Source organism: Klebsiella sp. JN_Kp126 (assembly GCF_033843325.1).
Lineage (GTDB): Bacteria > Pseudomonadota > Gammaproteobacteria > Enterobacterales > Enterobacteriaceae > Klebsiella > Klebsiella michiganensis.
The window spans coordinates 115,344-208,037 of record NZ_JAWXQV010000041.1 but is presented as its reverse complement, the minus strand read 5'-3'; the positions used below and the strand labels follow the sequence as shown (position 1 = coordinate 208,037).

The following is a 92,694-nucleotide window of genomic DNA, read 5'->3' as shown; positions in this document are numbered from 1 at the left end:
GCCAACTTATTGCTGACCACCTCCATAGGAGGTGGTGTTCATGCAGGGATAAAAAAAGGGCCGGAAAATCCGGCCCTTAGGGATAAAAAATGAGTCAGATAATCAGGCGTAGCCGTAGCTCATCAGACGCTGATAGCGACGGTTCAGCAGATCTTCTTCGCTCAGAACATCGAGGTCAGCCAGATCGGCCAGCAGCTGCGCTTTCAGAGAGGCAGCCATGACTTCCGGATTACGATGCGCGCCGCCCAGCGGCTCAGGAATGATGGAGTCAATCAGCTTCAGTTCTTTCAGACGCGGGGCAACAATCCCCATCGCTTCGGCGGCCAGCGGCGCTTTATCGGCGCTTTTCCACAAAATGGAGGCACAGCCTTCCGGGGAGATAACGGAATAGGTGCTGTACTGCAGCATATTCACTTTATCGCCCACGCCGATTGCCAGCGCGCCGCCGGAACCACCTTCACCGATAACGGTGCAGATAACCGGGACGCTCAGACGCGACATTTCACGCAGGTTGCGGGCAATCGCTTCAGACTGGCCGCGCTCTTCCGCACCGACGCCCGGGTAGGCGCCCGGGGTGTCGATGAAGGTGATGATCGGCATTTTAAAGCGTTCGGCCATTTCCATCAGGCGCAGTGCCTTACGATAGCCTTCCGGCGCCGGCATACCGAAGTTGCGGCGAATTTTCTCTTTGGTTTCGCGCCCTTTCTGGTGGCCGATAATCATTACCGGACGCCCGTCCAGACGCGCAATCCCGCCGACGATAGCTTTATCGTCAGCATAGGCACGGTCACCGGCCAGTTCGTCGAATTCGTCGAAAGCCAGGCGGACATAATCCAGGGTGTACGGGCGACGTGGATGGCGCGCCAGTTGCGCAACCTGCCATGCACCAAGATCGGCGAAGATCTTGCGCGTCAGCTCTACGCTCTTTTCACGCAGGCGATGCACTTCTTCATCGATATTAATATCCAGTTTCTCATCCTGGCGGCTAACCGCAGTCAGAGAATCGATTTTCGCTTCCAGCTCTGCAATCGGCTGTTCAAAATCAAGGAAATTCAGACTCATAGTATTCCTGTATTAGTCAAACTCCAGTTCCACCTGCTCCGAGCCGATAAGGCCACGCAGATCGTTAAGTAAACGATCGCTCGGAGAGACGCGCCATGTTGCGCCAAAACGCAACCGCGCGCGTGCATCCGCCCTCTGATAATAGAGGTGTACTGGAATAGTTCCCGAACGGTGGGGTTCCAGAGACTGACGGAGTCGGTTTAAAAGCTGGTCATCAATTTGCCTGTCCGTCAGCGAGATAGCAAGCCCGCGAGCATATTTTTCCCGGGCTTCGTCAATGTCCATGACTTCACGAGCGGTCATTTTAAGCCCCCCGCTGAAGTCATCAAAGCTGACCTGTCCGCTGACGATAAGTATGCGGTCTTTTTCCAGCAGCTGCTGGTATTTATCCAGGGCGTCGGTGAACAACATCACCTCCAGACGCCCGGAACGGTCATCCAGCGTGCAGATGCCGATACGATTGCCGCGCTTGGTGACCATGACCCGCGCGGCAATAACGAGCCCGGCCGCCGTGGTCACTTTACCACGATCGGTCGGATGCATGTCTTTGAGTCGTACGCCGCCTACGTAGCGCTCGATCTCTTTCAAGTACTGGTTAATCGGATGCCCGGTCAGATACAGCCCCAGGGTCTCCCTTTCGCCATCCAGCACGACCTGTTCCGGCCACGGCTGGCAGCTGGCGTAGGACTGTTCAATTTGCTCAGGCTCTTCCGCCAGTACGCCGAACATGTCCGCCTGACCGATAGCTTCGGCTTTGGCGTGCTGATCGGCGGCTTTTAGCGCATCGCCCAGTGAATTCATTAACGCCGCGCGATGCGGCCCGAGGCGGTCGAAGGCCCCGGACATAATCAGTTTTTCCAGCACCCGGCGGTTGAGCTTTTTAATATCCGTACGCGCGCAGAGATCGAACAGTTCGCGGAAATAGCCGCCCTGATTACGGGCTTCAATGATCGCTTCTATCGGACCTTCGCCGACGCCTTTGATGGCGCCGATACCATAAACGATTTCGCCATCGTCGTTAACGTGAAAATGGTACAGGCCGGAGTTAATATCCGGCGGCAGGATTTTCAGCCCCATCCGCCAGCACTCATCCACCAGGCCGACGACCTTCTCGGTGTTATCCATATCCGCGGTCATTACCGCCGCCATAAATTCAGCCGGATAGTGCGCCTTCAGCCACAGCGTCTGATAGGACACTAAAGCATAAGCGGCAGAGTGCGATTTGTTAAATCCATAACCGGCGAACTTCTCTACCAGGTCAAAGATTTTAATCGCCAGTTCGCCGTCAACGCCGCGCTTTCTCGCCCCTTCTTCAAAGGTGCCGCGCTGCTTGGCCATCTCTTCCGGCTTTTTCTTACCCATCGCACGACGCAGCATATCCGCGCCGCCGAGGGTATAGCCGGAAAGCTCCTGGGCAATCTGCATGACCTGTTCCTGGTACAGGATAATGCCATAGGTTGGCTCCAGTACCGGTTTCAGGCATTCGTGCTGCCACTGTACGTCCGGATACGATATCTCTTCGCGACCGTGCTTACGGTCGATAAAGTTATCCACCATTCCCGACTGCAGAGGCCCCGGTCGGAACAGGGCCACCAGAGCGATCATATCTTCAAAGCAGTCAGGCTGCAGACGCTTGATCAGATCCTTCATACCGCGCGATTCAAGCTGGAAGACGGCGGTGGTTTCCGAACGCTGCAGCATGTCGAAGCTTTTTTTATCGTCCAGCGGGATAGCGGCGATATCCAGCGGCCCCTCGCCGTTCTTCTCGCGACGGGCGTTGATCATCTCCAGCGCCCAGTTAATGATGGTGAGCGTACGCAGACCGAGGAAGTCGAACTTCACCAGCCCGGCATATTCAACGTCGTTCTTATCAAACTGGGTAACCGGATGCTGGCCCGCTTCATCGCAGTACAGCGGGGCAAAATCGGTTATTTTGGTGGGCGCAATCACCACCCCGCCCGCATGTTTACCGGCGTTACGGGTGACCCCTTCGAGCTTACGCGCCATGTCGATCAGCGCTTTAACCTCTTCGTCCGCCTCGTAAATCTCCGGCAGCTGCGGCTCGGCTTCAAACGCTTTCGCCAGCGTCATACCCGGATCGGGCGGTACCAGCTTAGAAATGCGGTCCACAAAGCCGTACGGGTGGCCCAGCACGCGGCCAACGTCGCGGATAACCGCTTTCGCCGCCATGGTGCCGAAGGTAATAATCTGCGAGACCGCATCGCGACCGTACATGTCCGCGACGTGTTCAATCACCTGGTCGCGCTTCTCCATACAGAAGTCAACGTCGAAGTCGGGCATGGAGACACGTTCCGGGTTAAGGAAACGTTCGAACAGCAGGTCGAACTCCAGCGGATCGAGGTCGGTAATTTTCAGCGCATAGGCCACCAGCGATCCGGCGCCGGAACCACGTCCCGGCCCTACAGGCACGCCGTTATCCTTCGACCACTGGATAAACTCCATAACGATCAGGAAGTAGCCCGGGAACCCCATCTGGTTAATCACCTGCAGCTCAATATCCAGGCGTTCGTCATATTCAGGACGGCGTTTAGCCCGCTCATCCGGATCGGGGAACAGGAATTCCAGACGCTCTTCCAGACCCTCTTTGGATTTCTTAACCAGATAATCTTCGGTGGTCATATCCCCCGTCGGGAACTGCGGCAGGAAGTACTCGCCAAGGCGCACGGTCACGTTACAGCGTTTGGCGATCTCCACGGTGTTTTGCAGCGCTTCGGGAATATCGGAAAAGAGCTCGCACATCTCCTCTTCGCTGCGCATATACTGCTGCGGCGAGTAGTTGCGCGGACGCTTGGGATCGTCGAGGGTAAAGCCGTCGTGGATAGCCACGCGGATTTCATGGGCGTCGAAGTCGCCCGGCTCAAGGAAGCGAACATCGTTGGTCGCCACCACCGGTAGGCCGCGGGTTTCCGCCAGTTCTACCGCCGCATGCAGGTAGGGCTCTTCATCCTGACGGCCGGTGCGAATGAGCTCAAGGAAGTAGCAATCAGGGAAATGTTGTTCATAAAAATCAACGCACTGATCCACCAGCGCCATGTTTCCGCGCAGCAGGCTACGGCCCACGTCGCCCATGCGCCCGCCGGAGAGCAAAATCAGCCCTTCTTTTAATTCGATCAGCCAGTCGCGATCGATAATCGGGCCCGCCGCGCCGTAGCCGCGCTGATAGGCTTTGGAGATCAGCAGCGTCAGATTCTGATAGCCAACGTTGTTCGTCGCCAGTACCGTCAGCTGGCTCAGTTCATCGCCAAGCAGCTCGCTCTGGACGTGAAAATCTGCCCCTACAATGGGTTTAATTCCAGCGCCGTGCCCCGCTCCGTAGAACTTCACCAGCCCGCAGAGGTTGGTAAAATCAGTGATCGCCAGCGCAGGCATGCCGAGCGCGGCCGCCTTTTTTACCAACGGTCCGGTTTTCGCCAGGCCATCGATCATGGAATAGTCGCTGTGCACCCGCAGGTGTACGAAACGTGGTTCAGCCATCTTCAGATTCCGCGTTACTTGATTGCTTGCGTGTCGGTTCAGGACGCCAGGCCCAGCGCGCGTTTCACCGGGCCAAAGCTGCGCCGGTATTGCTCGATTACGCCATGTTCCAGCAGCTTTTGCAGATGAAAAGCGGTGGGATAACCTTTATGTTGCGCAAAGCCGTACTGCGGGAACTCCCGGTCCAGTACGGCCATTTCAGCATCGCGCGTCACTTTAGCCAGAATAGACGCGGCGCTGATTTCCGCCACTCGGCTGTCGCCTTTGACGACCGCCAGTGACGGCATCGGCAGCGGCGGACAGCGGTTACCATCAATAAGAACAAACTCAGGGGAAACTCGCAAACCGGCAACGGCGCGCTGCATGGCCAGCATGGTCGCGTGCAAAATATTCAGCTCATCGATTTCATGCGGCTCAGCGCGACCGAGGCTCCAGCACAGCGCTTTTTCTTTGATCTCGTCAAATAGCGCAAGGCGGCGTTTTTCGCTTAGCTTTTTTGAGTCGTTAAGACCGACGATCGGCTTTGCCGGATCGAGAATAACCGCGGCGGTCACCACCGCGCCAACCAGCGGGCCGCGTCCGACTTCATCGACTCCCGCAACCAGATGGGTATGCGGATATACGAATTCCATCATTTTGCTAACTCCAGTACGGCATCCGCCGCCTGCTCATCAGCATTGCAGCGGATCTGCTGATGCAGCGCGCGGAAGGTTTCATGCATATCGTGGCTGGTTTTTCCGTCGGCCAGCAGCGGCTTCAGCGCCTCGGCCAGCGCCTGCGGCTGGCATTCATCCTGCAGCAGTTCTTTAACCAGTTCGCGCCCGGCCAGTAAATTCGGCAACGACACATAGTCGGTCTTCACCAGCCGTTTCGCCAGCCAGAAGGTAAACGGCTTCATCCGATAGCCGACAACCATCGGACACTTAGCCAGCATACACTCCAGCGCAGCCGTGCCGGAGGCCAGCAGCGCGGCATCGCTGGCGATCATCGCATCGCGCGCCCGGCCGTCGAGCAGGTGGACGGCAAGATCAGGCGCCGTTTCCGCTTTGATGCGCTCGAACTGTTCCCGCCGCTTCGCGTTGACCAGCGGGACAACCACTTCCAGGTCGGGATAATGGTCTCGCAGGAGCTGCGCCGTTTTCAGAAAATCAGCGCTGAGCATCTCAACTTCCGCCCCGCGGCTTCCCGGCAGCAGCGCCAGGCAATGCACGTTACGATCGATCCCCAGACGGTCGCGCGCCGCGCCTTTATCCGGGTCCAGCGGCATCGCATCCGCCATCGTGTGGCCGATAAACCGGCAGGGAACGTTGAATTTGTCATAAAACGCTTTTTCGAAAGGCAGAAATGCCAATACCAGATCGGTGGATCTGCCAATTTTGAAAACGCGTTTTTGCCGCCATGCCCACACCGAGGGGCTGACGTAATGGATGGTTTTGATACCCTGCTTCTTCAGATTACCTTCGAGGGTGATATTGAAGTCAGGCGCATCAATGCCGACGAATACGTCTGGCTTAAGCTCGGTCAATCGACGGGTGAGATCGGCGCGAATATGCAGCAGACGGCGCAGGCGACCCAGCACTTCCACAATGCCCATCACTGCCAGCTCTTCCATCTCATACCAGGCTTCGCAGCCTTCCGCCTGCATCAACGGCCCGGCAACGCCGACAAAGCGGGCATCAGGTATGCGGGCTTTGAGCGCGCGGATAAGACCGGCACCAAGAATATCGCCGGAGGTTTCTCCGGCGACCAGGGCAATCGTCAGGGGACGCAATTCAGCCATTAACGAATCAGGCCGCGCGTGGAGCGGGCAAAAAAGTCGGTAAAGGCCTGCACTTCGGGATACTGCGCCGCCAGCTCGGCAATTTCAGCTTTCGCTTCGTCCAGCGTTTTACCGCTGCGGTACAGCAGCTTATACGCGTTACGAATCGCAGTGATCGCCTCACGGCTGAAGCCGCGGCGTTTCAGCCCTTCGATGTTGACGCCAAACGGTGTCGCGTGGTTGCCCTGCGCAATCACGAACGGCGGAACGTCCTGCGCTACGCCGGAGCAGCCGCCCACCATCACGTGTGCGCCAATAATGCAGAACTGATGCACGGCGGTCATGCCGCCGATGATAACAAAATCATCCAGCGAAACGTGGCCCGCAAGGGTCGCGTTATTGGCCAGAATACAGCGGTCGCCCAGCGTACAATCGTGCGCCACGTGGGCGTTGATCATCAGCAGGTTATCGCTGCCCACCTTCGTTAATCCACCGCCCTGTACTGTGCCACGATGAATGGTGACGCTTTCGCGGATGCGGTTGCGATCGCCAATTTCCACGCGGGTCGGTTCGCCAGCATATTTCAGGTCCTGGTTAACTTCGCCGATGGAAGCGAACTGATAGATCTCGTTATCGCGGCCAATTTTGGTATGGCCGTTGATGACAACATGAGATTTCAGTACGGTACCTTCGCCGATTTCGACGTTAGCACCAACAATACAAAACGGGCCAACGTGGACGTTAGCGCCAATAACGGCGCCTTCTTCTACAATGGCGGAAGGATGAATAAAGGCGGTTTTATCAATCACGTATCAGGCCTCCCGGCTACGGGCACACATCATCGTTGCTTCGCAAACCACTTTTCCGTCAACGGTTGCAACGCCTTTAAAGCGAGTCAGACCGCGGCGGGTTTTTTCAAAAGTGACTTCCATAATCATCTGATCGCCAGGCACGACCGGACGTTTGAAACGCGCTTCGTCAATCCCGGCAAAATAATACAGCTCGCCCGGTTCCAGTTTTCCAACGCTTTTGAATGCCAGAATGCCGGTGGCCTGGGCCATAGCTTCGAGAATCAATACGCCCGGTAAAATCGGCTTACCAGGGAAATGTCCCTGGAAAAACGGCTCATTTACAGAAACATTTTTAACTGCGCGTAGAAAACGACCTTCTTCAAAATCCAGCACGCGATCGACCAGCAGGAACGGGTATCGGTGAGGCAGAAGTTCCAGAATCTCTTCAATGTGCAGAGTATGAGTGTCAGTAGTCAAAATACTCTTCCTGTCTAAATATCCTAAAAGGCAATAATAACACGGCCTGCGGCAATCTCATGAATGCAACAGGCCGAAAATTTAATGTGGCTGGACGCAGCACTAATCTTGTTGATTAACCTTGCGCTCAATGGCTTTGAGGCGCTTGCTCATATCATCAATATTCAGTACCAGCGCAGCGGTCTTACGCCAGACCTTATTCGGCTGCAGCGGGATACCTGAAGAGTAAACCCCTGGCTCGGTGATAGGACGCATAACCATTCCCATCCCCGTGACGGTGACTTTATCGCAGATTTCCATATGGCCGTTGATCACGCTGGCTCCGCCAATCATGCAGTAGCGGCCGATCTTCAGGCTGCCCGCCATGATCACGCCGCCAGCAACCGCGGTGTTGTCGCCAATCACCACGTTGTGCGCGATTTGACACTGGTTATCAATAATCACGCCGTTACCGATGACGGTGTCGTCCAGCGCACCACGGTCGATGGTCGTACAGGCGCCAATCTCCACGCGATCGCCAATAATAACGCGACCCAGCTGTGGGATCTTAACCCAGTTGCCGCGATCGTTCGCGTAGCCGAAGCCATCTGCGCCAATCACCGTGCTGGACTGGATCAGGCAATTCTCGCCGATCTCAATGTCGTGGTAAACGGTGACGTTGGCCCATAAACGCGAGCCGGCACCTATTTTCGTATTTTTCCCAACGAAGCAGCCCGCGCCGATAACCACGTTATCACCGAGGATGACGCCCGATTCAATCACGGCGTTTGGGCCAATCGCCACGTGGGTACCCAGCTTCGCCGTCGCATCGATGACCGCGCTGGGCGCGATATCCTGCGCCGGCTGCGGCGTGGTATCAAGAATTTGAGCCATGCGCGCGTAGGTCAGGTAGGGATTACGCACTACCAGCGCGGCGCTATGAGCAAAAGGTAAATCATCCTGCGTCATCACGACGGCAGATGCCTGGCAAGCGGCCAGGTGTTCACGGTACTTAGGATTTACCATGAAAGTAATATCGCCCGCTTGTGCGGACTGCATGGACGCAACGCCGGTGATGACGATATCGCCATCACCGTGTAATTCTGCATCCAACTGCTGGGCTAAATCAGCCAGTCGAATTGAAGGCATTACTTATTTAACCTGTTTCAGCACATCAGCGGTGATGTCTTTTACATCGCTGCTGTTGTATGCAACGGCATTAGAGTCAACAACCAGATCGATGCTCTGATCTTTAGCCACGCTCTGCACGGCGCTCTGAATACGAGTCACCAGCTTGCCGCGCTCTTCGTTTGAACGACGTGCACGATCCTGTTCGAAAGACTGCGCTTTCTGGGAGAAAGTCTGGCGCTGAGCCATCACGTCTTTTTCCAGTTTGGTACGGTCAGAGCCCGCTTTCATGGACTGCAGACGCTGCATTTTAGACTGCAGGTCGCCTTCCATACGCTGCAGCTCGCTCGCGCGGCCTTTAAACTCGTTTTCCAGCGTGTTAGAAACGCCTGTTTTCTGGGCAACCTGTTGGAAGAGGCTGTTCATGTTAACCATTGCAATTTTATCTGCCGCCTGAGCGGAAGTTACCATTGCTAAACCCAGACCTGCAGCTAATAACCACTTTTTCACAATTAACTCCTTACCATCCCATGAGTACCCAGGGGTACCGTTATTTGCGTGGCCAGGCGATAACCTCAGTTATCGCCAATAGTCAGCGCTATACTGCAACTGCACTTACATTCCATTGTAGCCAATACCATTACCAGGTTTTACCGATGTTAAACTGGAACTGTTCGGCTTTGTCTCCATCGTACTTTTTAAACGGCTGAGCGTAGGAGAATACCAACGGACCTAACGGCGACATCCACTGTACTGCGATACCCGCAGACATACGGATATTGCTTGGATCGCTGTAGTCCGGGTAACCACCATATGCGGCTGAATCCCAGTGAGTATCCCACACGGTACCCATATCCCAGAAGACGGAAGTACGGACCGAGTTCGCATATTTATCGCTAATAAACGGCGTCGGGGTGATCAGCTCAAGGCTGGCAACCGCCATGGCGTTACCGCCCACCGCATCATCAGACTTACACGGTGCGGACTCGCTGCTCTTACATTCGTTATCGTAGCTGCTGTCGTCGTCATGACGGCTGCTGGCCGGGAAATAAACCGCTTTCGGACCGATAGTATTGGACTGGAAGCCACGCACGGTGCTTGAACCACCGGCATAGAAGTTCTCATAGAACGGCATCTCTTTACCGCCCAGACCATCGCCATAACCAAAGCGGGTACGACCCAACATCACCCATTTATGATCGTCATCGATCGGTACATAGGTCGCGGTATCGAGCGTCGCTTTGTAGTATTCGTTATCCGATCCCGGAATCGTCACTTTACCGTTCAGGTTGACGCGTGAGCCTTCGGTCGGGAAGAAGCCACGGTCGAGCTTGTTATACGTCCAGCCGTAGTTGAAGGTGAAGTCGTCAGCGCTGAACGAGTTTCTGTCGTTAGTGTTGTCCGGATACTGCCCCATCGAATTCAGATAACGCCACATGGATACCTGAGGCTGCATGTTGGATAGCTTGTTATGCACATAGCCCAGGCCCGCGCGCAGCGTATTGTATTCGTTAACCGGGAAGCCCAGCGTGATGTCTGTACCATAGCTTTTGTTGGTATAGTCAGACAGGTCCGCATCGTTAGCGTCGAAGTCGTTATAGAAAACACGACCGCCGAGGCTGACGCCATCCACGGTAAAGTACGGGTTCGTCACCGACAGTTCAGTATAGGTCTGATAGTCGTTTTTGGTGCCGTTAATCCCAACGGAATAGCCGGTACCGAGCCAGTTATCCTGCTGAACGCCGGCCTGGAAGCTGACGCCGCTTTCCGTACCGTAACCAACGCCGAAGTTAAAGCTACCGGTGTTACGCTCTTTAACCTTATAGACCACGTCAACCTGATCCGGGCTGCCCGGAACGCGCTGCGTATCGGTATCAACCGTTTCAAAGTAGCCTAAACGGTTCAGACGATCTTTACCCTGATCGACCAGGTCGCTGCCCAGCCAGGCGCCTTCCATCTGACGCATTTCTCGACGCAGAACGGCATCTTTCGAGGTGTCGTTGCCTTCGAAGCGAATTTTACGCACGTAGTAGCGGTTACCCGCATCGACGTTCACGTGCAGCTTCACGGTCTTATCGCTATCGCTGATTTCCGGCTGGGACTGAACGCGCGGATAGGCATAGCCGTAGCGACCAAGGAGTTTCTTAATGTCATTCTCCATTTTGGTCACTTTGGTGCCGTTATACAGCTCGCCCGGCTCCACTTTGGTCAGCGCTTCGATTTCTGCCGAATGCCCCGCCAGATCACCCGTCACCTGCACCCCAGAAAGCTTGTACTGATCGCCTTCGGTAATGTTGATGGTGATGTAGATACCTTTTTTGTCCGGCGTCAGGCTAACCTGCGTGGAGTCAATGTTGAAACGAGCATAGCCGCGATCCAGATAGTAGCTGCGCAGCGTTTCAAGATCTCCCGCCAGCTTCTGTTTCTGATATTTACGATCGCCCACCACGTTCCACCACGGCACTTCATCGCGCAGCTGGAAGGTAGAAATGAGTTCATCGGTGCTGAATGCGTGGTTGCCGACGATATTGATCTGCTGGATTTTCGCCGAGACGCCTTCCTGGAATACCAGCTTCAGGTCGACACGGTTACGCGGCAGCGGCGTCACGACAGCTTTAACGCTGGCGCTGTACTTACCGACGCTGTAGTAGAAATCCTCCAGCCCCTTTTCGATATCAGCCAGCGTGGTGCGATCGAGGGATTCCCCTACGCGCACGCCGGATGCCTCAAGGTTTTGCTTGAGCATGTCATCTTTCACCGACTTGTTACCGGAGAAAGTGATGCTGGCAATCGTTGGACGCTCTTTCACCTGCACCAGCAGGGTATCACCATCGCGCAGTACGCGGACGTCCTCAAAGTTGCCGGTGGCAAACAGAGCACGGATGGTGTTACTGATATCATCATCGGTTACGGTATCGCCAGGACGCACTGGCATACTGAGGAGGGCCGCACCAACAGCGACTCGCTGAAGGCCTTCGAAATGAATGTCCTTCACCACGAACCCGTCAGCACCGTATACGGTTGCGCTGCTAAACAGCAGCGACGCTATGAGCAACTTTTTCATCGCCATCGTTATTATGCGTTCTTCCTAACAAACTCTCTTACAACCGAGAGAAATCATTGAAAAGTGCAAGCCCCATTAACAGCACCAGCAATATTGAGCCAATGCGATAACTAAAGTCTTGAACTCGCTCGGATACCGGCCCGCCTTTCAGCTTTTCAATCGCCAAAAACAGCAGATGTCCCCCGTCGAGAACGGGAAGCGGGAACAGGTTGATTATGCCGAGGTTCACGCTGATCAGCGCAAGGAACATCAGATAGTAAATCAACCCAAATTCCGCTGACATCCCAGCCCCCTGGGCGATAGAAATCGGCCCGCTGAGGTTGTTCAGTTTGACATCACCGGTTATCAATTTGCCCAGCATTCGGACCGTTAACGACATCAGCTGCCAGGTTTTATCCGTGGCTTCAGCGATGGCGGCAAATGGCCCGTACTGACGCACTGTCTTATATTCATCAGGCAGCGGGATGACCTTAGGTACGACCCCTGCAAACCCCTCCGCTTTGCCTTTGGTAGACTTCGTATCCGGCGTCAAGGTCACCGACAGGGGGCTACCCTGCCGCTCGATGTCCAGAACTAATGCCCTACCCGGATTATCACGCACCAGATTAACAAACGTCATCCACTGCGTTAACGGTTGACCATCGACTTTAACGATCCTGTCGCCCGCTTGCAAACCCGCCTTCTGCGCCGCCGAGTCAGATTGTACTTCAGCCAGGACGGTATCAATCTGCGCGCTGCGAGGCTGAATGCCCAACGAGGCAACCGGATCTTGTTTATCCGGCTCAAACGCCCAGTGCTGCAGATCGAGGATTTTATCCTGACGTTGATTGGTCCCGAAAGGGGCGACCGTAACTATTGTTTGCCGATCGCCTATCTTCGCCACCAGCGCCATACGTACTGCATCCCAATCAGGCGTTTCGATGCCATCTATCGCTTTAAGTTCCGTTCCTTTTGCAATTTGTGCTTGCGCGGCGATCGAGTTGGGCGTTATGTCGCCAACGACCGGACGCACGCCTGGCACGCCGATAATAAACACCAGCCAGTAGGCAAAAATGGCAAAAAGGAAGTTCGCGATTGGCCCCGCGGCAATAACGGCGGCGCGCTGGCCGACGGTTTTGTTGTTAAACGCGGAGTGACGCATCTCTGGCGCCACGGGCTCAACGCGTTCGTCAAGCATTTTGACATAACCGCCCAGCGGAATAAGGGCGATAATAAATTCCGTTCCTTGCTTGTCAAAACGGCGCCACAGCGCTTTGCCAAAGCCGATTGAGAAACGCTCAACGCGGATACCGCAGCGGCGAGCAACCCAGAAATGGCCAAACTCATGGACGGTGATCAACACGCCCAGCGCAATAATAAAAGCAGCCAAATTCCAGAGAACGCTCAGCATAAAACCTTCCGTCAAATCGTCCTGAAAACCAACAAGAGTAGGCAAGCAAACACGGGCACCGCGGCCGTCAGGCTATCGATACGATCGAGGATACCGCCGTGTCCGGGAATCAGATTTCCGCTATCTTTAATGCCAGCTTCGCGTTTAAACATGCTTTCGGTCAGGTCGCCGAGTACCGAAGCCAGGGCCGCGACAATAGAACACACCAGCAGCACCATCGGCGTGACATTCAGATGGGCCCACCAGCCGTAAGCCCAGGAGATAACTGCTGCCGTTAACAGACCGCCGAAAAAACCCTGCCAGGTTTTACCCGGAGAAACCTTTGGCGCCAGCTTATGCTTACCGAACATTTTTCCGAACATGTAAGCGCCGGAATCCGCGCCCCAGACCAGAATCATCACGTACAGCAACCACAGCGCACCGCTATAATGGTCATCGGTGTAATGCCAGGCCCGAAGCGCCAGCATGCCCCAAAAAAACGGCACGATGGTCAGGACGCCAAAAATCAGACGGAGCGTTTTTGAATTGCGCCAGAAAGCCGCTGAAGCGGGGTAAGTCAGCACTAAAAGCAGCGCGACGACCCACCAGCCTAATGATGCCCATAGCGCGCCCTCAACCAGCGGTTGATGAACGTCATAATGGTATTCCGGCATCAGGAATAGCATCAGCGCCAGCAGCAGACCGCAAAGCACTGACAGCCAGACTCTCTGGGTAGTTGAAGTGAAACCGCTAAATTGCCCCCACTCCCACGCGGCGAGCATACAGACGACTAGCGTAACGATGGCAAAACCCGCGGGCGGCAGTAAAAAAAGCGCCGCAATAACAACGGGTATTAAGACGAAAGCAGAAATCAGGCGATACTTCAGCAAAAGTGACCCCCATCAGGCATTGTTGCCGCCCGGCTCAGTGCCGCCGAAGCGACGCTCTCGATTAACAAAGGCATGGAGTGCACCTTCAAAGTCCTGTTCAGCGAAATCGGGCCAAAGAACATCCGTAAAGTAAAGTTCGGCATAGGCAATTTGCCAAATCAAAAAATTACTAATGCGATGCTCTCCCCCGGTCCTAATAACTAAATCTACGGGAGCCAGTTCATGCATGCAGACCTGCTGGCTCAGCATCTCTTCTGTGATTTGCTCGGGCTGAAGCACCCCGTCTTGCACCTGTTTGGCCAGATGACGAACGCCCTGGACGATATCCCAGCGGCCGCCGTAGTTCGCCGCAATATTCAGGGTCAAACCGGTGTTGTTCTCAGTCAGCGCCTCCGCTTTACGAATACGCTCCTGGAGACGCGCATTGAAGCGCGTGGTCTCGCCGATAATACGCAGGCGCACATTATGCCGGTGCAGACTTTTCACTTCGCTATCCAGCGCCCAGACAAACAGCTCCATCAGCGCGCTGACTTCCTGCGCCGGGCGATTCCAGTTTTCACTGCTGAACGCGTATAACGTCAACGCTTCAATACCATTATTCGCCGCGAAAGAGACGGCGCGACGAACAGATTTAGCGCCGGCTTTATGGCCAAAGGCGCGGATCTTTCCTTGCCGTTTTGCCCAACGCCCGTTGCCATCCATAATAATGGCCACATGACGACAGCCATGCGCAGGCAACATTTCGCTGACAGTTTGATTAGCAGACAACATAACGCGTTTTAAGTCCATAATAAGGATTAGCTAAGCTACTAAACACGGGCCACCGGTCAGCGCTGGATACGCATTTTTATCCGGTGCCGGAGCTACGGCCAATCGCAGAGAACAACCAAAAGCTTTACGCAAAAAAGCCGTGTCTTGCCACGGCCACCGTAATCTTTCACACCAAAATGCAACGATCGGATGGCGCAGACTATATCACTGAAGCACAGCGCCCACAAATATCACAACGCGTATCAGAATTTGCGCCACGCCGTCAGGAGCTGGCCTGCGCTTACCCGGGCCATCGCATCAATAGCCAGCACTTCATCAATACTTTGCGGCTCATTTAACGCCTGTTGATCCAGCACCGCCTGATTTATCGCCGCAATATCGGTAAAGCGAATATCCCCGTTCAGAAACGCCGCGACCGAAACTTCATTTGCCGCATTCAGCGCCGTGGTCGCCGCCTGGCCGACATCAAAAGCCTCCATGGCCAGCTTCAGACAGGGGTAACGGCCGTAATCCGGCGCCGAGAAGCTCAGAGTGCTCAACTGACAGAAATCCAGCGGTTTCACGCCAGAATTAAGGCGTTTCGGCCAGCCCATCGTGTGGGCAATCGGCGTACGCATATCCGGCTCGCCGAGCTGCGCCAGGACGCTGCCATCCTGATAACGTACCATCGAGTGAATCACCGATTGCGGATGGATCAGGACTTCCATCTGCTGCGCCGAGGCGTTGAACAGCCAGCGGGCTTCGATATACTCCAGCCCTTTGTTCATCATGGTGGCCGAATCGACAGATATTTTGCGCCCCATCGACCAGTTTGGATGCTTGCATGCCCGATCGGGGGTCATCGCCGCCAGTTCAGAAATCGCCGTTTCCCGGAAGGGACCGCCGGAGCCAGTGAGCAGAATCGACGCCACGCCGTTCTGGGTTAAATCAGCGTATCCCAGATTATGTTGAATTGTTTCCGGCATACTCTGAAAAATCGCATTATGCTCGCTATCAACCGGCAACAATCGTGCGCCGTACTGCTGCACGGCATCCATAAACAGACGGCCGCAGGTCACCAGCGACTCTTTGTTCGCCAGCAGCACCGTTTTACCCGCACGAATGGCTGAGAGCGTCGGCACCAGTCCTGCTGCGCCGACAATCGCCGCCATCACCTGCTCAACCTCGTCGAGCGCCGCCACTTCTGCCGCCGCCTGCTGGCCGCTCATGACTTCCGTTCGGCTGCCCTGCTCGCGCAGTTGCGCACGCAGCAGCTCCGCGCTGTGCGCATCGTCCATTACCGCGTAACGAGGGGAGAATTCCAGACATTGTTCAACCATACGGTCGACATTTTTCCCGGCGACCAGCGCGGTGATAGAAAAGCTATCAGGATTATGGCGCACCACATCCAGCGTGCTGCAGCCGATAGAACCGGTCGAACCAAGAATGGTTAATTGCTTCATGAGGCGTCCAGAATAATGAAGACAGGATAAAAAGCAAAACGCCGCCAGCAAACCCTTATGCATCAATTATCGGTTGACAGAGCGGAGGCGCAAGGCCTTTGACATGGCGCCAAAGGCTACAAGGCCAGCCGTCTAAACGCAATCCCGAAAATTGAGCGTACGGTCTCCTGTACGGCGTTTCAGATTTTACGCAGGCCGATCGTCAGACCTGCGTGTCGGCAGAGAATCAGAACTGCATCAGTTCCGCTTCTTTATCCGCCAGCGCCGCATCAACTTTCTTGATAGCAGCATCAGTCATTTTCTGCACATCTTCCTGAGAGCGGCGATCGTCATCTTCGCTGATCTCTTTCTCTTTCAGCAGCGCTTTGACTTTGTCGTTGGCATCGCGACGAACGTTACGTACGGCAACGCGCGCCTGTTCAGCTTCGCCACGCACGATTTTGGTCAGATCTTTACGACGCTCTTCGGTCAGCGGCGGCAGCGGAACGCGGATATCGCTGCCCGCAGAGCTTGGGTTCAGACCGAGGTCGGAAGCCATAATCGCTTTTTCAACGGCCGGGCTCATGGAACGATCGAAGACGTTGATCTTCAGCGTGCGGGAGTCTTCTACCGTTACGCTAGCCAGCTGACGCAGCGGAGTCGGCGTGCCGTAGTATTCCACGATAATGCCATCCAGCAGGCTGGGAGAAGCACGACCCGTGCGTATTTTGCTGATTTGGGTTTTGAACGCTTCAACGCATTTGTCCATGCGTACTTCAGCATCTTTTCTGATATCGCTAATCACGTTACGAATCCTTGAAAACTTGTCTCAGACAGACCAGACGGTCGCCCACTGCAAAAGTGAGCTAAGTATAGTCATGTTTATGCTCAGCGTCTTTCAGGCTGCGGGTCAGCCGCAGCATTCCGTCCACAGAGCATGTTGAAAACCATCGGGTCAAAAACCCGAAAAAGTAAGGCCGAATATTACCCGTATTTGACGCTGACGGGAATTACTCAGTAATTAATGTGCCTTCTTTTTCACCCATCACCACGCGGCGCAGCGCGCCAGGCTTATTCATATTGAATACGCGAATCGGCAGTTTGTGGTCACGCGCCAGGGTAAAGGCCGCAAGATCCATCACTTTCAGCTCTTTATCCAGTACTTCGCTGTAGGTCAGCTGATCGTACATCGTTGCGGAAGGATCTTTGGCCGGGTCAGCGGTAAATACACCGTCGACTTTGGTGGCTTTCAGTACCACATCGGCTTCAATTTCAATGCCGCGCAGGCAGGCAGCGGAATCGGTGGTAAAGAATGGGTTGCCGGTACCCGCGGAAAGAATCACCACGCGGTTGTTACGCAGCAGGCTGATAGCTTCCGCCCAGCTGTAGTTATCGCACACGCCATTCAGCGGAATCGCTGACATCAGGCGGGCGTTCACATAGGCGCGATGAAGTGCATCACGCATTGCAAGGCCGTTCATGACCGTTGCCAGCATGCCCATGTGGTCGCCCACAACGCGGTTCATACCCGCTTTCGCCAGACCAGCACCACGGAAAAGGTTACCGCCACCAATCACTACGCCAACCTGAATACCCAGCTCAACCAGTTCTTTGATTTCCTGAGCCATGCGGTCAAGTATGCTCGCATCAATACCGAAGCCTTCTGAACCTTGCAGAGCTTCGCCACTTAACTTAAGCAGAATACGTTTGTAGACGGGTTTTGCATTGGTAGCCATGTTTCTTTCCTGAGACTGTCAACGAATGAGATGAATTAATTCTGGCGACATTGTACGTCGCTTTTCAGCGTGCCCACTATAGCGGTTGGCTGAATTTACACATTAGGCGCAAAAAGAAGCCGCCCTCAGGCGGCTCCTTTTGAAAATTAAGACTGCTTGGACATCGCAGCAACTTCTGCTGCAAAGTCAGTCTCAACTTTCTCAATGCCTTCGCCCACTTCAAAGCGGATGAAGCCAGTCACGTCAGCGTTGTGCTCTTTCAGCAGCTGAGCAACGGATTTGCTCGGGTCCATAACGAACGGCTGACCGGTCAGAGAAACTTCGCCGGTGAATTTCTTCATGCGGCCTTCAACCATTTTCTCTGCGATTTCTTTCGGCTTGCCAGACTGCATGGCGATGTCCAGCTGAACCTGGTACTCTTTTTCGACCACTTCAGCGGAAACGTCTTCCGGCTTAACGAATTCAGGCTTGCTTGCAGCGATGTGCATAGCCAGCTGTTTAACCAGCTCTTCGCTCGCGCCTTTAGCGGCAACCAGAACACCGATACGCGCGCCGTGCTGGTAAGAGCCCAGAACTTCGCCTTCCAGGGAAGAAACGCGACGGATGTTGATGTTCTCACCGATTTTAGCAACCAGCGCAACGCGTTCTTCTTCGAACTGTGCTTTCAGAACTTCAACGTCGGTGATTTTGCCTGCAACAGCTGCATCCAGAACTTTGTTAGCAAATGCCTGGAAGCCACCATCTTTAGCCACGAAGTCAGTCTGGCAGTTAACTTCCAGAATGATGCCGTAGGTGCCATCGATTTTAGTGATGATCACGCCGTCAGCGGCAACGTTGCCCGCTTTTTTCGCTGCTTTAATAGCACCGGATTTACGCATGTTTTCGATTGCCAGCTCGATGTCGCCGTTCGCTTCAGTCAGCGCTTTTTTGCAATCCATCATGCCTGCGCCAGTACGCTCGCGCAGCTCTTTTACCAGGGATGCGGTAATTTCAGCCATTCTTTATTCCTCGGGAGATGTGATCGGCCCGGTTCCAGGAACCAGACAGATTTGAAAGTGAAAAAGGGGCCGCTAAGAGGCCCCTATTTATACACGGTACTAAATAAGGGTATGCCTTATTATTCAGCTTCTACGAAGCTTTCTTCCGCCTGAGAAGCCAGATCCTGAGAACGGCCTTCACGAACGGTAGCAGCAACAGCGCTCAGGTACAGGCTAACTGCACGGATTGCGTCGTCGTTACCCGGGATAACGAAGTCAACGCCGTCCGGATCGGAGTTAGTATCAACGATAGCAAATACCGGAATACCCAGGTTGTTTGCTTCTTTGATTGCGATGTGCTCGTGGTCAGCGTCGATAACGAACAGCGCGTCCGGCAGGCCGCCCATGTCTTTGATACCGCCCAGGCTGTTTTCCAGCTTGTCCAGCTCACGAGTGCGCATCAGCGCTTCTTTCTTGGTCAGCTTGTCGAAAGTACCGTCCTGGGACTGAGTTTCCAGGTCTTTCAGACGTTTGATAGACTGACGAACGGTTTTCCAGTTAGTCAGCATACCGCCCAGCCAGCGATGGTTCACGAAGAACTGGTCGCAGCTGTTAGCAGCGTCTTTTACCGCTTCGCTTGCAGCGCGCTTAGTACCAACGAAAAGGATTTTGCCTTTGCGAGAAGAGATCTTGTTCAGTTCAGCCAGAGCTTCGTTGAACATCGGTACAGTTTTCTCAAGGTTGATGATGTGAACTTTGTTACGCGCGCCGAAGATGAAAGGCTTCATTTTCGGGTTCCAGTAACGGGTCTGGTGACCAAAGTGAACACCAGCCTTGAGCATGTCGCGCATGGAAACAGTTGCCATGTTTAAAACCTCTATAGATAAAAGTTGGGGTTATGCCTCCACGTATCCCATATTACCGACCCCAAAGGGCACCCCGGAATATGTGCCGATACGTGTGTGTTGTTACACAAAGTGAGATTTGTCGCTTCAGTCCATCTTGTGTATCTGAGAATGGAACAGAAGTCCGGCGCGCTTTATACCACAAAACAGGACCAGACACCAACTGTTGTTGACGTCACGTGCTGCTAATGATTCTCAATTTGGCAGCAGGACGCCCGGACTGTTAACATTGTTCAGACATAATCTATTATTGTCGAAAAAATCGACACTGCTGGACACAATCCATGGCTATTTCTATCAAGACATCTGAAGACATCGAAAAAATGCGCGTTGCCGGCCGCCTGGCCGCTGAAGTGCTGGAAATGATCGAACCCTACGTAAAACCGGGCGTCAGCACCGGCGAACTGGATCGCATCTGCAACGATTATATCGTTAACGAACAAAAAGCCGTATCCGCCTGCCTGGGCTACCACGGCTTCCCGAAATCCGTCTGCATCTCTATTAATGAAGTGGTGTGCCACGGGATCCCGGACGACGGCAAGCTGCTGAAAGATGGCGATATCGTCAACATTGACGTCACCGTCATTAAAGATGATTTCCACGGTGACACCTCGAAGATGTTTATCGTCGGTAAACCGACCATTCTGGGCGAGCGCCTGTGCCGCATTACCCAGGAAAGCCTCTATCTGGCCCTGAAAATGGTCAAACCGGGCGTTAATCTGCGCGCTATCGGCGCGGCTATCCAGAAATACGTCGAAGCCGAAAGTTTCTCCGTCGTGCGCGAGTACTGCGGCCACGGTATCGGCCGCGGTTTTCATGAAGAACCGCAGGTGCTGCATTACGACTCTCCGGAAACCAACGTGGTGCTCAAACCCGGCATGACCTTTACCATTGAACCGATGGTCAACGCGGGTAAAAAAGAGATCCGCAGTATGAAAGACGGCTGGACGGTAAAAACCAAAGACCGGAGCTTGTCTGCGCAGTATGAGCATACTATTGTGGTGACAGACAGCGGCTGCGAAATACTGACGTTACGCAAGGATGACACCATCCCGGCGATAATCTCGCACAACGAATGATGAAAAGCCGGCGCCAGCCGGCTTTTTTATGACGGGCACCCTGTGGGCCGCCGCAAGCGACGTTAAAAATCGCTCCCGGCGATTTTTTATGACGGGCGTCCTGCCCGTCACCCTATGGGCCGCCGCAAGCGACGTTAAAAATCGCTCCCGGCGATTTTTTATGGGCGATAGTTTTTTATTATGGTGGCGCGATGAGCAACTCTTTATCTGATACTGTCTCCCCTGCCCTGGCCGACCAGCCGGCGAATCCGGGCCGCTGGCCGCAGAGCGACTTCAACTGCGCGGCTATCAAGGCGCACATCGACGCTTTTCAGCGCTGGCTGGGCGAAGCGTTTGACCACGGCATCGCCGCAGAGAGATTGATTGAGGCGCGCACCGAATTTATCGATCAGCTGCTTCAGCGGCTATGGGTCGAGTACGGGTTCGGGTCGATGAACGACATCGCGCTGGTCGCCGTCGGCGGTTACGGCCGCGGTGAACTGCACCCGCTTTCCGATATCGACCTGCTTATCCTGAGCCGTAAAAAGCTGCCCGATGAGCAGGCGCAGAAGGTCGGCGAGCTGCTGACGCTGCTGTGGGATATCAAGCTGGAAGTCGGCCACAGCGTGCGCACCCTCGAAGAGTGCCTGCTGGAGGGGCTGTCGGACCTCAGCGTCGCCACTAACCTGATTGAATCGCGTCTGCTAATTGGCGACGTCGCGCTGTTCCTTGAACTACAAAAACACATATTCAGCGACGGCTTCTGGCCATCGGAAAAGTTCTTTGCGGCAAAAGTCGAAGAGCAGAATGTACGCCATCAGCGCTATCACGGAACCAGCTATAACCTCGAGCCGGACGTGAAAAGCAGCCCCGGCGGCCTACGCGATATTCACACCCTGCAGTGGATCGCGCGCCGCCATTTCGGCGCCACCTCGCTTGATGAAATGGTCGGTTTCGGTTTCCTGACCGAAGCCGAGCGCAACGAGCTTAACGAATGCCTGCATCAGCTTTGGCGCATTCGCTTTGCGCTGCATCTGGAGCTCAACCGCTACGATAATCGCCTGCTGTTCGACAGGCAGTTCAGCGTCGCCCGTCGCCTGCGTTACGAAGGCGAAAGCAACCAGCCGATCGAGCATATGATGAAGGATTTCTTTCGCGTCACCCGCCGGGTGAGCGAGCTGAACCAAATGCTGATCCAGCTGTTCGAAGAGGCGATTCTGGCGCTCACCGAAGATGAGAAGCCGCGGCCGATTGACGATGATTTTCAGCTGCGCGGCACGCTAATCGATCTGCGCGATGACACGCTGTTCATCCGCGAACCGCAGGCGATTCTGCGCATGTTCTTTATGATGGTGCGCAACAGCAGCATTACCGGCATCTACTCCACCACGCTTCGCCACCTGCGCCACGCCCGCCGTCATCTGACGCAGCCGCTTTGCTATATTCCGGAAGCGCGGACCCTGTTCCTCAGCATGCTGCGCCATCAGGGCGCGGTCAGCCGGGGGCTGCTGCCGATGCACCGCCATAGCGTGCTGTGGGCCTATATGCCGCAATGGTCGCATATTGTCGGTCAGATGCAATTTGACCTGTTTCACGCCTATACCGTTGATGAACACACGATCCGCGTGCTGCTTAAGCTTGAGAGCTTCGCCAAAGAAGAGACCCGCAGCCGCCATCCGCTGTGCGTTGAACTGTGGCCGCGCCTGACGCATCCGGAGCTGATCCTTATCGCCGCCCTCTTCCACGATATCGCGAAAGGACGCGGCGGCGACCATTCGATTCTCGGCGCGCAGGACGTGCTGAAATTCGCCGAGCTTCACGGTCTTAACTCGCGCGAAACCCAGCTGGTGGCGTGGCTGGTGCGTCATCATCTGCTGATGTCGGTCACCGCCCAGCGTCGCGATATTCAGGATCCGGAAGTGATCAAGCAGTTTGCCGAAGAGGTGCAAACGGAGAACCGTCTGCACTACCTGGTTTGCCTGACCGTCGCCGATATCTGCGCCACCAACGAAAACCTGTGGAACAGCTGGAAGCAGAGCCTGCTGCGCGAGCTCTATTTCGCCACCGAAAAACAGCTGCGCCGGGGGATGCAAAACACGCCGGATATGCGCGAGCGGGTGCGTCACCACCAGCTACAGGCGCTGGCGCTGCTGCGGATGGAAAATATTAATGAACAGGCGCTGCACCAAATCTGGAACCGCTGCCGCGCCAACTACTTTGTGCGCCATACGCCAAACCAGCTCGCCTGGCACGCGCGTAATCTGCTGCAGCACGATCTCAGCAAACCGATGATCCTGCTCAGTTCCCACGCCTCGCGCGGGGGCACCGAGATCTTCATCTGGAGTCCGGATCGTCCTTACCTCTTCGCCGCCGTTTGCGGCGAGCTGGATCGACGTAATCTTAGCGTTCACGATGCGCAGATCTTCACCACACGCGACGGCATGGCGATGGATACCTTTATTGTTCTTGAGCCGGACGGCAGCCCGCTTTCCGCCGACAGGCACGAAATGATCCGCGTGGGCCTGGAACAGACCATCAGCCAGCGCAGCTGGCAGCCGCCGGCGCCCCGTCGTCAGGCGGCGAAGCTGAGGCATTTTTCCGTGCCGACGGAGGTGAATTTCCTGCCGACGCATACCGACCGGAAATCCTTTCTTGAGCTGATTGCTCTCGACCAGCCGGGTCTGTTAGCGCGCGTCGGCCAGGTGTTTGCCGACCTCGGAATTTCGCTCCACGGCGCGCGAATTACGACAATTGGTGAGCGAGTAGAAGATTTATTTATAATCGCCACCGCAGACCGGCGCGCCCTTAATAATGAGCTACAGCAAGAAGTGCAACAACGGTTGACAGAGGCCCTCAATCCAAACGATAAAGGGTAACGTATTTTTTTAAGTAAATGGAAAGAGTAAACAATGCAGCAATTACAGAACGTTATTGAGTCCGCTTTTGAGCGTCGCGCCGACATCACGCCGGCAAACGTGGATACCGTAACCCGCGAAGCGGTTAACCAGGTGATTTCTCTGCTTGATTCCGGCGCGCTGCGTGTCGCTGAAAAAGTTGACGGCCAGTGGGTCACCCATCAGTGGCTGAAGAAAGCGGTTCTGCTCTCTTTCCGTATTAACGATAACCAGGTTATCGATGGTGCGGAAAGCCGCTACTTCGATAAAGTCCCAATGAAGTTCGCGGATTATGATGAAGCGCGTTTCCAGAAAGAAGGTTTCCGCGTCGTTCCGCCGGCGGCGGTTCGTCAGGGGGCGTATATCGCTCGCAACACGGTTCTGATGCCGTCCTATGTGAACATCGGCGCCTACGTTGACGAAGGTTCGATGGTTGATACCTGGGCGACCGTGGGTTCCTGCGCACAGATCGGCAAAAACGTCCACCTGTCCGGCGGTGTCGGCATCGGTGGCGTACTGGAGCCGCTGCAGGCTAACCCGACCATTATCGAAGATAACTGCTTTATCGGCGCGCGTTCGGAAGTCGTTGAAGGCGTCATCGTCGAAGAGGGTTCCGTTATCTCCATGGGCGTATACCTCGGCCAGAGCACCAAAATCTACGATCGCGAAACCGGTGAAGTCTTCTACGGCCGCGTTCCGGCGGGATCCGTCGTCGTCTCCGGCAACCTGCCGTCAAAAGATGGCAAGTACAGCTTGTACTGCGCGGTTATCGTCAAAAAAGTCGATGCCAAAACCCGCGGCAAGGTTGGAATCAACGAACTTCTGCGTACCATCGACTAAGCAGCATGAAAAGCGGGAGGCATCCCGCTTTTTTTATATATTGAGCTGGCGAAGATGGATTTTTTCGTTAATTATTCAAAGATTACGATGATATCAAAGGTACCGTTATGTACGATAATCTGAAAAGTCTTGGTATTACCAATCCTGATGAAATCGATCGCTATAGCCTGCGGCAGGAAGCCAACAACGACATTCTGAAAATCTACTTTCAGAAGGATAAAGGCGAGTTCTTCGCCAAGAGCGTCAAGTTCAAATATCCGCGTCAGCGCAAAACCGTTGTCGCCGACGGCGTGGGCCAGGGATATAAAGAAGTCCAGGAGATTAGCCCTAATCTACGCTATATCATCGACGAGCTGGATCAAATCTGTCAGCGCGATCGCACCGAAATCGATCTGAAACGTAAGATCCTCGACGATCTGCGTCACCTCGAAAGCGTGGTGACGAATAAGATCAGCGAAATCGAATCCGATCTGGAAAAACTGACCCGCAATAAGTAAGCCTGATACGGGCCAGATGCTGGCCCTGTTTCTCTCTGCCTCATCCTCTTTTTTCTCACTCACCCCCACCGGCAGCATCAGCGAATATCAGCTATTCCTCTCTGATATCATTTCATCTCATATCCCTATCTACATGAATGACATAATAAAATAAGTCGCTGTATGTTCAATTTCCACCTGAAAGGAGATCATACGATGACACAGGAAATTGAACAAAAATTTTATACCCTACAATCTGCGCCCTGGCTGGATAAGACCGGTTTTGAAAAAGGACGGCAGCACGATCGCCAGCCGCTGGGCTTTATTCTGCCCGCCAATACGCCGCTGCACATTCGCCAACCGGATATCAGCAACGGCAACTCGATTCTGCGCCTGCTTTGCAATGATACCGCGCTAGAAAGCACCAGCACGATCGCCACCGGCTGGAAAACGGTCAGCGCCACGGTCGACACCGTTCCTTTTGTCGATACGCTGTTTACCGACCAGTCCAGCGAATTCACCGTCATCTACCAGCAACCTGCCGCAACTAAACCGCTGCCGTGCTGGAAAGCAGGACAATCTGAGGATGAATTTTTCCTCAGCTGGGAGAAAAATCAATCCGCACTCGCGCTGCTTGATTTAGATGTGATTAACCTGCTGCTGCCCTACGCCGACCGCGATAATGCGATGAAAGCGGGCTTATCCTCGCTACACGCTTATTACACCCACCTTTTCAAATGCTATAACGACTGGGCTGGGCTAAGCGATCGCCCGGATGCGCCGTGGAACCAGGATGTCGCCAACCGCTACTTTGTGCGGGCAGATAAACACGGCGTCGGCGCAGCCTATTATCACCCCTGGTGGTGCGCACATACATCATCAACGTTAGGTGAAGGCTGGCTGGATAACGTTGCGACGCAGTGGGTTATTCTTCATGAAATTGCGCACGGGTATCAGGGCAAATTTATGCAGGACACCACTCTGCCCGTCAATGAGGTGTGGAACAATATTTACGCCGCTTTCTATCAGCAGCTTACCCTGAGCCAGGATAATCATCTCTATGTGGATGGCTGGCTCTATAACTATGGTCAGCAGGCCGTACAGGAACTCCAGCTGATGACCTATATAAAAGACCAGACGCCGGTCGCCAGCTGGGGCCTGCGTCCACGCCTGCAATTCCTGATGCTGATGTTGCTAAAAGCAGGAACCAAAGCCTTCAGCGCCTTTAACCAGAACTATCGTGAACTGGCCAACGGCGATAGCTTCCGGCCGTCCGATTATCAGCTTATCGATATGTTGGCTACCGCCATTGCCGCCGCCGCAGGGTATGATGTCACGCCGTTTATCGAGCTATGCGGCTTAACGCTGGAAATTACCACTAAGGGAGATATCGCCGCGCTGGCGGCAAAGCCGCTCTATCCGCTGTATCTTTTCCTTCCGCAAAGCGAATGGGATAGCGCGCGGCGGCAGCTGGGGCTGGACTCCTTCGTCTGGCTGGTGAATAACAGCGAACTGGCGGCATTAGGCAAAACGGGGACGCTATCCCTGACGTTCAATATCGACCAGCTGGAACAAATTTACGGGCGAACGCTGACGATTAAAGATAATTGTGGCACGCATTATTCACTGGTTGTTAATGATGACACGTTGATCCTGAATGATATTCCAGTCGGCGTTTACCAGATCGATCCTCCGAAAGGCCGTTCACAAAAATATCGTCCGGATATCAGCTATCTCGTCGTAAAAGAAGGGGCGAATGCGGCTACCATCAACTACACCCGACAACGCGATACCCGCGGGCGTAACGTGACAATGAGCTTTTTAGGTATTGGCGACACGCCGTTTGCATATCTGGATATCGATTTCGAAAATCAGCAGCTTACGCTGAATATTACCAGCGCCACGCCGCACAACAACTACCCTGACGCGCTCTATGCCGGCGTATGCGTACTTTCCGCCAGCGGCGAAAAAGTCTTTGAGCGCAATATGAACGGCACAAACTGCGCCACCGGTAAGGTGATTATTCCCTTCGGCCCTCACTATCACTTGTATATTACTCACGTCGAGCCGGGACGTCTGAAAGCCTCCCCGGAGTATTTACCGCTGATCGCGGGCGAGAAATGCCAGCTGATGCGTATTGATGAGAGTGGGCTTTACAACTTTATCCTCGATAATAATCCGGCGGAAGATTTACTGGCTATTTTCGAGCATGACGCTCAGGCGATGCGTAACCAGCCTTCGCTATTAGCGCAGGAAGAGAGCGTATGTAAAAACGATCTCTGGCTGATGCTCTCCCATATTGAAGAGCCCCAGCGCAGCAGGCTGCTTAAAGAGTATGCCGATGTTCTGCCTCAGGATAATAGTGAACCGGGCGAGTTGACGGGCAAGAGCGTGACCCTCAATCTCAGAGGACAGGGCAACAAAGATTTTTGCCAGATCGTTATCGATAATCAACAGCACGCCATGACGGTCACCACCCGTACCGGCGCGCCGCACCCGTATTATGTCTCCCATACCTACGCCAGCATTACGGTAACCGGGGCGGACGAAACGGTGGTTTATCACCGCAGCTATGCCGGAGCGACCAACAACCTGGCAAACAGCGAAACTATCGCCCTCGCTGAAAACATGATCATTGAGGTTTTCCATGATGAGCCATTCCGCTCCAGCGCCAGCAATGATACGACGCATCGCGCCATTACGCTGAAGCAGCACAACCGCTGGCGGGTAGTGAAGGATGGGCTGGAGACCTGTTCGCTGGTGCCAGACCCGGAGGATAAAGAAACTACGGATGCTGAGGACGAGGCTACAGAGCTGTATGGCGATCTCTTCTGCTGGCAGCTACTTGGCAATGATAATATTCGTTTTGCGACGATGGAGATGGATATTGGCCGCGGCGCGCTCACCTTTACCGCCAGCCCCGTGGTGCCGAATAAGCACTTTACGACGGCCTATGCCGCGGTGAATATCTACAATACGCGCGGCTCGGTGGTTTATCGCCAGTCCATTAAAGGCTCATCGCAGCTTGGCGACTATATAGATACGGCAATACTTGATGAGGGCTATATCATCGAAGTCTTCCATGCCGAAGCCGGCGATCGCTCCGTCATTATCAACCCGCAAAACGGTAACGCCTGGCCACAGCCTCATACCGTCTCCTGGCAAGTCACGGCCCGCGGACTGCAGCGCCTGTAATTCCCGTCCCCACTCCCGCCGCAGGCGGGAGTGTTTTTAGCGCTGCTCATCGAGCTGTAGCGCAATATACAGCAGCAGACGATCGTCAAAATTACCCAAATCCAGCCCCGTCAGCTCAGAGATGCGGTTCAAACGGTATTCCAGCGTATTACGGTGGATAAACAGTGCTTTCGACGTCGCCAGCGGCTGCACGTTATGACGAAACCAGGCCTGTAAGGTGCGACGCAGCAGGCCGTTGTTATCCATCGCCTTCAGGCGAACCAGCGGGCGCGCCAGCTCATTAGCCTGCCAGCCACCGCGCAGGCTATCCAGCAGTACCGGCAGCATCAAATCCTGGTAAAAATAGCTACGGCTCTCCGGCATCCGCTGTTTACCGACCATCATGGTGGTTCTGGCGGTGCGATACGAGCGAGCAATACTGCCCGGTCCGGTAAAAAAGTTTCCCAGCGCCACGCGAAAACGCAGCTGACCGTTCTCTTTCATCCTGCTAATGAGCTGCTCGACCCGTTTGCAGTGATCTTCCGCATCCCAGCGGCCAAAGGCGTTCAGCGCGGGCTTCAGTACCACCATTTCGGTCAGCGAGACAATGGCCACCAGATTATTACGGTCCGGCGTGGTCAACGCGGTCTGGAGCTGCTGCAGCTCCGCCATCGCGCTGTCTACGCCCAGCTGGCCGCTATCCACTTCGATCATCGCCACCACGCGCGGTTGGTTGAGATCGATCCCCAGACGCTGGGCCCACTCGGTCAGCGCCGGGGTGTTCTCTTCCGCCTGAATCAGGTTCATCACCAGCTCTTCGCGCAGACGGCTATCCTGAGCCAGGAGATGCATCAGCCGCGATTGTTCCAGCATCATCTCGGCGGTCATACACACCAGTTCACCGTATTTACGCAGCGACTCCGGTTCGCCGGTCAGGCCGATAACGCCGACGATCTCCCCTTCCAGACGCAGCGGCAGGTTGATCCCCTGGCGCACGCCGTGCAGATGTCGGGCAACGGCATCATCAATATCGACAACGCGACCCTGGGAAAGCACTAATAGCGCACCTTCGTGCAATTCACCAATTCGCTCGCGGTCTCCGCTACCGATAATGCGCCCGCGGGCATCCATTACGTTAATATTGGTATCAATGATGCGCATCGTACGCGCCACGATATCCTGAGCCATTTTGGTATCAAGATGCCAGCCAGCCATGTAACCCTCCCGTGAGCAGGCTAACAGCATAAAAGAGTTGGCAACACGCCGCATTGTGCATTTGCACAAAGCCGGGCTAAGAAATATGGAGTTGTGGAAGATATCACAGAACGAAAAATGGAAGGGGCGGCAGAAATAAAAAAGCCCCTCTCCTCCGCAAGGAGAAAAGGGGCTTTGCGAACCGTCAGGGATTACTGCATCAGCAGATAAATTGACGTATCGCCGCGCTGGATATTCAGCGCCAGAACCGACGGTTTGGCATCAAAAATTTTGCGCAGGTCGGCAATATTTTTCACCGGCTGCTGGTTCGCGCCAACGATAATATCGCCTTTCTTCAGGCCAATCTGCGCCGCCGGCGTTCCCGCTTTCACGTTACTCACCACGACGCCTTTATCCTGACCTTTGTTGCTCATTTCCGCACCTTCAATACCGTTGAAGATGGTGCTGGAGTCAACCTGGTTCTGATTGCTCTGCTGCAGCTCAACGGTCACCGTCACCGGCTTGCCGTCACGCAGCAGGCCAAGCTCGACTTTGCTGCCGATCGGCATGGTACCCACCTGGGCACGCAGCGCGGCAAAGCTGCTGATCGATTTACCGTTCAGCGTGGTAATCACGTCGCCGGCTTTAATCCCCGCCTTAGCGGCCGCCGAGTTCGGCATCACCTGGCTGACGAACGCGCCGCGCTGAGCGTCAACTTTCATCGCTTTCGCCAGTTCGGAATTCAGCTCGGTCCCCATGATGCCCAGCTCACCGCGCTTAACCTGGCCAAATTTGACCATCTGATCGGTCAGGTTTTTCACCATGTTGCTCGGAATAGCGAAGCCGATACCAATGTTGCCGCCGTCCGGCGCCAGAATCGCGGTGTTGATACCGATCAGCTCGCCGTTCAGGTTAACCAGCGCGCCGCCGGAGTTACCGCGGTTGATCGCCGCATCGGTCTGGATAAAGTTTTCATAGTTTTCAACGTTCAGGCCGCTACGGCCCAGGGCGGAAACGATCCCCGAGGTCACGGTTTCGCCCAAGCCAAACGGGTTACCGATCGCCACGGTGTAATCGCCGACGCGCAGGGCGTCAGAGTCCGCCAGCTTAATCGCGCTCAGGTTTTTCGGATCCTGGATTTGAATCAGCGCAATATCAGAACGCGGGTCTTTGCCAACCACTTTCGCGTCGAACTTGCGGCCATCGCTGAGCTGAACTTTGATAGTAGTCGCGTTATCCACGACGTGGTTGTTAGTCACAACATAGCCTTTAGCGGCATCAATAATCACCCCGGAACCGAGGGCCATAAATTTCTGCTGCTGGCCGCCGTCGCTACCCGGCGCGCCGCCCTGCCCGCCGCCCTGACAGAACGGAGAGCTCTGGAACGGAGAACCATCCTGACAGAACGGCGAATTGTCGCCAAAGAACTGCTGGAAGTTACGCGGCATCCGCGGCGTATTAACGGTGGTGCTCCCCTCAACGTTAATGCTCACGACCGACGGCATCACTTTTTCCAGCATCGGCGCCAGGCTTGGCATCTGCTGCGCATTAGTCGCCGAAGAAGCTGTTTCCGCCGCGCTCGCAGAGAGAGGGGACAACGCCAGACCTAAACTCAGAGCCAGGGCACTCATTGCTAACGTGGTTTTTTTCATAGGTTTCAATCTCAATTTCAGATAACGAATAGTTGCTGTGTTGGTGACTATCAGAGTCATTTTATAGCGCGAAGTTCCGGAATGAAGTTTTGGTAAAAGTAAAAATTTATTGTCCGTCTTTACAAAACTCACCCTTATTCTACGGCCATCAATCGTCGATATTCATCCCATGCATACAAGTCGGTCATTCCGCTGATATAGTCCTGAATGAGACGACAGCGATAATAATATTCCATCACTGGAAACTCCGGATTATTGCGCGAAATCTTATTTACGGCTTCTATGTAAGCTAACCGATGACGAGTTGAAAGTTTCTGAAAAAGACGTGATGCAATCGGTAAACTTCGCACCCGCTCTTTTTCCACCAGCAAACTAAACTCATCCAGCGATAATTTTAACAGCGGCTGGTATATATCTAACAGACCGCTGATCACGCGGTAGCCCTGCAGCTCCAGCTGCTCGACATCAGGATGGCTAAACACATGTTTTACCGCAACATTTTTGTATAGTTCAAGCAGCTGACTGCAATCGCTATCGTCCTCAAGCAGCGCATGGTTAAAGTCACCGCTAAAAATCTTCGCCAGGTTATCAATAAACCGCCGCGCCGCGTACGGTACCAGTCTATTGAGCGTATTAACCCGTAAATACATAAAAAACTGATCTTCAGTACTCCGGCTCAGAGAATTCGCACGCGATTTCTCCCAGGCGTTTTCGACAACCTGATTAAACAAGGAGCCTTTTTCGTGAACGCCCCAGGCTTCATAGAGATGCTGATAAAGCTGCTCTACGCTGAAGATGCGTTTTTCTACCGCATCTTCAAGGTCGGCGACGCAATATGAGATATCATCCGCGGCTTCCATAATCCACGTTAATGGGAAGCGATTGTAAGGAGCCAGATCCAGTTCTTTACGCAACCTCGCAACATAGCCCTCTTCGGCTAAATAATAACCAGGTTTTTTCATTAAATAATTGTGGCTAGCCGGCGGTTCCCCGCGCCACCATGCCGGACGCGTATATTTTAGAATACAGCCCACCTGCGCCCAGGTGAGATTCATGCGCATCAGCGTATGCACTAAGCGAATACCCTGCGCATTGCCTTCAAACCAGCATAAGTCCTGGCGAACCTTACGCCGCAGCTCATTCAGCTGGCTATCGCCTTCCTGCAGGCGCAGCGCCGCGACCACGCAGCGATCGTCGGTTAACGGCTGGCTGGCCGCATCGCCGGGGAAGAGCCGCTGGCTGAACCAATCATTAATTGCCGCCTCGCCAAAATGGCCAAATGGCGGATTGCCGATATCGTGCATCAGGCAGGCCATTTCAACAATGCTCTCGAACGGCCCGGTAAGCTCATCCAGCCCGTAGCTTTCCAGCAGCTTCTGCTCTTTCAGACGACTCAGCACCTCTTTGGCGATGTAGCGGCCCACCTGCTGAACTTCCAGAGAGTGGGTCAGCCGCGTACGCACCGCGGCATTGCGCTCCAGCGGGAAAACCTGGGTTTTTTGCTGCAGCCGGCGGATTGCCGGCGAGTTGATGATGCGTCCGCGATCGCTTTCGAAAATTCGCAGGATTTCACGCTCCGTCTCAACGCCCTGCGGTGAACGGTAGCGGCGACGCCAGTTAATCTTGTTGCGAAAATCGATCTTAGCCATGATCTCCCCCGAGCGAGCAATAACGTTTCCTTCTAAGCGCATGATAGACTATGCCGCTAAAACCCACACATCGCGAGTAAATCTATGAAAATCGGTATTATTGGCGCAATGGAAGAAGAAGTTACCCTTCTGCGCGACAAAATCGACAACCGCCAGACCATCACTATCGGCGGCAGCGAAATCTACACCGGCCAGCTGCAGGGCGTTGATGTCGCTTTGTTGAAATCGGGCATTGGCAAAGTCGCCGCCGCCATGGGCGCCACTCTGCTGATGGAGCACTGCAAGCCGGATGTGATTATTAACACCGGTTCTGCGGGCGGCCTCGCGTCGACCCTGAAGGTTGGCGATATCGTTGTCTCCGACGAAACGCGCTATCACGACGCGGACGTCACCGCGTTTGGCTATGAGTATGGCCAGCTGCCGGGCTGCCCTGCCGGTTTCAAAGCCGATGATAAGCTGATTGCCGCCGCAGAGACCTGCATCAGCGCGCTGAATCTTAATGCGGTTCGCGGACTCATTGTCAGCGGCGATGCATTCATCAACGGTTCCATTGGTCTCGCCAAAATCCGCCACAACTTCCCGCAGGCCGTCGCGGTAGAAATGGAAGCCACCGCCATCGCGCACGTCTGCCACAACTATGGCGTACCGTTTGTTGTCGTTCGCGCGATCTCCGATGTTGCCGATCAGCAGTCGCATCTGAGCTTCGACGAGTTTCTCGCCGTTGCCGCGAAGCAATCCACCCTGATGGTGGAAAACCTGGTGCAGCACCTGGCTCGTGGCTAAGTCGCTCAACGCGGCGCTTGCCGTCCTGATGCTGCTTGCCCCGGCGTGGCTTTTCGCCGCGCCGCGGGTGATTACGCTCTCTCCCGCCAATACTGAACTGGCGTTTGCCGCCGGTATTACGCCGGTTGGCGTCAGCAGCTATTCCGATTATCCCCCGGAAGCCGCAAAGATAGAGCAGGTCTCCAGCTGGCAGGGGATGAATCTGGAACGCATCGTCGCCCTTAAGCCCGACCTGGTGCTGGCGTGGCGCGGCGGTAACGCTGAACGCCAGGTGAATCAGCTAAGCTCGCTCGGGATAAAAGTCATCTGGGTCGAAACATCGACTATCGAAGAGATTATCGCAACGCTTCGCCAGCTGGCGCAGTGGAGCCCGCAGCCGGAAAAGGCGCGGCAGGCGGCGCAGAAAATGCAGGACGCCTACCAGGCCTTAAAAACCCGCTACGCGAGCGGGCCGAAAAAACGCGTTTTTTTACAGTTCGGCGCCAACCCTCTCTTTACCACCAGCAAAGGCTCGATTCAGGATCAGGTTCTGACGCTGTGTGGGGGAGAAAACATTTTTGCCGCCAGCCGGGTTCCCTGGCCGCAGGTGAGCCGTGAACAGGTGCTGGCAAGGCAGCCGCAGGCCATTGTCATCGCCGGCGACCCCAGTCAACTTCCCGCCGTTGAGCGCTATTGGCAGAATCAGCTAAAAATTTCTTTTATTGCGCTACATGGCGACTGGTTTGAACGCGCGAGCCCACGTATTATTCTCGCCGCAAAACAACTCTGTACTGCGCTCGAGCAGATAAAATAATCACCTGCTAACCCAGGTGCAAAAAGGCTATCCCACCAGGCGCAATTGTTGCAGCCAGTTTGGACACGGGCAGCGCTGAACACCCGGAGCGTACACGCGGTACGTGAGGGCGGTGAGCACTGCCCGGGGCCAAACTGGCAAATAAAATAACCTAATGGGATAGACTCTAAGTGGGAACTGACGATGCTTGTCTATTGGCTGGATATTATTGGCACCGCCGTGTTTGCCATCTCCGGCGTTCTGCTGGCTGGAAAGCTGCGCATGGACCCTTTCGGCGTGCTGGTATTAGGCGTGGTGACCGCGGTGGGCGGTGGCACCATTCGCGATATGGCCCTTGCTAACGGCCCGGTATTTTGGGTTAAAGACCCTACCGATCTGGTGGTGGCGATGGTCACCAGCATGTTCACTATCCTGCTGGTACGCCAGCCGCGCCGGTTACCGAAATGGGTGCTGCCGGTGCTGGACGCCGTCGGTCTGGCGGTATTTGTCGGTATTGGCGTCAACAAAGCCTTTCTTGCCCATAGCGGACCGCTGGTGGCCGTCTGCATGGGGGTCGTCACCGGCGTCGGCGGGGGGATCATCCGCGACGTGCTGGCGCGTGAAATCCCGATGATTCTGCGTACGGAAATCTACGCGACGGCCTGCATCGTTGGCGGCATCGTGCATGCGACGGCGTACTACACCTTTCAGGTTCCGTTAGAAAACGCGGCGATGATAGGTATGGTGGTCACGCTGGTCATCAGGCTGGCGGCCATCCGCTGGCACCTGAAGCTGCCAACGTTCGCGCTTGATGAGAATGGACGGTAATAAAAGCAAAACGGTAACCTTAACGTTACCGTTTTTAGCGTTTGCTCCCTCTCGCTGTATGAGAGGGCTGGGGAGAAGAGGCTCCCGGACGCACTATCTTTAGACGCTGAACGAGGAGCCGCAGCCGCAGGTGCTTTTCGCATTCGGGTTGGTCACGATAAAACGCGAGCCTTCCAGACCTTCGGTATAATCGACGGCGCCGCCGACCAGATACTGCAGGCTCATTGGGTCAACCACCAGGCCGACGCCCTGCTTCTCGATAGTCATATCGCCTTCGTTAACCTGATCGTCGAAGGTAAAGCCGTACTGGAAACCGCTGCAGCCACCACCGGTGATGTACACGCGCAGTTTCAGGTTCGGATTGTCTTCATCCGCAATCAGGTCTTTTACTTTAATCGCCGCGGCTTCGGTAAACTCCAGCGGCAACGCTACGTCATCACTCATTTTATGCTCCCATTGATACTTCTGACCGGTTAAAGAATAACCCGACCTTTTGAGCCATTATCCAATACCCGAGTAAATCGTTCAAGTATTCTCCCCGCCGACCGGCTGCGCCTTTGCTTCCTGTTCCGCCTTTTGTTTTGCCAGGGTGCGCTGCAGAATAGTCGAGTATAAAGGCTTACCGCCGAGGAATTGTGCCAATAGTGTTGCGCCGAGACAGGTAATAATCATTGGCAAAATGAGCTGATAGTTATCGGTCATCTCCAGCACCAGCACGATGCCGGTCAACGGCGCGCGAACCGAGGCGGCTAGCAGCGCCCCCATCCCGGCGATGGCAAAGGTGCCGGCATCCAGATGATAGGCCGGAAACAGCGGCGTCGCCGCCATGCCAAACGCCGTGCCCAGCAGCGTCCCCAGCGCCAGCATCGGCGCAAAGATACCGCCGGGCGCGCCGGAAGAGAAGCAAAGCAGCGTGGTAATCACCCGCGCGATAAAAATAAACAGCAGCAGGCCGACGGAAAAATTGCCCGCCGCGGCGATGGGAATCAGGTTAAACCCGCCGCCGGACGCCGCCGGCTGAATCAGACCCAGCACGCCGCAGCTTCCGCCGATCAGGCCGCCAATCAGCACCCATTTTTTAATGTTGCCGCCGTGGAGCCGCTGAAACATATCCTGGGTGCGCAGCACCAGCGTATTAAACAGCGGGCCAACACAGCCAAAAATCATCCCGAGGATCAAATACAGCCACAGGGTGTTGACCGGCGCATTGCTGAGCTTACCGACCTCGATAACCGCTTTATCGCCGTTGAAGATACGGAAAACGATGGTGGCCATAATGACGCCGGTAAACACGGCTTTAATGGAGATCAGGTTGTAGCGAAACTGCGGGCGCATCTCTTCAATAATAAACAGAATCCCAGCCAGCGGCGCGTTAAAGGCGGCGGAGAGCCCCGCCGCGGCGCCGGTCGCCAGCAGCGTATGGCGCGCTTCCGGACTGCGCATGCGAAAAACGTCCACCACCATGCGCCCAAGATTGCCCCCAAGCTGCACCATCGGCCCTTCGCGCCCCAGCACCATGCCCGCACCCAGCGTCCCCATGCCGCCGATAAACTTCACCGGCAGTACGCGCCACCAGCGAACGGGACGCAGCTCCTCCAGCGCGCCTTCAATTTCCGGGATCCCGGAGCCGCCTGCTTCCGGCGCAAAACGACGGACGAGAAAATAGCCCACCATCGCCAGCAAAGCGGAGAGGATAAAGGCCAGCGGCCAGACCAGAAACCAGTGGTCCGCCACCTCTACCAGCGCGCCTATGCGCAGGTTCTGCACCCAGTTGACGCTTTTTTCAAACGCGACGCCGATCAGCCCCGCCAGCGTGCCGACAACGGCCGCCATTAATAACACCGCCAGCGGCGTTTTATCACGCTGAATCAACCGACGCACGGCATCGCTGCGGCGAACGCGTACGAACTGATGTGCTGAAGAAGAGGGGTTTTCTGCTTTCATGCCATTATCAATAATAAGTAATACAAATAGAAAGAAGGTCATTCTAGCCAACCGGACAGACTCCGTCGTCAAAAAAATGCGCCGTGACCCCATTGTTTCAATTGGGCAAAACTTTCATAACCTTCCTGGAATAACTTAGAATAGTCGACAAAACATTTTTCACGAACCAGGACCCTGGCAATGAGCAAATCTGAAAATCTGTATAACGCTGCGCGTGAACTTATTCCCGGCGGCGTGAACTCTCCGGTACGTGCGTTCACCGGCGTCGGCGGTACGCCGCTGTTTATCGAGCGCGCCGACGGCGCTTACCTTTACGACGTTGATGGTAAAGCGTATATCGATTATGTCGGCTCCTGGGGCCCAATGGTGCTGGGTCATAACCATCCGGCCATCCGCAACGCGGTCATTGAAGCCGCCGAACGCGGCCTGAGCTTTGGCGCGCCGACGGAGATGGAAGTTAAAATGGCGGCGCTGGTCACCGAGCTGGTCCCGACCATGGATATGGTCCGCATGGTGAACTCCGGTACCGAAGCCACCATGAGCGCCATTCGCCTGGCCCGCGGCTTCACTGGCCGTGACAAAATTATCAAGTTCGAAGGCTGCTACCACGGCCACGCCGACTGCCTGCTGGTAAAAGCCGGCTCAGGCGCGCTGACGCTCGGCCAGCCGAACTCGCCGGGCGTGCCGGCGGATTTCGCCAAACACACCCTGACTTGCACCTATAACGATCTGTCATCGGTTCGCGCCGCGTTCGAACAGTATCCGCAGGATATCGCCTGCATCATCGTTGAGCCGGTAGCCGGTAATATGAACTGCATCCCGCCGCAGCCGGAGTTTCTGCCGGGCCTGCGCGCGCTGTGCGACGAGTTCGGCGCGCTGCTGATTATTGATGAAGTCATGACCGGCTTCCGCGTGGCGCTGGCCGGCGCGCAGGATTACTACGGCGTTGTGCCGGATCTGACCTGCCTTGGCAAAATCATCGGCGGCGGTATGCCGGTTGGCGCATTCGGCGGTCGTCGTGAGGTGATGGATGCCCTGGCGCCGACCGGCCCGGTTTACCAGGCAGGCACCCTCTCCGGCAACCCCATCGCGATGGCGGCAGGTTTCGCTTGCCTGAGCGAAGTGGCGCAGCCCGGCGTGCACGAGACGCTAACCGAGCTCACTAACCAGCTGGCCCAGGGCCTGCTGGACGCCGCGCGCGATGCCGATATTCCGCTGGTGGTGAATAACGTCGGCGGCATGTTCGGCATTTTCTTTACCGACGCGCCAACCGTGACCTGCTACCAGGACGTGGTCAAATGCGATGTCGAGCGGTTTAAACGCTTCTTCCACCTGATGCTGGAAGAGGGCGTCTACCTGGCGCCGTCGGCGTTTGAAGCGGGCTTTATGTCCATCGCCCATAGCGAAGAAGATATCGACAACACCGTCGCCGCCGCGCGTAACGCCTTCGCGAAGCTGTAACTCTGATTGCCGGGGCTGAGCAGCCCCGGTAATACCTCTCCGACGTGCTGTACTCTTTGAAAATCAATAAGCGGTTTATAACATCGCGACGCCCGCCGGGCATCGCGATGGTGAAACGCTACCGGCTCTGCTTTCTCAACAGATAGATAAAGTACGGCGCGCCGATAAACGTCGACAGCAATCCTGCCGGGATTTGGTACGGGAACATCAGCATCCGGCCGCACCAGTCGGCGAACACCAGCAGCACTCCGCCAATCAGGCCGGAGATCGCCATATGCGGCATCGTACGCCGGAATCCCATCATACGCGCAATATGCGGCGCCATTAACCCCACGAAGCTGAGCGGGCCAATCGTTAGGGTTGCGGCCGCGGTCAGACATGCCGCCAGCAGCAGCAGCCCGATACGTGACGGCGTCAGCGCAATCCCGACCGCCCTCGCCGCCTCGCCGCCCAGCGGCAGAATCGTCAACCAGCGTCGGCAAAGCGGCGTCAGCGCCAGCAGAATAAGCATCACCGCGCCGCTGCGCATCACGAGCTCCGGCGTGGCGCTGTAGGTTGAGCCGGAAATCCACGTCAGGATCTGCGCCATTCGCGGATCGCCGCTGGCCTGCAGCATCATCAGCAGCATGGTAAACGCCGTGCTCAGCGCCATCCCCGCCAGCAGCATGCGATGCGGCGAGAACCCGCCGCGTCCGGCGGCAATCAGAATGACCAGCAGCGTCGCCGCCGCGCCGAGGCTACCGGCGGGCAGCAGCCAGCCAAAGGCATTTCCCGGCACGAAGAACAGCATCATCACCACGCCAAACGCCGCGCCCGAGCTGATCCCAAGCACTTCCGGACTGGCCATCGGATTACCGGTCAAGCGCTGGATAATGCAGCCCGCCACCGCCAGCATCACGCCAGCGAACAGCGCCGCCAGAATGCGCGGCCAGCGCCAGGGCATTAGCTCATCCAGTAGCGTACCGCTGGCCCAGTGCCAGCCCTGCGCGTCGCGGCCGAAAGCCAGCGCCGCGACGATGGCCAGCAGCAGAATCGCCAGCCCGCCCAGCGCGAACCACAGCACATGTTGCCGTTCAGCCAGCACGCTATCGCCACCGTTCATCACCGGCGCGCTAATGCTGCGCAGGCGCGGCAGCAGCCATAGCAGCAGCGGCGCGCCAATCAGCGCGGTCACCGAACCGGTGGAGATCTCCATCCACACCCGGGCCAGCCAGAGGATAACCTGATCGGAGAGCCACAGCAGCAGCGCGCCAATCAGGGCCGCCAGCAGCAGGCGCGAGAGGAGGCGACGCGCGCCCAGCATCTTCGCCAGCAGCGGCGCGAACAGGCCGATAAAGCCAATAATCCCCACCGCATTCACCAACAGGGCGCTAATGATAATCGCCATGGTCAACGCCCCCAGCCGCGCCAGCGAGAGCGCCAGTCCGAGGTTGCGCGCCACGCCGTCGTCCAGCCCCATCAGGGTCAGCGGACGCAGCAGCAGTAGCGTTAAAATCGCTCCGCCCAGCAGCTGCGGCCACAGCCGCTGCACCACGCTCCAGTCGGTCTGCGTCAGGGTACCGGTACTCCACAGAAACATACTTTGCAGCCGATCGTGATGGAAAATAGCCATTAGTTGATTAAGCGCGCCGCAGTACAGGCTCACCACCAGCCCTGCCAGAATCAACGTCACCGGCGAGAGGCGTTTGCCCCACGACACGCCAAACACCAGCGCGCCGACAATGCACGCCCCGGCCAGCGCGGCGAACTGCGACGCCAGCACGCCAGGGATCGCCCACAGCGTGGTGACCGTCATGCCCAGCTGCGCCCCGGTCGCCACGCCGAGCGTCGTCGGCTCCGCCAGCGGGTTACGTAGCACCTGCTGGAACAGCACGCCCACCAGCCCCAGCCCGGCGCCGACCAGCAGCGATATCGCCAGCCGCGGCAGCAGGCTGTAGTGGAACAGCATCTGAGCGATATTATCGATATTCGGCTGCCAAAGCGCCTGCCCCCATTCGCTTCGCGGCAGCGCCACGTTGAGGTTGAACAGCGTCAGCGCAGCAGCGACGAGAAGGAGCGTCAACAGCAGTGATGTCGCCAAAGGCGAAATTCGCGATCTCATGCCGGGCCTCCCTGAGCGTCGGCCAGCACGCGGGCAAAATGCATCGCCGATAGCGTCGCGCCATAGAACCACACCGCCGGGACGCGCTGAAAACGCCCTGCGCGAACAAACGGCATCGCTCGCCACAGCGGCGTCGCCATAAGCTGCGCCATCTCCCGCGCATTGCCGTGGTCGAAGCAGATAACGTCGGCGTCTCTGTAGGCCGCCAGCCGGTCAATACCGACGGTGACGCTGCCCCAGAAGGTGGTTTCGCCCTGCCAGGCATTTTTGATGGCAAAGCGGTCGAGCACCTCCTGGAACAGGCAGTTTTGCGCAAAAACCAGCACGTGACGGCTATCAAGCAGAGTAATCATCAGCAGCGGACGATCGCCGCGGCGGGCAAAGCGCGGTCGCAGGCTCTCCATCAGCGCGTCAAATTCCGCCAGATGGCGCTTCGCCTCCCGCTGCCTGCCGATCAGATCAGCCATTTCGCCAAGCGACTGCTGAGCCATCATCAGCGGGCGCTTGCCGTCGCTGAAGGTGAATCCTCGTCCGGGCGCTATACGCGCCAGCTTTTCCGCCGACGGGCCGTATCCCGCCGACCAGACCAGAAACGACGGCTTCATCTGCGTCAGCAGCTCCAGATTGGGCTCGGTACGCAGCCCGACGTCAATCACCGAATCAGGCAGCGCCGGTTCATTGACCCACAGCCGGTAGTTAGGGATATCGGCAACGCCGTAGGGCGTAACGCCCAGCGCCAGCAGCAGCTCTACCGGCAGCCATTCGAGCGCGACAATACGCTGCGGATCCACTTCCGCCGCCCGCGCGCCGCGCATCTGCCACAGCAGCGGAGACAGCGCCATTGCGGTCAGCAGGCGCCGCCGCGTGATAAATGTGAGGTTTTCCATCAATAGACAAAACTTACCGGCGCTGCGCCAGCCGGATGCGGCAGGATCCCCATCGGGATGCCGTAAATTTGTTCCAGGGTTTCGCTGCGCATCAGCTCCGCGGGCGTTCCCTGAGCGATCATCTCACCGCCGCGCAGCGCAACCAGATAGTCGCAGTAGCGCGCCGCCATATTGATATCATGCAGTACGGCGATCACCGTCAGCCCGCGCTGCTGGCTGAGGCGATGGACCAGCGCCAGCACATCCACCTGGTGGGCGATATCCAGCGCCGAGGTCGGTTCATCGAGCAGCAGGCAGCGGCTATCCTGAGCCACCAGCATGGCAATCCACGCGCGCTGGCGTTCACCGCCGGAGAGGCTGTCCACCAGCCGGTGGGCCAGCGGTTTTAGCCCGACCAGCGCAATCGCCTCTTCCACTTTCTCCCGATCCGCCGCGCCAAAACGCCCCAGCGCTCCGTGCCACGGATAGCGGCCGATCGCCACCAGCTCCCGCACCGTCATGCCTTCCGCCGGCGGCAGCTGCTGCGGCAGATAAGCCACTTTGCGGGCAAAGGCTTTACTGCCCCAGCTGTCGAGCGGCTGACCGTCGAGCAAAACCTCCCCGTCCGAGGGCGCCTGATGGCGGCCAAGCATTTTCAGCAGCGTCGATTTGCCGGAGCCGTTATGGCCAATCAGGCCCGTGACTTTTCCCGCCGGGAAGGTTAACGACAGAGGATGCAGCAGCGTTCTGCCGGGCACGCGGAAGGTCACGCGGTCCAGTGAAAACGTCGTATCGGAGTGCGGAGTGATTTCCTGCATAACGGAACCTGGTCAGAGGCGCGGCGAACCGCGCCCGTTAAGTGGTTAGAAACGGAAAGTCGCGGTCGCCACAACCTGGCGCTCAGCGCCCCAGAAGCAGCCATAAGTATTAAAGCAGCTTGCCACGTACTCTCGGTCAAACAAGTTGTTCACGTGAAGCGCCACGTTAGAACCCGCCATACCCACGCGGGCCAGGTCATAACGGACTAATGCATCAACAACCGTGTAACTACCCACCTTAAAGGAGTTCGCTGGATCACCATAGCTGGAGCCAGTGAAACGTGCGCCAGTACCCAATGTCAGTCCAGACAGCGGGCCGTTAAATAAGGTGTAGTCCCCCCACAGTGATGCCATATGTTTTGGCACCTGTGCCGGCGTGTTACCTTTGTAGGTGGTATCCGTAGTGTATTGCGCATCGGTATAGGTATAAGAACCGACAACGTTGACGCTAGCGGAAAGCGCAGCTTTGGCTTCAATCTCCACGCCGCGCGAACGAATTTCACCACCTTCAACCGAGAAGAACGAACCTGCAGGATCGGCCATCAGGTTATTGGTTTTGGTCAACTGATAGAGGGCACCGGTAATCACAATAGGACGATCGTTGGGTACGTATTTCACACCAGCTTCGTACTGTTTACCTTTAGACGGAGCAAAAACATTACCGCTTGCGCCAGTCTGCGAGGCTGGCTCAAACGATTCGCTATAGCTGAAATAAGGCGTTATACCATTATCGAACAGGTAGTTAACACCACCGCGCCAGGTAAATTGTTTATCATTTCTGGAACTCTGCGTCGCGGTAACACGGTTCAACGAATCCTGTTTCGCCCAGTCGTAACGACCACCCAGAGTAACCAGCACTTTATCCCACTGCGCCTGGTCCTGTACGTAAAGACCAGTCTGTTTCTGTTTATTCAGCACTTGATAAGCACCTGATGGCCCTGGGTGCGAACCAAAATCAAAATCGCTGCGATCGAGATTATAGATATCGGATGGCGTCACTGAACCCGCATAGCCAAACCAGGAATCGATATCGTTACGCATCCGCATGAAATCAACGCCAGTCAGCAGGATATGATCTACTGAGCCGGTCGCGAACTTGCTTTGCAACTGGGTATCGACAGAGAAATTCTGTAATTTTTCATTATCAATTACGTACTGTCGGGTCAGCGTATGGCCCCATTGTGACTGGGGAACACTGGCGCAAGGGCTGGTGGCTGGGTTGCTCGAATAAAGTGGGTCAGAACACATCCCATAGCCGTAGACACTGTTCTGCGAAACTTTATTTTGCGCGTAACGCAGGTTCTGGCGCACGGTAAAGGTATCGTTGAATTCGTGGTCAAAGCTATAGCCAACCATTTTCTCATTACGTGAGTAAGTGTTGTTGTTGGCGCCTTCATTGAAGTCGGTTGGGAGACGATTACCGTTCGGTAACGGTGACACCGTTCCCTCTTTCGGCAACCAGCCGTAGTAACCAGTCTCCGGTTCATTCTGAAAATAGGAGAGGAACGTAAAGTTGGTTTTGTCATCCGGGCGCCAGCTAAAAGCGGGTGCAATCGCGTAACGTTGCTCCTCAGCGCCTTTCTGCTGTGCATTGGCAGAGCGTGCCAGACCAGTCAGGCGATAAGAATAAACGCCGTCCTCGTCAATCGCATCGCTGAAGTCAAAACCGGTCTGCCATAGATTATCGGTGCCCATTTTAAACTGGACTTCTTTTAGCGGCTCCGTTGTAGGACGTTTGCTGACCATATTCAGCAAACCACCCGGGCTGCTCTTTCCGTAAAGTACGGAAATCGGACCGCGCATAACTTCCGCACGCTCCAGCATATAGGGATCAATCACCGCATCATTATAGAAGTTACCCTGCATTTTCAGGCCATTCAGAAAGTTATTCTGGCTTTGGCCATCAGCAGCGAAACCGCGGATGATCAGATAGTCATAAGTATTAGAGGCACCACGCGTTCCCACGGCAACGCCAGGCGTATAGCTCAGTGCTTCTTTAACGGACTTCGGTTGATGTAGCGCCATCTCCTCGGCGGTCACCACGGAAATAGACTGCGGCACCTTTTGAATAGGAGTATCTGTTTTGGTACCGGTGGCCGATTGTCGCGCCGCGATGGTCGCTGCCGGTCCCCAGGCGCTCTCCTGCGGGGCCGGAGCGGCGGTGACGGTAATGGTTTCTTCTTTCGGTTCAACTGCCGCCTGTGCATAAACAGACATGCCGCTAACCGCCGTGGCTACTACAACTGCGATTTTACGCAGCGAGTGATTTGGCTGAGCAGTTTTAAGACGCGCCATGGGTATATCTCTAATAGAAGTGAATGATAACGTAAACGAGAATTATTATTATAACGGGTGACATAATAGGCGAAACGCGCGCGGCAAGGCAAGAAATATGCCCCCTGTGAGCGATCAAAGGATGAATAAATAACCAGACGGTAAGTGTGGGGTTAAACGGCTGTTAATTAAATGACAGAGATAAAAAGGCCCCCTACTACCGGGGTAGTAGAGGGCCTATATTTCCGCCTCCATTCAACCGACACAGCGCCGGTTTACAGGATGCAGCGGCGGGTTAATTGCTGCCGAACATATCCTTAATCCAGCCCGCTACGCCATCGCTCTTCTCCTGCTTCGGCGGTTGCTGCTGATTTTGCTGCTGCGGCTGCTGCCCGGACTGATTGAACGGGTTATTCGCCTGCTGCTGCTCAAGCTGCTGCTGTTGGATCTGTTCGCCCTGGCGGCACAGCGCGTCCGGCGAGGTCGTCCATACCGGCAGCGAGCGCATGCCGCCGCTGCAGACAAAGTTACCGCTGCCATCGACGCCCATATCCACCACGTCTTCAGGCGGAGTCAGCACCAGCGGCGTCGGCGTCTGGTTAGCCAGGTAGCGCTGATAAATTGACATCGCGCCGCTGGCGCCGTACAGCTTGGTCGGCTGGTTATTATCGCGACCCACCCAGGTAATGGTCACCTGACCGCCGTCAATACCGGCAAACCAGGTATCAACGTTGTTGTTGGTGGTCCCGGTTTTACCCGCCAGATGCAGGCCCGGATACTTCGCGCCCAGCTGGCGACCGGTACCGCGCTGCACCACCTGCTGCATGGTCCATAGCGTCATATACGCCGCCTGCGCCGGCACCGCACGTTCCGCCTGCGGATAGCTCTGATAGAGCACGGTACCATCTTCAGCGATAACGGAACGCAGCGCGGACAGCGGTGCGCGGTTACCCCCGCTGGCAATGGTCTGGAACGCCTGCGCCACTTCAATCGGCGTCAGGTTCAGCGCCCCCAGCAGCATAGACGGCACGGCGTTCAGCTGATTCTTCGGCGCGCCCAGCTTAGTCCAGGTATCGACCACCGCCGGCAGACCCAGCGCCATCCCAAGGTTCACCGTCGGCACGTTCATTGAACGCGTCAGCGCGTCAACCAGCATCACTTTACCGCTATCGCTGTAGCGACGATCGTCGTTCTGCGGCGACCACGTCTGGCCGTTGGACAGGCGAATCGAGATAGGCGCATCGGCAATCCAGGTATTGAGACGATACTGGTTCGGCTGGCTTAGCGCGGTCAGATAGGTCGCCGGTTTTGCCAGTGAACCAATTGAACGGCGCGCCTGCATCGCGCGGTTATAGCCGGCAAACTGCGGCTCCGCGCCGCCGACCATCGCCCGCACCTCGCCGGTGAAGCGGTCGACCACCACCATCGCGGTTTCCAGATCCGGCAGCTTACGCTGTTTCTTCAGCGCCGGAATACCTTCCGTCGCCGCTTTTTCCGCCGCGTCCTGCGCGACCGAGTCGAAGGTGGTAAAGATCTTCACGCCGGAGAGATCTTTCACTTTGTCGCCCAGCTTCGCCTGCAGCTCCTGGCGCACCATCTGCATAAACGCCGGCTGCGGAGAGATCACCCCGCCGCGCGGCTGTACGCCCAGCGGACGCGCGCTCAGCATGTCATACAGTTCCTGATCGATAACCTGCTGCTGCTGCAGCAGACGCAGCACGAGGTTGCGTCGCTCCAGCGCCAGCTTCGGGTTACGCCACGGGTTGTAAACCGACGCGCCTTTTACCATCCCCACCAGCAGCGCCTGCTGATCGAGGCTTAGCTCTTCCACCGGACGACCAAAGTAATAGAGGCTCGCCAGCGGGAAGCCGCGGATCTCGTTATCGCCGCTCTGACCGAGGTACACCTCGTTCATGTACAGCTCAAGGATACGATCCTTGCTGTAGCGGGCATCGACGATCAGCGCCATATAGGCTTCATTAATCTTGCGCCAGTACGAACGTTCGCTGGAGAGGAACAGGTTCTTCACCAGCTGCTGGGTCAGCGTACTCGCCCCCTGCACCGTACGCCCGGCGGTCAGGTTCGCCAACACCGCGCGGCCAATCGAGTAGAGGCTGATACCGTCGTGTTCGTAGAAATGACGATCTTCCGTCGCCAGCAGGGTATCGACCAGCAGATCCGGGAAGCCGTTGCGCTTAACAAACAGACGCTGTTCGCCGTTGGCCGATTGCAGCATGGTGATCAGGCGCGGATCGAGACGGAAGAAACCGAACTGGCGGTTGTTATCCATATTCTCGATAGTGTCCAGACGATCGCCATTAAAGGTCAGACGCGCGCGCACCTGCCCTTCTTTACTGTCCGGGAAATCGAACGGACGGCGGATCATCTCGATACTGTTGGCCTGTACCGTGTATTCGCCCGGACGCGTCATCGCGCTCACCTGGCGATACTGCGTGGCGTTGAGCAGGCGCACCATTTCGTTTTTGCTGATCTGCATATCCGGCTCAAGGTTGACCATCCGGCCATAAACCGCGGCGGGCAGATCCCAGACTTTACCGTCGATGCGGCTGCGGATTTTCTGATCGAGGTAGACGCCATAGGCGGCAATCAATACCGCGCAGACGACCCCAATCTTAATCAGCAGCCATAGCCAGGCGCGTTTACGACGAGGGGGTTTACCGCCTTTGCCTTTTCCTTTCCGCGGCATCGGTTTTTCATCCTCATAGTCATCATCATCGTAATCGTCGTCGTAGTCCTCTTCCCGGACCCGACGGCGAGTTACCTTTTGTTTTGCCGGGCGCGAGGGTCTCCCCTTACGTCCGATCGGCTCGCGGTCATCTCCCGCCATGCTTTTTCTCCGCAACTTACAGGCGTAAAGGCCTGATTCTCAATGTTTCCCCGAATGGGGGAAAGAAGAAATCTCTCAAATTGACGCCCGAATATTTTGGCCTTCAGGCGACCATTTATGTACTGCGCGACGCGTTATCATGTCGCTCGTATGATTTTCACTTTAAAAATTCACCATACAAATCATCTTGTTACACGTTTCATCATCAGAATAGTTCGGGACACGGAACGGATTGTCCAGGCGATACAGGATAGCACTAAACCGCGACATTCTTAACCAGCATTTTACATCCTCATCGAATAACGAAAGGGAAATTATTATGTTTTTTAACAACATAAAAATGTGCGCCCGTATCGATCCGCAGGCCGCCCAAAGAAACCGGAACGGCGCCGGCGGGAAAGAATATTTCCGCCGTAAAAGAAAAATCATGCAGGTGAAAGAAAAAGAAATTTAAAAGACGACAATGATAAAAAAGCGAGCCGCTTAACATTGATAATTTGGCAGATTTTCTGATGACTGCGGACAAATATTTGTTAAACTGTCAGCCAATTAATTTTTCCGATTAATATATTATGCGCAACTTTATTCTATTCCCGCTTATGGCGGTCGCCCTGCTCTCAGGCTGTCAGCAAAATCGTTCGACAACCCTCAGTCCTGCCGTGAGCGGCCAGGCCCAGCTTGAGCAGCTTGCCTCCGTCGCCGCCGGGGCGCGCTATCTGAAGAATAAATGCAACCGCAGCGATCTGCCCGCCGATGAAGCGATTAATCGTGCGGCAATAAACGTGGGTAAAAAACGCGGATGGGCGAATATTGACGATAATCTGCTAAGTCAGCGCAGCACGCAGCTATATCAACAGCTCCAGCAGGACAGTACCCCGGAAGCCACAAAATGCAGCCAGTTTAATCGCCAGCTGGCGCCATTTATTGATAGCCTGCGCGGCAATAAATAGCGCTTATTTTTATTCCGCTCGCACTATTTTATTCAGCCTGCGGACTCTCCTCAATCGCCCCGCCCGGCCAGTCATCCAGCGCCGCGAGGGTAAACGTTTTACCGTTGAAGCTAAATACGGTGAGATCCTGCTGAATCTGCTCAATAACCAGGTTCGGCAGCGGCGAGTCGCCCTCCTTCCAGGACTGGCCGTTTAATACAATGCTGCGTTTCTCCGCCAGCGAGGCGTAGACGTGCGCGCTATAGCGCAGAGGCGGCAGAGTATCTTCATCGATCGCTATTTCTGGTTCAGCCTTCATTTCTGGCTCGGCTTTAACCGCCGTCACGGCAGTTTTGACCGCCGGTTGATTCAGCGGCACTAACGCCGCATGCGCTACTGGCTGGCTCATCGGCTGCGGCTCGGGCTTATTCCGCCACTGCTCGCCGCCGAACCAGCCGAGCGCAATCAGCAGCGCGGCGTACAGCGGTACGGTCACATAGGGGATCTGCACCATTTTTCCAACCACCGCCGGGGGCGCGGACTGCGGGTACGGCTCTTGCTGACGAACAAGCACGGGCTTCTCCTTAATCAAGACACGCCATCCCGGCCCGTGGTTATGACGCCGCGGGCCGGGAGGTTCAGGTCTTACTTGCTGCTGACCGGCAGCCCGGCGCCCTGGGCATCGCCCTGCGGCATTTCCAGCACCGCCACAGACCATGCCGGCAGCGTGACCGTGCCATCAGCGGCAATCTGCACGCCGTTTGCCAGCGAATTTTCACCCGCCGCCTGCTGGATCGCACTCAGCTGCAGCGTTTCACCGGCAAACTCATTCAGCGTACGGCTTTCCGGCGCGGCGTTAATCACCACCACCAGGCCGTCAAGACGGCTATCCAGGCTGGCGCCCGCTTTCACTCCGTCATCCACGGTCATAATCAGCAGACCGGCCTGCTGGTCTGAACCGGTATTACGGAAATCAACGCGCTTCATCACCGCGCTGCCGTCGCCTAAGGTGAACAGCGGGGAGGATTTACGCAGCTCGGTCAGCTCCTGGTAGAACGCGGTCATCTGCTTCAGCTCCGCTTCGCCCGGAGTGGCAACCATCTCTTTGACGCGAGTAATCACGTCATAGTTGCTGCCGTCATCGCTGATGCGCGGCATCCCAACGTTGTAGTTATTATCCTGCAGGGAATAATCCACGCGGTTGAACCAGTCGCCGGAGTCGTAGGAGTCGCGGGTAAAGGATTTCGAGCGCAGCAGTTCAGAACCCTGCTGGTCGAAAGCGATCCCCTGCCCGAGCATCACCGTCGCCAGCGAAACGGCCTGCATGCGAACGCGGGTCGCCAGGTCGGCTTCCTGGGACGCTTTATAGCTGATCATGTCCCACAGCGTCTGGTTGTCGTGCTTCGAAACATAGTTGACGACTTCCGTCGGGTCTGCGGCATAGCCGCCAGGCGCGCCGTTATAGTCAATTTCGCTGCCTTTCTTCACCGCACCGTCTTTGTCGATCATCACAAAGTCAGCGAGGTTACCGGCCATGCCCAGACGGGTCAGATCGGCCAGATGACGCACCTGGTCATCGCTCAGGCTGGCGAGTTCGTTTGGCAACACGCCCGCGCCGCTGCCGACGCCCTGGTTCTGACGCAGAGCATCGCCGGAATCGAACGGGCCGCCGCCGCGCACGGAGTCGCGCAGGCGATCGGAGAACGTGCCGATGCCGGTACCTTTCAGGTTGATCTGCGAGGCGATTTCAAAACGGTCGCTCTGGTTAGAGTCCCAGCCTTCGCCGAAGAAGTAGATATCCGGGTTCAGGGCCTTAATGCGCTCCCACGCCGACAGAATTTGCGCTTTCGGGTGATAGCCCATCAGATCGAAGCGGAAGCCATCGATTTTATAGTCCGTGGTCCACACCGCCAGCGAGTCGGCGATCAGCTTGGCGAACATCCGATGCTCCGGCGCAGAGTCGGAACAGCAGGTGGCGGATTCAACGCTGCCGGTAATTTCATTCAGACGCTGATAGTACCAGGGTACGATCTTATCCAGCACCGACGTGCGGTCGGTCGGGCCCGCGGCGTTGGTGTGGTTGTATACCACGTCCATAATGACGTTCATCCCCAGATCCTGCTTGATCGCCTGAATCATGGTGCGGAACTCTTTGATGCGCGTCGTGCCTTCCGGATCGGTCGCGTAGGAGCCTTCCGGAACCGTGTAGTGGAACGGATCGTAGCCCCAGTTGTAGGAGTCGGTCTGTGCCACCAGCGTATTCAGCGCCTGCACCTGCGGATTATCCTGGCTATCGCTCTGCTTAAGCTGATTCAGCACCTCTTCCACGGTGGAGCCGCTGTCGCAGTATCCGGCGAACTCGCTGCTTTTCACCGCGCTGTTCACTTCGCACAGGCGGCTGAACGGCTGCTGAATATCGGCGACTTTGTCGCTGAACTCGTTCACCGTCGCCAGATCGAAGACCGGCAGCAGTTCAACGTGCGTGACGCCTGAAGCGGAGAGCTTCTTCAGATGCTGCACCATATTGCTGTCGCCGGCGGTCAGCGCAAGGTATTTACCGCGCAGTTCGGCCGGAACGGTCTGGTCCCAGGCGGAGAGATCGCGAATATGCGATTCATGAATCGTCATCTTCGCTAAATCCGCTTTTGTCTTCTGGGCATGCGGCATCGTCAGGCTATCCCAGCCGTCAGGCTTCAGGGCGCTGTCGTTGAGATCGACCACCTGGCTGTACTCCGAGTTGGTCGACAGGCTATGCGCATACGGATCGGTGACTTCGTACTGTTCAACCTTGCGCGACTGCGGGTGATAAACCGTCATCGCATAGCGGTAGAACGCGCCTTTCAGATCGCTACCGCCCTGCCACGACCACGCGCCGGAAGCGCTGTCGCGGGTCATCGGATGGCTGCCAATCACTTTTTTGTCCGCGCTGTAGACCACCACATCCACCTGCTGAGCGGTCGGCGCCCAGACGCGGAAGGTGACGCCGCCGTCGGCCAGCTGCGCGCCGTAGCTCAGGGCTTCCGCCGCTTCGGCATAGGTATCATCCAGCACGCCCGCCGTCTGTACCTGGGTGGCGGAAATCAGGATCCCGTCCTCTGCGGCGGCAATGGCGACCGTTTCGCCCTGCAGCAGCTCGTCAACGTTGGCGTTGTCCGGCAGCTTAAAGGCCGCATAGCTGGAAAGGTGCGGGAAGCGCATGCTGACCTGCTGGCTGACGGTAGTCGGCGTCAGTTTCAGGTAGCGGTCGGTAAATTTGCCTTCGCCGTCGGCCGCCACTTTACTGCTGTGGCTGTAGTAGAGGCGCACGAGGGGCTTATCCTGCCCGCCCGGCCACAGCAGCGTATTTTTATCGACCCAGTGGGCTTCGGCCAGCGCGACGCCAAAAGCGGCGCGGAAGGCGTCGGCGCGGGAGTCATAGACCGCGCTGTTGCCGGCGATCACCGATACCGTACGATCGGTAAAGTCGCCAAACGACACCCGCAGGTCGCTATCGATCAGCTTATCGGTGCCGTCGCGAACGATAACGTTAATACAGCCGCTCTCTTTGTTGAGCGGGATCACCCAGTACGGGCCATATTTATCGCTGCCGCTCGGCGTGGTGCTGACATCATTCCAGTCCGCTACCGGCGCGCTCAGCGCGTCGCAGGTTTCGTTGTTCCATAAGTAGAGGTTTTTACTGCTGTAGTCCGCAGCGCTACTGCTGGTAATGCCGGCGATATCCACCAGGTGAATGACCGCCTGCTTTTCTGTCGCCGTGGCCGCTTCGCCGGGTACGGCAACGTCAGGTAAACGTACAACCACATCCTGATTACCAGGAGTGTCGGGATTTCCAGAGGAAGAAGAAGAGGATCCGTTATCGCAGCCGCTAAGTAAAACCAGCGATCCCAGAACCAGGGCATTACGGGTATATCTGAGCATTCGATAGTCCCTATACATGCTGATTAAATTATATGAAGTGTTATATACGCGAAACTATTCCTGGCGCACTTAAGCACCATAAAAAAAATAACGAGCATATCTTTAAAGCGCCGATAATTAGATATTCTTGCTCTCTCCGGTTCAATCATCCATTCGCTCATTACGTGGGGGCGTAGGCGGCCGGAGGAGAAAAAATAAAAAGGGAATGACGACCGCAATAGCCAAACTCTTTATGATTCGCAGCGACCTACGCAGATTCCCGCAATAAGCACGCTCACAATAAAAAAAGCCCCACCAATATCGGTAGGGCGGTACCTTTTGCTGAGGGAAATAGAATGAGCAAAGGAATAAAAATGCATAATTCCGTGATGAGACTAACAATATCAAATAAAAAAATAATTAATTACGCGCCTCATATTGTGACGTCCATCATATTATTTTTTATCTGCCAGCAGCTCGCCCAATTAACCTGGAAAATAATTCTCCCGGTAAACTTTACGGATAACGCATTGAGCCCTGCCGATATGACGGCGCCCGCAACCCCCTCCCCGGAAACGGCGCTGCCGCGCTTTACGCTGTTTGGCCTTGCGGAGAAAATCTCCGCCTCCGCGCACGGCGGCAACCTCGACCAGGCGCCCGTATCGGCGCTCAAACTGCGCGTTACCGGCCTGCTCGCCAGCACCGTTCCCTCTCGCGCCATTGCCATCATGATGAAAGGGAATCAACAGGTTAGCCTCGGGATTGGCGATAGCACGCCGGGCGGAGAGGCGAAAATCGTCGCCATTTTCCCCGACCGCCTGATTGTTAATTACCGCGGCAGAAATGAGGCTATCCCGCTGTTTAACGACCTGCCTGCCGCCGGCAAAAATAGCGCCGCGCCGCCAGCCCGCCAATTGGCGCAGGAGCTCCGCGCGCAGCCGCAAAATATTCTTCATTACCTCAATATTTCGCCGGTCATGGTTAACGACAAGCTCAGCGGATATCGTCTGAATTCGGGCAAAGACCCGGCGCTATTTCGCCTGGCGGGTCTCAAGGAAAACGATCTGGCGATAGCCCTAAACGGCCTGGATCTTCGCGATAAAGAACAGTCCCGCCAGGCATTAGCCCAGCTACCGGAATTAACTGAAATAACTCTTACCGTTGAACGCGACGGCCAGAAACAAGATATTTATCTAGCCCTGAGGGATGAATAATTGATCATCGCCAACGTCATTCGCCCATTTTCCCTGATGCTGCTGGTATTCGCCGCGCTGTTATTCAAACCGGCCGCGGCGGAAGAGTTTTCCGCCAGCTTTAAGGGCACCGATATTCAGGAATTTATCAATACGGTGAGTAAAAACCTGAATAAAACGGTCATTATCGATCCCAGCGTACGCGGCACCATTACCGTGCGCAGCTACGATATGCTCAACGAAGAGCAATATTATCAATTCTTCCTCAGCGTCCTCGATGTCTATGGCTTCGCGGTGATTAATATGAATAACGGCGTCCTGAAAGTCGTTCGTTCGAAGGATGCGAAAACCGCCGCGGTGCCGGTGGCGAGCGATGCCGCGCCGGGCATTGGCGATGAGGTCGTCACCCGCGTCGTGCCCCTGACCAACGTCGCGGCCCGCGATCTGGCGCCGCTGCTGCGCCAGCTTAACGATAACGCCGGCGCGGGCAGCGTGGTGCACTATGAACCCTCCAACGTCCTGCTGATGACCGGCCGCGCGGCGGTCATCAAGCGCCTGCTAACCATCGTCGAACGCGTCGATAACGCCGGAGACCGCAGCGTGGTGACCGTTCCCCTCGCCTGGGCCTCCGCCGCCGATGTGGTCAAGCTGGTGACCGAACTCAACAAAGACACCAGCAAATCGGCGCTGCCCGGCTCAATGGTCGCCAACGTGGTGGCCGATGAACGCACCAACGCGGTGCTGGTCAGCGGCGAGCCGAACTCCCGCCAGCGGATCATCGCCATGATTAAGCAGCTCGACCGCCAGCAGGCGACCCAGGGCAATACCAAAGTGATCTACCTGAAATACGCCAAAGCCTCCGACCTGGTGGAAGTGCTGACCGGCATCAGCAGCACGATGCAGAGCGAAAAGCAGGCCGCGAAGCCGGTGGCGGCGCTGGATAAAAATATCATTATCAAAGCGCACGGTCAGACCAACGCCCTGATTGTCACCGCCGCCCCGGACGTAATGAACGATCTGGAGCGGGTGATCGCCCAGCTGGATATCCGCCGCCCGCAGGTACTGGTCGAAGCGATTATCGCCGAAGTGCAGGACGCTGACGGTCTGAACCTCGGCATCCAGTGGGCCAATAAAAATGCCGGGATGACCCAGTTCACCAACAGCGGTCTGCCGATATCCACGGCCATCGCCGGGGCCAACCAGTACAACAAAGACGGCACCGTCAGCAGCTCGCTGGCAAGCGCCTTAAGCTCCTTCAACGGCATTGCCGCCGGGTTCTACCAGGGCAACTGGGCGATGCTGTTAACCGCCCTCTCCAGCAGCACCAAGAACGATATTCTCGCGACGCCGAGTATCGTCACCCTCGACAACATGGAAGCCACCTTTAACGTCGGCCAGGAGGTCCCGGTGCTGACCGGCTCGCAAACCACTTCCGGCGATAACATCTTCAATACCGTCGAGCGCAAAACCGTCGGCATCAAGCTAAAAGTGAAGCCGCAGATCAACGAAGGCGATTCGGTTCTGCTGGAGATCGAACAGGAAGTCTCCAGCGTGGCGGACGCCGCCTCCAGCACCAGCTCGGATCTCGGCGCGACCTTCAATACCCGTACGGTCAATAACGCCGTGCTGGTCGGCAGCGGCGAAACGGTGGTCGTCGGCGGACTGCTGGATAAAAGCGTCTCCGACACCGCCGACAAAGTCCCTCTGCTCGGCGACATCCCGGTGATTGGCGCGCTGTTCCGCTCCACCAGCAAAAAGGTCTCCAAGCGCAACCTGATGCTGTTTATCCGCCCGACGGTGATCCGCGACCGCGACGAGTACCGTCAGGCTTCATCCGGGCAGTACACCGCGTTTAACGACGCCCAGAGCAAACAGCGCGGCAAAGAGAACAACGACGCGATGCTGAGTAACGATCTGCTGGAGATCTACCCGCGCCAGGATACCGCCGCGTTCCGCCAGGTCAGCGCCGCCATCGACGCCTTCAATCTGGGAGGCAATCTATGACCCCCGCCGCTGAACGACGCCCGCTGCTCCCCTTCGGCTACGCCCGCGCGCACAACGTGATGCTCCTGAGCAACGGCGAAAGCTGCGAGGTTTTCTGCCTCGCCGCCACCGCGCCGCAGGCGCTGCTGGAAGCCCGCAGGGTGGCCGGGATGCCGTTCAGCCTCGAGCGACTGGAAGCGGAGGCGTTCGAAAAGCTGCTGGTGCTGAGCTATCAGCGCGACTCCGCCGAGGCCCGGCGCATGATGGCGGATATCGGCAACGAGCTGGATCTGTACACCCTTGCCGAAGAGCTGCCGGACACCGACGACCTGCTGGATAGCGAAGACGACGCGCCGATTATCCGCCTGATTAACGCCATGCTCACCGAGGCTATCAAAGAGAAAGCGTCGGATATTCATATCGAAACCTATGAACGCCACCTGCAAATTCGCTTTCGCGTCGACGGCGTACTGCGCGAAATTCTGCGCCCCCAGCGCCGCCTCGCTGCGCTGCTGATCTCGCGCATTAAGGTGATGGCGAGCCTTGATATCGCCGAAAAGCGCATTCCTCAGGACGGTCGCATGGCGCTGCGCATTGGCGGACGCGCCGTCGACGTGCGCGTCTCCACCCTGCCGTCGAGCTACGGCGAACGCGTTGTGCTGCGTCTGCTCGATAAAAACAGCGTCAATCTCGACCTGCTGACCCTCGGCATGTCGCCCGCGCTGCTTCAGCAGGTGGATGGACTGATCGCCCGCCCGCACGGCATCGTGCTGGTGACCGGGCCGACCGGTTCGGGAAAAAGCACCACCCTCTACGCCGCGCTGAGCCGCCTCGATGCCCGCGAGCGCAACATCATGACCATTGAAGATCCTATCGAATATGAGCTGGAGGGCATCGGTCAGACCCAGGTTAACGCGAAAGTCGATATGACCTTTGCCCGCGGGCTGCGCGCCATTTTGCGCCAGGACCCTGACGTGGTGCTGGTGGGCGAAATTCGCGACGGCGAAACGGCGCAGATCGCCGTTCAGGCTTCGCTAACCGGTCATCTGGTGCTCTCAACGCTGCACACCAACAGCGCGCTGGGCGCCATCTCGCGCCTGCAGGATATGGGCGTTGAGCCTTTTCTGCTCTCCACCTCGCTGCTGGCGGTGATGTCGCAGCGGCTGGTGCGCCGGCTCTGCCCGCACTGTCGCCAGCAGGAACCGGCGAATGCCGACACCGCCCGCCAGATGGAGATCGCTCCCGGCACGGCGCTCTGGCAGCCCCGGGGCTGCGCCGAGTGCGGCTTTACCGGCTATCGCGGACGTACCGGCATTCACGAACTGCTGCTGGTGGACGATCGCGTGCGTATGGCAATCCACCGCGGCGAAAACGAGGTGACGCTGATCCAGCAGCTGGGGGCGGACTATATCACCCTGCGCCACGCCGGACGGGACAAGGCGCTGGCGGGGATCACCAGCTGGCAAGAGGTGCTGCGGGTTAGCGAACAGCAGATCGCGGAGGCCTCCTGACATGGCGCTTTTTCGCTATCAGGCCGTTGATGAAAACGGTAAAACCCGGCGCGGCGTCCAGCAGGCGGACTCCGCCCGCCACGCTCGCCAGCTGCTGCGGGAAAAGGGCTGGCTGGCGCTGGACATCGCCCCGGCAGCCGGCAGCGGCGGGCAACTGCGCTTTATTCGCCGCACCAACGCCCGCGATCTCGCCCTCGTTACCCGCCAGCTGGCGACGCTGGTCGCCGCCGCCATCCCGCTGGAAAAAGCGCTCGACGCGGTGGCCCAGCAGTGTGAAAAAAACCAGCTGAAAACCCTGATTGCCGGCGTGCGCGGCAAAGTGCTGGAAGGCCATTCGCTGGCGGAAGCGATGCGCGGCTACCCGGGCTGCTTCGACGCGCTCTACTGCGCGATGGTCGCCGCCGGAGAAGCCTCCGGCCACCTCGACGGCGTGCTGAACCGGCTGGCGGACTATACCGAACAGCGCCAGCAGCTGCGCGCCCGGCTGCTGCAGGCGATGATTTACCCCATCGTGCTGACCCTGGTGGCGGTCAGCGTGATCGTCATTCTGCTATCGACGGTGGTGCCGAAGGTTGTCGAGCAGTTTATCCACCTTAAGCAGGCGCTGCCGTTTTCCACCCGCCTGCTGATGGCGATGAGCGATGTGCTGCGCGCCGCCGGTCCGTGGCTGCTGCTGGCCGCCATGCTCATCGCTCTGCTGCTGCGCTACCTGCTGCGGCAGCCGGCAAAGCGGCTGGCCTGGCACAGGCTGCTGCTGCGCCTGCCGCTGATTGGCCGGGTCGCGCGCAGCGTTAACAGCGCCCGCTACGCCCGCACCCTGAGCATTCTCAACGCCAGCGCCGTTCCGCTGCTGCTGGCGATGCGCATCAGCGCGGAAGTATTAAGCAACGCCTGGGCGAAGCGCCAGCTGGAAGCCGCCAGCGATGCGGTTCGCGAAGGCGTCAGCCTGCATCGCGCGCTCGAAATGACCCAGCTGTTCCCGCCGATGATGCGCTACATGGTCGCCAGCGGCGAACAGAGCGGCGAGCTCAACGGCATGCTGGAGCGCGCGGCGGATAACCAGGACCGGGATCTGAGCGCGCAAATTCAGCTGGCCCTCAGCCTGTTTGAACCTCTGCTGATAGTGGCGATGGCCGGCATGGTGCTGTTTATCGTCCTCGCCATCCTGCAACCGATACTGCAGCTCAATACCCTGATGAGTATGTAATTGTTCTAATGGAGAAAAATATGCAACGACAGCGCGGATTCACCTTACTGGAAATCATGGTGGTGATTGTTATCCTCGGCGTGCTCGCCAGCCTCGTGGTGCCCAACCTGATGGGCAACAAGGAAAAGGCCGACCGGCAAAAAGTGGTCAGCGATCTTGTGGCGCTCGAGGGGGCGCTGGACATGTACAAACTGGATAACAGCCGCTATCCCACCACCGAGCAGGGGCTGCAGGCGCTGGTCAGCGCGCCATCGGCCGAGCCGCACGCGCGCAACTATCCTGAAGGCGGCTATATTCGCCGTCTGCCGCAGGATCCCTGGGGCAGCGATTACCAGCTGCTGAGCCCCGGCCAGCACGGACAGGTGGATATTTTCAGCCTCGGGCCGGACGGCGTACCGGAGAGCAATGACGATATCGGCAACTGGACAATCGGGAAGAAATAGTGCGACAGCGCGGCTTTACGTTGCTGGAGATGATGCTCATTTTGCTGCTGATCGGCGTCAGCGCGGGCATGGTGATGCTGGCCTTCCCCGCCTCGCGCGACGATAGCGCGGCGCAGGCGCTGGCGCGCTTTGAGGCGCAGCTGCGCTTTGTCCAGCAGCGAGGGCTGCAAACCGGCCAGTTTTTTGGCGCCTCGGTGCATCCCGATCGCTGGCAGTTTCTGGTCTTACAGCCCCGCGAAAGCAACGACCCGCCCCCGGCCGGCGACGACTGGAACGGCTATCGCTGGCTCCCCCTGCGCGCCGGACGCGTCGCCACCTCGGGCAGCGTCGCCGGGAACACGCTGCATCTCACTTTTCCGCAGGGCGAGGCCTGGACGCCGGGCGACAATCCCGATGTGCTGATCTTTCCCGGCGGTGAGATGACGCCGTTCCGGCTGACCGTCGGCGAGGGACCGGGTATCGCGTTTAATGCGCGCGGCGAAAGCCTGCCCGAACCGCGGGAGACGCCATGAAAAAGCAGGCCGGTATGACGCTGATTGAAGTGATGGTCGCCCTGGCGGTCTTCGCCCTCGCCGGGCTGGCGGTGATGCAGGCCACGCTCCAGCAAACCCGCCAGCTGGGTCGTATGGAGGAGAAAACCCTGGCCGGCTGGCTGGCGGATAATCAGCTGGTGCAGCTCCGGCTGGAAAATCGCTGGCCCGCGCTGAGCTGGTCGGAAACCACGGTGCAGGCGGCGGGCGTCAGCTGGCACATTCGCTGGCAGGGGGTGGAGACCGACCTGCCGCAGCTGCGGGCGCTGGACGTTGAAGTCCGCCGCGCCAAAAGCGATAAAATGCCCGTCTCTTCGCTGCGCACCTACGTGACGCCGCCATGATCCAGCGCGCTCGCGGATTTACCCTCGTCGAAATGCTGCTGGCGCTGGCTATCCTCGCCGCGCTCAGCGTCGCTGCGGTCACGGTGCTGCAAAACGTGATGCGCGCCGATACGCTCACCCGCGATAAGGGCGGGCGCATGCAGGCGTTACAGCTCACGTTCAGCCAGATGGCGGCGGACTTTAGCCAAATCATTCCCCGCCGCAGCCGCGACAGCGCGAGCCTCTTTTTTGCCGGACGTTTTCAGCTCGGCAGCGACGACTGGGCGATCGCCTTTAGCCGCAACGGCTGGCCCAATCCTTTGGGGATCCTGCCGCGCTCGGAAATTCAGAACGTCAGCTACCGCCTGCGCGGGGATCGGCTGGAGCGTCTGAGCTACGACCAGCAGGACCCGCTGCCCGGTAGTCTGCCCACGGTGACCGTTATGCAGCGCAACGTGCAGGCGTTTCGCCTGCGCTTTTACGCCAGCGGCCGCTGGCAGGATGAATGGCAGCAGACGCAGACGCTGCCGCAGGGGCTGGAAGTCACCCTGACGCTGGAGCAGTCCGGCGAGATCCGCCGGCTGTTTCTGCTTACGCCGGGAGGCAGCCAATGAATACCCGCCAGCGCGGCGTCGCCCTGCTTATGGTGCTGCTGATCCTCGCTCTGATGATGGTGCTGGCGAGCGCCATGACCGAACGCAGCGCGCGGATGTATCAGCAAACCGCCACTACCCTCGATAACCTGCAGGCTAAATGGTACGCGCTGGGGGCGGAAACCCTGGCGGCGGCGCTGCTGCAACGCGACGCGCTCGACTCGCCGAACCAGACCCATCTGGCGCAGAACTGGGCCCAGCAGGGGCGCCGCTTTGCGGTCAATGATGGCGAGATCTACGCCACGATTACCGACGCTCAGGCCTGCTTCAATCTCAACGCCATTAACCAGCTCAGCGGCGACGAAAGCGTTGAAATCCCTTATCCCGCGCAGGTTTTTACCCGACTGCTGGAGAACCTCGGCAGCGAGCCGCTGCGCGCCTTACAGCTGACCGCCGCCCTGCGCGACTGGGTGGACAGCGATCGCCAGGCGCTGCTGAACGGCGCGGAAGACGAAGTCTATATGGCGCAATCCCCCGGCTATCTGACCGGCAATCAGCCGCTGCAGGACGTCAGCGAACTGCGTCTGCTGGCCGGGATGGACGCCGCGCTCTATCAGCGTCTGCTGCCCTACGTCTGCGCCCTGGCGGACGAGACGCTGCAGGTAAACGTCAATACCCTGCAGCCCGCTCAGGCCGCGCTGCTGGCGGCGCTCTTCCCCGCTGAACTCACCCTCGCCGAAGCCCGGCAGCTGCTGCAGGCCCGCGCGGCCACCGGCTGGAGCAGCGTCGCCGCCTTCCTGTCGCAGCCGCTATTACAAAAAACCGATACCGCCGCCGCGCGTCCGTGGCTGGCGGTGCACAGCGAGCGCTTTATCGCCACCTTCAGCGTGGTGATGGGCAGCGCCCGCTATCAGCAACGCAGTCTCCTGCAAAAGCAGGGGCGAACCTTCAGCGTCGTCCAGCGGCGCTACGGAATCTATTGGGTAGCCGATGAATAACCACCATACTTTTTCCGCCGCCGTGCTGATTATTCGCCTCAATCCCGATGCCGCGACGGCGATATGGCGGCTGGCCGCGCCGGGCGACGCGGCGCAGACTGGCGAGTGGCATCCTGACGCTGACGACCCGACGCTCAGCCTGCTGGCGCAGCGTCATCCGGCCTGGGTGCTGGTGCCCGCCAGCGACTGCGCGTTTCATCGCGTTACCCTGCCCGCCGGCGCGCGCCGAAATGCGCAGCAGACGCTGGCGTTTTTACTCGAAGAACAGCTGGCAACGGAGATCGAAGAGAGCCATTTTGCCCTGATCCACCGGGATAAAAGCGACTGTGCCGTGGCGGTGGTCGGGCGAGAGAAGATGCGCGCATGGCAGGCCTGGTGCGAGGGGCTCGGACTCAACGTGCTGGCCCTGACGCCGGATGCCCTTGCCCTGCCGCAGAACCCGACCGGCTGGAGCGCCGTACGCTGCGGCGAACAGTGGCTGTTTCGCTGCGAGACGTGCAGCGGTATGGCGGTGGAAACCCCATGGCTCGGCGAACTGCTGGTTCACTGGCCTGACCTCGCGCCCATCGCCTGCTACTCGCCGCCGCCGGATATCGCCGCGCCGTGGCAGCCTCGCCCGGCGCAGGATTTGCTGGCGCTGGCGGCGAGCAACCCGCAGGCGCGCAAAATCTGCTTACGCCAGGGCAATTTTGCCGCGAAACGCCGGCCGCCGACGCCCCGACGCTGGCGGACGCCGATTGTCGCAACCCTGGCGCTACTGCTGCTGTGGAGCGGAAATCGCCTCCACGACCATCTCGCCCTGGCGCGTCAGGCCGACGCCGCCGTGCAGGCCAGCCGTGATTTTTACCGCCAGTGGTTCAAAGCGGAAAAAAATCTCGTCAATCCACGCCTGCAAATGCAGCAGCATCTGCGCCGTCTGGAAAGCGTGAGCGCCCGGCCGGCGCTCATCTCACGGCTCGGCGCCCTGCAGCAAATCATCGCCGAAACGCCGGGCATTCGCCTGCGCACCCTGAGCTTTGACGCCGCGCGCAACGCGCTGCAGCTGGAGATATCCGCCGTTTCATCGCAGGCCCTGGCGCAGTTCAGCCAGCGGGCGCGGGCGGGGTTTCGCGTGCAGACCGGCGAGATGAAGCCGCGCGCCGACGGTATTGAAGGGCGTCTGACGCTGGAGGGGAACGATGGATAACCTGCTCGCCTTATGGCAACAGCGTACGCGCCGCGAACGGCATCTGCTGCTGGGGATGGGCGTCATGCTGATTATCGGCCTGATTTATTACGCCTTCTGGCAGCCCTGGCAAAATCGCGAGGCGCAGTGGCGGCAAACGCTGGCCAGGGAGCAGTCCAGCCTGCGGTGGATGCGCCAGCAGACCCCGCTTCTCCAGCAGCTTAACCAGCGGAAACCTTCTGCCGCGCCGGAAGAACCCTCGACGGTGATTATGCGCGAAGCCGGCCGCCACGGTATCGCTATCGTTCGCCTGCAGCCGCAGGGCTCCCGCCTGAGCCTTACCGTGCAGCCCGCCGATTTCCAGGCGCTGATGGCATGGCTGGACGCGCTGGGGCAGGCGGGGATGACCACCGCCACCCTGGCGGTGACCGCCACCCTGGCGGTGACCGCCGTGGCGCAGCAGCCCGGTTGGGTGACGATTAATACGCTGGTGCTGGAGCGCAGCGATGAAAAATAAACTCACTATCGCCCTGCTGCTGGCGGCGGTCTATCTCTTCTGGCTGCTGTTTAGCGCGCCGGCGCGGCTGCTCACTCTGGCTCTACCGGACGGCGCGCGGCTCGGCGAAACCACGGGCACCCTGTGGCAAGGAGAAGCCCGTCAGGCCAGCTGGCTCGGTTTTGACATCGCCCATTTACGCTGGGAGTTTGGCTTTTCGTCGTGGCTTCCCGGCTGGCATATCGCGTTTAACGACCCCTCCGGCCTGCGCGGCCGGGCCTGGCTGCACGGTCTGAACGACGTTGTGGTGCGCGAGGGGCGACTCGCGGCGCCGGCCCGGACGATCGGCCAGCGGTTAGCATCCGGCATACCGCTGGAGGCCCGCGGTCAGGTTGTGCTGACGCTGCCCGAGGCCCGCTTTAACGCCGGCGGTTGCCGACAGATGACCGCCAGCACCGTGCAGTGGCGGGATGCGGCGCTCAGCTCCCCCGCCGGGTCGCTCGAACTGGCCCAGGTCAACGGCAAACTAAGCTGTACCCCGGCGGGCGCGCTGGCTGTCGCCCTGACCCAGGACTCCCGTCAGCTTAGTCTCGCAGGACAGGGCGTTCTGACGCCCAACGGGCGCTATACGTTTAACGGTACGCTGCAGACCCGCCAGACGGCTCCGGCGCTGCTGACGCTGCTGCTCGCGCAAAACGGCCGCAAAGATGAGCAGGGGCGTACGCCGTGGCAGTGGCAGGGGCAGTGGCGCTCCGGGGAGAAAAAATAGAGATGGAAAATATCGCGCTGTTACCCGAGTTCGCCGCGCAATACCCGTCAATCTGGGGCGGCTTTTTATTCATGTCCGGACTGGCGTTCGGCAGCTTTTTTAACGTCGTTATCCATCGTTTACCGCTGATGATGGAACGCGCAGAGGGGGTGAATCTCTGCCTCCCCGCGTCGTTCTGCCCGCAGTGCCGTCAGCCTATCGCCTGGCGGGACAATATCCCGCTGCTGAGCTTTTTATGGCTCAGGGGGCGCGCGCGCTGCTGCGGGCAGCCGATCTCGCGTCGCTATCCCCTGATGGAGCTGACGACTGGCGCGCTGTTTGTACTCGCGGGGTACCTGATGGCTCCGGGCATGCCGCTGCTGGGCGGGCTAATTTTCGTGTCCGTACTGCTGATCCTCGCCGCCATCGACGCGCAAACGCAGCTGCTGCCTGACAGGCTGACGCTGCCGCTGCTGTGGGCCGGGCTGCTGTTCAATCTTTCCGATACCTTCGCGCCGCTGGCGGAGGCGGTCATTGGCGCGATGGTCGGGTATTTGTCGCTGTGGTCGGTGTACTGGGTGTTCCGTCTGCTGACCGGTAAAGAGGCGCTGGGCTACGGCGATTTCAAGCTGCTGGCAGCGCTCGGCGCGTGGCTCGGCTGGCAGCCGCTGCCGCAGACGCTGCTGCTGGCTTCCGCCAGCGGTCTGGTCTGGACGCTGCTGCAGCGCCTGGTAACCCGTCGTTCACTCGAACAACCTCTGGCCTTCGGCCCCTGGCTGGCGCTGGCGGGCGGCGGCATCTTTTTGTGGAGCCAGGTATAAAACATCCCCTGCTCGCGCTGCGCTTAGCAGGGCTACTGGCGGTACTGGTCCGGTAGCCCCGATAAGGCGTTTACGCCACTCTCCGGCTACGAATACTTTTTGGTGCGCCGGGTCGGGGCGGTATTGGCCGGATCGTCGGGCCAGACGTGCTTGGGATAGCGCCCTTTCATCTCTTTTTGCACCTCGCGGTAGCTCCCCTGCCAGAAGGCGCCTAAATCGCGGGTGATCTGCAGCGGGCGCTGCGCCGGCGAAAGCAGCTCCAGCACCAGCGGCACGCGCCCCTGGGCGATAGTCGGAGTGGTCGCCTCGCCAAACATCTCCTGCATCCGCACCGCCAGCGCCGGCGGGTTTTCATCGTGATAACGAATGGCGATGCGGCTACCGGTCGGCACCGTATAGTGCGTGGGCAGCTCGCTGTCCAGCTTCTGGCGCAGCGGCCACGGCAGCCAGTTTTGCAGCGCCTGACGCACGTCCAGCGCCTTCAGGGCGCGCAGCGAATGGACGCCCGCCATCTGCGGCAGCAGCCACTGTTCAAGCGAGGCCAGCAGCGACGCCTCGTCAACGGCCGGCCACGCCTCCTCCGGCAGCCACCGCGCCGCGCAGTGTAGCCGCAGACGCAGCTGCTCCGCCTCCGGTGTCCAGCTGAGCACGCTCAGTCCCTTCTCGCGGATCCCGTTGAGCATCGCCTGGTGCAGCTCCTCCTCCGACGGCTTCGCCAGCGGCTGGGTCTTAATCACCAGGCGTCCGATACAGGTGCGCCGCCAGGCCTTCAGCGTTCCTAACGCCTCATCCCACTCGACGATATCGGAACGCCGGGCCAGGGCCGGACACTGCTCAATCAACGCGTGAATATCGACCGGCAGCGCCAGCAGGATCCGCGCGTCCGGCGATGCGCTTCCCTGCAGCAGCAGCGGCGCAATCAACCATTCGTGGCGGCCCAGCGCATCGTCGGCGTCGAGCATCGCCCCCATCCCGTTAGCCAGCTGGTAGCGCCCCTCCTGGCCGCGACGATGGGCGATACGGTCGGCAAAAGCGGAGGCCAGCAGCGCCGCGATGCTGTCGGCATCGGGCTGACCGCCGCGAACCGCCAGCCTTTTCATCAGCTGCTGCGCCCGCTGCTGCCAGTTACCCTGCTGACGGGCAAACGCCGCGCTAAGATCGCTATTGCCGCCGCGCGGCGGCTCTTCAAGGATCGCCGCCAGTTTAGCCGCCGTGGCGGCGCTATCGGCATCCTCCGCCGCGGTCAGCATCGCCGCCAGGCGCGGATCGTTGCCCAACGCCGCCATTTTGCGCCCGTGCGCCGACAGCCGCTCGCCTTCCAGCGCAGAAAGGTCGGTGAGCAGACGCCGGGCCGCCGCCAGGTTGGTCGCAGGCGGCAGATCCAGCCAGCTGAGCTGGGCCGGGTCCTGGCATCCCCACTGCAGCAGCTCCAGCAGCAGCGACGACAGATCGCTTTGCAGAATTTCCGGGTCGCCCTGCGCCGCCGCGCGCTCGGCCTGCTCTTTAGCCAGCAGATGCAGGCAGATCCCCGGTTCCAGACGCCCGGCGCGTCCGGCGCGCTGGGTCATTGAGGCCTGGCTGATGCGCTGCGTCACCAGGCGAGTGAGCCCGGTGCGGGCGTCAAAGCGGGCGACGCGCTCCTGGGCGCTATCCACCACCAGCCGAATCCCCTCGATGGTCAGACTGGTCTCGGCGATATTGGTCGCCAGCACCACTTTGCGCATCCCGGCGGGCGCGGGCAGTATCGCCTTACGCTGCTCGCTCAGCGGCAGCGCGCCGTACAGGGGGCAAAGGATCACATCGCTCGCCACCCGCTCCGCCAGCCGCTCCTGAACGCGCTGAATCTCTCCCACCCCGGGCAGAAACAGCAGCATTGAGCCATTTTCGCTGCGCAGCAGCTCCGCGGCGGCCACCGCCACCGCCTCGTCAAAGCGCTGATGGGCCGGCAGCGGCAGAAAACGCCGCTCAACCGGAAACGCGCGCCCTTCGGAAACGATAACCGGCGCCTCCGGCAGCAGCCGCTGCAGGCGTTCATTGTCCAGCGTCGCCGACATAATCAGCAGTTTGAGATCGTCGCGCAGCCCCTGCTGAACGTCGAGCAGCAGCGCCAGCGCCAGATCCGCCTGCAGGCTGCGTTCGTGGAATTCATCAAGGATCGCCAGCCCCACGCCGCTCAGCTCCGGATCGCGCTGGATCATCCGCGTTAAAATGCCCTCCGTCACCACTTCGAGGCGCGTGTTCGGCCCGATGCAGGTCTCCGCGCGCATGCGATAGCCCACGGTCTCGCCGGGCTTCTCTCCCAGCAGTTCCGCCAGCCGCTGCGCCACGTTACGCGCGGCCAGCCGCCGCGGCTCCAGCAGGATTATGCGTCCGTTGATGTTACCTTCGGCGAGGATTTGCAGCGGCAGCCAGGTGGATTTCCCGGCGCCGGTTGGCGCATTAAGCAGAACCTGCGGCGCATGCCGCAGGGCAGAAAGAAGTTCAGGGAGGACGGCGGCAACCGGCAATGAGGACACGAAACGCTCCGGAGGTTAACATTTGCGGGCAAGCATTGTAGCATCCCGGTAATTCATTACCGAGTCTCTATCATGTCCGAGCCGAAAAGGCTGTTTTTCGCCATTGAACTTCCCGGGGACGTTCAGCAGCAGATCGTGCACTGGCGCGCCGCCAGCTTTCCCGGCGATGCGGGTCGACCGGTGGCGGCGGCTAACCTCCATCTGACGCTGGCGTTTCTTGGCGAGGTGAGCGCGGACAAGCAGCGGGCGCTGTCAGCGATGGCCGGACGGATCCGCCAGCCGGGCTTTACCCTGACGCTTGACGATGCCGGGCAGTGGCTGCGTTCGCGGGTAGTGTGGCTGGGCACCCGTCAGCCGCCGCGCGGGGTGCTGCAATTAGCGAATATGCTGCGCGCCCAGGCCGCCCGCAGCGGCTGCTATCAGAGCCCGCAGCCGTTTCATCCGCATATCACCCTGCTGCGCGACGCGCGCCACGCGGTGCCGATTCCGCCGCCCGGATTTAGCTGGGCGTTTGCGGTCAACGAATTTGTGCTCTACGAATCCAGCTTTAGCCGCGGGCGTACCCGCTATCAGGCGCTGGAACGTTATCCCTTCGACAAGGAAAGCTGATGCTGTTCACTCCTCCCCTGCAGTCCGCCACCCTGGTTAAACGTTACAAACGGTTTCTCGCCGACGTGGTCACCCCCGACGGCCGCGAGCTGACCCTGCACTGCCCCAACACCGGCGCCATGACCGGCTGCGCCGCGCCGGGCGATACCGTCTGGTATTCCACCTCAGATAATCCTAAGCGTAAATATGCCCACACGTGGGAATTAACTGAAACCGTAGAGGGCGCGACAATTTGTGTTAATACTCTACGTGCTAACACGTTGGCAAAAGAGGCGATTCTGGCAGGAAATATTCCCGAGCTTTTGGGCTATAACACGCTGAAAAGCGAAGTGAAGTATGGTGATGAAAGCAGCCGCATTGATATTCTGTTACAAGCAGATGACCAACAAAACTGCTATATTGAAGTGAAATCGGTTACGTTGGCGGAAAAGGAATACGGTTACTTCCCCGATGCGGTTACCGCACGCGGTCAGAAGCACCTGCGGGAGCTGATGAGCGTGGCGGCAGCGGGCGATCGGGCGGTGATTTTGTTCGCCGTGCTGCACTCGGCGATAGACCGTTTCTCACCCGCGCATCATATTGATGCCAGATACGCACAGCTATTGATTGAGGCGCAAAACAAGGGGGTGGAAATTCTCGCCTACAAGGCGGAACTTTCTACCGAGATGATGACTCTGAATAAGCCGATTACCGTGGTGTTAACCCCCGGTAAATAAACGGCTAAATAGTATTCGGGTCGCGAGCGCAAATACGCTTTTCCTCACAGGGTTGTCAAGTGTAACGTTTAGATAATTGCTATCCGGAAAAGCATCTGCTATTTATAGCGGCCTGATTTTTCCCCCAACACGGGGATCGATAGTGCGTGTTAAGGAGAAGCAACATGCAAGAAGGGCAAAACCGTAAAACATCGTCCCTGAGTATTCTCTCCATCGCTGGGGTGGAGCCGTACCAAGTGAAGCCGGGCGAAGAGTATATGAACGAAGCCCAGCTGGCGCACTTCAAGCGCATTCTTGAAGCGTGGCGTAATCAACTTAGAGATGAAGTGGATCGCACCGTAACGCATATGCAGGATGAAGCTGCTAACTTCCCGGATCCGGTAGACCGTGCCGCTCAGGAAGAAGAGTTCAGCCTGGAGCTGCGTAACCGCGACCGCGAACGTAAACTGATCAAAAAGATCGAGAAAACGCTGAAAAAAGTCGAAGACGAAGATTTCGGCTTCTGTGAATCCTGTGGCGTTGAGATTGGTATCCGTCGTCTGGAAGCGCGTCCGACCGCCGACCTGTGCATTGATTGCAAAACGCTGGCGGAAATTCGCGAAAAACAGATGGCAGGCTAATCACTTCGCTGACGCATCTCTGGCGGGAGCTTTCTCCCGCCCTGATGCTTTAGTCATACGATGACAGATTCCCACTACATCGGGCGCTTTGCCCCCTCACCTTCCGGCGAACTCCACTTCGGCTCATTGATTGCCGCGCTTGGCAGCTATCTGCAGGCTCGGGCACAGAACGGTATCTGGCGCGTGCGCATTGAAGATATCGATCCGCCGCGTGAAGTCCCCGGCGCCGCCGAGACTATTCTTCGTCAGTTAGAGCACTTCGGCCTGCACTGGGACGGAGAGGTACTCTGGCAGTCAAAACGCCACGAAGCCTATCGTGAGCGCCTGGCCTGGCTACGCGAGCAGGGCCTCTGCTACTACTGCACCTGCACCCGCGCGCGTATCCACGCTATTGGCGGCCTTTACGACGGCCACTGCCGGGATTTACGCCTCGGCGCAGAAAACGCCGCTCTGCGCCTGCGGCAAACGCGTCCGGTCCTTGAATTTTATGACCAGTTGCGCGGTACGATCGTCGCCGACGAGCCTCTGGCGCGTGAAGATTTTATTATCCACCGTCGCGATGGGCTGTTCGCCTATAATCTGGCGGTGGTGGTGGACGATCATTTTCAGGGCGTCAGCGAAATCGTCCGCGGCGCCGATCTTATCGAGCCGACGGTGCGGCAAATTTCGCTCTATCAGCATTTTGGCTGGCAGGCGCCGGACTATATCCATTTGCCGCTGGCCCTCAACGCGCAGGGCAATAAACTGTCGAAGCAAAACCACGCTCCGGCGTTATCTACAGGCGATCCGCGCCCGGAAATTGTGCGGGCGCTAACGTTTCTTAATCAGGATGTCATTCAGGAATGGCAGACGCTGAGCATTGAGGATTTACTCAAATACGCGGTAGCGAACTGGCGGCCGGAGCAAATCCAGCATTCTCAAATGCGTTCTGCTGAGCTATGATTAGCCGCTATTTTTTTGTCCTGAAGTCCGTCTGACACTACGAGGTGTACCATTTTTACCCGAGTCGCTAATTTTTGCCGTAAGGTGCTAAGCCGTGAAGAGCGCGAGGCAGAAGCCGCCGTCGAACAACTACATATGACGGTTATCCCGCGCGAGCAGCATGCAATTTCCCGCAAAGATATCAGTGAAAATGCCCTCAAGGTCATGTACAGACTCAATAAGGCGGGCTACGAATCGTGGCTGGTCGGCGGCGGCGTACGCGATCTGCTGCTGGGCAAAAAACCCAAAGATTTTGACGTCACCACCAACGCCACGCCGGAGCAGGTGCGTAAGCTGTTCCGCAACTGCCGTCTGGTCGGCCGTCGCTTCCGCCTGGCGCACGTGATGTTCGGGCCGGAAATTATCGAAGTCGCGACCTTCCGCGGCCACCATGAAGGCCACACCACCGATCGCGTCACCTCCCAGCGCGGCCAGAACGGCATGCTGCTGCGCGACAACATCTTCGGTTCGATTGAAGAAGACGCCCAGCGTCGCGACTTTACCATCAACAGCCTCTATTACAGCGTGGCGGATTTCACCGTCCGCGACTACGTCGGCGGCATGAAAGATCTGCAGGATGGCGTCATCCGGCTGATCGGCGATCCGGAAACCCGCTATCGCGAAGATCCGGTGCGCATGCTGCGCGCGGTGCGTTTTGCGGCGAAGCTCAGTATGAGCATCAGCGAAGAGACCGCCGAGCCGATCCCACGCCTGGCGACGCTGCTGCACGATGTGCCGCCGGCGCGCCTGTTTGAAGAGGTGTTAAAACTGCTGCAGGCCGGCGACGGCTATCAAACCTATATTCTGCTGCGCGAATATAATCTGTTCCAGCCGCTGTTCCCGACCATTACCCGCTACTTCACCGAGCGCGGCGATAGTCCGATGGAGCGCATCATCAGCCAGGTGCTGAAGAATACCGATAACCGCATTCGCAACGATATGCGCGTTAATCCGGCGTTCCTGTTCGCGGTAATGTTCTGGTATCCGCTGCTGGAAACCGCGCAGAAAATCGCCCAGGAAAGCGGGCTGGCCTACTACGACGCCTTCGCGCTGGCAATGAACGACGTGCTGGACGAAGCCTGCCGCACGCTGGCGATCCCGAAACGCATCACCACTCTGGTGCGCGATATCTGGCAGCTTCAGCTGCGGATGTCCCGCCGTCAGGGCAAACGCGCGTGGAAGCTGATGGAGCATCCCAAATTCCGCGCCGCCTACGATCTGCTGGAGCTGCGCGCCGGCGCCGAAAACAGCAGCGAACTGCAGCGTCTGACCAAATGGTGGGGCGAGTTCCAGGTCGCCGCGCCGCCGGCTCAGAAAGATATGCTGGATGATTTAGGCGACGATCCGGCTCCGCGCCGCCGCCACCGTCGTCCGCGTAAACGCGCGCCGCGCCGCGAAGGCAGCGCATGACGCTCGCTTATATCGCTATCGGCAGCAATCTGGCCTCGCCGCTGGAGCAGGTTAACGCTGCCGTTAACGCGCTGGCGGAGATTCCTGACAGTCGGGTGATAAGCGTTTCCTCTTTCTACCGTACGCCGCCGCTGGGGCCGCAGGATCAGCCTGACTACCTCAACGCCGCCGTGGCGCTGGAGACGTCTCTCGCCCCAGAGGCGCTGCTCGACTACACTCAGCGCATTGAGCTGCAGCAGGGCCGCACGCGTAAAGCTGAACGCTGGGGACCGCGCACGCTGGACCTCGACATCATGCTGTTCGGCAATGAGGTGATTAACACCCCGCGGCTGACCGTGCCGCACTACGATATGCAAAACCGCGGCTTTATGCTGTGGCCGCTGTTTGAAATTGCGCCTGAGCTATGTTTCCCCGACGGTTTGGCATTGCGCGACGTGCTGGCCAATCTCGGCGCGGAAAAACCCGCGAGCTGGTAATACCCCTTCATTTTTTAGCAATTACGGCGATCGTGGTAATCGGTTGCCTAAAACCATTGCCCCCCTGAATGCGGCTGCTAGAATGCCGGTTAAAATGACTTTCATCATCAGGAAACGTTATGAAACCGACCACTATCGCCCTGCTGCAGAAATGCAAACAGGAGAAGAAACGCTTCGCCACTATCACCGCCTATGACTACAGCTTTGCAAAGCTGTTTGCCGATGAGGGTATCAACGTGATGCTGGTCGGCGATTCGCTGGGCATGACGGTGCAGGGCCACGACTCCACCCTGCCGGTGACCGTAGAAGACATTGCCTATCACACGCGCGCGGTGCGCCGCGGAGCGCCCAACTGTCTGCTGCTCGCCGATCTGCCGTTTATGGCTTACGCCACGCCGGAACAGACCTTCGAGAACGCCGCCATCGTGATGCGTGCGGGAGCCAATATGGTCAAAATCGAGGGCGGCGCATGGCTGGCGGATACGGTGAAAATGCTCGCCGAGCGCGCGGTGCCGGTGTGCGGGCACCTCGGTCTGACGCCCCAGTCGGTGAACGTCTTCGGCGGCTATAAAATTCAGGGCCGCGGCGATGCCGGGCAAGTTCTGCTGGATGACGCGCTGGCGCTAGAAGCGGCGGGCGCACAGCTGCTGGTGCTGGAGTGCGTACCGGTCGAGCTGGCGAAACGCATCACCGAGGCGTTAACCATCCCGGTGATCGGCATCGGCGCGGGCAACGTCACCGACGGGCAAATCCTCGTCATGCATGACGCATTCGGCATTACCGGCGGCCATATTCCCAAATTTGCCAAAAATTTCCTGAGCACAGCGGGCGACATGCGCGCCGCGGTACGGCAATATGTTGCCGAAGTGGAGTCCGGCGTCTATCCGGGCGAAGAACACAGTTTCCATTAAGGAGTGTTGTTGTGCTGATTATTGAAACCCTGCCGCTGCTGCGCCAGCATATCCGTCGTTTACGCCAGGAAGGCAAGCGCATTGCGCTGGTTCCCACCATGGGCAACCTGCACGATGGTCATATGAAGCTGGTTGATACCGCCAAAGCCAGCGCGGATGTGGTGGTGGCCAGTATCTTCGTCAACCCCATGCAGTTCGACCGCGCCGAGGATCTGGCGCGCTACCCGCGTACCCTGCAGGACGATTGCGAAAAGCTGAACAAGCGTAAGGTCGATTTTGTCTTTGCCCCTGCCGCGGCGGAAATCTATCCGCACGGCATCGAAAATCAGACTTACGTGGATGTTCCGGGGCTGTCGACGATGCTCGAGGGCGCCAGTCGTCCAGGCCACTTCCGCGGCGTTTCCACTATCGTCAGCAAGCTGTTCAACCTGATCCAGCCGGACGTCGCCTGCTTCGGCGAAAAAGACTTCCAGCAGCTGGCGCTGATCCGCAAAATGGTGGCCGATATGGGCTACGACATCGAGATTATCGGCGTGCCGATTATGCGCGCGAAAGATGGGCTGGCGCTCAGTTCGCGCAACGGCTATCTCAGCGCAGACCAGCGCAAAGTTGCGCCGGGGCTGTATAAGGTGATGAATGGCGCGGCGGAGAAGCTGGCGGCCGGCGAGCGCAATCTTGACGAGATTATCGCGATTGCCGCGCAGGAGCTGAACGAAAAAGGCTTCCGCGCCGATGATATCCAGATCCGCGATGCCGACACGCTGCTCGACCTGACGGAAAACAGCCAGCGCGCGGTGATCCTGATGGCGGCATGGCTCGGCGAAGCGCGTTTGATCGACAACCAGATAGTGGCGCTCGTTCGGTAGACACGGGTTAAAAATCGGGCAATACTGCCTGGAATTTCCTCAAGGCGGGCGTCACGTCCGCTTTGTTATCGTTAAGCTTTAAAGGTAGACGTTATGATTCGTAATATGCTGCAGGGCAAACTCCACCGCGTAAAAGTCACGCAGGCCGACCTGCACTATGAAGGCTCCTGCGCTATTGATCAGGATTTCCTGGATGCGTCCGGCATCCTTGAAAACGAGGCTATTCATATCTGGAATGTGACCAACGGTAATCGTTTCTCCACCTACGCCATCGCCGCGGAGCGCGGTTCGCGAATTATCTCCGTGAACGGCGCGGCGGCACACTGTGCGAGCGTCGGCGATATTCTGATTATCGCCAGCTTCGTCACCATGCCTGACGAAGAAGCCCGCACCTGGCAGCCGAAAGTGGCCTATTTCGAAGGCGAAAACGAAATGAAGCGCCAGGCCAAAGCTATTCCGGTGCAGGTTGCCTGATCTACCCCTGCGGCTGGTTGCTTATCAGCCGCGACATTGTCTCCAGCGAATCCGTTCTTAATATATACAGCCTTTTCAACAAGAACGGATTATCGCCCGGCTTTACCTTCCCTCTCACCGTAGTCACCGCCAGATGAAAACCGGCGTCGTTGGCGGCCTGGACCGCCTTAGCGTTATAGCCGCCAAACGGATAAGAGAGATACAGTACGTGGGGGTTAAACTGCGCCAGCGCCCGCCGCGAATGCGCAAAATCAAACAGAATATTGTGATAGCTGCGGCTGAGGAGGATCGGATGACGTTCAGCATCAACCCGATGCAGGAAGTGGGTATGCGACTGCACGTCAAAGACGTCCTGGATCTGTTTTAGCTCGGAAATACTCATAAACTGCAGCGATTTCGGCGCCCATTTCTGCGGATGGCGCTTGATGCGCGACGAGATAATAAACGCCGTGGCGTGAAAGCCATACTGTTTGAGAATCGGGTAGGCATAGCGGTTGACCGACTTCAGCCCATCGTCAAAGGTGATCGCCACCGCACGCGCCGGAAGATTCACTTTATTACGCAGATAGCCTTCCAGTTGATACATGCTGAGCGTGGTGTAGCCCTGGTCGCGTAGCCAGGTCATCTGATTGCTGAAGGCGCGCACGGAAGTCGTCGTTGAGGTATGGCGAAAGCGGGTATTTTCTTCATCACGCAGGATATGGTGATAAGTCAGTACTGGGATGCCGTTATCTTCTTGCGCATCCAGACTGCTCACCCACGCCAGGCGGTTGCCGATACGAATCTGAAACCAGGTTTGATTAAGCCGATCTTTGAGTTTGCTGATAATCGGATAACGCAAATTATTCGCCAGGGTGCCAAATGGCGCGCTGCCCACGGCGGGGGCATCATAGATTGGCGTATCTTTCCAGGTAATGAGATTTTGGTTGCTTAGAGGCTTATGCAGATCGCCAAGGCTATCCTCCACCCGCTGCTTACCCTGTACCGGCCCCAGGTGGCCTTTATCGATAAAGCCGGTCGCAAAGCCAAAATTAAACTCATAGTAATCCGCCGCCGTCGGTACTACCGCCAGAATTTGCCCTGCCCGCACGTTGCCGACGCTCACCACCTGATTGCCAACCTGCGCCCAGATATCCGCATCTTCGGTCGTTTGCATATAACGTGCCGGCACACCCTGCTGGCTTAACAGGCTGGCAGAGGCGCTTAGCGCCGTGAACAGGAGGAGTAAAGCAAGAATTCGGGCAAACATGCGCATCGAGCCGGTAGACAAGAACTGCCGTCATTGTAACAAAAGCCTCATCAATACCAACGCTTAATTCCCGTACGGCTCATGCAGTAGTCGAAAAGGTGGATTTTTTTGCTGCTGATGCCAGAGGCTGCTCACCGCCGGGCCTCCGGCGCTGACAATGGCGTGTCGGAAGGCTTCGCTGCTCAGGTTCTGGCGCAGCAAATACATGCTTTCCAGTAATGGATAGTCGATCCCGGAAATCACTTCACAGTGGGTGTGCTTATGGCTCAGCAGCGCCGCCACGCGATAAGGCGCCGCGCCGGTATTATCGGTCAGAAAAATGACCCCGTCTCCACCGTCCGTCTCATGCAGCGCGTCGCACAACATGCGGCTCAGCATATTGCTGCTGAGATTACGCCAGTAGTTGACCGCCCGACACTGCGTCAGCGGCCCAAACTTTTTCTCCAGACGATCCAGCATCTCCTGCGCCAGTTCGTCATGACAGGTAATCACCCAACCTAACATCGCCCACCTCCTTAGCAGGCAAACAATGTAGCAAGGGAAGAGATGAATATCGGTGATGACAATCAAAATTGTTTGCCGGCGCTTCGCTGAACGGGGCAGCGAAGCGCCGTGGTTGACTAAATTAGCTGCGAAGCCCGCGTCCGCGCTGGATCAGATACCAGCACAAGAGATAAAACGCGACGATAAACACCACCAGCACGCCGAAGGTGGTGGCGAGCGGAACATCGTTAATGCCGAGGAAACCGTAGCGGAAACCGCTGATCATGTAGACGATCGGGTTCAGATGCGACAGCCCTTGCCAGAACGGCGGCAGCAGGGTCAGCGAATAAAAAACCCCGCCGAGATAGGTCAGCGGCGTCAGCACGAAGGTCGGAATAAGGCTGATATCGTCAAAGGTTTTGGCAAACACCGCATTCAGCAGACCGGCCAGCGAAAATAGCACGGCGGTCAGCACCAGGGTCAGGGCGACGAATATCCATGAGTGAACCTGGAACGGTACGAAAAACAGCGAAATCGCCGTCACCAGAATCCCGACGCACAGACCGCGGGCAACGCCGCCGCCCACATAGCCGGCGATAACCACGTGGGTGGGAACCGGCGCGACCAGCAGTTCTTCAATATTGCGCTGAAATTTCGCGCTGAAGAAGGAGGACGCCACGTTGGCGTAGGCGTTGGTGATCACCGCCATCATAATCAGGCCCGGCACGATAAACTGCATATAGGTGAAACCGTGCATTTCACCGATGCGCGAGCCGATCAGATTGCCGAAAATAACAAAGTAGAGGGTCATGGTTATGACCGGCGGCACCAGCGTCTGGATCCAGATACGCATAAAGCGGTGGATCTCTTTGGTCCAGATGCTTTTCAGCGCGACCCAATAAAGCTGCATCATGCTGATTCTCCTTTCCGGTCATGGACCAGCGTGACAAACAGCTCTTCCAGACGGTTAGCTTTGTTACGCATACTTAATACCTGTACGCCCTGCGCGCTTAACTGAGTAAATACGCTGTTAATCCCCTGCTCACGCAGCACCTCAACCTCCAGCGTCGACGTATCAACCAGACGATACTGATAGCCTTCCAGTACCGGTAATGGACTCTTAGGTGCCAGATCGAGAATAAAGGTTTCCGATTTCAGTTTGGAAAGCAGCGACTTCATCGAGGTGTTTTCCACCAGCTCACCGTTCTGAATAATGCCAATATTGCGACACAGCATCTCGGCCTCTTCCAGATAGTGGGTAGTGAGGATAATCGTCGTGCCTTTATCGTTGAGATCTTTCAGGAAGCCCCACATCGAACGACGCAGCTCGATATCCACCCCCGCCGTGGGCTCATCAAGAATCAGCAGCTTCGGCTCGTGCATCAACGCGCGGGCAATCATCAGGCGGCGCTTCATGCCGCCGGAGAGCATCCGCGCGCGTTCGTTGCGTTTTTCCCAAAGATCGAGCTGTTTAAGGTACTTTTCGCTACGGGCGATCGCTTCTTTGCGCTCGACGCCGTAGTAGCCCGCCTGGTGAATCACAATCTGCTGCACGGTTTCGAACGGGTTAAAGTTGAACTCCTGCGGCACCAGGCCGAGCTGGCGCTTGGCGTTCACCACATCCTTTTGCAGGTCATAGCCAAACACGTTGACCTCGCCGGAGGTTTTATTCACCAGCGAACTGATAATGCCGATAGTGGTGGATTTTCCCGCGCCGTTTGGCCCCAGGAGCGCGTAAAAATCGCCCGCCTCAACCTGCAGATCGATTCCGCGCAGCGCCTGAACCCCGCCGGGGTAGGTTTTTTTAAGCTGTTTTAATTCCAGAGCAATGGTCATTAAATGTCTCTTCTCGTGTCGTGACACGCGATGGGTTGTTTTAAAAAATGTGAGGTTAACCTATATTAGCGCAACGCACTTACTTGGTTACAGGCCCGTAAACATCCATGAACGATATAGATACACTCATCAGCAACAATGCACTATGGTCAAAAATGCTGGTGGAGGAAGACCCCGGTTTCTTTGAGAAACTGGCACAGGCGCAGAAGCCGCGCTTTCTGTGGATTGGATGTTCAGATAGCCGCGTCCCCGCTGAACGTTTGACCGGCCTGGAACCTGGCGAGCTGTTTGTACACCGTAACGTCGCCAACCTGGTGATTCATACCGATCTGAACTGTCTTTCCGTCGTGCAGTACGCGGTCGACGTACTGGAAGTTGAACACATCATCATCTGCGGCCACTACGGCTGCGGCGGCGTGCAGGCGGCGATTGAAAATACCGAGCTTGGCCTTATCGACAACTGGCTGCTGCATATTCGCGATATCTGGTTTAAGCACAGCTCGCTGCTGGGGGAAATGCCCGAAGAGCGCCGCCTTGATACGCTGTGTGAATTGAATGTGATGGAGCAGGTTTACAACCTTGGCCATTCAACGATTATGCAGTCGGCGTGGAAGCGTGGACAGAAGGTGACAATTCACGGCTGGGCCTACGGCATTCACGATGGCATGTTACGCGATCTGGACGTGACCGCCGTCAGCCGCGAAACGCTGGAGCAGCGCTATCGCCAGGGCATTTCCAACCTTAAAAGCAAGCACGTCAATCACAGATAATTCACGCGCCCCTCTTAACTATCCCGGATAAGCCGGGATAGGCACTCCGCGTTACTCGTCCAGCAGCGTCACTTTGCCGATATACGGCAGGTGGCGATAGCGCTGAGCATAGTCGATACCGTACCCCACCACGAACTCGTCCGGGATCGCAAAACCGACAAACTCAACCGGCACCTTCACTTCGCGGCGGCTTGGCTTATCGAGCAGCGTACAAATCGCCAGCGATTTTGGTTCACGCAGGCTAAGGATTTCACGCACTTTTGACAGCGTATTGCCAGAGTCGATGATGTCTTCCACGATCAGCACATCTTTACCGCGGATATCTTCATCCAGGTCTTTGAGGATTTTGACGTCACGGGTGGTGGACATGCCGCTGCCGTAGCTCGAGGCGGTCATGAAATCCACTTCATGGGGTACCTGAACCTCACGGCACAGGTCGGCCATAAACATAAATGAACCGCGTAATAGCCCCACCAGCACCATTTCGCTGCCGCTATCTTTGTAATGTTCATTAATTTGACGACCGAGCTCAGCGATACGGGCTTTGATCTCAGTTTCCGGGATCATCACTTCTACAGTATGTTTCATAAAACTAACCATTTGATTCTTAATGTAAATCATCAAAGCCGCTGCGATTGCACCGACGTTGACCGGCAAGCCACGCAGTATACCAGTAAAAAGAAATATGCGATGCAGTGATTAATAAAGCCCATTTTGTGATTCCGATCACACTTGTTAAATCCTATAATTAATTGCAGTTAAAAAATTAACAAACAAACGAGTGTCCTTCTATGGCAGAAACAAAATCTCAACAATCACGGCTACTCGTGACGCTGACGGCTCTTTTTGCAGCGTTCTGTGGCCTGTATCTTTTAGCGGGCGGGGCCTGGCTGGTCGCTCTTGGCGGCTCATGGTACTACCCTGTCGCAGGCCTGGTCATGCTTGGCGTCACCGTCATGCTGTTCCGCGGCAAGCGTTCTGCGCTTTGGCTGTACGCCGCGCTGCTGCTTGCCACTATGATCTGGGGCGTATGGGAAGTTGGTTTCGACTTCTGGGCGCTGACCCCGCGTAGCGACATTCTGGTCTTCTTCGGCATCTGGCTTATCCTGCCGTTTGTCTGGCGCCGCCTGCCGATTCCCTCCTCTGGCGCCGTTGCCGGGCTGGTTGTCGCCCTGCTGATTAGCGGCGGTATCCTGACCTGGGCCAGCTTCAACGACCCGCAGGAAGTCAACGGTACGCTGAGCGCTGATGCAACGCCAGCGGCCCCCATTTCCGACGTAGCCGATGGCGACTGGTCGGCGTATGGCCGCAATCAGGAAGGCCAGCGCTACTCGCCGCTGAAGCAGATCAACGCCGATAACGTGAAGAACCTGAAAGAAGCCTGGGTCTTCCGTACGGGCGATCTCAAGCAGCCTAACGATCCGGGTGAAATCACCAATGAAGTCACGCCGATTAAAGTGGGCGACACGCTTTATCTGTGTACCGCTCATCAGCGCCTGTTCGCGCTTGACGCGGCCACCGGTAAAGAAAAGTGGCATTTCGATCCGCAGCTCAACGCTGACCCCTCTTTCCAGCACGTGACCTGTCGCGGCGTTTCATATCATGAAGCCAAAGCGGATAACGCGCCGGCGGATGTGGTTGCCGACTGCCCGCGTCGTATCATTCTTCCGGTCAACGATGGTCGCCTGTTCGCCATCAATGCCGAAACCGGTAAGCTGTGCGAGTCCTTTGCCAATAAAGGCATTCTCAATCTGCAAACCAACATGCCTGTCACTACGCCGGGTATGTATGAACCAACATCACCGCCGATTATTACCGACAAAACTATCGTCATTGCCGGCGCCGTGACCGATAACTTCTCCACCCGCGAGCCGTCGGGCGTTATCCGCGGCTTTGATGTGAATACCGGTAAACTGCTGTGGGCCTTTGACCCGGGCGCGAAAGATCCCAACGCGATTCCTGATGATGAACATCATTTCACGCTGAATTCACCAAACTCCTGGGCGCCTGCGGCCTATGACGCGAAGCTGGATCTGGTCTACCTGCCTATGGGCGTAACCACCCCGGATATCTGGGGCGGCAACCGTACGCCTGAACAAGAGCGCTATGCCAGCTCCATCGTGGCGCTGAACGCCACGACCGGTAAACTGGCGTGGAGCTACCAGACCGTTCACCACGATCTGTGGGATATGGATATGCCGTCGCAGCCGACGCTGGCGGATATCGACGTCAACGGTAAAACCGTGCCGGTGATTTACGCTCCGGCAAAAACCGGTAATATTTTTGTCCTCGATCGCCGCAACGGTGAACTGGTTGTCCCGGCGCCGGAAAAACCGGTTCCGCAAGGGGCGGCGAAAGGTGACTACGTCGCGAAAACTCAGCCGTTCTCCGACCTGAGCTTCCGTCCGAAGAAAGACCTGACCGGCGCGGACATGTGGGGCGCCACCATGTTCGACCAGCTGGTGTGCCGCGTTATCTTCCATCAGCTGCGCTACGAAGGGATTTTCACCCCGCCGTCAGAACAAGGCACGCTGGTATTCCCGGGTAACCTGGGGATGTTCGAATGGGGCGGCATCTCCGTCGATCCGAACCGCCAGGTGGCGATTGCTAACCCAATGGCGCTGCCGTTTGTCTCAAAACTGATCCCTCGCGGCCCAGGTAACCCGATGGAGCAGCCAAAAGACGCCAAGGGTTCCGGTACCGAAGCCGGTATTCAGCCACAGTACGGTGTCCCTTACGGCGTTACGCTTAATCCGTTCCTGTCACCGTTTGGTCTGCCCTGCAAACAGCCAGCCTGGGGCTATATCTCCGCGCTGGATCTGAAAACCAACGAAGTGGTGTGGAAAAAACGTATCGGTACGCCGCAGGATAGCCTGCCGTTCCCGATGCCGATTAAGCTCCCGTTCACAATGGGTATGCCGATGCTGGGCGGTCCAATTTCGACGGCCGGCAATGTGCTGTTTATCGGCGCGACCGCGGATAACTACCTGCGCGCGTACAATATGAGCAACGGTGAAAAATTATGGCAGGCACGTCTGCCGGCGGGCGGCCAGGCGACGCCGATGACCTATGAAGTGAATGGCAAGCAGTACGTTGTCATCTCTGCGGGCGGTCACGGTTCGTTTGGCACGAAGATGGGCGACTATATCGTCGCTTATGCTTTACCGGACGACGCGAAGTAAAAAACAGAAGGCCCGGTTTCCGGGCCTTCTCTCTATGGTACATCTCTCTCTTTTCTATCGAAGCAAGTCACACGCCCCGCCCTTAGACGGGAAGCGAATTCTACACCGTAAATCCCAGCATCATTCCCGTATCTTCATGCTCCAGCAGATGGCAGTGCGCCATATAGGCATGTTCTTTCGGCGCATCGTGATCAAATTTCACCAGTACTTCACTGACATCGCCTTCAACCCTGACGGTATCTTTCCAGCCGCTCCTGTGGGGTGCCGGCGCTTTACCGTTTTCGGACAAAATACGGAACTGAGTGCCGTGAATATGGAACGGATGCAGCATCATGTCGCCTTTGCCAGAAATCACCCACCGCTCATACTGCCCTTTCGCCGCCGCAAACAGGGGAACATTCATATCAAAGGCTTTACCGTTGATCCGATTCGCATTATGGAAATCAAACTCCTTATTACCGTGCTTCATCTGCGCCGTGCCGCCATGATTCATGCTTCCCATATCACCGTGGTTCATATTGTTCATATTCCCCATCTCTCCGTGATTCATCATCATGCCATGGTCCATGCCGGACATGGCCTGGTCGCCATATTTTTGCATCAGCGCCTGCATGCCCATCATATCGAGCATCGGATCCATCGAGAGCTGCAAAGTACGCTGAGTCAGGCCCTGAAGCGAGGGCAGCGCTGGCATAGCGGCCAGCACATCCGGCAGCTTACCGGAAGCCTGGATAGTCAGCGGCTGCACGCGTAACACTGGCTGCGGCCGATCAAACGGAGCGATCGCCATCCCCATCTGGTTGACCGGGAGCGTAATTAAATCGAAGGGCTTCCCGTCAGTGGTATCCACCAGCACTTCGAAACGCTCGCCCATCAGCACCGGCAGCGCGTTAACTTTCACCGGCTCAGCCAGGAGACCACCATCGCTTGCCACGACGTACATGGGCCGCTTATCGCTGGTGGCGAAATTCAAAGAACGCGCATTACAGCCGTTCAGCAGACGTAAACGTAGCCAGCCGCGAGGCGCAGCGTGCTCCGGGTACAGCGCGCCGTTAGTGAGCAGCGTATCGCCAAACCAGCCCACGGCTGCGCTCATAATATCGAGCTGATAATCAATCTCTCCCGCTGAGGTGAATTTTTTATCCTGCACAATCACCGGGACATCATCAATTCCCCACTGCTTTGGCAGGAGCAGCTTTTCGCTTTCTGCATCAGAAATCAGCACCAGCCCTGCCAGCCCCATCGCGACCTGTCTGCCGGTTTTACCATGCTGATGGGGATGGAACCAGCAGGTCGCCGCCCGCTGCGTTGGGGTAAAGGTCACCGTGCGGGAGCCTCCGGCGGCAATCACGCCCTGGGGACCGCCGTCCACGGCGCCGGGAACCTCCAGACCGCGCCAGTGCACGGTGGTCTCCTCCGCCAGACGGTTATGAATATCGATGGTCGCCTCCTCACCCTGCTTAAGCTGTAGGGCCGGGCCCAGCAGATTGCCGTTATAGCCCCAGGTGGTCGCCAGATGGGGGCCGAACTGCGTTTTTCCAGCCTGAATGATTAACGAGATGCGATTACGCGCGTCGGCGGTAAGCAGTTCGGGTACAGGCAAAGATGGGCGGCTGGCGGCAAAAACCGAGCGGCTCCATAGCGGCAATGCGCTGGCCACGCTGACCGCAGCGGTTAGTTTAAGAAACTCACGACGTTGCATTTTCACATCCTTTTTATTCTGCTGGTGAATAATTGAGCTTAAACCCTCCCCCAACAGGAAGGTCAAGCAGAAGAGTAAGAATAAAGCTCGGCGCACTGTAATGAAGTGTGCTAACTTTGTTTGTCCGTGATTCAATGGTAGAAAAAATGAAGACGCTTTTCAGAACAATAGTGCTTGGCAGCCTGCTGACTCTCTCCGCCAATAGCTATGCATTAAGCGAGTCCGAAGCGGAAGATATGGCTGATTTAACGGCAGTATTCGTCTTCCTGAAGAACGACTGCGGTTATCAAAATCTGCCTAACACGCAGATTCGCCGTGCCCTGGTCTTTTTTGCTCAGCAGAATCAATGGGATTTAAGCAATTACGACAGCTTCAATATGAAAGCGCTCGGCGAAGATAGCTACCGGGACCTTAGCGGAATCCAGATTCCCACCACTAAAAAATGCAAAGCGCTGGCCCGCGATTCGCTTAGCCTGCTCGCTTACGTGAAATAACCCCCCTTCATTTCATAATACGGTAGCCGTGCGAATACGGCTATGGCGCCGCGTAATAATAGCAATTCAATTAACAACAGCACTTAATTTATATCTCAATTCATAGAATTCAATGATAATTCATTAAGCATTCAACATATTAATATATACCCTAAATAATTAGAGTTACTTGAAGGCGGCAAGGGGTAAGCGAGCGTAGCCAACGCATAAGCAGCGTGAAATATGACGGGTATAACTAATATTAAAAGTACGCCATCAAAAATCATAAACTCTATTATTGCATTCTTCTTTTTCGCACACTATTATCGCCCGATAACACCTCTTTTTATCAATGGAATGAAACCTTGAACAGATCCTTATTTACAAGCATAGCCCCTCTGGCCCTCATTTTATTAGCGGGTTGTAATTCAATACAACCCAGGCAATCCGCCGGATTAGTGAAACCCTTATCTGAGTCGACATTAAGCCAACAGCAAACCGAACAGCAGAGAATCGCCGATGAGCAAGCGCGTTTAGACACTTGCCGTAAAGCGCTGGAGTCGCTGAAAGAAGTGAACCCCAAACAGGCGGACAAACTCGGCAATGAGTTCACTGCCCTGCTTAGCGCGGCATCACAATATAATTCTGTGCGCAGTAAAGTGGCAGAACCGACAAAACAGGGGATCGATTCGATGTACCAGTTCAAATCAATCAAGCTGTGCGCTGATATTGAAAAGGAACTGATCGATAGCCTTGTTAAACGTGGTGAAAATGTTCAGTCATGAACGGGAAAATAGCCAAAAACTTCAATCCGGTATCGCTGGCAGCAGTTTTTGTGCTGGCGCTATCGCCGGATGCCTATGCGGAAAAAGACGCCCTTATCAGCGTCACGGCGAGCTCAAATAGCGATGCCTCAGGCCCGGCATTTTTAAATTATGCTAAAGAGCATCAGGCGCAAAAAATCAGCGAGCCGGTAAAGCCCGTTGAGGAGAAAAGCAATAATACAAAAACAACGAATAAAAAAACCGTCCTGAATACCCATGAAGTTTCCCGTCAGGCTGCAATCATTGCTCAAAAAGATAAACTCATCCGCCAACTTCGGCAGCAGCTTGATGCGAAGCCGGCCACGGTGAACGCCGAAGCAGACAACCAAAAAGCGCTGAAAGATAAAATTCAGCTGCTTGAGAAAAAGTTAGCGACTGCCGTAGCCGAAAAACAACAATTAATAGATAACGCGCTATCCGCCGCGGCTGAAATAAAACAGATCGAGGGCCAGCGTAATGCCACAGAAAATAAAACGCTGCAGCAGGAAAAAAGAGTGGCATTAGTAGAATCCGCGAAACAAAAAGTTGAGCTTCAGCTGGCTGAGGCAACCGCCGAAAAGCAATCCCTGCAGCAGAAGCTCGCGGCGCTGGAAACAGAAAAGCAAGATACGCTCTCAAAGCTGGCGGCGGCCGCAGCGGAGAAACAAGCGCTCACCGGTAAGTTCACGACAGAGGCGAAAGAGAGGCAAGCTCTCGCAACAAGGCTCGCTGCTGCAGAGGCAGCTCAGCAGGAAATGCTAACAAAACTCGCCGCGGCTGACGCCGCACAGCGGGCGCTGCAAACGAAACTGGATGCGTCTCAAACCGAGCAGAAAGCAGCGATAGCGAAGCTCGCCGCCGGTGAAGCGGAAAAAACAGATTTAACGACAAAACTGGCGGCCGCGGCAGTAGAAAAACAGGCGCTCACGGCTAAACTGGACGCCGTTATCATCAGTACGCCGCAGACGTCCCTTCAGGCGGATGCTGGCCGTCAGCAGGCCGGTCAGGACAACGCCCTACAGCAGGCCAGCGCCGATGAAATTACCCGGCTAAAGGCCAGGCTTGCTGACGCCGAGGCGAAAAAGCCGCTGGCTATCGACTTTGCAAAAGAGCCTCTGCGACAGGCTTACGCTATCGGTGTATCGATGGGCGAGGAGGTGCTGCAGCTCTTATCTACCCGGGCATCTCAGGGCGTAAAAACCAGTAAAGATACCGTTTTACAGGGGATTATGGATTCTTTTTCAGGGGATATCGCCCTTGATGAGAAAGCGCGCAATAAAGCCTTATTCGATGTGTCTAAAAAAGTCTTTCAGAACCTAAAGAAGCTCGAACAGCAAACCCTTAGCGAAGGAAAGAAATATCAACAAAACTTCGCGAAGCAAAAAGGGGTGGTATTGAAAGACGGCATTTACAGTCGCATAGATTATGCCGGCAAGGGCAAGATTCTCGACAGCGATATCGTTACCGTCACCATCAAGGAAACGCTTACCGATGGAACCGTCATTAACGATATGGAAGCGGAGGGGAAAGTCTGGTCCCAGCCTCTGAAATCTTATCCTCCCATCTTCCTTGGGCCACTCAAGCGGCTGGGAAACCACGGAGCGATAACGGTCGTGATCCCTCCCAATCTCGCCTACGGCAGCGAAGGCAAGCCGCCTAAAATCCCGCCGGGAGCGACCATGGTATATACCGTCAGAATCGTTGACGCCACTGCGGCAGAACCACAGGCTAAAAAACCCTGATCCTGGCGCCTCCCATGGGGGAGGCGCTTTCCCCTCTTTGTGAACGGGTAATGCCCCACGCTTCATTTGCTGAAATATCCACCGTGCATCATCTTCTATAGTTGGCTATGATGTTGCGCTCATTTTTAATGGGTGTAACAGGTGTTAACAAAGGAGGATCTGCCCGTGGCCGATAGCAATCTGTGGCATGAAACGCTGCACGACCATTTTGGTCAGTATTTCAGCGTTGATAACGTTCTGTATCATGAGAAAACCGATCATCAGGATTTAATTATTTTCGAAAACGCAGCCTTTGGCCGCGTGATGGCGCTGGACGGCGTGGTACAAACCACCGAACGTGATGAGTTTATCTACCATGAAATGATGACTCATGTTCCTCTGATGGCCCACGGCCAGGCGAAACATGTGTTAATTATCGGCGGCGGCGATGGCGCCATGCTGCGCGAAGTCTCCCGTCACCGCAGCGTCGAAACCATCACCATGGTAGAAATTGACGCTGGCGTGGTTTCATTCTGTCGCCAGTACCTCCCCAACCATAACGCGGGTGCGTACGACGACCCGCGCTTTACCCTGGTGATTGACGATGGCGTCAATTTTGTTAACCAGACGGCGCAAACGTTTGATGTCATTATCTCCGACTGCACCGATCCTATCGGTCCCGGCGAGAGCCTGTTTACTTCCGCCTTCTATGAAGGCTGCAAGCGCTGCCTCAACCCAGGCGGGATCTTCGTCGCTCAGAACGGCGTCAGCTTCCTGCAACAGGATGAGGCCGTCGATAGCCATCGCAAGCTCAGCCATTACTTTAGCGACGTAAGCTTCTATCAGGCGGCGATTCCCACCTACTACGGCGGCATCATGACCTTCGCATGGGCCACGGACAACGAAGCGCTGCGCCATCTTTCCAGTGAAATCATCCAGGCCCGTTTTCACAAGTCGAACCTGAAGTGCCGTTATTACAATCCGGCCATTCACGCGGCGGCATTTGCTTTACCGCAGTATTTACTGGATGCGCTATCCACCGTTAAGTAAGGAGGTGATCTAAATTGAAAAAATTGAAGCTGCACGGCTTTAACAATCTGACCAAAAGCCTGAGTTTTTGCATTTACGATATCTGCTACGCAAAAACGGCAGAGGAGCGCGATGGCTACATCGCCTATATTGACGAACTCTACAACGCCAACCGCCTGACGGAAATTTTGTCAGAGACCTGTTCGATTATCGGCGCCAATATTCTTAACATTGCCCGCCAGGATTATGAACCGCAGGGCGCCAGCGTGACGATCCTGGTCAGCGAAGAGCCTGTCGATCCGCAGCTTATCGATCAGACAGAACACCCGGGTCCGCTACCGGAAACCGTGGTGGCGCATCTCGATAAAAGCCATATCTGCGTTCACACCTATCCGGAAAGCCATCCTGAAGGCGGACTGTGCACCTTCCGCGCCGATATTGAAGTCTCAACCTGCGGGGTCATTTCACCGCTGAAGGCCCTGAACTATCTGATTCACCAGCTAGAATCCGATATCGTCACGATTGATTATCGCGTTCGCGGTTTTACCCGCGATGTGAACGGCATGAAGCACTTCATCGATCATGAAATTAACTCCATTCAGAACTTCATGTCCGAGGATATTAAGTCTTTGTATGACATGGTGGACGTGAACGTTTATCAGGAAAATATTTTCCATACCAAGATGTTACTTAAGGAGTTCGACCTTAAGCACTATATGTTCCACACGAAGCCGGAAGATTTGAGCGAAGAGGAGCGTAAGGTGATTACCGACCTGCTCTGGAAAGAGATGCGCGAAATCTACTACGGACGCAATATCCCGAGCGTGTAACACCGTATCGGCTGGCGGTATCCTTAACGTTCAGGCTGTACCAGCGTAAGGGCAACGGACTGCGCTTTCAGCTCAGCCTGAACGGGAAGAGGCAACCCCCCATCGGTAATAATGTCAGTGAAGCGGCTCAGCGGAGCGACGTTGAACAGCGAGTGGGCGCCATATTTGCTGCTGTCGGCCAGTAAGATCTTACGCTGGGCGTTGGCAATGATCTCCTGCTTCAGTCCCGCCTTTTCTTCCGTCGGCGTCGTCACGCCCTTTTCCACGCTCCAGCTGTTACAGCTCATAAAAGCGATATCGGGATAGACGCTACGTAACATCTTACGACCAAACTCGCCGATACAGGACTGACTGCTGTCATCAATGCGGCCACCGACGATGGTCACTTCTATCTGGCGGAACTCGGATAAAAACAGAGCGATATGCAGATCGACTGTGATCACCCTGAGCGGAAGATGGGTCAGGCATTTTGCCAGCTCCAGCATGGTGGTGCCGGCATCCAGTACCACCGCGTCGCCCGCCTGCACCATCGAGGCGGCAAAACGCGCAATCGCCCGCTTTTCCGCAGGCGATCGTAGCTGCTTTTCATTGGTGGTAGGCTGAGAAGGCTCAAAGCGCCGCAGGGCAACACCGCCGTGGCTGCGGCTGATCACGCCCTGCTCATCCAGTTTGATCAGATCGCGTCGTATCGTTGCAGGCGATGCTTCTACCGCATCCACCAGCTGTTCCACGGTCACCAGCGTATGATTTTTCAAATACGCCACAATCTTATCCAGACGGTGTTGTCCTTTCATAACAGGAAATTACGCCAGTTGCATTGCCAGTTTAATCGATACGGCCATGCTCTCAGATTTTGCTTTTCCCGTCCAGGCTATATCAAACGCGGTGCCGTGATCGGCAGAGGTGCGGATGAACGGCAGACCCGCGGTGATATTCACCCCATCGTAGAAGCCAAGCAGTTTGAGCGGAATATGTCCCTGATCGTGGTACATCGCCACCACCATGTCATATTGCCCCTCGTATGCCTGTAGAAACACGGTGTCCGGCGGGCAGGGCCCGTAAACATCGATTCCCTTCGCTTTCATGTTTTCAATGGCCGGCGACACAATGCGTATTTCTTCATCGCCAAACAGACCGTTTTCGCCCGCATGGGGATTGACCCCGGCAACGGCAATGCGCGGCTGGGTGAATCCGACGCGTTTCAGGAAGCGATCCGCGATGCCGATGACCGTCTCCACGCGCTGGCCATTAAGCGTATCGAGGAACTTACGCAACGCAATGTGGGTCGAGACATGAATGACCTTCAGCTTGTCGGTGTAGAGCACCATGGCGTAATCGCGGCTTTCAGTCAGCGTCGCCAGCAGCTCGGTATGACCAGGATAATTGTGCCCGGCCAGATGAAGCGCTTCTTTATTCAGCGGTGCGGTCGCGATGGCGTGTACGTCGCCTTTCATCGCCAGCGCCGTCGCCCGCTTCACGCAGCGGTAGGCCAGATCGCCCGCCTGGGCCTGCACTTTACCCGGCTCCAGCGCGTCCGGCTGGGCCAGCGGCTCGTCGATGACATGAATCACGCCAGGAGCAAATCGCGCCTCCGCGACCTCGGCGATCGCGCGAAAGGTAACGCCTTCCGCCAGCCCTTTGTCCTGCAGACGTTTCAGGGTTTTCAGACACCCGACCACCACCAGCGGCGCGCCGTTGAGCTCGTCTTCACAAAGCGCTTTGACAATAATTTCCGGACCGATGCCCGCCGGGTCGCCCATCGTAATCGCAATTGTTTTAGTTACCACTGTACATCTCCTCAATAAAATAAAGCGCATCACAAAGGGTGCTGTCTGAACCGAATCCGCCGGCTTTAGTGATAACCGGCAGATCGTCGATTTCACTGTTAACGAACGTCCCGCAGGGAATACAGGGCGCCACCTCACTCTGAATGCGATAGCCTTCCGCCCCGAGCGCGGCGGCGACCGCGGTGGCGATATCTCCTCCGGTCAGGAACAGCCCGCCAATACGAGCCTGTTCGATAATGCGCAGCGTAATCATCCCGAGGCGTTCGCTAAGCATCTCACCGAGCTGCTGGCGGCTCAGGCCAGCCTGAGCGCACAGGCCGTCGATCATCTGCCGATCGTCCGCACTCCGGCTGGTACGTAAAATGGTGTGCTGCTGGCGACTGAGCAGCGCACAGGCCTGTTCAACCGCCGCGGCCATTTCCTGCTCGCACTGCGCCGAGGCCAGCCGCGAGGCATCAATATCCACGACGCTGGCGCGCGCCTGGCAGAGCGCTTTTTCAACCTGCCGCCGCGTGGCCTCGCTCATCGATCCGGCCACCACCAGTACCGGTAGTTCCTGCTTTTCCTGCATGAAGGTGCTGACCGGTAGCGCGTTCGCCAGCCCGGCAGCGCCCACCAACAGCGGCATCTCCTTTTGTTCACAAATAGCCTGGGCAATCAGCAACAGATCGCGATCTTCCACGGCATCCACCACCACCATGCACTCACCCTCGGCGGAAAAAGCCGTCAACAGGGCGCTCAATTGCCCCCGACGAACGTCTTCGAGCGACACTTCATGAACCGGGATATCGCTTTGCAGGGCGATCAACGTCGCAATTCGCGAGGAGATAATGGGCGTTTTCGGATCGCTGGCGAATTCGGTTTCCAGCAGTGGCGTACCGTTGACCAGGCATAATCCGTCGCGGGTGGTGCGCCCGGCTGCGGGGATAGCCGCCGCAATTACGGCCAGCTTCCGGTTTGCAGCACGCATTGCCGCCGTCACTTCAGCCCCCACGTTGCCGCGGAAAGTAGAGTCGATTTTCTTGTAAACCAGCGGACGCGCATCACCATCGCACCACGGCGCTAACGCCTGCGCTACCGCTTTCCCGGCCTCAGCTGCAGGCATCGCGCGGCTTTCGGTGTTGATCACCAGCACATCAGCGCGACGCGAAGGTTTTTGATCCGGCGTTAGCATCACTTCCGTGCGCGCCCCCTTCTTTGCCAGCTGCACGCCGGTATCGTTAGAACCCGTAAAGTCGTCGGCGATAACGATCATTTTCATGCTTTTTTCTCCTCTGCAACCTGACGCGCTTGCTTCTTAGCCACCCATGAGGTGAGGACCGGCGTCAGAATCGCGGTGGTGATCACCGATGCGGCAATCAGCGGCGCGGCCGCGGCGGCAACCTCTGCCAGAGAGGGATCGGCCTGGGCAATCGCCAGCGGCGTCGCCACGGCGTTTCCGGCGGTACTGGACGCCGCCGCGCCGGCAATCCCGGTTCCGCCCACCAGACGGTCGGCACGAATGTTAAAGAAACCGCCGATGAAGGTCGTCAGCACGCCGAGCAGAATGCCCGCCAGACCGCCCTGTAGCAGCATTTCAAGGTTGATCCCTGCGCCCAGCGCAAAAGCGAAGAATGGGATCAACAGCGGGCCGCCTTTGGTCAGGAAGTCGCGCATGTTGGGATCGAGGTTACCCAGGATCATTCCCACCACCAGCGGCACCAGCACGGCGACCAGCGCCATAATGGGAATGTTGGCCATCCCCGCAGCGCCCAGCGCGATCATCGTAAAGAATGGCCCGTCATTCAGTGACAGGATGGAGATCGCTCCCACATCACGCTCGTTACCAAACTCGCCAACCAGCGCGGCGTAAAGCCCGCCATTCGAGTTACTCATCGCGGCGATGATCGCCACGCCGCTTAAGCCGAAGATCCCTTCAGCGCCAAAGAGCTGTTCCACGCCGAGGCCAATCGCAATGGCGATCAGGAGTTTGGTCAGCGTAATGGTACCGCCCTGCAACAGCGCCTGTGGCGCTGCCTTGACGCTAATTCCCGCCCCCATACAGAGCAGGAAGGCGCCAATCAGCGGCGCTGCGCCGTTTTTAAACAGCGCGGTGGTGAACCCGCCGATCTCAAGCGCTTGCGGGGCAAAGGTATTGATAATGGCGCCGATCACCAGTGGCACAACCATCATGCCGCCAGGTACACGTTCTATAGCCTTTTTGATGTTCATGGTCTTCCCGCCTGTTGTTATGCTGTGATTAAATAAAATCATAAAGATTATATTCAATCAAATAAACTTCACAAACGCGCCAGATCACAGTTTTAAAATGATTAATAAAAATCAAAACAGGCCGTTAAGGCCAAAAAAAAGCCGGACATAACTGTCCGGCCGTGGAAATGATTAACATTGCTCAGGATTGACCTACAAATTTTCGATAGGCGTTGACGACCTGAAGAAAGTCTTCCACGCCGCATAGCGAGAGGCTTTCTTCGTCATAGTAGCTCATCCCCTCTTCTATCTCATCGCCGGAAAAATCCAGTTGGTTAGCGCGGATCATCACTTCTTCGCCGTCCAGCCATAGTGTGTATTCATGGCCGACGCGTTGCCAGGAACGTTCACTGCCTTTAACGGTGCGCGCGGCCTGCTCGACTTCGTCCAGCAGGGCAAGGTTATCTTTAACCTCTTCGTTGAACCAGTGGCCGATCGCCTCATGATCCATCGACATTCGCACCTTTACCACTCCGGTAATATCGCGCAGAAATTCGTAATCCATAGTCTTTTCCTCTGCAAGGGCAGTGCGTCACCGCTGCACTGTACCCATACAGTCATTATCGCAGCAGTGGAAGAGAAAAAAAGCGTGGTAGACGGAGGGACGGGAAATAAAAATGCCCGGTGATGCAAAGTTCACCGGGCATTGGCGGGATTATGTACAGCGCTGAGTTAGCGCATTACACCGCGGTCTGGAAAATAACCCC

The 92,694-nt window shown here is 56.9% G+C and carries 82 protein-coding genes (1 of these 82 cut by a window edge); 40 read left to right on the top strand and 42 right to left on the bottom strand.

All coding sequences use genetic code 11. The features are described 5' to 3' along the window. Positions 1-102: 102 nt before the first annotated feature. From accA to rpsB, 17 genes are all read right to left on the bottom strand, one after another. A complete protein-coding gene (gene accA, locus SIK97_RS02900; protein ID WP_004098771.1) occupies positions 103-1,062 on the bottom strand; it encodes an acetyl-CoA carboxylase carboxyl transferase subunit alpha in 960 nt (319 codons plus the stop codon). 12 nt (positions 1,063-1,074) lie between these two features. Further along, positions 1,075-4,557 carry a DNA polymerase III subunit alpha gene (dnaE, locus tag SIK97_RS02895; RefSeq protein WP_047724399.1) on the bottom strand — a complete coding sequence of 1,161 codons (3,483 nt, stop codon included), beginning with the start codon at positions 4,555-4,557 and terminating at the stop codon, positions 1,075-1,077. Between the two features lie 38 nt (positions 4,558-4,595). After that, positions 4,596-5,192 (bottom strand): ribonuclease HII, encoded by a 597-nt coding sequence (gene rnhB, locus SIK97_RS02890; RefSeq protein WP_014228005.1) that lies wholly within the window; start codon positions 5,190-5,192, stop codon positions 4,596-4,598. Continuing rightward, positions 5,189-6,337, bottom strand: a complete 1,149-nt coding sequence (lpxB, locus tag SIK97_RS02885) for a lipid-A-disaccharide synthase (RefSeq protein ID WP_025107387.1) — start codon at positions 6,335-6,337, stop codon at positions 5,189-5,191. The genes rnhB and lpxB overlap by 4 nt, the downstream gene beginning before the upstream one ends. Then, on the bottom strand, positions 6,337-7,125 hold the full coding sequence (gene lpxA / locus SIK97_RS02880) for an acyl-ACP--UDP-N-acetylglucosamine O-acyltransferase (protein ID WP_032748064.1): 789 nt from the start codon (positions 7,123-7,125) through the stop codon (positions 6,337-6,339). The genes lpxB and lpxA overlap by 1 nt, the downstream gene beginning before the upstream one ends. A 3-nt stretch (positions 7,126-7,128) precedes the next feature. Beyond that, entirely contained in the window at positions 7,129-7,584 is a 456-nt protein-coding gene (gene fabZ / locus SIK97_RS02875; protein ID WP_004098761.1) for a 3-hydroxyacyl-ACP dehydratase FabZ, read from the bottom strand. Between the two features lie 102 nt (positions 7,585-7,686). Continuing rightward, the gene (lpxD, locus tag SIK97_RS02870; protein WP_014837448.1) at positions 7,687-8,712 is read right to left on the bottom strand and encodes a UDP-3-O-(3-hydroxymyristoyl)glucosamine N-acyltransferase; all 1,026 of its coding nucleotides are present in this window, start codon (positions 8,710-8,712) and stop codon (positions 7,687-7,689) included. 3 nt (positions 8,713-8,715) lie between these two features. After that, a complete protein-coding gene (gene skp / locus SIK97_RS02865) occupies positions 8,716-9,201 on the bottom strand; it encodes a molecular chaperone Skp (RefSeq protein ID WP_004098757.1) in 486 nt (161 codons plus the stop codon). Positions 9,202-9,331: 130 nt separating this feature from the next. Further along, entirely contained in the window at positions 9,332-11,761 is a 2,430-nt protein-coding gene (gene bamA / locus SIK97_RS02860; protein ID WP_014228002.1) for an outer membrane protein assembly factor BamA, read from the bottom strand. Positions 11,762-11,792: 31 nt separating this feature from the next. Continuing rightward, positions 11,793-13,145 (bottom strand): sigma E protease regulator RseP, encoded by a 1,353-nt coding sequence (gene rseP, locus SIK97_RS02855; protein ID WP_014228001.1) that lies wholly within the window; start codon positions 13,143-13,145, stop codon positions 11,793-11,795. 11 nt (positions 13,146-13,156) lie between these two features. After that, positions 13,157-14,014, bottom strand: coding sequence for a phosphatidate cytidylyltransferase (gene cdsA, locus SIK97_RS02850; RefSeq protein WP_014228000.1), 858 nt, complete (start codon positions 14,012-14,014; stop codon positions 13,157-13,159). Positions 14,015-14,026: 12 nt separating this feature from the next. Next, positions 14,027-14,785 carry a (2E,6E)-farnesyl-diphosphate-specific ditrans,polycis-undecaprenyl-diphosphate synthase gene (gene ispU / locus SIK97_RS02845; protein ID WP_004098751.1) on the bottom strand — a complete coding sequence of 253 codons (759 nt, stop codon included), beginning with the start codon at positions 14,783-14,785 and terminating at the stop codon, positions 14,027-14,029. A 242-nt stretch (positions 14,786-15,027) separates the two neighbouring features. Further along, positions 15,028-16,227 (bottom strand): 1-deoxy-D-xylulose-5-phosphate reductoisomerase, encoded by a 1,200-nt coding sequence (gene ispC / locus SIK97_RS02840; RefSeq protein WP_057173044.1) that lies wholly within the window; start codon positions 16,225-16,227, stop codon positions 15,028-15,030. A 226-nt stretch (positions 16,228-16,453) separates the two neighbouring features. Beyond that, positions 16,454-17,011: a ribosome recycling factor gene (frr, locus tag SIK97_RS02835; protein ID WP_004098748.1), complete on the bottom strand. Its 558-nt coding sequence runs from the start codon at positions 17,009-17,011 to the stop codon at positions 16,454-16,456. A 205-nt stretch (positions 17,012-17,216) separates the two neighbouring features. Further along, positions 17,217-17,942, bottom strand: coding sequence for a UMP kinase (gene pyrH / locus SIK97_RS02830; protein WP_004098747.1), 726 nt, complete (start codon positions 17,940-17,942; stop codon positions 17,217-17,219). A 146-nt stretch (positions 17,943-18,088) separates the two neighbouring features. Continuing rightward, positions 18,089-18,940: a translation elongation factor Ts gene (gene tsf / locus SIK97_RS02825; RefSeq protein WP_004098746.1), complete on the bottom strand. Its 852-nt coding sequence runs from the start codon at positions 18,938-18,940 to the stop codon at positions 18,089-18,091. 119 nt (positions 18,941-19,059) lie between these two features. Further along, the gene (rpsB, locus tag SIK97_RS02820) at positions 19,060-19,785 is read right to left on the bottom strand and encodes a 30S ribosomal protein S2 (RefSeq protein ID WP_003856207.1); all 726 of its coding nucleotides are present in this window, start codon (positions 19,783-19,785) and stop codon (positions 19,060-19,062) included. 323 nt (positions 19,786-20,108) lie between these two features. Here rpsB and map point away from each other — a divergent pair, with 323 nt between their 5' ends. The 5 genes from map (at position 20,109) to SIK97_RS02795 (ending at position 28,287) form a co-directional block, all read left to right on the top strand. After that, positions 20,109-20,903 carry a type I methionyl aminopeptidase gene (gene map, locus SIK97_RS02815; RefSeq protein WP_057173045.1) on the top strand — a complete coding sequence of 265 codons (795 nt, stop codon included), beginning with the start codon at positions 20,109-20,111 and terminating at the stop codon, positions 20,901-20,903. Between the two features lie 191 nt (positions 20,904-21,094). After that, on the top strand, positions 21,095-23,758 hold the full coding sequence (glnD, locus tag SIK97_RS02810; RefSeq protein WP_032694385.1) for a bifunctional uridylyltransferase/uridylyl-removing protein GlnD: 2,664 nt from the start codon (positions 21,095-21,097) through the stop codon (positions 23,756-23,758). A gap of 33 nt (positions 23,759-23,791) precedes the next feature. Continuing rightward, positions 23,792-24,616 (top strand): 2,3,4,5-tetrahydropyridine-2,6-dicarboxylate N-succinyltransferase, encoded by an 825-nt coding sequence (gene dapD / locus SIK97_RS02805; protein WP_004098743.1) that lies wholly within the window; start codon positions 23,792-23,794, stop codon positions 24,614-24,616. 107 nt (positions 24,617-24,723) lie between these two features. Beyond that, positions 24,724-25,113, top strand: a complete 390-nt coding sequence (locus SIK97_RS02800; RefSeq protein ID WP_004098742.1) for a DUF3461 family protein — start codon at positions 24,724-24,726, stop codon at positions 25,111-25,113. Between the two features lie 195 nt (positions 25,114-25,308). Continuing rightward, entirely contained in the window at positions 25,309-28,287 is a 2,979-nt protein-coding gene (locus SIK97_RS02795) for a putative mucin/carbohydrate-binding domain-containing protein (RefSeq protein ID WP_057173046.1), read from the top strand. A 36-nt stretch (positions 28,288-28,323) separates the two neighbouring features. Here SIK97_RS02795 and cdaR read toward each other — a convergent pair whose 3' ends face one another. The 3 genes from cdaR to dgt form a co-directional block, all read right to left on the bottom strand. Further along, positions 28,324-29,481, bottom strand: coding sequence for a DNA-binding transcriptional regulator CdaR (cdaR, locus tag SIK97_RS02790; RefSeq protein ID WP_004098741.1), 1,158 nt, complete (start codon positions 29,479-29,481; stop codon positions 28,324-28,326). 191 nt (positions 29,482-29,672) lie between these two features. Continuing rightward, entirely contained in the window at positions 29,673-31,112 is a 1,440-nt protein-coding gene (degP, locus tag SIK97_RS02785; protein ID WP_004098740.1) for a serine endoprotease DegP, read from the bottom strand. 134 nt (positions 31,113-31,246) lie between these two features. Continuing rightward, complete coding sequence (dgt, locus tag SIK97_RS02780) at positions 31,247-32,761, bottom strand: dGTPase (protein ID WP_046877770.1); 1,515 nt, start codon at positions 32,759-32,761, stop codon at positions 31,247-31,249. An 84-nt stretch (positions 32,762-32,845) separates the two neighbouring features. On the opposite strand from dgt, the gene mtnN reads away from it, so the two are divergent. The 3 genes from mtnN to SIK97_RS02765 all read left to right on the top strand — a co-directional run bounded on the left by mtnN (position 32,846) and on the right by SIK97_RS02765 (position 35,144). Further along, a complete protein-coding gene (mtnN, locus tag SIK97_RS02775) occupies positions 32,846-33,544 on the top strand; it encodes a 5'-methylthioadenosine/S-adenosylhomocysteine nucleosidase (protein WP_014227993.1) in 699 nt (232 codons plus the stop codon). After that, positions 33,537-34,337, top strand: coding sequence for a vitamin B12 ABC transporter substrate-binding protein BtuF (btuF, locus tag SIK97_RS02770; protein ID WP_014227992.1), 801 nt, complete (start codon positions 33,537-33,539; stop codon positions 34,335-34,337). The genes mtnN and btuF overlap by 8 nt, the downstream gene beginning before the upstream one ends. A 183-nt stretch (positions 34,338-34,520) precedes the next feature. Then, positions 34,521-35,144, top strand: coding sequence for a TRIC cation channel family protein (locus SIK97_RS02765; RefSeq protein ID WP_009654554.1), 624 nt, complete (start codon positions 34,521-34,523; stop codon positions 35,142-35,144). A gap of 99 nt (positions 35,145-35,243) precedes the next feature. Here SIK97_RS02765 and erpA read toward each other — a convergent pair whose 3' ends face one another. Together erpA and clcA are read right to left on the bottom strand one after the other, a co-directional pair. Continuing rightward, positions 35,244-35,588: an iron-sulfur cluster insertion protein ErpA gene (erpA, locus tag SIK97_RS02760; RefSeq protein ID WP_004098733.1), complete on the bottom strand. Its 345-nt coding sequence runs from the start codon at positions 35,586-35,588 to the stop codon at positions 35,244-35,246. Between the two features lie 81 nt (positions 35,589-35,669). Then, on the bottom strand, positions 35,670-37,088 hold the full coding sequence (gene clcA, locus SIK97_RS02755; RefSeq protein WP_032694441.1) for a H(+)/Cl(-) exchange transporter ClcA: 1,419 nt from the start codon (positions 37,086-37,088) through the stop codon (positions 35,670-35,672). Positions 37,089-37,268: 180 nt separating this feature from the next. Between clcA and hemL the strand changes: the two genes are divergently transcribed. After that, a complete protein-coding gene (gene hemL, locus SIK97_RS02750; RefSeq protein WP_057173047.1) occupies positions 37,269-38,549 on the top strand; it encodes a glutamate-1-semialdehyde 2,1-aminomutase in 1,281 nt (426 codons plus the stop codon). Between the two features lie 118 nt (positions 38,550-38,667). Here hemL and fhuB read toward each other — a convergent pair whose 3' ends face one another. From fhuB to mrcB, 5 genes are all read right to left on the bottom strand, one after another. Further along, the gene (gene fhuB, locus SIK97_RS02745; RefSeq protein ID WP_057173048.1) at positions 38,668-40,650 is read right to left on the bottom strand and encodes a Fe(3+)-hydroxamate ABC transporter permease FhuB; all 1,983 of its coding nucleotides are present in this window, start codon (positions 40,648-40,650) and stop codon (positions 38,668-38,670) included. Next, positions 40,647-41,537: a Fe(3+)-hydroxamate ABC transporter substrate-binding protein FhuD gene (gene fhuD / locus SIK97_RS02740; protein WP_014227987.1), complete on the bottom strand. Its 891-nt coding sequence runs from the start codon at positions 41,535-41,537 to the stop codon at positions 40,647-40,649. Before fhuD ends, fhuB begins: the two co-directional genes overlap by 4 nt. Further along, the gene (gene fhuC / locus SIK97_RS02735) at positions 41,537-42,334 is read right to left on the bottom strand and encodes a Fe3+-hydroxamate ABC transporter ATP-binding protein FhuC (RefSeq protein ID WP_004098728.1); all 798 of its coding nucleotides are present in this window, start codon (positions 42,332-42,334) and stop codon (positions 41,537-41,539) included. The genes fhuD and fhuC overlap by 1 nt, the downstream gene beginning before the upstream one ends. Positions 42,335-42,379: 45 nt before the next feature. After that, entirely contained in the window at positions 42,380-44,629 is a 2,250-nt protein-coding gene (gene fhuA / locus SIK97_RS02730) for a ferrichrome porin FhuA (protein ID WP_032694389.1), read from the bottom strand. Positions 44,630-44,903: 274 nt separating this feature from the next. After that, a complete protein-coding gene (mrcB, locus tag SIK97_RS02725; protein WP_032748049.1) occupies positions 44,904-47,456 on the bottom strand; it encodes a bifunctional glycosyl transferase/transpeptidase in 2,553 nt (850 codons plus the stop codon). A 319-nt stretch (positions 47,457-47,775) separates the two neighbouring features. On the opposite strand from mrcB, the gene SIK97_RS02720 reads away from it, so the two are divergent. Further along, entirely contained in the window at positions 47,776-47,910 is a 135-nt protein-coding gene (locus SIK97_RS02720; RefSeq protein ID WP_254903915.1) for a hypothetical protein, read from the top strand. Positions 47,911-48,028: 118 nt separating this feature from the next. Next, positions 48,029-48,406: a GspS family T2SS pilot lipoprotein variant PulS gene (gene pulS, locus SIK97_RS02715; protein WP_025107373.1), complete on the top strand. Its 378-nt coding sequence runs from the start codon at positions 48,029-48,031 to the stop codon at positions 48,404-48,406. 28 nt (positions 48,407-48,434) lie between these two features. On the opposite strand, the gene gspB is transcribed toward pulS, so the two are convergent. Continuing rightward, complete coding sequence (gene gspB / locus SIK97_RS02710) at positions 48,435-48,959, bottom strand: type II secretion system assembly factor GspB (protein ID WP_032748047.1); 525 nt, start codon at positions 48,957-48,959, stop codon at positions 48,435-48,437. A 71-nt stretch (positions 48,960-49,030) separates the two neighbouring features. Continuing rightward, positions 49,031-52,303, bottom strand: coding sequence for a pullulanase-type alpha-1,6-glucosidase (gene pulA / locus SIK97_RS02705; protein WP_048262347.1), 3,273 nt, complete (start codon positions 52,301-52,303; stop codon positions 49,031-49,033). 353 nt (positions 52,304-52,656) lie between these two features. Here pulA and gspC point away from each other — a divergent pair, with 353 nt between their 5' ends. From gspC to SIK97_RS02640, 13 genes are read left to right on the top strand one after another with little or no spacing between them, the layout of a single operon-like run. After that, complete coding sequence (gene gspC, locus SIK97_RS02700) at positions 52,657-53,496, top strand: type II secretion system protein GspC (protein ID WP_057173049.1); 840 nt, start codon at positions 52,657-52,659, stop codon at positions 53,494-53,496. A 36-nt stretch (positions 53,497-53,532) separates the two neighbouring features. Further along, positions 53,533-55,479, top strand: coding sequence for a GspD family T2SS secretin variant PulD (gene pulD / locus SIK97_RS02695; protein ID WP_029946937.1), 1,947 nt, complete (start codon positions 53,533-53,535; stop codon positions 55,477-55,479). Then, positions 55,476-56,969: a type II secretion system ATPase GspE gene (gene gspE, locus SIK97_RS02690; RefSeq protein WP_025107369.1), complete on the top strand. Its 1,494-nt coding sequence runs from the start codon at positions 55,476-55,478 to the stop codon at positions 56,967-56,969. Before pulD ends, gspE begins: the two co-directional genes overlap by 4 nt. 1 nt (position 56,970) lies before the next feature. Then, a complete protein-coding gene (gene gspF / locus SIK97_RS02685) occupies positions 56,971-58,176 on the top strand; it encodes a type II secretion system inner membrane protein GspF (protein WP_057173050.1) in 1,206 nt (401 codons plus the stop codon). Positions 58,177-58,196: 20 nt separating this feature from the next. Then, on the top strand, positions 58,197-58,619 hold the full coding sequence (gene gspG / locus SIK97_RS02680; RefSeq protein WP_004098709.1) for a type II secretion system major pseudopilin GspG: 423 nt from the start codon (positions 58,197-58,199) through the stop codon (positions 58,617-58,619). Further along, positions 58,619-59,131, top strand: a complete 513-nt coding sequence (gspH, locus tag SIK97_RS02675) for a type II secretion system minor pseudopilin GspH (protein ID WP_057173051.1) — start codon at positions 58,619-58,621, stop codon at positions 59,129-59,131. Before gspG ends, gspH begins: the two co-directional genes overlap by 1 nt. Beyond that, positions 59,128-59,493 carry a type II secretion system minor pseudopilin GspI gene (gene gspI, locus SIK97_RS02670; RefSeq protein WP_009654631.1) on the top strand — a complete coding sequence of 122 codons (366 nt, stop codon included), beginning with the start codon at positions 59,128-59,130 and terminating at the stop codon, positions 59,491-59,493. The genes gspH and gspI overlap by 4 nt, the downstream gene beginning before the upstream one ends. Beyond that, positions 59,490-60,086, top strand: a complete 597-nt coding sequence (gene gspJ / locus SIK97_RS02665) for a type II secretion system minor pseudopilin GspJ (protein WP_047724421.1) — start codon at positions 59,490-59,492, stop codon at positions 60,084-60,086. Before gspI ends, gspJ begins: the two co-directional genes overlap by 4 nt. Continuing rightward, entirely contained in the window at positions 60,083-61,063 is a 981-nt protein-coding gene (gene gspK, locus SIK97_RS02660) for a type II secretion system minor pseudopilin GspK (protein ID WP_025107364.1), read from the top strand. Before gspJ ends, gspK begins: the two co-directional genes overlap by 4 nt. Beyond that, complete coding sequence (gene gspL / locus SIK97_RS02655) at positions 61,056-62,249, top strand: type II secretion system protein GspL (RefSeq protein WP_057173052.1); 1,194 nt, start codon at positions 61,056-61,058, stop codon at positions 62,247-62,249. Before gspK ends, gspL begins: the two co-directional genes overlap by 8 nt. Next, positions 62,242-62,745 (top strand): type II secretion system protein GspM, encoded by a 504-nt coding sequence (gene gspM, locus SIK97_RS02650; RefSeq protein WP_057173053.1) that lies wholly within the window; start codon positions 62,242-62,244, stop codon positions 62,743-62,745. Before gspL ends, gspM begins: the two co-directional genes overlap by 8 nt. Then, complete coding sequence (locus tag SIK97_RS02645; protein ID WP_057173054.1) at positions 62,735-63,493, top strand: type II secretion system protein N; 759 nt, start codon at positions 62,735-62,737, stop codon at positions 63,491-63,493. The genes gspM and SIK97_RS02645 overlap by 11 nt, the downstream gene beginning before the upstream one ends. Positions 63,494-63,495: 2 nt before the next feature. Further along, positions 63,496-64,293 carry a prepilin peptidase gene (locus tag SIK97_RS02640; RefSeq protein ID WP_057173055.1) on the top strand — a complete coding sequence of 266 codons (798 nt, stop codon included), beginning with the start codon at positions 63,496-63,498 and terminating at the stop codon, positions 64,291-64,293. A gap of 86 nt (positions 64,294-64,379) precedes the next feature. On the opposite strand, the gene hrpB is transcribed toward SIK97_RS02640, so the two are convergent. Next, positions 64,380-66,809 (bottom strand): ATP-dependent helicase HrpB, encoded by a 2,430-nt coding sequence (gene hrpB, locus SIK97_RS02635; protein ID WP_057173056.1) that lies wholly within the window; start codon positions 66,807-66,809, stop codon positions 64,380-64,382. Positions 66,810-66,881: 72 nt separating this feature from the next. Here hrpB and thpR point away from each other — a divergent pair, with 72 nt between their 5' ends. The 9 genes from thpR (at position 66,882) to panD (ending at position 73,872) form a co-directional block, all read left to right on the top strand. Beyond that, entirely contained in the window at positions 66,882-67,418 is a 537-nt protein-coding gene (thpR, locus tag SIK97_RS02630) for an RNA 2',3'-cyclic phosphodiesterase (RefSeq protein WP_014837425.1), read from the top strand. After that, positions 67,418-68,134 carry a DNA/RNA nuclease SfsA gene (gene sfsA / locus SIK97_RS02625; RefSeq protein ID WP_004098690.1) on the top strand — a complete coding sequence of 239 codons (717 nt, stop codon included), beginning with the start codon at positions 67,418-67,420 and terminating at the stop codon, positions 68,132-68,134. The genes thpR and sfsA overlap by 1 nt, the downstream gene beginning before the upstream one ends. 164 nt (positions 68,135-68,298) lie before the next feature. Beyond that, positions 68,299-68,754 (top strand): RNA polymerase-binding protein DksA, encoded by a 456-nt coding sequence (dksA, locus tag SIK97_RS02620; RefSeq protein WP_004098689.1) that lies wholly within the window; start codon positions 68,299-68,301, stop codon positions 68,752-68,754. A 60-nt stretch (positions 68,755-68,814) separates the two neighbouring features. Then, positions 68,815-69,696, top strand: coding sequence for a tRNA glutamyl-Q(34) synthetase GluQRS (gene gluQRS / locus SIK97_RS02615; protein ID WP_014837424.1), 882 nt, complete (start codon positions 68,815-68,817; stop codon positions 69,694-69,696). Between the two features lie 51 nt (positions 69,697-69,747). Then, complete coding sequence (gene pcnB / locus SIK97_RS02610; RefSeq protein ID WP_071957359.1) at positions 69,748-71,145, top strand: polynucleotide adenylyltransferase PcnB; 1,398 nt, start codon at positions 69,748-69,750, stop codon at positions 71,143-71,145. Beyond that, positions 71,142-71,621, top strand: a complete 480-nt coding sequence (gene folK, locus SIK97_RS02605; RefSeq protein ID WP_049102364.1) for a 2-amino-4-hydroxy-6-hydroxymethyldihydropteridine diphosphokinase — start codon at positions 71,142-71,144, stop codon at positions 71,619-71,621. The genes pcnB and folK overlap by 4 nt, the downstream gene beginning before the upstream one ends. 119 nt (positions 71,622-71,740) lie before the next feature. Next, positions 71,741-72,532 carry a 3-methyl-2-oxobutanoate hydroxymethyltransferase gene (gene panB / locus SIK97_RS02600; RefSeq protein WP_049083156.1) on the top strand — a complete coding sequence of 264 codons (792 nt, stop codon included), beginning with the start codon at positions 71,741-71,743 and terminating at the stop codon, positions 72,530-72,532. Between the two features lie 11 nt (positions 72,533-72,543). Next, positions 72,544-73,398: a pantoate--beta-alanine ligase gene (gene panC / locus SIK97_RS02595; protein ID WP_032748013.1), complete on the top strand. Its 855-nt coding sequence runs from the start codon at positions 72,544-72,546 to the stop codon at positions 73,396-73,398. A gap of 93 nt (positions 73,399-73,491) precedes the next feature. After that, a complete protein-coding gene (panD, locus tag SIK97_RS02590) occupies positions 73,492-73,872 on the top strand; it encodes an aspartate 1-decarboxylase (protein WP_004098675.1) in 381 nt (126 codons plus the stop codon). A gap of 1 nt (position 73,873) precedes the next feature. Here panD and SIK97_RS02585 read toward each other — a convergent pair whose 3' ends face one another. The 4 genes from SIK97_RS02585 to SIK97_RS02570 all read right to left on the bottom strand — a co-directional run bounded on the left by SIK97_RS02585 (position 73,874) and on the right by SIK97_RS02570 (position 77,440). After that, positions 73,874-75,127 (bottom strand): polysaccharide deacetylase family protein, encoded by a 1,254-nt coding sequence (locus tag SIK97_RS02585; protein ID WP_025106512.1) that lies wholly within the window; start codon positions 75,125-75,127, stop codon positions 73,874-73,876. 57 nt (positions 75,128-75,184) lie between these two features. Next, positions 75,185-75,625: a PTS sugar transporter subunit IIA gene (locus SIK97_RS02580; RefSeq protein WP_032748011.1), complete on the bottom strand. Its 441-nt coding sequence runs from the start codon at positions 75,623-75,625 to the stop codon at positions 75,185-75,187. A gap of 121 nt (positions 75,626-75,746) precedes the next feature. Continuing rightward, complete coding sequence (locus tag SIK97_RS02575; RefSeq protein WP_004098668.1) at positions 75,747-76,517, bottom strand: ABC transporter permease; 771 nt, start codon at positions 76,515-76,517, stop codon at positions 75,747-75,749. Beyond that, positions 76,514-77,440, bottom strand: a complete 927-nt coding sequence (locus tag SIK97_RS02570) for an ABC transporter ATP-binding protein (protein ID WP_004098667.1) — start codon at positions 77,438-77,440, stop codon at positions 76,514-76,516. Before SIK97_RS02570 ends, SIK97_RS02575 begins: the two co-directional genes overlap by 4 nt. 107 nt (positions 77,441-77,547) lie before the next feature. On the opposite strand from SIK97_RS02570, the gene can reads away from it, so the two are divergent. Further along, positions 77,548-78,210: a carbonate dehydratase gene (can, locus tag SIK97_RS02565; protein ID WP_004098666.1), complete on the top strand. Its 663-nt coding sequence runs from the start codon at positions 77,548-77,550 to the stop codon at positions 78,208-78,210. A 51-nt stretch (positions 78,211-78,261) separates the two neighbouring features. Here the strand turns inward: can and hpt are convergent, their stop codons facing one another. Beyond that, entirely contained in the window at positions 78,262-78,798 is a 537-nt protein-coding gene (hpt, locus tag SIK97_RS02560; RefSeq protein WP_014227950.1) for a hypoxanthine phosphoribosyltransferase, read from the bottom strand. A gap of 203 nt (positions 78,799-79,001) precedes the next feature. Between hpt and SIK97_RS02555 the strand changes: the two genes are divergently transcribed. Continuing rightward, positions 79,002-81,392 (top strand): glucose/quinate/shikimate family membrane-bound PQQ-dependent dehydrogenase, encoded by a 2,391-nt coding sequence (locus tag SIK97_RS02555; RefSeq protein ID WP_057173058.1) that lies wholly within the window; start codon positions 79,002-79,004, stop codon positions 81,390-81,392. Positions 81,393-81,492: 100 nt separating this feature from the next. Here SIK97_RS02555 and cueO read toward each other — a convergent pair whose 3' ends face one another. Further along, on the bottom strand, positions 81,493-83,094 hold the full coding sequence (gene cueO, locus SIK97_RS02550) for a multicopper oxidase CueO (protein ID WP_057173059.1): 1,602 nt from the start codon (positions 83,092-83,094) through the stop codon (positions 81,493-81,495). A gap of 146 nt (positions 83,095-83,240) precedes the next feature. On the opposite strand from cueO, the gene SIK97_RS02545 reads away from it, so the two are divergent. From SIK97_RS02545 to speD, 5 genes are all read left to right on the top strand, one after another. Continuing rightward, the gene (locus SIK97_RS02545) at positions 83,241-83,588 is read left to right on the top strand and encodes a YacC family pilotin-like protein (protein ID WP_014227947.1); all 348 of its coding nucleotides are present in this window, start codon (positions 83,241-83,243) and stop codon (positions 83,586-83,588) included. A gap of 344 nt (positions 83,589-83,932) precedes the next feature. Beyond that, the gene (locus SIK97_RS02540) at positions 83,933-84,352 is read left to right on the top strand and encodes a hypothetical protein (RefSeq protein WP_057173060.1); all 420 of its coding nucleotides are present in this window, start codon (positions 83,933-83,935) and stop codon (positions 84,350-84,352) included. Then, positions 84,349-86,112 (top strand): FKBP-type peptidyl-prolyl cis-trans isomerase N-terminal domain-containing protein, encoded by a 1,764-nt coding sequence (locus SIK97_RS02535; RefSeq protein ID WP_057173061.1) that lies wholly within the window; start codon positions 84,349-84,351, stop codon positions 86,110-86,112. Before SIK97_RS02540 ends, SIK97_RS02535 begins: the two co-directional genes overlap by 4 nt. A 165-nt stretch (positions 86,113-86,277) precedes the next feature. After that, complete coding sequence (gene speE, locus SIK97_RS02530) at positions 86,278-87,141, top strand: polyamine aminopropyltransferase (RefSeq protein ID WP_004098658.1); 864 nt, start codon at positions 86,278-86,280, stop codon at positions 87,139-87,141. A 14-nt stretch (positions 87,142-87,155) separates the two neighbouring features. Then, positions 87,156-87,950, top strand: a complete 795-nt coding sequence (speD, locus tag SIK97_RS02525) for an adenosylmethionine decarboxylase (RefSeq protein ID WP_004098656.1) — start codon at positions 87,156-87,158, stop codon at positions 87,948-87,950. Between the two features lie 23 nt (positions 87,951-87,973). On the opposite strand, the gene SIK97_RS02520 is transcribed toward speD, so the two are convergent. From SIK97_RS02520 to acnB, 6 genes are all read right to left on the bottom strand, one after another. Beyond that, positions 87,974-88,744 (bottom strand): DeoR/GlpR family DNA-binding transcription regulator, encoded by a 771-nt coding sequence (locus tag SIK97_RS02520; RefSeq protein WP_032748007.1) that lies wholly within the window; start codon positions 88,742-88,744, stop codon positions 87,974-87,976. Between the two features lie 9 nt (positions 88,745-88,753). Further along, on the bottom strand, positions 88,754-89,737 hold the full coding sequence (locus SIK97_RS02515; protein ID WP_014227943.1) for a D-threonate 4-phosphate dehydrogenase: 984 nt from the start codon (positions 89,735-89,737) through the stop codon (positions 88,754-88,756). Then, the gene (gene dtnK / locus SIK97_RS02510; protein WP_046877793.1) at positions 89,727-90,998 is read right to left on the bottom strand and encodes a D-threonate kinase; all 1,272 of its coding nucleotides are present in this window, start codon (positions 90,996-90,998) and stop codon (positions 89,727-89,729) included. Before dtnK ends, SIK97_RS02515 begins: the two co-directional genes overlap by 11 nt. Beyond that, positions 90,995-91,948 (bottom strand): 2-keto-3-deoxygluconate permease 1, encoded by a 954-nt coding sequence (locus SIK97_RS02505; protein WP_025106505.1) that lies wholly within the window; start codon positions 91,946-91,948, stop codon positions 90,995-90,997. Before SIK97_RS02505 ends, dtnK begins: the two co-directional genes overlap by 4 nt. A 181-nt stretch (positions 91,949-92,129) precedes the next feature. Next, a complete protein-coding gene (yacL, locus tag SIK97_RS02500) occupies positions 92,130-92,492 on the bottom strand; it encodes a protein YacL (protein ID WP_004098646.1) in 363 nt (120 codons plus the stop codon). Between the two features lie 175 nt (positions 92,493-92,667). Further along, positions 92,668-92,694, bottom strand: the 3' portion of a protein-coding gene (gene acnB / locus SIK97_RS02495) for a bifunctional aconitate hydratase 2/2-methylisocitrate dehydratase (RefSeq protein ID WP_025106504.1). The gene runs 2,571 nt beyond the window's last position; only the last 27 of its 2,598 coding nucleotides appear in the window; its start codon lies beyond the right edge, outside the window; it ends in the stop codon at positions 92,668-92,670.

Coding starts and splice junctions, on each gene's coding strand:
- dksA (WP_004098689.1), top strand. CDS start 68,299: ATGCAAGAAGGGCAAAACCGTAAAACATCGTCCCTGAGTATTCTCTCC.
- gspF (WP_057173050.1), top strand. CDS start 56,971: ATGGCGCTTTTTCGCTATCAGGCCGTTGATGAAAACGGTAAAACCCGG.
- panB (WP_049083156.1), top strand. CDS start 71,741: ATGAAACCGACCACTATCGCCCTGCTGCAGAAATGCAAACAGGAGAAG.
- SIK97_RS02535 (WP_057173061.1), top strand. CDS start 84,349: ATGAACGGGAAAATAGCCAAAAACTTCAATCCGGTATCGCTGGCAGCA.
- mtnN (WP_014227993.1), top strand. CDS start 32,846: ATGAAAATCGGTATTATTGGCGCAATGGAAGAAGAAGTTACCCTTCTG.
- erpA (WP_004098733.1), bottom strand. CDS start 35,588: ATGAGTGATGACGTAGCGTTGCCGCTGGAGTTTACCGAAGCCGCGGCG.
- SIK97_RS02645 (WP_057173054.1), top strand. CDS start 62,735: ATGAAAAATAAACTCACTATCGCCCTGCTGCTGGCGGCGGTCTATCTC.
- clcA (WP_032694441.1), bottom strand. CDS start 37,088: ATGAAAGCAGAAAACCCCTCTTCTTCAGCACATCAGTTCGTACGCGTT.
- hpt (WP_014227950.1), bottom strand. CDS start 78,798: ATGAAACATACTGTAGAAGTGATGATCCCGGAAACTGAGATCAAAGCC.
- gspL (WP_057173052.1), top strand. CDS start 61,056: ATGAATAACCACCATACTTTTTCCGCCGCCGTGCTGATTATTCGCCTC.
- pulS (WP_025107373.1), top strand. CDS start 48,029: ATGCGCAACTTTATTCTATTCCCGCTTATGGCGGTCGCCCTGCTCTCA.
- SIK97_RS02580 (WP_032748011.1), bottom strand. CDS start 75,625: ATGTTAGGTTGGGTGATTACCTGTCATGACGAACTGGCGCAGGAGATG.
- gspG (WP_004098709.1), top strand. CDS start 58,197: ATGCAACGACAGCGCGGATTCACCTTACTGGAAATCATGGTGGTGATT.
- SIK97_RS02505 (WP_025106505.1), bottom strand. CDS start 91,948: ATGAACATCAAAAAGGCTATAGAACGTGTACCTGGCGGCATGATGGTT.
- SIK97_RS02640 (WP_057173055.1), top strand. CDS start 63,496: ATGGAAAATATCGCGCTGTTACCCGAGTTCGCCGCGCAATACCCGTCA.
- fhuC (WP_004098728.1), bottom strand. CDS start 42,334: ATGCAGGAAATCACTCCGCACTCCGATACGACGTTTTCACTGGACCGC.
- tsf (WP_004098746.1), bottom strand. CDS start 18,940: ATGGCTGAAATTACCGCATCCCTGGTAAAAGAGCTGCGCGAGCGTACT.
- gspI (WP_009654631.1), top strand. CDS start 59,128: ATGAAAAAGCAGGCCGGTATGACGCTGATTGAAGTGATGGTCGCCCTG.
- gspC (WP_057173049.1), top strand. CDS start 52,657: ATGCATAATTCCGTGATGAGACTAACAATATCAAATAAAAAAATAATT.
- mrcB (WP_032748049.1), bottom strand. CDS start 47,456: ATGGCGGGAGATGACCGCGAGCCGATCGGACGTAAGGGGAGACCCTCG.
- degP (WP_004098740.1), bottom strand. CDS start 31,112: ATGAAAAAAACCACGTTAGCAATGAGTGCCCTGGCTCTGAGTTTAGGT.
- thpR (WP_014837425.1), top strand. CDS start 66,882: ATGTCCGAGCCGAAAAGGCTGTTTTTCGCCATTGAACTTCCCGGGGAC.
- SIK97_RS02795 (WP_057173046.1), top strand. CDS start 25,309: ATGACACAGGAAATTGAACAAAAATTTTATACCCTACAATCTGCGCCC.
- gspJ (WP_047724421.1), top strand. CDS start 59,490: ATGATCCAGCGCGCTCGCGGATTTACCCTCGTCGAAATGCTGCTGGCG.
- gspK (WP_025107364.1), top strand. CDS start 60,083: ATGAATACCCGCCAGCGCGGCGTCGCCCTGCTTATGGTGCTGCTGATC.
- gluQRS (WP_014837424.1), top strand. CDS start 68,815: ATGACAGATTCCCACTACATCGGGCGCTTTGCCCCCTCACCTTCCGGC.
- SIK97_RS02575 (WP_004098668.1), bottom strand. CDS start 76,517: ATGATGCAGCTTTATTGGGTCGCGCTGAAAAGCATCTGGACCAAAGAG.
- SIK97_RS02570 (WP_004098667.1), bottom strand. CDS start 77,440: ATGACCATTGCTCTGGAATTAAAACAGCTTAAAAAAACCTACCCCGGC.
- SIK97_RS02545 (WP_014227947.1), top strand. CDS start 83,241: ATGAAGACGCTTTTCAGAACAATAGTGCTTGGCAGCCTGCTGACTCTC.
- cdaR (WP_004098741.1), bottom strand. CDS start 29,481: ATGGCTGGCTGGCATCTTGATACCAAAATGGCTCAGGATATCGTGGCG.
- SIK97_RS02765 (WP_009654554.1), top strand. CDS start 34,521: ATGCTTGTCTATTGGCTGGATATTATTGGCACCGCCGTGTTTGCCATC.
- pulA (WP_048262347.1), bottom strand. CDS start 52,303: ATGCTCAGATATACCCGTAATGCCCTGGTTCTGGGATCGCTGGTTTTA.
- rnhB (WP_014228005.1), bottom strand. CDS start 5,192: ATGATGGAATTCGTATATCCGCATACCCATCTGGTTGCGGGAGTCGAT.
- accA (WP_004098771.1), bottom strand. CDS start 1,062: ATGAGTCTGAATTTCCTTGATTTTGAACAGCCGATTGCAGAGCTGGAA.
- can (WP_004098666.1), top strand. CDS start 77,548: ATGAACGATATAGATACACTCATCAGCAACAATGCACTATGGTCAAAA.
- dapD (WP_004098743.1), top strand. CDS start 23,792: ATGCAGCAATTACAGAACGTTATTGAGTCCGCTTTTGAGCGTCGCGCC.
- cueO (WP_057173059.1), bottom strand. CDS start 83,094: ATGCAACGTCGTGAGTTTCTTAAACTAACCGCTGCGGTCAGCGTGGCC.
- pyrH (WP_004098747.1), bottom strand. CDS start 17,942: ATGGCTACCAATGCAAAACCCGTCTACAAACGTATTCTGCTTAAGTTA.
- SIK97_RS02520 (WP_032748007.1), bottom strand. CDS start 88,744: ATGAAAGGACAACACCGTCTGGATAAGATTGTGGCGTATTTGAAAAAT.
- rseP (WP_014228001.1), bottom strand. CDS start 13,145: ATGCTGAGCGTTCTCTGGAATTTGGCTGCTTTTATTATTGCGCTGGGC.
- SIK97_RS02800 (WP_004098742.1), top strand. CDS start 24,724: ATGTACGATAATCTGAAAAGTCTTGGTATTACCAATCCTGATGAAATC.
- lpxB (WP_025107387.1), bottom strand. CDS start 6,337: ATGGCTGAATTGCGTCCCCTGACGATTGCCCTGGTCGCCGGAGAAACC.
- map (WP_057173045.1), top strand. CDS start 20,109: ATGGCTATTTCTATCAAGACATCTGAAGACATCGAAAAAATGCGCGTT.
- pulD (WP_029946937.1), top strand. CDS start 53,533: ATGCTGCTGGTATTCGCCGCGCTGTTATTCAAACCGGCCGCGGCGGAA.
- dtnK (WP_046877793.1), bottom strand. CDS start 90,998: ATGAAAATGATCGTTATCGCCGACGACTTTACGGGTTCTAACGATACC.
- gspE (WP_025107369.1), top strand. CDS start 55,476: ATGACCCCCGCCGCTGAACGACGCCCGCTGCTCCCCTTCGGCTACGCC.
- fhuA (WP_032694389.1), bottom strand. CDS start 44,629: ATGGCGCGTCTTAAAACTGCTCAGCCAAATCACTCGCTGCGTAAAATC.
- dnaE (WP_047724399.1), bottom strand. CDS start 4,557: ATGGCTGAACCACGTTTCGTACACCTGCGGGTGCACAGCGACTATTCC.
- fhuD (WP_014227987.1), bottom strand. CDS start 41,537: ATGGAAAACCTCACATTTATCACGCGGCGGCGCCTGCTGACCGCAATG.
- glnD (WP_032694385.1), top strand. CDS start 21,095: ATGAGCAACTCTTTATCTGATACTGTCTCCCCTGCCCTGGCCGACCAG.
- panD (WP_004098675.1), top strand. CDS start 73,492: ATGATTCGTAATATGCTGCAGGGCAAACTCCACCGCGTAAAAGTCACG.
- ispU (WP_004098751.1), bottom strand. CDS start 14,785: ATGTTGTCTGCTAATCAAACTGTCAGCGAAATGTTGCCTGCGCATGGC.
- ispC (WP_057173044.1), bottom strand. CDS start 16,227: ATGAAGCAATTAACCATTCTTGGTTCGACCGGTTCTATCGGCTGCAGC.
- gspM (WP_057173053.1), top strand. CDS start 62,242: ATGGATAACCTGCTCGCCTTATGGCAACAGCGTACGCGCCGCGAACGG.
- sfsA (WP_004098690.1), top strand. CDS start 67,418: ATGCTGTTCACTCCTCCCCTGCAGTCCGCCACCCTGGTTAAACGTTAC.
- SIK97_RS02555 (WP_057173058.1), top strand. CDS start 79,002: ATGGCAGAAACAAAATCTCAACAATCACGGCTACTCGTGACGCTGACG.
- folK (WP_049102364.1), top strand. CDS start 71,142: ATGACGCTCGCTTATATCGCTATCGGCAGCAATCTGGCCTCGCCGCTG.
- SIK97_RS02720 (WP_254903915.1), top strand. CDS start 47,776: ATGTTTTTTAACAACATAAAAATGTGCGCCCGTATCGATCCGCAGGCC.
- lpxD (WP_014837448.1), bottom strand. CDS start 8,712: ATGCCTTCAATTCGACTGGCTGATTTAGCCCAGCAGTTGGATGCAGAA.
- fhuB (WP_057173048.1), bottom strand. CDS start 40,650: ATGAGATCGCGAATTTCGCCTTTGGCGACATCACTGCTGTTGACGCTC.
- hemL (WP_057173047.1), top strand. CDS start 37,269: ATGAGCAAATCTGAAAATCTGTATAACGCTGCGCGTGAACTTATTCCC.
- yacL (WP_004098646.1), bottom strand. CDS start 92,492: ATGGATTACGAATTTCTGCGCGATATTACCGGAGTGGTAAAGGTGCGA.
- SIK97_RS02585 (WP_025106512.1), bottom strand. CDS start 75,127: ATGCGCATGTTTGCCCGAATTCTTGCTTTACTCCTCCTGTTCACGGCG.
- rpsB (WP_003856207.1), bottom strand. CDS start 19,785: ATGGCAACTGTTTCCATGCGCGACATGCTCAAGGCTGGTGTTCACTTT.
- dgt (WP_046877770.1), bottom strand. CDS start 32,761: ATGGCTAAGATCGATTTTCGCAACAAGATTAACTGGCGTCGCCGCTAC.
- bamA (WP_014228002.1), bottom strand. CDS start 11,761: ATGGCGATGAAAAAGTTGCTCATAGCGTCGCTGCTGTTTAGCAGCGCA.